This is a genomic window from Bordetella trematum (assembly GCF_900078335.1).
GTDB classification, from domain to species: domain Bacteria; phylum Pseudomonadota; class Gammaproteobacteria; order Burkholderiales; family Burkholderiaceae_B; genus Bordetella; species Bordetella trematum.
The window spans coordinates 1-112368 of sequence record NZ_FKBR01000019.1 but is presented as its reverse complement, the minus strand read 5'-3'; the positions used below and the strand labels follow the sequence as shown (position 1 = coordinate 112368).

Sequence of the window (112368 nt, the reverse complement as noted above, 5' to 3'; positions counted from 1 at the left end):
GCTCCCGCCGGCTGCACTCCCAGGTTCTTGAGGGCTTTGAACGCTGCGAGGGCGCACACCAGACCCGCTTTCATGTCGCCGGAGCCACGCCCGTAAACCCAGCCTTCATGTTCCTTGCCCTCGAAGGGCCCCTCGCTCCACAGCTCATGCGGGCCGGTCGGCACCACGTCCAGGTGGCCGTTGAACAGCACCGCCTTGCCTGCACCGGTCGCGGGCTCATGGCGAGCCAGCACGTTGTAGCGCCCGCCATCGGGGCAGCACGGCGGCGAAAACAACGGCAGATTTTTCAGCTCTTCGGTGCGAAGCATGATGCGCTCGGAAGACAGCCCCAGATCGGCCAGCGCCTGTTCCAGGTACTCGGCCGCGGGCGTTTCCTGCCCGGGCAGGCTGCGGCGCTGCACGAACTCTCCCAGCGTCTGCACCATGTAGCCGCGTAGCTCGCGAACGGCCGCGGCGATCTGGTCGGATGTCACGGTACTGCCCTGCTCAGCGTTCATTGCTCTCTCCCGCCTGTGGGTGGCTTTGATGAAGGTAGAAATTTAAGTATCAATATTTGCTACTTAGATATCTATTAATGGCATGTTAGAGTTTCCCGCCTTGATCCGGCAAGACTGCCGGCATGAGTGATTTCCCCTAGACTGACAGCGCGACGGCACCTCACTTACGCGCGGAAAAACGCCCTACAGGAACAGAAACCATGGCCACTACGGAAACCCGCTTCAATCAATCCCTAGCCAAGGGTTTTGGCATCCTGGAAGCCTTCTCCCAGCACCCCGGGCCCCTGAGCCTGAACGAACTGGTGGAACGATCCGGGCTGGATCGCAGCTCGACCCAGCGGATGCTGCACACGCTGGTCGCGCTCGGCTATCTGGAGCGCGGCCCGAACGGCCGCGGCTATGTGCTGGGCAAGAAGATCCTCGACCGCACCTTCGACTTCCTGCGCGGCCACCCCCTGCTGGAACGCGCCACGCCCATCCTTGAACAGTTGCAGCGCGAATGCGGCGAACGTGTCGATCTGAGCCTGTTCGACGACCTGACCATCGTCTATGCCCTGCGCCGCCAGACCAAGCGGCAGACCTTTTTCGCCACGCTGGTGGGCCGGCGCATGCCGACTTTTTCTTCTTCGGGAGGGCGCGCCATGATGGCCCACCTGAGCGATGCCGAGGTCGACGATATCCTGGCGCGCAGCCACCTCAAGGCCTATACCCCCAAGACCATCACTGATCCGGACGTCATCCGCGAACGCGTGCGCATGGCCCGCGAACAGAGCTATGCCCTGTCGATCGAGGAGAACCTGGTAGGCGAGGTGGTGCTGGCCAGCGCGGTGGTGGATCACGCCGGCCGGCCGCAGGCCGCCATCCATATCGCCGGCCTGCTCGCAGAGTGGACGCCGGAGACCTTTGCACAGCGTTTCAGTTCGCTGGCCATCTCGGCGGCGCGCGCGCTGTCGAGCGTCTCCAATCGTGGCTGAGGCCCGGCGCGCAGCGGGAAATCCCTAGTCCGGGATGCTTGCATCCCCGCCTGGAAGTCTCCACCATTTAATAAATGGAACCTTAAGTATCAATATATGCTACTTAAGGGTATTGAGGTCGGTCTGTGCCAAGACCCTCTGTCTGGAGGCTTTACCGTGATGTGCAATACCGTTAGGCGCGCCCTGCTGCAGGGCGCGCTGGCAGCCGCCGCGCTTCTGAGCACGGCCACCGCTTCGGCGGCCGATCCCCAACCGCAATATGGCGGGGTCTTGACGGCCATTCTGAACCCCGAGCCCCCCAACCTGAACGTTGCCCTGCAGCAGGTCGGCACCACCCAGATGGTGGCGGGCAAGATCTACGAGAGTCTGCTGACCTACTCGTTCGATCTCAAGCCGCAGCCCAGCCTGGCGAAATCCTGGGAAGTCTCGCCCGACCAGCTGACCTACACCTTCCATCTGCAGCCCAACGTGAGCTGGCACGACGGCAAGCCGTTCTCGGCCGACGATGTGGTGTTCACCTACACCAAGGTCCTGGCCAACACGCCGCGTACCCGCACCCTGATGGCCAACGTGGAATCGGTCACGGCGCCCGATCCCCAGACCGTGGTGTTCAGGCTCAAGCAGCCGTATTCGGCCTTTCTGTACGCCTTCGACATCGGCGGCGGCGTCATCCTGCCCAAGCATCTCTACGACGTCGACACCCCGATGGCGCAGAACCCCCACAACAATGCGCCCGTCGGCACGGGCCCCTTCAAGTTCAAGCACTGGGAGCGCGGCTCGTATATCGAACTGGTGAAGAATCCCGCCTACTGGAAGGAGGGCCGCCCCTACCTGGACGGCATCACCTATCGCGTGATTCCGGATGCCGCCTCGCGGCGCCTCGCCCTGGAGCAGGGCACGGTGCAGCAGGCCTGGCTGCAGGATATCGAGCCCTTCGATATCCCCCGCGTCTCCAAGCTGCCACATATCAACACCACCCAAAAGGGCTTCGAGTACTGGTCCACCATGCACTGGATCGAGCTCAACGGCGCACGCAAGCCCATGGATGACAAGCGCTTCCGCCAGGCCATCATGTATGCGCTGAACCGCGACTTCATCACCGAGAAGATCATGTTCGGCATGGGCACGGTCGCCACCGGCCCCCTGCACCACAACACGCGCTTCTATGACGCCAACGTCAAGCGCTATCCCTACGACCCCGAGAAAGCCATCGCCCTGCTCGACGAAATGGGCCTCAAGCCGGATGCCAAGGGCGTTCGGGTACGGCTGGGCCTGATCCCCAACCCCTATGGGGAAATGCAGCGCCGCATCGCCGAATACACCAAGCAGAACCTGGGCAAGGTGGGCATCGAGGTCAACATCGAGAATACCGATGTGGGCGGCTGGACCACCCGTATGGGCAACTGGGACTTCGACATGGCCTATAACGGCGTCTTCCAGTATGGCGACCCCGCCATCGGCGTGTCGCGCACCTATGTCAGCAGCAACATCAAGAAGGGGCTGCCCTTCACCAACACCTCGCAGTACAGCAACCCGAAGGTCGACGAGCTGTTCGAACAGGCTTCACGCGCCACATCGGATGAAGAACGGCAAAAGCTCTACACCGAGGTGCAGCAGATCCTGGTGGAGGACGTGCCGCTGGCCTGGATCAATGACACCAACTACTCCATTTTCCTGGACAAGCGGGTGCACGACGCCGTGACCACCGGTCTGGGCGCCGTCGACACCTACGCCGACGCCTGGATGTCGAAGTAAGGCCGGCACGCCCGTCTGCTTCCCGGCCGCCTGACGCCCCCTGAGGCGCAGGCGGCTTTTTCCCGGCAGTCGTGCCCGGCCGGCCACTGTGCGCATCGCCTGCCGGCAAGCTGTTCAAGCAGGCGGCCCGACTGGGCACTTTGCGCCATACACATTGGCGGGCATAAGCGGAACAATATCCGGGTCGCCGCATTGCGGCCCAGAGAATGTGCTTATGACCCGATTCATCGATGTTCCCGCCATGTCCCGGCTGATCCAGAAAATTGGCCTGCCGGTGTTCCTGGGCGAGCTGGCCGATGTCATCGCTGCCGACTTCCGCCGCTGGCCGGATTTCGACAAGTGCGCCCGCGTGGCCAGCCACAGCGAGATCGGCGTGATCGAACTGATGCCGGTGGCCGATGCCCACGACTACGCCTTCAAGTATGTCAACGGCCACCCGGCCAACACTGCCCGCGGTCTGTATACGGTCATGGCGTTCGGCGTGCTGGCCGAGGTCGAGACCGGCTATCCGGTGCTGCTGTCCGAACTAACCCTGGCCACCGCCCTGCGCACCGCGGCCACCTCGCTGATGGCGGCCCGCGCGCTGGCCCGCCCCGATTCCCGCAGCATGGCCCTGATCGGCAATGGCGCCCAAAGCGAATTCCAGGCACTGGCCTTTCATCATCACCTGGGCATCGAGGAAGTGCGCGTCTTCGACATCGATCCCCGCGCCACCGACAAGCTGATCCGCAATCTGGCTGACACCCCTGCGCTGAGGATCGTGCGCGCCGCCTCGACCGCCGAGGCGCTGCGCGGCGCCGACATCGTCACCACCGTCACGGCCGACAAGGCCTACGCCACCATCGTCACTCCTGACATGCTCGCGCCCGGCATGCACCTGAACGCGGTGGGCGGCGATTGCCCGGGCAAGACCGAGCTGCATGCCGAGGTGCTGCGCGCGGCGCGCGTGTTCGTGGAATATGAGCCGCAGACACGCATCGAAGGCGACATCCAGCAGCTGCCCGCCGATTTCGTCGTGCATGACCTGTGGCGCGTGCTGACCGGAGAGATCCCCGGGCGCGAACGCGACGACGACCTGACCGTCTTCGACTCGGTGGGTTTTGCACTGGAGGACTATTCGGTGCTGCGCTATGTGCTGCAGCAGGCCACCGCGCACGGGATCGGCCAGGCGGTGCAGCTGGTGCCCGAGGCCGACGATCCCAAGGACCTGTACCGCCACACCGGCCCGGGCCGGGCCCGTCTGCGGCGGGCGGCCTGAGCCGCCCTCGCAGACTAACGCGCGCCGGTGCTGCGGGCCTGCAGGCGCAGGCCCGCCAGCATCAGCACCAGGCTGATGGCCACCGCCACCGTGGCCATGGCCATGCCGGCGCCGACCGAACCCTGCTCGAACTGCCGCCACACATAGATGGAGACGGTCTGCAACCCGGCCGGGGCCAGCAGCAGCGACGTGACCAGCTCGCGCGAGGCGACCGCAAACACCATCATCATCGCGGCGACCACGCTGGGCGCACTGAGGGGTAAGGTGATGCGCCACAGGGTCCGCCATAGCCCTGCGCCGTGAACCCGCGCGGCAGCCTCCAGCGTCGGCCCCAGCTGGGCAAGGGCTGCCGTGACATAGCGCATCGGATAAGGCAGCAGCAGGCAGGCATAGGAACACAGCAGGATGACCCAGCTGCCATAAGGCGACAGCGGCCAGAACGACTGGTTCCAGGCAAGGATCAGGCCCACCCCGACCACCACCCCGGGCAAGGCCGCCGGCAACAGCGCCAGGGCGTCGATGGCCCCCGCCCCGCGCAGCTGCCGGCCGGCCGACAGCCAGGCCGCCAGAAAGCCCAGCGCGCCCGTCAGCAACGCCGTGCCGGCTGCCAACGACAGGCTCGCGCCCAGGGCGTGATAACCCTCGCGATCGCCGAAGACCTCGACGAAGTTGGCCAGGCTGAGGTTGGCTGCCCGCAAGCCGCCGGAAATCGTGCCCTGCAACGCCGCGGCCACCATGCTGGCCAGGGGCGCTGCGGCCGCCAGCCCCGCCACCAGGCCGAACAGCAGCAGCACCGGCCACCGCCAGCCTCCCAGCTCGGTCTGCGCCAGCGGCACCGGTTTGCCGCTGGTGGTCTCGAAGCTGCGCCCGCGCAGCACGGCGCGCTGCACGGCATAGGCGGTGAGCGCCAGGGCCACCAGCACCAGCGACAGCAACGCCGCGCCGGACAGATCGATCGGCCAGTCGGCCAGGCGTCGTTCAATCGCCGTGGTGAGCACCGACACGCCGGCCTGCGCGCCCAGCGCTGCCGGCACGCCGTACTCTTCGATCGCCAGCGTGAAGGCCAGCAGCAGACTGGCCGCGATGGCGGGCAGCGCCAGCGGCAGGCTTACGCGGACAAAGGCCGCGCAGGGGCCCGCCCCGCTCACGCGCGCCACCTGGGCCAGCCGCCCGCCGCTGGCGGCCATGCTGCGCGAGACGGCGAAATACACCACGGGAAACGTGCTCAGCCCCATGATGAGGATCACCCCTGCACGCGAGTGCAGCAGCCCGCCCAGATCGACACCGGCCAGTTGATACAGATAGCCGCGCGGCTGCAGGGCCATGGTCCACGACAGCGCGGCGATATAGGGCGGCAGCAGAAACGGCAGCAGAAAGGCCAGATCCCAGAGCCGTGCGCCTGGCAGGCGGCACAGCCCGCGCAAGGTGCCCAGCGGGATGCCCAGCACAGCAGCCACCAGCGCCACGCCCAGGCCCAGGGCGACGGTCTGGCCCAGCAGCGACAAGGTGCCCGGCTCGCTGAGCACCTGCGCCCAGTTCGAGAAAGCGCCTTGCAGCGAGCCCTCGCCCAGGCGCGGAAACACTGCCTGCAGCGCCACGAAGCCCACCGGCAGCGCCACCAATACCAAAAGCGCGGCCAGGACCAGGGCCGCCAGAAGAAAAAGGCTTTTCATGGGTTGCGGCGCGCGCCGCACGGGCGCGCGCCCTCCTGCGATCAACGCGTGCCGAACAGCTCGGCGAAGCGCGCCAGGGTGGCCTGACGGGCGCCGGCGCCCTGCGTCTCGTCGGGAGTGAGCACCTTGATCTCGCTCAGCGGCGGGCGGCGCGCCGGCACATCGCTGCGGGCCGGAATCAGCCAGGCATCGGCCACGGCGGCCTGCCCGGCTTCGGACAGCACATAGTTGACGAAGGCGCGCGCCTGCCCGGGCGACTTTGCGGACTTCAGGATCATCATGGGCCGGGGCGCAATGACCGTGCCACCGGTGGGAAAGATGACCTCGATGGCCTCGCCCTTGCCCATGCTGGCATAGGCGACATAGTCCACGGCCCCGAACACGGCCGCGCGCGCGCCCTGCAGCACCGGCGCCAGCGCCTGGGCGTTGGGGCCGGAGACCGTCATGCCGTTATCGCGCAGTTCGGCCAGCAATTTCCAGAAGGCATCGCCCTGCGCGCCCTGCAGGCCCAGCAACAGGTCCAGCGAGGCGCCCGAGAGCGCCGGGTCGGGCATGGTCACCATCTGACGGTAAGCCGGCCTGGCCAGATCGGCCCAGTCGGTGGGTTTGGGCGTATCGGTGCTGCGGTTCCATACGATGCCCAGGGCCGAGACGCCCTGCGCCACATAGTTGGCCGCGCGCAGCGACGCCGGCACCTGCGCCGCGTTGACGCTCTCGTGCGCCATCAGCAGACCGCGCGCGTCCATATCCAGTGCGGTTTCCCAGGAAGCGGAGATCAGCACGTCGGCGCGCGGATTGGCGGCCTCGGCCTCCAGCCGGGCCATGACCTTGCCGGTGGTGGCCTGGAATACGTCCACGCGCACGCCGGTCTCCTTGGTGAACCCTTCGGCCAGGTGCTTGATCAGGCTGCCAGGGCCGGCGGTGTAGACCGTCAGCGTACGCGGCTCGGCGGAGCTGGCGCTGCCCGCAGCGCCCAGAGTCAGTGCCATAAGAAAAGCCATCAAGGGCTTGTGTGAAAACGGGGTGATCATTTTATGAATCTTCCATTAAGGATTTGCGACAGCGACGATGCGGCCGGCCTCCATGCGCGCGACCCGATGGGCCAGGGCATACGCCTCATCGTGGTCATGCGTCACGTAGACGGCGGTCGTGCCCAGACGGCGCAGCAAGGCACCGATCTCGCGGCAGAGCGATTCGCGCAAGGCCCGGTCGAGGTTGGACAGCGGCTCGTCGAACAGCAGCAGGCTGGGCTGGGCCACGACGGCGCGGGCCAGCGCCACGCGCTGCTGCTGGCCGCCCGACAGCTCGCAGGGGCGACGCCGTTGCATGCCGTCCAGCCCCACCAGCGCCAGCGCCTCGGCCACCCGCGCCTGACGCTGGGCGCGCGGCACGCGCCGCATGGCCAGCGGGAAGGTCACGTTCTGCGCCACGTTCATGTGCGGCCAGAGCGCGTAGTCCTGGAACACCATGCCCAGGCCACGGGCCTCCGGCGGCGCGCAACCACCCGGCCCGCAGACCTCGCGCTCGCCAAACAGGATGCGACCCTGCGCGGGACGCAGCAGGCCGGCCAGGGCCTTGAGCAGCGTGCTCTTGCCGCAGCCGGATGGCCCCAGCAAGGCCAGCACCGAGCCGGCCGGCACGTCCAGGTCCACCCCGGCCAGCACCGGCTGGCCCTGGTAGGAGTGACGCAGATCGCGCACCGCGACCGAGACGCCCTGCATCAGAAGCGGTGGCGCATGCCCAGCGCCACGCCCATCTGGTTCTTGCCCGGCTCGACGTTGGCGCCATACTTGCCGCCGATCACGCTCACCGAAGACCCGTTGTCGTTCATCGCATACGAGCCCATGGCGTACAGCGTGGTGCGCTTGGACAGGTCATGTTCCACGCCCAGCACCAGCAGCGAGGGTTTCTGGTCGCCACCCGCGCCCTGCACCGCCGGGCAGGCCGCCACGTTCAGGTTGTCGCAGGTCGTGCCGTCCATGTAGTAGTAGGCCAGCGACAGATGCGTGGCCGGCGTGGCGCGATAGCGCGCGCCCGCCCAGTACAGCCGGCTGACGTAGTTGCGCTGCACCAGCTTCTGCTCCAGCCAGCGATAGCCGCCATACAGCGTGACGCCGCCGAAGTCGTACGACAGCGCCCCCAGCACGCGATCCTCGCGGTTGCTGCTGTCGGCGGGCGCGCGCGGCGCATCGGCACGCTTGGTATGGAACAGCACCGCCGCGTCCAGGCCGCCCTGCTGGTAGCGCAGGCCTGCGCCGATCATGCGGCCGGTGTTCTTGTCGCTCCAGCTCTGCTCATTGTTCCAGCCGAAGCTGTAGTACGCCCCCACGCTCAAGCCGCCGAACTTGTTGCCGTATTTGATGGCGTTGTCCATGCGATCCGAGAACGCCGGGTCGATGCGCTTGCCGCCGTAGGTGGCGTTCTGCAACGGCGTGAACTTGCTCATCCAGTCGATCATGAGCGTGTTCTGACGCCCCAGGGTCAGCGTGCCCAGGCTGCGGTCGGACAGGCCCACATAGGCCTGACGCCCGAACAGGCGCGTGCCCTGCAGCGCCTTGCCGTTGCCGGGGTCGAACCCGCCTTCAAGGGTGAACACGGCCTTCAGGCCGTTGCCCAGATCTTCGTTGCCGCGCAGGCCCCAGCGCGAACCGTTGAGGTTGCCGGAGGCCATGCCCAGGCGGCTGCCGTCCTTGGGGCCATGGTTCAGCACCTGGACGCCTGCATCGATCAGGCCATAAAGTTGTACGGTGTCGGCAGCGCTGGCCGCCGGGGTCCAGGCCAGGGAAATGAGCGGCAGGCAGCCGCCTGCGGCCATGCGGCGCAAGGGAAGGGTCTTCATCGTGGTAGGTCCTCTTTGGGATTCAATCTGAGCGCTCAGTCTAGGTAGCGACTGCTACAGAGACATGACGTTGCTGGCGCACGACGCGAGCGGGCTTGCGACCGCCCCGCCCGCCATCGCCTTGAATTCAGCCGGCAGGCTGGCTAAGGTAGCTGCCTTGGCTTTTCCCGGGATGCCCCGCATGCAAGACACCCTTTACGATGCCGCGCCGGTCGATGCCGCGGTGGCGCAGATCAAGGCCATTCTGGCCGGCCAGACCCTGACGCGGGCCGCTCTGGCCCGGGTGCTGGATACCCTGCAAGCCCTGGCCGCGCATCCCCAATGGCGCGACGCGCAACGCTATCCGGCGCCGCAGGCGCTGCAGGCCCGCTATCTGATCCACGAAGATCCCGACCGCTCATATGCGCTGTACCTGAACGTGATGCGGCCGGGCAAGAAAAGCGCCCCGCACAACCACACCACCTGGGCCTGCATCGCCGCCGCCGAAGGGGTCGAGTACAACCACACCTATCGCCGCGAGGACGATGGCAGCGAGCCCGGCCGCGCCACGCTCACGCACACCGGCACGGTCGCGGTGGCCCCGGGCGCGGGGCTGGCGCTCATGCCCGAAGACATCCATGCGGTGCAGATCGAAGGCCATGCGCCGATCCGGCACCTGCACATGTATGGACGCGCCCTGGAGACGCTGGATCGCCGGCTGGCCTTTGACCTGGCCAACGGCACCTGCCATGTCCGCGATGTCGGGGTGTCGACCCGGCGCTAGGGCCGGCGCAGCGTTTCCCAGCGCAGGCAATGCACCGAGGTATGCTCGCCCTCGCGGCTGTACCAGCAATCAAAGCCCGCGCGGGCCTCGCCATGCTCGAAGGGAAAGGCGAAATCGTAGCGGGCCGGGATGACGATGTTCAGGTCTGCGTCGTGAAAGCCGATCTTGCCGTTGTCCACGAAGCGCGCCAGTCCTTCCTGGATGTAGTCAGGTCCGTTGTCGTACAGAAAAGGCCGCAACAGCGGCCGCTGCCGGGCATCGACATAGACCCACCCCTGTGCGTCACGCTGCAGCGTGACGCCGGCGGGCAGCTGCGCTGCAGCGCTGACGCAGCAAGCCAGCACCAGCAACGCCGCGCTGACAGGGAGGCGGAAACAGGCAGCCATCTCGTGTCCGGGTGCGGGTCGCGGCCTAATCCACTTCCTTGTCGACGTGCTGCACCACCAGATCGATCACGCGCTGGGTGTTCTTGGAGGCCAGCGCCTCGATGATGGCGCAGTGCTCCTGATGCAGGGTCTGCTTGCTTTCCGGCACGAATCCATAGACGCGCCAGGCCTGTATCCAGAGCTGATGTATCTGACGTTGCAGGGCCGACAGGATCGGGTTGCCAGCCAGTTCTGCCACCTTGGCCTCGAAACTGAGATCCAGGCCGGCGTTTTCCTCGAACTCTCCCTTGGCCGTCTGGTCCTGGGCGTTCTCGTCGATCAGTTCCTTGAGCGCACGGATGCCGCCCTTGTTCACCTTGCCGGCGTATGCCTCGAAGATGGCGCGCTCGATGGCAGTGCGGGCGGCGATCAGGTGCTGCATGAAGTCATGGTCAACGCCGTGCGCCAGCAGGCCGTTGAGGCTCTCGGTGGCCGCGCCGCTGACCGGCTTCTCGACGAAATAGGTGCCGCTGCCTACGCGCGTCTCGATCCGCCCGGCCGCCTCCAGCACTTTGAGGGCCTGGCGGATGGACGAGCGGCTGACGGAAAAACTCTCGGAGAGTTCGCGCTCCGAGGGCAGACGGTCTCCGATCTGGAACTGACCGCTGTTCAGCAGGTTCTCCAGTTGCTGGCAGACCTCCTGGAAAATATCGGTGCGCTTGATCGGAAGCATGGAAAATCGCGTCTTGCTCATGATGGCCTCGGGCGAAACTAGGGATGCAGGCGCGCCAACCACTCAAGACTGGTACATCTGGGCACGGTACAGGCTGCCAAAATCTCAAGACGTGGGACTTTACCATTGTTCCCCGAAATGGTCCGTCCACTTTGCCCTGCCGCGCTTCTTTCCTGGCGTCAATCGGGGCAATCCTGGGGCAATTGGTAAGTTGTCAGACCACTTTCAGTCCGATAGCATACCAGTCAGATCGGCGCGATCCGGCTTTGCCAACGCCGCGCCACGCACCCCAGGAGAACGCAGCAATGTACCGAAGCAATTTTGAACCGGGCTCGACCCGCTGGGCCGTGCGCCGCAGCCAGTGGCGCAGCATGGGCATCCGCGAAGAGGATATGGACAAGCCCAAGATCGCCGTCATCAACACCTCCAACAGCTTGTCCTGCTGCTACGTTCACCTCGATGCCATCAGCGCCCAGGTGCAGCAGGCTATCCGCGATGCCGGCGCGCTGGCCTTCGAAGTGCGCACGGTGGCGCCCAGCGATTTCGTCACCAGCGCCGGCAAGAAGGCGCGTTATCTGATGCCCACCCGCGACCTCATGGTCAACGAGGTGGAGTGCATGATGGAAGGCGCGGTGCTCGATGGCATGATCTGTCTGTCGTCCTGCGACAAGACCACGCCGGCCCACCTGATGGCGGCCGCCCGGCTGGACGTGCCCAGCCTGCTGCTGACCTGCGGCTACCAGATCGGCGGCAAGTGTTCGAACGAAAAATTCGAGGACCAGTTCTTCGATATCGACGACGTCTATGAACAGATCGGCGCGTTGGCCACAGGCGCCATCACGCTCAAGGACCTCACCGACATGACGGACGTGGCGATCCAGTCGCCCGGTGTCTGCGCCGGCCTGGGTACGGCGAATTCGATGCATATCGTGGCCGAAGCCCTGGGCATGACGCTGCCTGGCAACTCGCCCATCTGGGCCAATGGCCGCCGCCTGAACGAGTACGCCCAGGACGCCGGCCGCCAGATCGTGGAACTGGTGCGCCAGGGCGTCAACGCCCGCCAGATCCTCACCGAGGCCGCCGTGCGCAATGCCGTGATGATGGTGCTGGCCGTGGGCGGCTCGGTCAACACGGTGCGCCACCTCGCGGCCATCGCGACCGAGGCGGAGCTGCCGATCGACGTGATCCGCCTTTATGAAGAGTACGGCCAGCGCATCAAGCTGCTGACGGCGGTGCGGCCCAACGGCCCCTTCCGCACCGAAGACCTGGAGGCTGCCGGCGGAACGCCGGCCGTCATGAGCCAGCTGACCGAACACCTGGACCTCAACGCCCTGACCGTCACCGGCAAGACCCTGGGCGAGAACATCAGCCAGGCGCGCGTCAAGGACGGGAAGATCATCCGCTCCCTGGCCAATCCGGTCAGCCAGCGCCCCGGCGTGGGCATCCTGCGCGGCAACCTGGCGCCCAATGGCGCCATCGTCAAGCTGTCGGCGGTGCCGGGCGAACGCGCCGAGTTCCGCGGGCCCGCCAACATCTATGAAGGCGAGGACGAAGCCATCGCGGCGCTGGGCGAAGGCAAGATCAAGCGGGGCGACGTCATCGTGCTGCGCAACATGGGGCCCTGCGGCGGCCCCGGCACGGTGTTCGCCTGCAGTTTCGTGGCCGCGCTCAACGGCGCTGGCATCGCGGAACACGTGGCCGTGGTCACCGACGGTGAACTGTCGGGGCTGAACCGCGGCATCATCGTCGGCCAGTTGATGCCGGAGTCCGCCGCCGGCGGTCCGCTGGCGGTGGTGCGTCAGGGCGAAACCATCCATATCGACTTCGTGAACCGGCGCCTGGACATGGACGTGCCGGCGGCCGAGATCGAGCGCCGCCTGCAGGCCTGGGAGCCGCGCGAACTGGAGCTGGGCGGCGGCAGCGGCACCTATCTGTTGCAGTATGCCCAACTGGTGCAGCCCATCGAACAAGGCGCCGTGCTCGGCAAGCGCAAGGTGCACGCCGCCTGAGCGGCGCGCTGCGCGACCGGGCACGGCCGGGCGCGCAGCGCGCCACGCAGATGCAGTACCCACGCAGCATCCATGCAGCACCCCTCTGGAGACAACCCCACCATGTCCACACAGGCACATGACAAAAAAGCCCGCAAAGCCGGGCTGGCCGCCTTCATCGGCACCGTACTCGAATGGTACGACTTCATCATCTACGGCACGGCTGCGGCCATCGTGCTCAACAAGGTCTTTTTCCCCAACACCGATCCTTTGATGGGCACGCTGGCGGCCTTCGCCACCTATGCCGTGGGTTTCCTGGCGCGTCCGCTGGGCGGCCTGGTGCTGGGCTACATGGGCGACCGGCTCGGGCGTCGCTCCATTCTGGTGCTGACCCTGTTCCTGATGGGCGGGGCCACCACGGCCATCGGTCTATTGCCCAGCTATGAAACGATCGGCGTCTGGGCGCCCATCCTGCTGGTGCTGATGCGCCTGATCCAGGGCTTTGGCGCGGGCGGCGAATATGCCGGCGCCGTGGTGCTGTCGGTCGAACACGCCCAGAAGGGCAAGCGCGGCGCGGCCGGCGCCTGGGCGCCGCTGGGCTTTGCCGTCGCCACGCTGCTGGCCAACGCGGTGTTCTTCTTCTTCCTCAGCACGCTGAGCGAAGCGCAGTTCATGGACTGGGGCTGGCGTGTGCCCTTCCTGCTGGGCGCAGCCTGCGTCGTGGTGGGCTACTTCATCCGCCGCAACATCGAAGAGCCGCCCGCCTTCGAGAAGGCGCAACAGACCGTGCAGATGGAGAAGATCGGCCTGTTCTCGGCTATCAAGCGCCATCCGCGCAGCTTCCTGATCGTGATCGGCTCGCGCATGGGCGAGAACGGCTTCGCCTACCTCTATCCGGTGTTCTGCGTGTCGTACATGGTGACGACACTGCACATGGAAAAATCGACCGCCCTGTGGGCCGTGATCCTGGCCTCCTGCGTGCAACTGGTGACCATCCCTTTCTATGGCGCGCTGTCGGATCGTGTGGGCCGCAAGAAGGTCTATCTGGGCGGGATCATCTTCTCCGTCCTGTGGCTGATCCCGTTCTTCCTGCTGCTGGATGTGGGCGCCTTCTGGGCCGTGGCCCTGGGCTTTGCCGTGGGCCTGGGCATCGCCTATCCCGCCATGCTGTCGCCCCAGGCCGCCTGGTACGCCGAGCTGTTCGACACCGAGTTCCGCCTGGCAGGCTTTGCCTTCTCGCGCGAGCTGGGATCGCTGCTGGCCGGCGGCCTGGCGCCCTTCATCGCCACCGCGCTTTATTCCTACTACCAGCACTGGTGGCCCATCGTGGTCTACATGGGCGTGATGGGCGTGTTCACCCTCATCGCCCTGGCCCTGGGACCGGAAACGGTGCACAAGGAAATCGACTGAACGCCGGGGGCCGGCGCCCCCTGCCCCCTGCCAGGCCGCGCCTCGGCTTGCGGCCTGGCCCTGCACTGGAGACCCTCATGGAACACTCACCCGGATTCCCCGACTGGCGACTGATCCACCGCTACGACAGCCTGCCTGACCTGCCGGTGCTGGCCGAGGTCGACGTGCTGGTGGTCGGCGCGGGCGCTGCCGGCGTGGCCGCGGCGACCACCGCGGCCGAGTATGGCAAATCCACCCTGGTGATCGAGAGCTATGGCTTTTGCGGCGGCGCGGCCGTGGCCGGCCTGTCCGGCACGATCTGCGGCATGTACCTCGCCAGCGACCGTGATCCGGCTCCGCAGCAGATCGTCTTCGGTTTCACCGAACGCTTTCGCGCCGCGCTCGCCCGGCGCGGCGGCGTCACCGGCCCGCAACGCTACGGCAAGACCTGGACCGTCACCCACGACCCGCTGGCCTGGAGCGAAACCGCCGATGACCTGCTGCAGGCCAGCGGCGCCCGCACGCTTTTCCATACCCGCGTCAGCGGCGTCATCATGGACGGCGACGCCTGCCGGGGCGTGGAGATCACCTCGGCGGCAGGCCGCTCGATCGTGCTGGCGCAACGCATCATCGACGCCTCGGGCGACGCCGCAGTGATTGCGCTGGCCGGCTACCCCTATGTCTTCGGCGACCAGGGTCGCATCCAGAACCCGACCATGTTCTTCCGCCTGGGCAACGTCGACGTGCCGCGCTTTCTGGATTACTGGGGCGATGACACCATCAACCCGCCCAAGGTGAGCGAGGCCATCGAAGCCGCCGACGCCGCCGCGCGCCACGCCCTGCCGCGCAAGAAGATCTGGATTTTCCCCACCACCCACCCGCGGGAGCTGCTGGTCAACGCCACCCGCCTGACCGCGCACGACGGCCGCATGCTCAATGTGATCGACCCGCAAGACTTCACCGAAGCCGAGATCCTCGGGCGACGCCAGGTGCGCGAGTACGCCGCCTTCCTGCGCGAATCGGTGCCCGGCTGCGAAGCCAGCTACGTGATGAACACCGGCGTGCAGGTCGGCGTGCGCCAGACGCGCAGCATCGCCGGGGTCCATACCCTGCGCAACGACGACGTGCTGGCCTGCCGCAAGCAAGACGACGCCATCTGCAAAGTACCGTGGCCCATCGAACTACACAGCGGCGACAAGCCCAAGCTGCACTGGCTGCTGGACGACTACTACGAGGTGCCCTACCTGAGCCTGGTGCCGCGCCAGGGCGAAAACCTCATCGTGGCAGGACGATGCCTGAGCGCCGAGCACGAAGCCCTGGCTTCGGCCCGGGTGACGGCGCAGTGCTTCGAATACGGACGGGCCGCCGCCGTGGCCTGCGTGCTGTCGCTGGACAGCGGACAGCCGCTGCGCGCCCTGCAAGGCCGCCAGGTACGCGCCGAAATGCATCGGCTGGGCAGCGCGCTCTAGCCGGCGAAACGCAGGCCCACGCCCGGCTCGGTGATGAGATAGCGCGGCGCGGTGGCGTCATCGCCGAGCTTGGCGCGCAACTTTCCCAGCAGGATGCGCAGATAATGCGTGTCCTGTTCGTGGCTGGGCCCCCAGACTGCGCGCAGTATCTGGGTCTGGGTCACCAGGCGGCCCTGCTGCTGCAGCAGCAGGGCCAGCAGGGCGAATTCCTTGCGCGTCAGGGCCAGCGGCTGGCCGTCAAGGCGCACATCGCGCTGCGTCAGATCGATGCGCAGGCGGCCGTCATCAAAGGCCACGCCCGCCGCGCCGCGCGGGCCGCTGGCGCGCAGAAAGGCGCGGATGCGCGCCATCAGCTCCTCGACCCCGAACGGCTTGGTGACGTAATCGTTGGCGCCGGCATCCAGCAGCGCAACTTTTTCGCTCTCGGCTGCGCGCACCGTCAGCACGATCACCGGCACCGACGACCAGCCGCGCAGCTCGCGCAGCACATCCAGACCGTCGCGGTCGGGCAGCCCCAGGTCCAGCACCACCAGGTCCGCGCCGCGCCCGGCCAGCAGGCTCAGCCCCTGCTGACCGGTTTCCGCCTGCAAGGTCGCATAGCCCTGCGCGCGCAGGCTGATATCAAGAAAACGCCGGATCTGCGGCTCGTCGTCGACGATGAGCACACGCGGCGCCGGCACGGTCTGCGCAACCGTCATGGTCCTTCCTCCTCCTGGGGCGCCTGCCCCGATGGCAGCGTCAGGCGCACCGTGGTCCCGACGCCCTGCGGGCCGGGCAGGGCCTGCACCTTGCCCAGGTGCGCGCCGATGATGCCCTGCACGATGGTCAGGCCCAGCCCGGTGCCCGGCTTGCCCCGGTCGCCACGCTCGACGCTGTAGAACATATCGAAAATCCGGTTGCGTTCGGCCTCCGGAATGCCGGGGCCGCGATCCGAGATGTCGATCCGCACCGTGGCCGGATCCAGCCGCCGCGCCTGCACCTCGATGGCCTGCCCCGGCGGCGAGAACTTGGCGGCATTCTCCAGCACATTGAAGAGCGCCTGTTCGACCAGAGCCGGATGCACGTGAACCAGGCCTATCGCCGGATCGACCACGATATCCACCCCGATGCCGGGCGCATAGCGCTGCAGCCGCCGCGCGGCCGAACCAAGCAGCTCGTCCAGCCCGATCCAGTCGCGCACCAGCGTCAGCCCGCCCTGGTGACCCAGCCGCGTCATGTCGAGCAGGTTCTGGATGTAGCGATCCAGTCGCTCGCCCTCGATATGGATGGTCGACAGCAGGCTGCGCTGATCCTCCGGCCCCAGATTCTGTCCGTAGCTCGCCAGGGTGTCGGCCGCGCCGATGATGGCCGACAGCGGCGAGCGCAGATCGTGCGATACCGAAGACAGCAGAGCCGAGCGCAAGCGTTCGGTTTCGCCGGTCAGGCGGGCGCTTTCCAGCTCGGCCACCAGACGCGTGCGCAGCGCCGCCTGGCCAATGTCTTCGACCATGCGCTCGGCCAGGCGGCGCTGCTCGAACGGCGGGCGGGCGGCGGCGTCGGCAAAGCGCAGACCCACCACGCCCAGCGTCTGCTGATCGGCCCGGATCGGCAGAAACCACCACGCAGAGTCGGCCAGGGTATCGGTGTGACGCCCGCTGGGCAGGCCCTGTTTGGCGCTCCAGTCGGCCGCCAGGCGGTCTTTCTCGCTCAGCTGGGCTGCGGCCGCGGGCGGGCCGCTGACGTCATCGATGCGGATCCAGGCCTGCGCGCGCAACGTCGACTGAAGCACGGCCGACCCTGCGGCCACGACCTCGCCCAGATCGGCCGCATTGGAAAGCTTGCGCCCCAGGGTCTGCATGGCGGTGGCGTGGGTGTTGGCCGCGCGCAGCGCCACCACCTGCATGCGCAGCCGTGAGGCCAGCCTCCCGGCGATCAGCGCCGCCCCCAGAAAGAGCAGCACCGTGGCCACGCCGCGATGCGCGCTGATGCGCAAGGTCAGACGCGGCTCGATGAAGAAGAAGTCATAGGCCAGAAAGCACAGCACGGCCGTGATCACCGCCGCCGCCATGCGGCTGCGCGACGCCACCAGGATGACGGCCACCAGAAACACCAGAGACAGATCCTGCAGGCCGGCGAAGCGCTCGGCCAGCGCAGCCGCGACCACGGCTCCCAGGCTGGCCAACAGGATGAGGGCGGCCTCGCGCCAGCCGGCACGCGCGCCGCCATCGAGCTCCCATTGCGCCGCGCGACGCCGGATCTGCGGGGTGCTGATGATGGTGAGCTCATAGCGCGCGCCACGCTGAAGCAGCTGCTGGGTCAGGGTGCGGTTGAAGATGCGCGCGATGGGCCGCTCGCGGGTGCGCCCGATGACCAGGGCGCGCGCGCCGCGCAAAGCTGCCGCGTCCAGCAGCGCCTGGGTGACATCGGTGTCATAGAGCACCTCCGTATCGCCCCCCAGGCTGCGCGCCAGCGCGAAGGCCCGGTCTATCTCCAGCTGGCGCGCCTGCTGCGCCGGCGGCGGCGAGCCGCCGGGTGTGCCGGCCGGGCTGCTGCGACCGGTATCGACCGTGACCACCGACCAGGGCGCGCCGCGCCGCTCGGCAATGCGCGCGCCAGCGCGCACCAGGTACTCGGAGTGGCCTGCGCCATCGATGGCGATCAGGACATGGCGCTGCATGGCGATGCCGGGCAGCCCGCGCGCGGCGCGCGTCTCGCGCAGGTCGGCATCGACCAGGTCGCTGACGGTCTGCATGGCCAGCTCGCGCAGCGCCGTAAGGTTGGATGGCGAAAAGAAGGCCTGCAGCGCGCGTGCGGCCTGTTCGGGCAGATAGACCTTGCCCTGGTTCAGACGCTCGATCAGCTCGCGCGCCGGCAGATCCACCAGGCGGATATCGCGCAGGGACTCGAACAGGGCGTCGGGCACGGTCTCCGTGACCCGGACCCCGGTGATCTGGCGCACCACGTCGTTCAGGCTTTCCAGGTGCTGGACGTTGACCGTGGTATAGACGTCGATGCCGGCGTTGAGCAGCTCTTCGACGTCCTGCCAGCGCCGTTCATGGCGGCTGCCCGGAACGTTGCGATGGGCCAGCTCGTCGACCAGCGCAATGGCCGGGCGACGTGCCAGCAGACCGTCCAGGTCCATCTCCAGCCGTTCACGCCCCTGATGGAGCATGCGCCGGGGCGCCAGGCTCGGCAGGCCCTCTACCAGCGCCTGGGTTTCCTGACGCCCGTGCGTCTCGACCACGCCGATCAGCACGTCCAGCCCCTGGCGGTGCAGTTCGCGCGCCCGTGTGAGCATGGCGAACGTCTTGCCGACCCCGGGCGCTGCCCCCAGGAATACGGTCAGGCGTCCGGCCGCCTGGCGGCGCAAGGTGCCGATCAGTGCGTCGGCCTGGCGGCTGCGATCATCGCCCATCCCTGGATCCCTCTGCGGTTGCATGCCGGCCCGCCTGTCGCAAACCGGCTGCGGCTACTGTAACGCCACTGGCGCGGCCTGTTCAGAAAAATGGCGTCAGCAGCATGTCAATCAGCTTGATGCCGATGAACGGCGCCACCAGTCCGCCCAGCCCGTAGATGAACAGATTGCGCCGCAGCAGGCGTTCGGCCGGCTCGGCGCGGTACTTCACGCCGCGCAGCGCCAGCGGCACCAGGGCGACGATGATCAGCGCGTTGAAGATGACCGCCGCGAGAATGGCCGAAGCAGGACTGTGCAGGCCCATGACGTTGAGCGAGGCCAGCGCCGGATAGGTGGCCACGAAGGCGGCCGGAATGATGGCGAAGTACTTGGCCAGGTCGTTGGCGACGCTGAAGGTGGTCAGCGCGCCGCGCGTCATGATCATCTGCTTGCCGACCTCGACCACCCGCAGCAGCTTGGTCGGGTTGCTGTCCAGATCGACCATATTGCCTGCCTCCTTGGCCGCCTGGGTGCCGCTGTTCATGGCCACGGCCACGTCGGCCTGCGCCAGGGCCGGCGCATCATTGGTGCCGTCGCCGGTCATCGCCACCAGGTGGCCCTGGGCCTGGTACTGGCGGATCAGGCGCAACTTGTCTTCGGGGGTGGCCTCGGCCAGGTAGTCATCGACCCCGGCATCGGCGGCGATGGCCGCCGCCGTGAGGGCGTTGTCGCCCGTGATCATTACCGTCTTGATGCCGATGCGCCGCAGCTCGGCGAACCGTTCCTTGATACCGCTTTTGACGATGTCCTTGAGTTCCACCACGCCCAGCACCCCGGCGCCATCGGCCACCACCAGGGGGGTGCTGCCGCGCTGCGCCACGCTTTCGACGGCGCGCGCCACGCTGTCGGGAAACGCGCCGCCGGCGCGCTCGATATGCTGGCGGATGGCCGAGGCCGCGCCCTTGCGCAACTGACGCATGCCCAGATCCATCCCGCTCATGCGGGTCGCGGCGCTGAAGGCGATCGCCTGTGCGCCGGCCGGCGGTCCGGCCAGCGCCGCTTGCGGCAGTTCGAAGCGGCGCCGGGCCAGCGCCACGATGGAGCGCCCCTCGGGCGTTTCGTCGGCCAACGAGGCCAGGCAGGCGGCTTCGGCCAGCTCACGCTCGCTCACGCCGGGCGCGGCGAGGAAAGACGCGGCCTCGCGGTTGCCCAGGGTGATGGTGCCGGTCTTGTCCAGCAATAGGACATCGACATCGCCGGCCGCCTCGATGGCGCGTCCGGACGTGGCCAGCACATTGGCCCGCATCATGCGGCTCATGCCGGCAATGCCCACGGCCGACAGCAGCGCGCCAATGGTGGTCGGGATGAGGCACACCAGCAGCGCGATCAGCACCGTCAGGCTGACGGTCTGGCCGCTGCCGTTGAGCAGCACGCTGAAGTAGGAGAATGGCAGCAGCGTCACGCACACCAGCAGAAAGATCAGCGTCAACGCCACCAGCAGGATGGTCAGGGCCACCTCATTGGGCGTCTTGCCGCGCCGCGCGCCCTCGACCATCGAGATCATGCGATCCAGGAAAGCCTCGCCGGGGCGCGCCGTCACGCGCAGGATGAGCCAGTCGGACAGCACCCGCGTGCCGCCCGTCACCGAGCTCAGGTCGCCGCCCGACTCGCGGATCACCGGCGCGGACTCGCCGGTGATGGCGGACTCGTCGACCGACGCCACACCGACGACCACTTCGCCATCGGCCGGGATGATCTCGCCGGCGTTGACCAGCACGTAAGCGCCCACCGTCAGGGCATCGCTGGGCACCTGCGTCACGGTGCCGTCGCGCTGCGGCGCATCGAGCACCTTGGCCATGACCGCGCGCCGGGTGGCGCGCAACGCCTGGGCATGGGCCTTGCCGCGCCCTTCGGCGAGAGCCTCGGCGGCATTGGCGAACAGCAGCGTGAACCATAGCCAGGCGGCCACCGCAAAGATGAACCCGGCCGGGGCATCGCCCTCGCCTCCCAGCGCCTGGAGGCCCAGGAGCGTGGCCACGATGCTGCCGACGTAGACCACGAACATGACCGGGTTCTTCATCTGGTCGCGCGGCGAGAGCTTGCGCACGGCCTGCCAGGCTATGCCGGTCCAGGCCGGCCGGGAGGTATTCAAAGGAGCGCCGTGGGTGGCGCGGGCCGCTTCAGAGTGAGACATGATGGCACCTGCGTTATTGATTCCCGAGACGGGCTGCGCCCGCTTCATCCAGGGCAAGGTTCAGTTCCAGCACATTGACCCGCGGCTCGCCCAGCAGGCCGAACTGGCGCGTCTCGCTGTGGCGGGCCAGCAAGGCCAGCACCGCCTGCTCGGGCCACTGGCGGGCTTGCGCCACGCGCGCGGCCTGCAGCCGTGCATTGGCCAGGGAAATGTGCGGATCCAGCCCGGAGGCCGAGGCTGTCACGGCATCGACCGGCACCGCCTGTGCGGCATCCAGGCCGTTCTCCTGGCGATAGGCCGCTACCCTGGCGGCCACATCGCCCAGCAACTGGCGGCTGAGCGCGCCCTGATTGCTGGCGCCGCTGGCCGCCGCGTTGTAGGGCTGCGGCACACTCCTGGCCGGGTCGGTCGGGTCCACCCCCTGAGTGGCGCTGGGACGGCCATGGAAGTACTGCGCCTGGCTGAACGCCTGGCCGATCACCCGCGAGCCTACGGGCACGCCGTCGCGCAGCAGCAGGCTTCCCTGGGCCTGGGCGGGCCACAGCATCTGGGCCGCCCCGGTGGTCGCCAAGGGATACACGATGCCGGTGACCACCATGAAGAAGACGGCCGAGATCAGGGCCGGACGCAGCAGGCCCCGCGCAGCGGGCCTTGCATGGGCGGAGCGGGCATTGGCTTGGTTTGACATGATGGTTCCTCAGAAAGTCTGGCCGGACAGCATGAGCGTGTGTTCGACGATCGGGCCCAGGGCCAGCGCCGGCAGAAAGGTCAGCCCGCCCACCACCAGCACCACGAACACCAGCAGCACGGTAAAGAGCGGCGTGGCCGTCGAGAGCGTACCGGCGCTGGGCGGCACCGTCTTCTTGGCCGCCAGGCAACCGGCCACCGCCAGCATGGGCAGCAACGTCAGATAGCGGCCAAACAGCATGGCCAGGCCGATGGTGGTGTTGAAGAACGGCGTGTTGGCGTTCAGGCCGGCAAAAGCCGAGCCGTTGTTGGCCGTGCCCGAGGTGTAGGCATAGAGCACTTCGCTGAAACCATGCGGGCCGCCATTGGCCAGACTGTCCAGCGTGCCGGGCATCAGGCTGGCGATGGCGGTAAAGCCGAGAATGCACAGGGGATGCGCCAGCACGGCCAGCATGACGTACTTCATTTCGCGCGCTTCGATCTTCTTGCCCAGGAACTCGGGTGTGCGGCCGATCATCATGCCCACCAGGAAGACCGTCAGAATGGCGTAGGTAAGCAGGTTGATCAGGCCGACGCCATCCCCTCCGAACACGTTGTTGAGCATCATCTGGGCCAGCGGCACCAGCCCGCCCAGCGGGGTGTACGAGGCATGCATGGAGTTGACCGAGCCGGTGGTCGCAGCCGTCGTCACCGAGGCGAACAGGCTGCTGCCGGCCACGCCGAAGCGCATTTCCTTGCCTTCGAGGTTGCCGCCGCCCTGCGCGCCGCTGTGGGCCTGATCCACGCCCAGCGGCGTGAGCAGCGGGTTGCCGCCCTGCTCGGCGCCGTAGACCAGCGACAGGAAGCCCACGAACATCAGCAGAAAGGCCGCCAGGAAAGCCCAGCCTTGCGCCCGGCGGCCCAGCAGACTGCCGCAGGCATAGGTCAACGCGGCCGGAATCAGCAACATGCCCAGGATGTGCAGAGTGTTGGTCAGCGGCGTGGGATTCTCGAACGGATGCGCGGCGTTCATGCCGAAGAACCCGCCCCCGTTGGTGCCGATGTGCTTGATGGCTTCCAGGCTGGCTACCGGGCCGACGATCAGTTGCTGACGCGCCCCTTCCAGCGTGCTGACGACCGCCTGGGCGTCCAGTGTCTGCGGGATGCCCTGCCAGACGTAGACCAGCGCCAGCAGAAAGCACAGAGGCAGCAGCAGGCGGTATAGCACCCGCGTAAAGTCCACCCAGAAATTACCGATGTCCTGCCTGTTGCGGCCTGCCAGCCCGCGCAGGAAACCGCCTGCCGCAGCCACGCCCGTGGCCGCGCTGACCGACATCAGAAAAGTGATGACCGCCATCTGCGACAGGTTGGACAGGCTGCTCTCTCCGGAATAGGCCTGCCAGTTGGTATTGGTGATGAAAGAGGCCGCCGTATTGAAGGCCAGGTCCGGCGTCTGCGAGGCCCGCGCCAGCGCGTCGCCCGGCAGGTACTGCTGCAGGCGCAGCAAGGCATAGCCCAGCAGCATCATGGCGGCGTTGCTCAGCAGCAGCGCCAGTCCGTAACGTTTCCACGACATGCCTTCGGCCGGGTCGATGCCCAGCACCTGATAGGTGCCGCGCTCCAGCAGGCTGTGCGAAGGCCGGGTAAAAAGACGGGCGATCCACTTGCCCAGCAGCACCGTCAACAGCACCGCCAGCGCCAGGACCATGGCGAATTGCGCGATATCGATAGCCATCACGACCCCCGCTCAGAGCTTGGCCAGGCCGGCAATAAAGCCGGCGATCAGCGCAAAGACGACCAGCGTCAGCGCCACGAACAGAACATCACCCATGGGTGCACCTCGAATTATTGGCAGTCATGCCCGGGCCTCAGAACCGTTGCGGTTCCAGCAGGGCGAAGATCAGATAGGCGAACAAGCCGACGGTCACGAGCGCCAGCCCGATGGTCATGAAACTCATGTTTTCTCTCCGGAAGAAACCTGGCCGCTAGAACCCGGCCTGCAGGGACAGCACCACGCGGGTACCCGCCATTTCGGGGAACAGCCGCCTGGCGGCCGAGTCGGTCGCATGCAGCGTCAGGCGTGCTTCCAGCGGCGCCTTGAACGCCCAGGCCAGGCCGAGCGAGCCGCTCGTGTAGCTGTCGGCATAACGGCTTTGCAGCAGGTAGCGCGAGAGGGTTCCCTCCAATCGCCAGCCCTGGCCCAGCGGCTGCCGCAGACCCAGAGTCAGGTAGCTGCCGCGCGTCTTGCTGGCCATGGCGTTGCTGGAATGACTCGCGGAGGCCCAGACGCGTTCGCGCCAGCTCAGCACGCCCGTGACTTCATTCCAGTTCAGGCCGATGTCCGAGCCCGGATACTGGTAGCGCTGGACATAGAGATCGGCTCCCCAGTCCTCGGCGAGCGCCCCGCTCCAGCCAGCGGCCAGGTCGAACTCGCTGGCAGCCCCGTTGTCAGGCCGGTACTTCACGTTCGAGCCCCACACCGAGGCGTAGAAGCCGCTGCCATGGGTATATCTGAGGTCGCCCTGCAAGGCGGGTCTTTCGCGTGTCTGGGAAGCGCCGCGCCAGACATAATCGGAAGCCAGGGTCAGCGAGCCGGAAAACTGGGCCCGCGCCGTCAGCGGCAGCGCCGACAGCAGGGCCAGGCCGGTCACGGCCAGGTATGACTTGCACCGCATCGTTCTCTTCGTGTTCGAACGGCAAAATTGCCTGCACAAAGTATCGATCCGAGGCCCGTAAAGTTTCCATTACCAAACCCCGGCTGGCCGTAAAGACGGCGTAAATTCACGCGGGGGAATAGCCGAAAGGCCGCCATCAAGGCGGCCTTTCATGACGGGATGCGCCGCGCCGGTCAGTGCGTGATGCGTGTGCCCAGCAAGGCCAGGAACTGCGCCAGCCAGGCCGGGTGCGACGGCCAGGCGAACGCCGTGACGAGGTTGCGGTCGGTCAGCGCCTGGTCCATGGCGAGGTCCACATATTCGGCGCCGGCAGCGCGCACCTCGGGCGCACAGGCGCCGTAGCCGCTGCAGCGGTAACCGCGCAGCACATCCGCGGCGCACAGCAACTGCACACCGTGACAGATGCAGGCCACCGGCTTGCCCGTCTCGAAGAAGTGGCGCACCAGCGCCAGCACCGACTCGTCCAGCCGCAGATATTCCGGCGAGCGGCCGCCCGGAATCACCAGCCCGTCAAAGCCGGCAGGCTCCAGCCCGGCGAAATCGGCCGTCACGAAAAAACGGTGGCCTTCCTTTTCGCTATAAGTCTGCGCGCCTTCGAAATCATGCACGGCGGTGCGCACGTAGTCACCGGCCCGCTTGCCGGGGCAGACCACATGGACCTCGTGCCCCACGGCCATCAGGGCCTGCAGCGGCACCATGGCCTCGTAATCCTCGACATAGTCGCCCACGATCATCAACAGTTTCTTGGCCATCAGGAATTCTCCGGTTCCAGACCGACGTAGACGAGGGAGCCCTCGACGCGCGTCGGGTACATCATCAGGGGTTTTTCCGCCGCGCCCAGCGCCTGGCCGGACTCGATGTCCCATTGCCACAGGTGCTTGGTGCAGATCAGGCGGTTCTTCTTCAAAAGGCCGTCGCACAGGCGCTCGTCCATGTGCGGGCAGACGGCCTGTGCGGCGTAGAACCTGTCGCCCTGGCGCATCAGCACCACCTCATGCCCGTCCACCTTGCGCTCCACGATCGCGCTTTCGGCCACGTCCTGCGTCCCGCAAGCCTCGACCCATCTCTTTTGCTGCATCACTACCCTCCACGAAAGCCCGGCATACGCGGCTCAATAAAAGTTGTCACTGCTGATGGCGTCAGGCTCGATGTCGGTCTGCGTCAGCAAGGTGCGCAAGGTATGCGCCACCATGGCCGGCGGACCGGTCACATAGACTGCCGCCGCCGTCCAGTCGATGTCTGCGCGCGCGGTCAGCCGATCCACCGGATAGCCCTGCTCGCAGGCCACGCCGAGAGCATGCGCCGGCGGCGCGGCATCGCTGCAGACCGCGATCTGCAGCCCGGTTTGCCCGCGCTGGCGCGCCGCCAGTTCATCGGTCAGCGCGGGCACCTGTCCGGCGTCGCGCACGCCCCAGAAAAGCCACATGCGCCGGCGCGCCAGAAAGCGCTCGCTGGCGGCCCACTGCAGGGCTGCCAGCCCCACGGAAATGCCCGAGCCGCCCGCGATCACCACCATGTCCTGGTCGGGCCGCGGCGCCAGGCTGGCCCGGCCCATGGGGCCGAAGGCAAGCAAGGCCTGACCGACATGGGCCGGGTCGGTCAGCCAGCGCGAAAAACACCCCTCCCCCCGCTGGGCGACGATGAGCCGCACTCGTCCCGTGTCCGGATCGACCCCCGCAATGGAATAGGCCCGCTGCCCGGGCAGGCCCGGGGCCTGCACCATCAGGTACTGCCCGGCCAGATAGGGAAGCGTGCGCGGCAGCGCCAGGGTCACCTGGTAAAGGTCTCCGCCCAGCGGCCGGATGTCGCTCAGCGTGGCCGGCAACTCCGATGGCGTGGCGGCCTGCGGCAGCGCCGCGGCCAGGCGCAGCTGCAGCACACAGTCGGTGCGCGGCCGGCTCTGGCACAGCAGCACGCGTGGCGCGGCCTCGCCCTCCTCGCCCACAACAAGCGGGCTGCCCTCCTCCCCGGCCAGGCAGACCGTCCCCTGCAGCAGACGCGCCTCGCAGGAGCCGCAGCCTCCGCTGCCGCACAGATAATCCAGCGGCGCAGCCTGACGCAGGCCGGCCTGCAGCAGGGTCTCGTTATGGTCGGCGATGAAGACGGGCGCCGCGGCGCCCGCCCCCCGGATCTGGAATGTGGTGCTCATGACGTCACAGGAAGGCAAGGCTGAAGAAAGGCAAGGCTGCGATCACGCCCCACGCCACCAGAATGGGCAGGATCATGAACCAGATGTCCTTGATGAGCTGCGCATAACTCAGGCCCATGGCCATCGAGGTAATGAACAGATTGAGGCCGTGCGGCGGACTGATGAAGCCCAGGCCCGCGCCCACGATGAACACCACCCCCCAATGAATGGGGTCGATGCCGATCTCCATGGCGATCGGCGCCATGATGGGCGCCAGCACCAGGATCACCGCCACCACCTCCATGAAGGTGCCGAACAGCAGCACGATGCCCATCATCAGGATCAGCGTCGCCGTGGCGCCGAACTGCTCGGAAAACGCGATCAGATGCCCGAACACCACATCGGGGACCTCCAGGATCGAGAGCACCTGCTGGAACTGGATCGAAAACACCACCATCGGCCCGATGACCCCCATGATGGAAGCGCTGCCCATCAGCACGCCCGGCAACTCGCGCAGCCGCACGCCGCGCGCCCACCAGACGGCCACCACCGCGCAGTACAGCGTCACCACGCCCGCCGCCTCGGTCGGGCTGAAGATGCCCGAATACAACCCCACGAACAGCATCGCGATGGCAAGCAGCGCGGGCAGGGCCCCTGCCGCGCTGGCGCCCACCTCTTCCCAGTAACCGCCCTGCTCCACGCTGCCCGGCTCGTAGCGGCGGGTCCGCGCGATCGCGGCAAAGAAGATAAAGGCGAGGATGAGCAACCCGGGCAGGATGGCCGCCAGGTTCAAGGCCACCGGCGAGGCATTGACCGTCAGGCTGTAGATGATGATGATGGTGCTGGGCGGGATCAGCCCCCCCAGAATGCCGCCGGCGGCCACCGCCGAGCCGCCGCGCGACATCGGCACGCCGGCACGCCGGAACTCCGGGGCCATCAGCTTGCCCATCGTGGCCGAGGCGGCCGCACTGGAGCCGCTGATGGCGCAGAACATCCCGCTGGCCAGCACCGAAGCGGCCGCCGTGCGGCCCGGCACCGCGCGGATCAGCGCCTTGGCAAACCGCACCAGCTGGCGTGACACCCCGCCTGCGGTCAACAGGTCGCCGGTAGCCACGAACAGCGGCACGGCCAGAAAGGTGTAGTTCTTCAGGGCATCGATGGATGACACCCCCATGTTCATCAGGGGGAAATCCACCACCCAGTATGACGATGCGGCGACCCATACCGCGAGAATCAGGGTCATCGGCGTGCCCGCCACGAACAGGGCCACGCAGAACAGGGAAATCCAAAGCACGGACACGATACGTTCTCCTCGTCGCCTTGGCGGCTCAGGCCGCCGGCGCAGCCTGGTTACGGCGTTCTTCTTCGAGCTGATCCCAGTCGAACAGCACCAGGAACAGCCGCTGCGCGATGCGCACCATGGAAAAGCCCCAGCCCAGCGGCACCGCCAGGTTGGCCCAGGCCAGCGGGATCGAGGTCCCGAAGATCGTCTGTTCGCTGGCCAGGTTGCGCTCGATGATGGCGCTGGTGGTGTAGAGGATCACGCCGCCGATGGTCAGCCACAGCGTCATGTCCATCACTTCCAGCGTGCGCCGCCCCCAGGCCGGCATGGCCTCGCGAAACTGCAGAAAGGCCAGGTTCGTGCCATAGCGACAATGCTTGGCCATGGCGAACCAGGACAGCCAGATGAAGGCGTACATGGCCACCTCCGGCCCCCAGGTGGCCTGCTGCTGGAACAAGGCACGGCGCAATGTCTCCACGCCCACCAGCGCGATCAGGGTGACGTAGCTGGTGAGGATCACGGTGTTTTCCACCTTGTCCATGCACCGGCCCAGCACCGCTCCCGTTTTTCTGATTTTCACTGTTTGTCTCCCCCGAAGCCTTCACGCAGCGCCGCGCGGCGCTGCGTTCGTGCCGGCCGTCAGGCCCACCATTTGTCGGCCTGCAAGCCATCGGTGCGCATGCGCGCGGCACTTTCCTGGAAGGCGCCATAGACGTCCAGGCCCGCGATGGCGTCCAGCCGTTTGCGCACATCGGCGTAGAGCTCGGGGTTGTTCTCGACCCGGCCCATCTGCTGAAACGCCTGTCGCTGCGCGGCATCCAGGCGCACCTGACGCAGCCCGCCGCGCACATAGGCCGACTCCGGCGACGGATCCGGGCCATTGCCCACCAGCGTGGACTCGGCCACGGAAGCATCCTCATAGGCCTGGCGCATGGTTTCCCAGGCCGACTCGAACACCACCTCCTGCAGCCGCGCCGGCAGCTTGTCGAGCGCACGCGTGGACATGAAGATCATCGAAAAGCCGGGGCAGAACTCGACCTGCACGTCCTGCGACAGCACCGTGTACATGCCGAAGCCGGCGGCCGCGCTGGGATAGGTCTCGGCCGCATCGACCAGGCCCGACTTCAGCCCCTCCAGCAACTCGCCCCAGGCCAGCGGCACCGGCATCATCTGCATGCTCTTGGCAAAGTTGCTGATCATGGTGCTGTTGGTAATGCGGATCTTGGCGCCACGCAGGCGCTCGGGAGAATTCATGTCGGGCTCGTCGGCATACTTGCGACCCATCATGATGTTGCGCATGCCGCCGCTGCCGTACAACGGCACGATGCCGTACTTGCTGCGCAGGATGTCCCGGTACAGGCGGTTGGAGTCCGCGCTGAACAGGAAGTTGTGATACGCCGCGCGGTTTTCCCACAAGAACGGCCAGTCCATCGCCATCGAGTAGGGCATCACCGAACCCGCGTTCTGGAAGGTGGACGAGCCCATATCCAGGACGCTGTTCATGACCCGGTCGGCGCACTGATCTTCCGAACAGGTCTGCGCCTTGTCGATAAGCTGGATGGCGATTTCGCCATCCGATTTCTCCTGGACGCGGTTCACGAAGTCATAGATGCCCGGCGCCGTGTATTCGGCTGCCGCAGGGGTATAGATGCTGCCGAACCGGAAGCGATACTTCGCCGACCGGGCCGGCTTGCCGCTTGCCAGCAGGCGCGTGGGCAGCGCGGCCATCGTGGCCCCGCCGGCGGTGGCCAGCAGCAGGCGCCGGCGCGATTCAATGTAGCGTTCAGACATGAGAGTCACCTATTTGACGAGCGGGCGCGCGGCCCCGTTTTCAGAGGGGAACGTGGATGCCGGCGCCCAGCGAGCGGGTCTGCAGGCGCACATCGCGTTGCTTGAGCAGCAGCCGCTCGCCATCGGCGAGCACATCACGGTAGGTGCCGCAGGCAAACAGCACGCTGCGGCCGGCGGGGTCAGTGTGGGTCACCACGAACTTGGCTCGGGCTTCATACTCGCCCGGGCCCAGTTCGCGCAGCCGGGCAGGCCCGACCTGGCGCGTGAACGTGCCGCCCATGCGCACGTGCTGGGCGACCATCCCGGTCATGTTGGCCATGCTGGCCTTGTCATGATCCAGCCACACCATGTCCTTGCCCAGCTCCGGGCTGTAGGCCCGCACGCAGTAGCGAAAACCCTCGTGGCAGCAGCCCAGGAAATCCGGGTACGACTCCTGGTCGAGAAACTCCGACAGGTCGTACAGAAAGTCGTTGATACGCAGCGTCGCGTCGTTCATTTTGCGTTCTCCTCCAAGGTCTGGCCCGCCAGGGGGTTGCTGGCCTCGCGTTGCATGTGGCGGCCCCATACCCGGTAGTAGGCGCGCATGATCTCGTCATCCTGGGCGCGCAGGTTTTCATGCCGCGCGAACTGGCCCCAGCGCGATGCGCCGCGCCGGTGCGTCTCGGACACTGCCTCCACGAACACCACGTCCTCGGCCAGGTTGCGACCCAGCGGCCCCCAGATCTCGTTGTGATGCCGCACCCGCAGCGCGCGATCATGCTCGGACTCGCCCAGCACGCCCAGGCCGCGCTGCTCGAGCAGCGTCACGCCGGGCGCAATCGGAATGGTGGTGTCGATGCGGATGGCCGTGGCGCGCACCAGGATGGTGGTATTGGGAAAGAGATCCACCAGGCGCAGCTCGCCAGGGCGCAGGCCGGGCAGCAGGCATTCGTCGCGGCTTTCCCAGCCTTTGTAGTTGTCATAGGAGACCGTCATCGGATCCAGCGTGCCGTGCCCGTTGGGATGGATGATCCAGCGCCGGTCGTGATAGCCGTCGGCCATGATGGCCGTCGATCGGTTCACCACATGGCCCCACTCGTGGTAGAGCTCCATATTGGTTTCGTGCCACTGTTTCCAGTTGGCCTGCATCAACACCTCGTGATAGTGGAAGACCTCCAGCGGCTTGACCGCCATGACGTCTTCCAGGCAATCCATCACGTCGCCCACGTCGGTGTCAAAGTCGGGTGCATCATCGTCCAGGTTGATGAAGATCAGGCCGAACTTCTCGTGGCAGCGCACCCGCCGCAAGCCGTTTGCGCTCTTGCACACGCCGGCCTGTTCATAGCCCTCGGCACGCGTGATCTCGATGCACTGCCCCCGGTCATCGAAAGACCAGAGGTGGAAGAAACAGGTCAGGCGTCGCGCGTTGCCGCGCACCTCGGTCACGAGCTTGGCGCCACGGTGCGGACAGGCGTTGTAGAAGGCGCGCACGCTGCCGTCGTCGCCCCGGATCACGAAGATGGGAATGCCGGCATGGTTCAAGGCGCGATAGTCCCCGGGCGCAGGAATCTCGCTTTCGTGGCAGGCGAACTTCCAGGTCTTGGCAAAGATATCGCGCAGTTCCTGGTCAAAGATCTCCTGGGAGGTATAGATGTTGGCATCGACATAGTGGTCTCCCGGAAGATCGGGACGAGCGCACCACTGCCCGGCGGATCGAGACATGGGTATTTCCTCGTTCAGAAATGAAAAGACGATGAATCGGGTCGTCAGAAAAGCCAGCGCCTGAGCTGACGCAGGGCCGACGCCGCCGCGCCCACGCTGACCACACAGCGCTGCAGGCGCTCCAGCAGCATCTGTTCGCGCGCCGGCGACAACGAAGCCGACTCGACGGTCAGGGTGACGCAGCCCAGGGCCTTGCCTTCGACAATGAAACTGCGGCCAAATGCGGAGACGCCTTCGTAGGCCTCATCCTTGGAAATCGCGAACTGATCCGCGCGCACCGCCTGGATCTCCTGGCGCAGCGCCGGCAGGTTCGACAAGGTGTAGGGCGTCGGCGTGGGATAGGGCTCGGCGCCCAGCATGGCCGGCCAATGCGCCTCCTCCATGGCCGCCAGCAGCAGCTTGCCGGAGGCCGAGCCGTGCAGCGGGCTGCGCAGCCAGGCCTGGTAGTACGGCGCCAGCATGCGCTGGCCGATCACGAAATCCAGCACCAGCCGCTCGTAACCCACGAACAGCACCAACGAGGACGTCTCTCCGGTTTCTTCGCGCAATGCTTCCAGCGCGCTGCGGCAGGCCAGCCGCACCATCGTGATCGGATGTTGAAGATTCAGCGGGGCCAGGCTCTGCGGCGCCGGCAGGTAGCGCTTGCCCGCCGGTTCGCGAACCACATAGCCCAGGGCGATCAGCGAGGCCAGCAGGCGGTGGGCCGAACTGGGCTTGAGATCAAGCTGACCGCATAGCTCCATCAGGGTCAGCGGGCCGGTCGCTTCCTGCAGCGCCTGCAGGATCAGAATGCCTCGCTCCAGCGAACCTACCGCGACGTCTTTGGCTGCGTCTTTTTTCATGATTTCCATTAAACGGAAAGATTTTTCTGTTTGATGGACAAATTATCTTTGTAGACAGAAATTGCAGCCACAGGGTTAACGATGAGAAAACCCATTAAAAATCAGTGAGTTACATTTCCATTAAACGGAAACCCTGCCGTTCCGGCAGGCTGCGGCAGCCGCATCCACCGAGGACATGGCGAAAAAAAGCCTGCGCCACAGCGCAGGCCGGGACCACGTCGGGCGTGGCGGATTTTCTGTCGGTCTCAGCGTCGCGCGCCGGCCTGCTCCAGCTGCCTGGCCATGCCGGCGTAGCCGCGCTGACGGGCATGCTGCAAGGGCGTGACCCCCTGGCCGTCGGCCAGTTCCGGATCGGCGCCCGCCGCCAGCAGCGCAGCCACGATGGCTTCATGGCTGGGACCGCCATCGCCCAGGATGATGGCCTCCAGCAGGGCGGTCCAGCCCAGGCGGTTGACATGGTCAGGCGCCACGCCGGCCTCGATCAGCGTCCTGACCGTCTCCACGTGGCCACGCTCGGCAGCCGGAATGAGAGCCGTGCCGCCATAGCGGTTGGTGCTCTTGAGATCGGCGCCATGCGCCAGGGTCAGCCGCAGTATCTCGTTCAGGCCGCGCGCGCCGGCGTACAGGTAGGGACTGTCATCGATGCGGTCCTTGGCGTTCACGTCGGCCCCCGCCTCGATCAGCGCTTTGGCCGCCGCAATCTGGTTGGCGTGGGTTGCGATCAGCAAGGGCGTGGCCCCGGCCGCATCGCGCGCCTCGATCTGCGCGCCGGCGGCCAGCGCCGCCTGCAGTTGCACGACGTCGCCACGCTCGGCGGCCCGCCGCAATTGCTGCTCCAGCTCGCCGCCTGCGGCGCTTGCCATCCATGACGACACCATGGCGATCATGCCTCCCAGAAAAATGGCGATACGTTCCATCAGCAAGGCACGGCCCTCCTTTTTCAATACATTGTTCGAACTATCGGGGCAGCCGATTGCGACGCCCTGCCGGGAATGATAAAAGTCGCGGGAGATATTCATAAGTTAAATATTCACATGAACCACAGTGGCAAACCGAATAGGCCCCCGCTCGACCTGGACCTGCTGCGCGCCATCGTGATGGTGGTCGACTGCGGCAGCTTCACGGCGGCGGCCACGCGCCTGCACTCCACCCAGTCGACGGTCAGCCAGAAGGTGCGCCGGCTGGAGGAGGTCGTCGGCCATCGGTTGCTGGAACGCGGCCACCGCGAGATCCATCCCACCGATGCGGGAGAAACCCTGCTCGGCTATGCGCGCCACCTGCTGGCCATCAGCGAACAGCTGAATGACGCCCTCTCGGGTAGCGCCAGCGTCACGCTGCGCCTGGGGCTGCCGGATGACTTCGTCACCGGCCGCACCATGGCCGCCCTGGCCGCGTTCAGCCGCGCCCACCCGCAAGCCAAGCTGGAGATCACCAGCGGCCTGAGCCGCGACCTGGCCGCCAGCTATGACCGCGGAGAACTGGAACTGGTGCTCATCAAGCAGCGCCGCCACAGCCGTGAAGCGACGTTCTGCCGTCCCGAGACGCTGGTCTGGCTGGACAGCGCGGCCCACCCCAGCTTCGAGCAGGATCCGGTGCCGCTGGTGACCTTCCCGCCCCGCGGCCTCTACCGCGACGACATGATCAACGCCATCGAGGCCATGGGGCGCAACTGGCGCATCAGCTTCACCAGTTCGGGGCTGGCCGGCATCCTGCAGGCCGTGGCCAGCGGCCTGGGCATGAGCCTGCTGCCCGCCCGCGCCGCCACCCCCGCGCACCGCGTGCTCGACGCCGCGCAAGGCTTTGCGCCCCTGACCACCTTTGAAATCGCCCTGCTGCACCGGCCAGACAGCAACGCGCTCATCCGGCTCGCCGCCGAGCTGCTGGTGGCGCTGCTCGACGAAGAAAACCCCTAGCGCCTGGAGTATCCGATTTGGCACTTCCAGGCATCCAGGAAATTAATTGTTCCATCGCCACGGGCATCGATATCATCAGTTCAGGCTAGACCTGAAGTCCCCTCCCGGCCATCCCCGGCCCGGGATTCAGTCAACGATCATTCCAGGAGTCACCATGGTTTTCCGTCCTGCCCTGTTCGCCCTGCTCGCCCTCTCCGCCGCCCCCCTGGCTTCGGCCCAGGTGCTGCAGGAGAAAAATCTGCCGCTGGACATCGCCTCGGAGATCGCCCAGCAAACGGTCCAGATCTGCCTGGCCGAAGGCTACAACGTCACCGCTGCCGTGGTGGATCGCGCCGGCACGCTGCGCGCCCTGATGCGCGCCGACAAGGCCACGCCGCATACGGTCAGCGCTTCGCAGCGCAAGGCCTACACCTCGGCCTCGACCCGCACGCCCACCAGCACGCTGGCCGAGAACATCCAGAAGAACCCTGGCGCCAGCCAGATGGCCGCCATCGACGGCTTTCTGTTCCTGGGCGGCGGCGTGCCCATCAAGGCCGGCGATGACGTCATCGGCGCGGTCGGCGTGGGCGGCGCGCCCGGCGGCCACCTCGATGAAGCCTGCGCCCTGAAGGCCATCGAGAAAGTCCAGGCCAAACTCAAGTAAACCGCTGCACGCCTGACCCGGCCCGCCGTCGCTTGCTCAGCGCGGCGGGCTTTTCTTTCAGCGCCGGTGCTCCTGCCCGACCGGGGCCGGCGCATCGCGCAGGGGATGCCACACCCGGCCTGCGCGCACCAGGGTGCGTGCGGCGGGCACGCCCGCCACGGCCGCTGCCGCGCACGCGGCCGGCACCGCCATGAAGTCGGCACGGTGGCCCACCTGCAGGCCGTAGCCAGCCAGCCCCAGGACCCGGGCGGCGCACACCGTGGCCATCTCCAGCGCCACGTTCAGCTCCTCATCGGTATAGAACCCGCTGCGATAGCCGACCAGCATGGCCCGCTGCAGCATGTCGCCATTGCCATAGGGCCACCAGGCATCCTGGATGTTGTCGTTGCCGGTAAAGACCAGCACCCCCGCTTCGCGCAGCGCCAGGACCGGCGGAAAGGCCCGCTGGCCCGGCGCGTTGGTCATGATCGCCACGCCGGCCTCGCTCAAGCGCGCCGCCATACGCGCCAGCGCCGCCTCATCCAGGTCGCCCAACCCATAGGCATGGCTGACCGCCACCCGCCCCGCCATGCCCAAGGCCCGCGTGCGCGTGGCGATGCGCGTGAGCTGCTCGGCACATTGTTCGCCGGGCTCATGCAGGTGGATGTCGATCTTCGCGCCATGGCGATCGGCAATGCCGAACACTGCGTCCAGCTGACCATCGGGGTCGCCATCGAGGGCGCCCGGATCGATGCCGCCCACCACTTGCGCGCCTTCCCGCACGGCAGCCTCCAGCCACTGCACCGTGCCGGGACAGGACATCACCCCCGCCTGCGGAAAGGCAACCAGCTCGACATCGATCAGATCACGCCAGCGCTCGCAGGCGCGCATGACCGCATGCAGATGGGTGAGCTGGGTGGTGGCGTCGACATCCACATGGCTGCGCATCGCCATGGTGCCCCACCCCGCCGCCAGACGCAGCAACGCGTCGGCACGTTCCAGTATCGGCGCAGCGGCGGCCAGCTCACGCTTTTCCAATGCCAGCCGCTCGCGCAGCGACGCGGCCGGCTGGTGCGGATGCCAGCGCCCGCCCACGAAACTCTTGTCCAGGTGGATATGGCCATCGACCAGTCCAGGCAATACCAGCTGGCCACCCAGATCGACGGTCTCGATGCCGGCACAGGCCGGCCGCTCGTGCGCCAGGGCGGCAATGCGCCCCTGGCGCACCACAATGTGCAGCGGCGCGCCCTGCGCGTCCACTGCGTTCAAGAAAATACGCTCGTTCATCGGGGCCTCCAGAGCGACGCAGCCCTCCCGGCGGCGTCGTGCAAAAGCTGTAACCCTACGAGCCTGCCGCGCCGCCGACAAATTAATTGTCCGCATCCCTGGCAGTGGATTTGCCACTGGCCGCGCCTGCCGGCGCGACCAGGGCAGGTCCGGGCGAGCCCCGGACTTACTGCGTGGCGATCCCCTTCTCGCGGATCAACGCGCCCCAACGCTCGTAATCCTGCTTGATGCGCTCGCCCATCTGGGCCGGGTCTTCGTAGTGGGCGATGGCCCCCACATTGAGCAGTTTCTCCTGGATATCGGGTTGGGCCAGGATGTCCTTCATCTCGGCGGAAATGCGTTCGACCACCGGCGCAGGCGTGCCGGCCGGCGCCAGCAAACCGCCCCACGACACCGCGTCGTAGCCCTTGAAGCCCTGCTCGGCAATGGTGGGCACCTCCGGCAGCACCTTGATGCGCTCGGGCGAGCCGATGGCGATGGCGCGCAGTTTGCCCGCCTGCACATGCGGCAGCGCCGCCACCAGGTCGGCATACATCACCGGCACCTGCCCGCCGATGGTATCGGTGATCGCCGGCACGCCGCCCTTGTAGGGCACGTGCTGCATCTTGAAGTCGCCCATCTGCTTGAGCAGTTCCATGCTCAGGTGACCAAAGCTGCCCACGCCGGAGCTGGTGTAGTTCAGCGGCGTCTTGGCGGCCTTGGCATGCGCGATGAGCGAGGCCAGGTCGGTCACCTCGGGCAGCAGATCCGGATTGACCACCACCACGATGGGCAGGTCATACACCGTGGCCACCGGCGTGAAGTCCTTCAAGGTGTCATACCGCACGCTGGGGTAGAGGTGCGGCGCCAGCAAGGTGGGCGTGGCCAGCGTCATCAGGGTATAGCCGTCAGGCGCGCTGTTGGCGACCTGGGTGGCCGCAATGGTGCCGGATGCGCCCGGGCGGTTCTCCACGACGATGGTCTGCTTCAGGCGTTCGCCCAGTTCCTGGCCCACCAGCCGCGAGGCAGTGTCGGTCGGACCGCCCGCCGGGAACGGTACGAACAGCCGGATCATCTTGTCGGGCCACTCGGCCGCCTGGACCGGCGCCAGGCCCGCCACCAGGGAAGCCGCTGCCAGGCCCAGCAGCAGTTGGCGGCGCGTATGGCGCAAGGTCGAAGTGATGGGAAGCCGCATGTTGTCTCCTAATAAAAATACGACGGCCCCGCCCTGTCGGGCGAGGTCGGGGTCAGGCCTCGGGTGGGCCGTCCGGCAGCGTGAGCACGCCGGCTTGTTGCAACGCCAGCAACTCGGCATCGCTCATGGCGAGCAGTTGCTGCAGTAGCTCGCGCGTGCCCTCGCCCAGCGTGGGCGGCGCGCGACGGATAGGCAGGCGTTCGCCATCCAGCCGCACGGCCGGGGCGAACACCGGTGTGCTGCCCACGACCGGATGAGGCATGTCCTGCACCAGCCGGCTGCGCCGGCTACGCTCGCAGGTCAGGGCTTCGTGCAGGCCCGCGACGCGGCCGCAGGGAATGCCGGCCTCGGTCATGCGTTGCAGCAGCAGCTCGCGCGGCAAGGCGCCGATGGCCTCGCGCACCAGGGGCACCAGCTCCAAGCGGTTGCGGGCGCGCTGCACATTGGTCGCGAAACGCGGATCCTCGACGATATGGGGCTGCTCGATGACCTGGCGGCAGAAACGCTCGAACTGCGCGTTGTTGCCCACGGCCACGATCAGCGGGCCATCCGAGGCTTCGTACATGCCATAAGGCACGATGGACGGATGGGCATTGCCGTAGCGCTCGGGATCATGCCCCAGTTGCAAGGCATCCAGCCCGTAGTAGCCGGTCAGCGAAATGCCGCTGTCGTACAGCGCCAGCTCGATCAAGCGTCCGCGCCCGTTGCGGCTGCGACCGTACAGGGCGGCCAGCACCGCCTGCGCCGCGCCCATGCCGGTCATCATGTCGACCACCGCCACGCCGAATTTCAGCGGCGGCGAATGGGCCTCGCCATTGATGGCCATCAAGCCGCTTTCGCCCTGTACCACGAGGTCGTAGCCGGGGCGCTTGGCTTCGGGGCCATCGCTGCCGTAACCGGCGATCACGCAATAGATCAGGTCCGGCTTGATCGCCTTGAGGACGTCATAGCCCAGCCCGAGTTTCTCGGCGCCACCGTGCTTGAAGTTGTGGATCACCACATCGAACTGCGGCACCAGCTCATGCACGATGCGGATGCCTTCCGGCGTCTGCAGATCCAGGGTGATGGACCGCTTGTTGCGGTTCATGCTGTTGTAGTAGGTGGTCTCGGTCTTGCCGATGCGGATGCCCCAGTCGCGCGTGTCGTCGCCACGCTGGGGATGCTCGACCTTCACCACCTCGGCGCCGTAGTCGGCCAGCACCTGCCCGCACAACGGACCGGCGAACACCCTGGAGAGGTCCAGGACGCGCACCCCTTCCAGGGGGAAGTCCAAGGTCGCTTCCTGCGCTTGCTGTCGTTGTTCGGTCATCATCGCTCCTCCTTGCCACGCAGCCGACCGAAATCGGCGCGGCGTTTTTCCAGAAATGCGCTGATGCCCTCGCGCGATTCTTCGGTCTCCTGCGAACGCACCATGTCGCGGGCCTCCAGCTCCAACTGCTCTTCCAGGGTGTTGCGCGGCGCGTGCCGGCACAAGGCCTTGATGCGCGCCATGGCCAGCTCCGGCCCCTGGGCCAGCGTGGCTGCCAGCGTAGTCGCCGCGGCCAGCGCCTGGCCCGTCTCGGTCAGGCGGTTGACCACGCCCAGCTCTGCCATGCGCGCACCGCTGACGCGGTCGCCGCTCAGGCACAGTTCGGTCAGCAACTGACGCGACAGAAACTCGGCCAGAAAGGCCGTGGCGCCGCCATCGGGCGTCAGCCCCACCTTGACGTAAGCCACCGAAAACACGGCATCGTGGGCAGCCACCAGCATGTCGCAGGCCAGCGCCAGCGACAATCCGGCCCCGGCTGCTGCGCCCTCGACCGCTGCGATCACCGGCTTGGGGCAGTCGCGCAGGCTGCGGATCAGGTCGTGCAACGCCTCCAGGCGCTCACGCCGCTCGGCCTGCGGCAGTTCGCGCCGTCCGGCCAGTTGCCGCAGATCCCCGCCGGAGCAGAAATGACCGCCCTCGCCCGTCAGCACGATGGCGCCGACGGCCGGGTCGGTGGCGGCCTGACGCAGGGATCCGGTCAGCGCCGCGTAGAAGGCCGGCGACAGGGCATTGCGCGCAGCCACGTTATTGTTCGACAGGATCAGCACGCCGCCCTCGCGGCGGCTCAGCAGGGCTTCGCTCATGCCGGCTGCTCCTGGCGGGCGGCGGCACGCCCCAACTGCATATAACGCGTCAAGTGATGGTCCTGATCGCCGAACTGATGATCGATCATCACCAGTCGCTTGGCGTAATGCGCCAGCGGCAGCTCCCAGGTCATGCCGATGCCGCCGTGCAGCTGGATGCTTTCCTCGGCCACGCGGGTGCCAATGCGCCCGATGCTGTACTTGGCCCCCGCCAACGCCCGCTCGCGCGCGTCGGCATCGTCGTCATCCATGGCCGCGGCGGCGCGGATCACCGCCGAACGCGCCTGCTCGACCTCCAGCAACAGATCCGCCATGCGATGCTGCAGGGCCTGGAAACGCCCGATCGGCGCGCCGAACTGCTGACGGGTGCGCAGATACTCCAGCGTATGGTCCTTGACCACATCCATGGCGCCGAGCGCCTCGGCGCACAGCGCCAGCACGCCATAGCCGCAGACCCGGCGCAACAGCGACAGGCCGCCGCCGGCCTCGCCCAGCAAGGCGCTGGCAGGCAGGCGCACATTCGAGAACGTCAGCTCGGCCGCGTAGCCACCATCGATGCGGCCGTAGGCGCGCTTTCCCAGCCCGGCGGCATCGCCCGGCACCAGGAACAGGCTGATGCCGTGTTCGTCGCAGCGCTCGCCCTCGCTGCGGGCCGACACCAGCAGCCAGTCGGCGCTGTCGCCAAAGGCCACGACCGCCTTGGCGCCATCCAGCACCCAGCCATCGCCCGCACGAGCTGCCGTGGTCGCCACGCGGTTGAGCTCGTAGTGGCTGCCCGGCTCATCATGTGCCAGCGCGGCCACGGCTCGCCCCTCGATCAAGGCCTCCAGCACCGGCTGATGGGCCGACGCCCCGCTGTGCACCAGCGCCTGGCCGACGACCAGCGCCCCCAGCACCGGCTCGCTCGACAGTCCCCGCCCCAGGCATTCGAAAATCACGCTCACGTCAAAACCCTGCCCGCCCAGCCCGCCTGCGGCTTCGGGAAACAGCGCGCCGGTCACGCCCAGGTCCGCCAGCTGCCGGTAGGCCTCGCGGCTGTGACCCTGCGCGCCGTAGGCGATGGCATGACGCGTCTCGATGGGATATTGCCCGGCCAGGAAGCGGTTCAGGCTGTCCGCCAGCATGCGGCGGTCTTCGGTATGTTCGAAATTCATCGTCGTATTCCCTGACTTGGATTGCCTGGCTGCGGCCTACAGGCCAAGCATCATCTTGGCGATGATGTTCTTCTGGATTTCATTGGAGCCGCCGAAGATCGACAGCTTGCGGCTGTTGAAGTACAGGGCCGCCGCCATCGCTGCCGCCGGATCGCCCAGGGGCTCGGCCGGCGTTTCCTCCAGCGCCTCGGGCAGAAACGGCGCCGCGTACACCCCCATGGCGCGACGGGTGAGGCTGAGGATTTCCTGCCGGATTTCCGAACCGCGGATCTTGAGCATGGAGCTTTCCACGCCAGGCGCGCCACCGGCGGCCACGCTGGCCAGCACGCGCAGATTGGTGATCTCCATGTTCTGCAGGTCGATTTCCACCCGCGCCAGGCGGGCAGCGAACAGGGGATCCTCGGCCAGCGGTCGGCCATTGCACAGGCTGCGTTCGGCCACCGCCTTGAGCTTGTCCAGATGCGCCATCGAATAGCCCACGCCGGCGATGTTGGTGCGCTCGTAGGTCAACAGATACTTGGCATAGGTCCAGCCCTTGTTCTCCTCGCCAACCAGGTTCTCCACCGGCACTTTCACATCGGTGAAGAACACCTCGTTGACCTCATGCTCTCCTTCCAGCGTGATGATGGGGCGCACCTCCACCCCGGGCGTCTGCATGTCGATCAGCAGAAAGCTGATGCCCTGCTGCGGCTTGCCTTCACGGCTGGTGCGCACCAGGCAGAAGATCATGTTGGCGTGCTGGCCCAGGGTGGTCCAGGTCTTCTGGCCATTGACCACATAGTGGTCGCCCTCGCGCACGGCGGTGGTCTTGAGCGAAGCCAGATCGGACCCCGAACCCGGCTCGGAATAGCCCTGGCACCACCAGTCCTGGCCATTGAGAATGCGCGGCAGCCAATGCGCCTTCTGCGCCTGACTGCCATACTGGATCAGTACCGGGCCCAGCATGCTGACGCCGAACGGCAGGATGCGCGGCGCGGCGGCCTGTGCGCACTCATGCTCGAAAATGAATTGCTCGATCGCCCCCCAGCCCGGGCCGCCCCAGGCGCGCGGCCAATGCCCGGCCAGCCAGCCCTGCTCGTTGAGAATGGCGTGCCAGCGCTCCAGATCGGCCTTGCCCAGGCGCAGGTTGGCGCGCACCTTGTGCGCCAGATCAGCCGGCAGCCGGTCGCGCAGAAAGGCGCGGACTTCGTCCCGGAAGGCCCGTTCCTGGGGGCTGAATTGCAGTTCCATGATTGCTTCCTTCAGAAAATCTCGAACAAGGCGGCCGCGCCCATGCCACCGCCCACGCACATCGTCACCACGCCCAGACGCGCCTTGCGACGCCGCCCTTCGAGCAGCAGATGCCCGGCCAGGCGCGCACCGGTCATGCCGAACGGATGGCCGACCGAAATGGCGCCACCGTCGACGTTCAGGCGCTCATCCGGTATGCCCAGCTGCTCCTGGCAATACAGGGCCTGGGAGGCAAAAGCCTCGTTCAATTCCCACAGATCGATATCCTCGACCGTCAGCCCATGGCGCTGCAGCAGGCGGGGCACGGCCAGCACCGGCCCGATGCCCATCTCGTCCGGTTCGCAGCCCGCCACGACAAAACCGCGCAGCGCGCCCAGAGGCTGCAAGCCGAGCCGCTCGGCCAGCCGCGCCTCCATCAGCACGCTGGCGCTCGCGCCATCGGAGAGCTGCGAGGCATTGCCCGCCGTCACAAACGCCCCCTCGCCCTTGACCGGCGTCAGCGCGGCCAAGCCCTCCAGACGGGTGTCAGGGCGGTTGCAGCCGTCGGCGCTGATGGTGACTTCACGCTCGCTCACGGCGCCGCTCTGGCGGTCGGTCACCGCCATCACGGTGGTGACGCTGACGATCTCCTCATCAAAGCGCCCGGCCGCCTGGGCCTGCGCCGTCTTGCGCTGGCTTTCCAGGGCAAAGCGGTCCTGGGCCTCGCGCGTGATGCCATAGCGACGCGCCACGACGTCGGCGGTATCGATCATTTCCATATAAAGCGCCGGCTTGTGGGCCACGATCCAGGGATCGCGGCCACTGTCGCCCTGGTTGCGCAGCGCCGAGATGCTTTCCACTCCGCCGGCGATCATGGCCGGCGCGCCATCGCACACAATGCGCGATGCCGCGAAGGCCAGCGCCTGCAGCCCCGAGGCGCAGTAACGGTTGACGGTCGTGCCGCCAATCGACAGGGGCAGTTCCGAACGGACCACGGTCTGGCGCGCCACATTGCGCCCGGTCGTGCCTTCCGGAAAGCCGCAGCCCAGGATCAGATCTTCGATCTGCTGCGGATCGACACCCGAACGCTCGACGGCGGCGCGCACCGCAAAGCTGGCCAGCGTGGGCCCGGGGGTGATGTTGAATTCCCCGCGATGCGACTTCGCCAGCGGCGTGCGGGCAGTGGAAACAATGACGGCTTGACGCAAGATGGCTCCAGGAAAGGGACGAAGAAGGACCGCCCGCCCGGCGCCATGCGCCGCAGGCTTGCCCCCTTCGGGATCGCGCCGGGTCAGGCGCTACGGTTCAGACTGTCGAAATCGCGGCCTTCGGCCACCAGCTTCTCGAGCAGGGGCGCCGGCGTCCAGAACTTGGGATCCTCGGCAGCAAAGCTGCGGATGTCGGCCAGCACCGTCTCCAGCCCCTGCTGATCGGCCCATTTCATCGGCCCGCCGCGCCAGCGCGGAAAGCCATAGCCGGCCACCAGCGTCACGTCGATGTCCAGCGGCCGCAAGGCGATGCCGTCGGCCAGCACCCGGGCCCCTTCATTGACCATGGCCGCCATATAGCGGCGCATGATGTCCTCGGGGGTGAAGGTGCGCGGCGTGACGCCCTTGCGGGCGCGCTCGGCCTGCACGATCTCCAGCACCTCGGGGTCGGGCTGGCCGCTGCGCGTGCCTTCCGGATAAAGATAGAAGCCGCGCCCGGTCTTCTGCCCGAACCAGCCGCGCTCGCACAGGCGGTCGGCCACCTCGACGTACCGGATGTCCGGGTCGCGCGTGGCGCTGCGGCGCTTGCGCATGGCCCAGGCGATGTCGCCGCCGGCCAGATCGGTGACCTGGAACGGCCCCATCGGATAGCCGAACCCGCGCACCGCCGCGTCGATTTCATAGGGGCTGGCGCCATCCTCGATCATGAAGTCGGCGGCCTGCTTGTACACGGCCAGCATGCGATTGCCGATGAAGCCATCGCACACGCCGGCGCGCACCGGGGTTTTCTTCATGCGGCGGGCCAGCTCGAAGGCAGTGACCACCACATCGTCGGCCACCTTGGCCGGCACCACCACTTCCAGCAGACGCATGATGTTGGCCGGGCTGAAGAAGTGCAGCCCGATCACGTCCTGGGGCCGGGAGATGGAATCGGCCAGGACGTCGACGTCCAGATAGGAGGTGTTGGTGGCAAGCACCGCACCCGGTTTGCAATGACGATCCAGGGCCTGGAATACCGACTTCTTGACGTCAAGATCTTCGAACACTGCCTCGATCACCAGATCGGCCTCGGCCAGCGCCCCATAATCGGTCGACAGGCTCAGGCGGGCCAGAATGGCCGCCTTGCGCGCCTCATCCATCCGCCCTTTGGCAATCAGGCGGTCATAGACCTTCTCGACATTGGCCTGGCCTCGCGCCAGCGAGGCGTCATCGCGCTCGACCAGGGTGACCGTCAGGCCCGCGTCCAGCAGCGCCACGGCGATGCCTGCGCCCATGGTGCCGCCGCCGACGACCCCCACACGCTCCAGCGCGCGCGGCTGGGCGCGACGCGCCTCGGGGATTTTGGCGGTTTCGCGTTCGGCGAAGAAAGCATGCACCAGACCCGCCCGCTGCGGGCTGTCCAGACACTGCAGAAAGCGCGCGCGCTCAGCGGCCAGGCCGTCCTCGAACGGCAGCTCGACTGCTGCACGCAGGCATTCGACGATTTTCAGGGGTGAGAACAGACCACGGCTCTTGCGCGCCGTTTCTTCGGCCAGGGTATCCAGCCAGGCCAGCGCCTGCTGCGGTTCGGCGATCGCCAGATCCCGGCAACGGCGCAATGGCGCGCCCGCCGCCAGCAGCTCCTGCACGTAGGTCAGGCCTTCGGCGCGCACCTCGTCGCTCGCGGCCAGCACGTCCACCAGGCCGGCCTCGCGCGCCTTGGCCGCCGTCAGCGGCTGGCCGCCCAGCATCAGCGAGGCGGCGGCCCGTACCCCCATCAGGCGTGGTGCGCGCTGGGTGCCGCCGGCTCCCGGCAGCAAGCCCAGATTCACTTCAGGCAGGCCCAGGCGGGCCGATGCCACCGCCAGGCGATAGTGCGCCGACATGGCCACCTCCAGCCCGCCGCCCAGCGCCGGACCATGAATGGCGGCCACCACCAGCTTGCTGCAGGCCTCGATGCGGTTGCATACCTCGGGCAACGACGGCGGCAGCGGCGGTTTGCCGAACTCGCGGATGTCGGCCCCGGCGATGAAGGCGCGGCCCTCGCCCAGCAGCAGCACGGCACGCACCGTGCCATCGCGCTCGGCCTGTTCAATGGCGCTCAACAGTCCGGCGCGCACCGCCTGGCTCAGTGCATTGACCGGCGGATTATCTATCGTGACGACCAGCACATCACCTTCACGCTGGCAATGCACGACGGCGGTCTCGGCCTGTTTATTCATGCTTATGTCTCCTGGGGCCTTTTCCAACAAGCCACGATTGTTGCCGCCATGCCGATTTCCAACAATTACAGGGGTGTTTGATAGACTGTCAAAAATTTTGATGCAGTGGTGGGACGGATATGGATCTCAACGCGCTGACCTTGCTGGTGGAGATCATCGACTGCGGCAACCTGAGCCAGGCGGCCCGCAAACTCAAAATGACGCGCGCCAATGTCAGCTATCACCTGAGCCAGCTCGAAAAATCGGTGGGCGCCCAGCTGGTCAAGCGCAGCACCCGCCGCGCCGAACCCACTGAAATCGGCATGCGCCTGTACGAGCACGGCCGCATCATCAAGGACGAAGCCCAATCCGCCAGCGACACCATCGCTTCGCTGGGCCAGGGCATGCAGGGCCGGGTGGGCATCAGCGTGCCCAGCGGCTATGGCCAGATCGTGATGAGCGACTGGTTCATCGAGTTCAAGCGGCTCTACCCCGGCATCCAGCTCGACGTGCTGTTCGTCAACCGCACCGAGCACCTGCGCGATGACATCGACATCGCCATCCGGGTCGCCCACGAGCCGCCGCAGACGGTGGTGGCGCGCCACATGGGCGACGTGCATTACGTGCTTTGCGCCACACGCCGCTATGCCGAGCGGCACGGTCTGCCCGAGAGCATCGAAGCCCTGACCAGGTGCCCGGTGATCACCACCGCCCTGGTCGGCCAGCATCTGCGCCTGAGCGCCTGGCGCAATGGCGTACACCAGGAGTTGATGCTGCAACCCTCGCTCAGTTCCGAGAACTTCCCTTTTCTGCGCCAGGCCGTGCTGGCCGACCTCGGGCTGGGCCTGGTGCCCGACTATGTCGTCAAAGACAAGCTCGACAACGGCGAGGTGATCACCGCGCTGAACGACTACCACCTCAGCCTGTTCGGCGTGCATCTCTACCTGCTCTACCTGCCCAACCGCCACCAGACCCGCGCCATGCGCACCTGCGTCGACTTCCTGCTGGCCAAGGCCGCGCAGTCGGAGCATCTGCGCCCCAACATCGCCTGACGGTCGCGCCGCCACCGGGCGTTCGCCACCGGTCGGCCGGATCGTAGCCAACCACGCCGGCATGGCCGGACTCCCGTCTGTGCGGCCGCGATAGGGCGGCCACGCCCGGCACGAAGCCCCCCGCCCCACTGAAAGACAGGATCAGCCCCGGCGCTGCGCCTCGGCACAGGCCCGCGCCGAGCTCTTCGGGTCCATGCCCGGGGCCACCGCCGGCCCCGCGGACGCCTGCCATGGGCTCCGAATTGCTTTATCCATACAAAAACCAATATACTTTTCCAGACATACACTATTAATAAACATACATTATTAGTTTGTATGGATAAGATTGCCGGCCTCCAGGGTGACGCCTGCCCCGGCAATCCCGGACGCTCGCCGGCATCGGCCAGGCGTCGCCATGCGATGCATCGCTTCGCGCTGACAGGTAGCTTTGCCATGTTCAATCTGACCGCTCTCGAACTCGCCCGCATTCAGTTCGGATTCACCATCACCTTTCACATCATCTTTCCGGCCATCACCATCGGCCTGGCAGCCTATCTGGCTGCCCTCGAAGGGCTCTGGCTCTGGAAGAGAAACCCGGTCTACAAGACGCTCTATCACTTCTGGTCGCGCATCTTCGCGGTGAACTTCGGCATGGGCGTGGTATCCGGTCTGGTCATGGCCTACCAGTTCGGCACCAACTGGAGCCAGTACTCCGAATTCGCCGGCAGCATCACCGGCCCGCTGCTGACCTACGAGGTGCTGACCGCCTTCTTCCTGGAGGCCGGCTTTCTCGGCGTGATGCTGTTCGGCTGGAACAAGGTCGGCCCGCGCCTGCACTTTTTCTCCACCGTCATGGTGGCCCTGGGCACGCTGATCTCGGCGACCTGGATCCTGGCCTCGAACAGCTGGATGCAGACCCCCCAGGGCCACGAGATCATCGATGGGGTCGTGGTGCCGGTGGACTGGCTTGCCATCATCTTCAACCCCTCCTTTCCCTATCGCCTTGCCCACATGGTGCTGGCCGCCTTCATCGCCACCGCGCTGATGGTCGCCGCCTCGGGCGCCTGGCACCTGTTGCGCGGGCGGCGCAGCCCCGAGGTGAAGACAATGTTCTCGATGGCCCTGTGGTCGCTGTTGTTGAGCGCGCCGCTGCAGGTACTGGTGGGCGATCTGCACGGCCTGAACACACTCCGGCACCAGCCGGCCAAGCTGGCCGCCATGGAAGGGCACTGGGAAAACCGGCCCGGCGAAGGCGTGCCGCTGATTCTCTTCGGCTGGCCCGACATGCAGGCCGAGATGACCCGCTACAAGATCGAGATCCCGCGCCTGGGCGGCCTCATCCTGACCCATGAATGGGACGGCCAGTACCCCGGCCTGAAGTCATTCCCGCGCGCCGACCGGCCCAACGCCACGATTGTTTTCTGGACTTTCCGCATCATGGTGGGCCTGGGCATGCTGATGCTGCTGCTGGCCTTGCTGGCCGCCTGGAAGCACTGGCGCGGCACCGCCCATCGGTCCCGTGCGTTGCAACGCTTCGCCCTGCTGATGGGGCCGTCCGGTCTGATCGCCCTGCTGGCCGGCTGGTACACCACCGAGATCGGCCGCCAGCCCTGGGTGGTCTACGGACTGATGCGCACTGCCGACGCCGTATCCAACCATTCGGCCCTGACGCTGTCGGTCACGCTGATCGTGCTGCTGGCGGTGTATGCCGCCGTCTTCGGGGCGGGCATCGCCTACGTCTTCAAGCTCATCGCGCGCGGCCCCGACCCCACCGAAAACCCGCCCGACGACACCCTCAACCACCGCCCCGCGCGCCCGTTGTCCGTGATGGACAGCGTGCCGCCGGCCCGGCCCCAACCCTGAACAAGGAAGCGACCATGGGCATCGACCTGCCATTGATCTGGCTCCTCATCATCGGCTTCGGAATCATGATGTATGTCACTGCCGACGGCTTTGACCTGGGCATCGGAATCCTGTTTCCCTTCATTTCCTCGCGCGAACATCGCGACATCATGGTCAACACCGTCGCCCCGGTCTGGGACGGCAACGAAACCTGGCTGGTGCTGGGTGGCGCAGGCCTGATGGCGGCCTTTCCAAAGGCCTACGCGGTGCTGCTCAGCGCCTTTTATGCGCCGGTCATCCTGATGCTGATCGGCCTGATCTGGCGCGGCGTGTCGTTCGAGTTCCGCTTCAAGGCCGACGAGGCTCACAAGCCCTTCTGGGACAAGGCCTTCATGCTGGGCTCCTTTGTGGCGAGCTTCTGCCAGGGCGCCATCCTGGGCGCCTTCATCGAGGGCGTGGACCCCGCGGGCGAGACCGGCATGATGGATTGGCTCACGCCTTTCAGCGTCTTCACGGGCGCGGGCGTGGTCGTCTGCTACGCACTGCTGGGCTCGACCTGGCTGATCCTCAAGACCGACGGCGCATTGCAGCGCCAGATGATCCGGGCCACCCGGCCCATCGCCCTGGCCCTGCTGCTGGCCATCCTGATCGCCTCGATCTGGACGCCGCTGGCGCATCCCGCCATCGCGCAACGCTGGTTCAGCCTGCCCAACCTCTGGTTCTTCCTGCCGGTGCCGATCCTGGTGCTGGCCACGGCCGCCGGCCTGTGGCGCAGCCTCGCACGCCGGCCGCATGGCGGGCCCTTCGCCGCCGCGTTGCTGCTGGTCTTTCTGGGTTACTCCGGCTTTGTGATCAGCATCTGGCCGCACATCATCCCGCCCTCGCTGACCATCTGGGACGCGGCCGCACCGCCCCAGAGCCTGGGCTTTGCCCTGGTGGGCGCCCTGCTCATCATCCCCATCATCCTGGTGTACTCGGCCTGGGCCTACTTCGTCTTTCGCGGCAAGGTACAGACCGGTGAGGGCTACCACTGATGCGCCACGCTCCCCCCTCCGTCTGGCGCCGTCTGGGCTGGCTGGCGCTGATCTGGGCCGCCAGCGTCGCCAGCCTGGCTCTGCTGGCCCTGGGCATGCGCCTGCTCATGCGTCTAGCCGGCATGAGCCCCTGAAGCCCGGGCGGCGATTCTCCGCCCCTTCCGGCGCCGCCTTTCCTTCCGCGGGATAACCAGACTTGCCATATCTTGCAAATACCCGTAAGGTAAAAGGGTCTGGTTTGTAGAAAGCCTTGATCCCACGGCATTTTCCGGCTACGCCCGGCAAGAACACCCGAACGTCCCACGTTTCGTCGGGTGAGCGGCCCGCCCAGCGGGCTCCCAGCGCAGCACGAACACGCTGGGCCTTGATGCCCGATGACGGATCCGCCAGGGGACACACGGTGACCCCGCGTTACAGTCACCGTCAGCGCTGCGGCCTGCGAGCCGCCGTCTCCGCCCGCCGCGCCACCCGCGCACGGCCCAGGCGTTCTACCGCCATGCCTCCCGCGACAGCCAGGGCGCAGCGCCCGTGGCCAACCCCGGGGTGTCATGGCAAGAAATGGCAATTACAACGCATAAAAAAAGGAAACCACCCCTCTATGACAGCGAGTAAATGCATCTATAGCCTCTGCGGCCCCCGCCAAGCGCAATGCAACAGCGGAAAGGGGCCGAGTCAGTATGCTGCAAGCCTTCCTCTGGTCACCCCCGCTTTCACGCGACTGCTGACCCTGCCCTTTGCCTGCGTCGTGCGCACACGCGACGTGCTCCTCGCGCAACTGCGCAAGCGCCCGGTTCCTCCACCCGCCGCGTAGCGCCGCTTCCCGTTTGCCTGTTTTCCCCATTCCCGCGTCATCACGCCGGGACGGGACGAGTTTTTGCTTTTTATCCGCGCTTTACCTGTGGAGGAACCCCTTATGACGATCCGAGTAGCCATCATCGGCGCCGGCCCCAGCGGCCTGGCCCAGCTGCGAGCCTTCCAAGACGCCCACGAGAAAGGGGCAGAAATGCCTGAAATCGTCTGCTATGAAAAGCAGTCGGACTGGGGTGGCATGTGGAATTACACCTGGCGCACCGGCCTGGACGAAAACGGCGAGCCGGTCCACGGCAGCATGTACCGCTATCTGTGGTCCAACGGCCCCAAGGAATGTCTGGAATTCGCCGACTACAGCTTCGATGAACACTTCGGCCGGCCGATCTCCTCGTACCCGCCGCGCGAAGTGCTGTGGGACTACATCCAAGGCCGGGTGAGCAAGGCCGGCGTGCGCAAATACATCCGTTTCAACACCGTCGTCAAAAGCGTGACCTATGACGAGGCCGCGCAGACCTTCACCGTCACCGCGCAGGACTACGAAAACCAGGAAGAAACCAGCCAGGAGTTCGACTACGTGGTGGTCGCCACGGGCCATTTCTCCACGCCGCACGTGCCGCATTTCGACGGCTTCGACCGTTTTACCGGCCGCATCCTGCACGCGCACGATTTCCGCGACGCCGTCGAATTCCGCGACAAGCATGTGCTGCTGATCGGCAGCAGCTACTCGGCCGAAGACATCGGCTCGCAGTGCTACAAGTACGGCGCGCGCTCGATCACGACCGCCTATCGTACCCAGCCCATGGGCTACGACTGGCCGGAAGGCTGGGAAGAGCGTCCGCAGCTCAAGCGCGTCAAGGGCAACCGCGCCTACTTCGTGGACGGCAGCAGCAAGCAGGTCGATGCCATCATCCTGTGCACCGGCTATCAGCACCACTTCCCCTTCCTGCCGCAGGAACTGACGCTGTCGACCAATAACCGCCTGTGGCCGCTGGGCCTGTACCAGGGCGTGGTGTGGGAGGAGAACCCGCGCCTGTTCTACCTGGGCATGCAGGATCTCTGGTACAGCTTCAACATGTTCGACGCGCAGGCCTGGTTTGCCCGCGACGTGATGCTGGGCCGCATCAGCCTGCCTTCGCCCGACGCGATGGCCGCAGACAGCGCGCGCTGGCGCGAAGACGAGGAAAGCCTCACCAGCACCGCATCGATGTACGAGTTCCAGGGGCGCTACATCAAGCACCTGATCTCGCAGACCGACTATCCGGAGTTCGACATCGACGCGGTCAATGCCATCTTCCTGGAGTGGAAGGACGACAAGAAGCGCGACATCATGGGCTATCGCGACCGCTGCTACCGCTCGGTGATGACCGGCACCAAGGCCTCGCGCCACCACACGCGCTGGCTCGATGCGGTGGATGACTCGCTGGAGGAATACCTGCGCGACACCGATCCGCAAACCCAGCGTAACAGCCGCAATGGGCAGGACAGCGGGCTGCGCATGCGCAACCCGGCCCTGCGGCCTGCCGCGCCTCAGCGCAGCGTGCAGGCCACCTCGTCCCACTCGTAGGCGACGAAAGCGGCGCGCTCACCGGTGTGCACCACCGGGTCGCGCCGCAGCCCGATCACGATGCCATCCTGCGGCAAGGCGATGGTTTCCGTGGGTTTGCCATGCAGATCCATCGCCGCGCCCAGCACCGCGCCACGCGCCAGCGTGGCGCCGGCCTCGGCTTCGGGCACGAACAATCCCCCATGCTCGAAGGTCAGCCAGCCGCGCCGCCCTGCGCCGGACCGTCGACGATGCCCATCTGGGCAGCCAGGCGGGCAAAGCCGGCCTCTGCGGCGGCCACGTTGTGCGCCTCGTAGCGACTGCCGCCGCCCAGCTCCAGCATGAAGGCCGCAATGCCGGCCTCCTGGCACTGGAAGTCCAGCGCGCCGGCGATATTGCCCGGCAGCTCGCCCTGCCCGCCGACATCCTGGCGGCAGGCCACGTTGGGATGAAAGAGCGCCATCGCATCCAGCAGCGTCTGCTCGCTGATGCCGCTGCCGGGATGATGCTTGTAGACCGTGTACAGCCGCGAATCGAACAGGGGATTCATGGTGTGCAGGTTGATCACCATATCGGCCGTGCCGCGGATCTCCCCGATCAGCACGTGCGCCAGGCGTTGCGAGATCAGGCCGCCGGCGCTGCCCGGATAGGTTTGATCCAGGTCCAGCTCGTCATAGGGATTGCGCTTGCGGCGTGCATCCAGGGCCTGCGGATTGCCCGTGGGCGTGACCACCAGATTGCCCGACATGGCCGCCGGATCCAGGCTGTTGGCAAAGCGCAGCGCCGCCACCATGCCATTGATCTCGTCGCCATGCACCTGGCCGTGCAGCCAGAGCGTGCGCCCCGGACGGGCGCCGCGCAGCGCCACGTAGGGCAGCGTCACCGCCATGCCCGATGCCATGGAACCCACCCGCAGATGGCCGTAGTCGGCGGCCGCGCCGCGGCCGGAAAGAAACTGTTGAATGACACCCATGGGGTCGTGGTCTCCGTAAGGGGGAACTAAGCATAGAGGGCGGCGTCGGGCAATGCCAACGCGCCCAGACGGCCCAGCCCGGGCAAGCCTGCGCCTGCGCCAGCCAGGCGCAGGCCGGCCCAGGCCGTCACCGAGTTGGAAGAAAAGACCGGCATTCCCAGCTGCGCTTCGGCGCGCGCCAGGAAAGGCCAGGTCGGCATGTTGGTGCAACTCAGGAACACCGCGTCGGCGCCGCGCAGCTGAGCTCGCGCGCCGATCAGCGCGCGATACACGCGGGCTGCCGTCAGCTGGCGGATCTGCTCGCCATCGGCGCAGCCCAGTGACAGGCAGCACCGCGCATCGACCCCGTGGGCGGCCAGAAACCCGACCTCTTCTTCAGTGATGGCCGGCGGATAGGGAGTCAGCATGAAAACGCGGCGCAACGCCAGCGCGCGGCAGGCCTGCAGCAAGGCGCTGGCAGTGGTGATGGCCGGCGCGCCCGTGGCTGCACGCAAGCGCTGGCCGGCCACATCGTGCGCCTGGGCGCCCTGCAGAAAGGTGCCCGACGTGCAGGCCAGCACATAGGCGCGCGGCCGCAGCAAGGCCAGCATGCCGGCAGCCGGCTCGACCTGCTCCAGCAAGGTCAGCAGCGAGGCCGCCGACATGGCCGTTCCCTGGCGGGCCAGACGCTGATAGTGAAAGCTGGCCAGCCCCGCCCCGATGGCGGGAAACTCCTGCTCGCAGGTCAGGTTGCCCTGCGGCAGCAGCACCCCGATGCGCATGGGCAGCGGCACGACGCCTACCCGTTCAGATTGAGCTTGGCGTCATTGACCAACTGACGCCACTTGGCCACGTCTTCGGCGACGAACTCGCCGAACTGCGCCGGGGTCATGGCCGGCGGAGCCTCCAGCATCTGCGCGTTCAGGCGCTTGAGCAACTCCGGATCGGCCAGCGCCTCATCCAGCGCCTTGCGCAGCCACCGGGCCGCCTCGGGGTTGACCCCTGCCGGGGCGAACAGGCCATACCAGTTCAGCGTCTGGTATGCCGGCAAGCCCGACTCGGCAATGGTCGGCGTGTCGGGCAGCAGTTGCGAGCGCTGCGGCGCCGTCACCGCCAGCAGGCGGATCTTGCCCGCGCTGACGTTGGGCATGGCCGACGTGTCGACGAACATATAGTCCAGCCGGCCGCCCATCAGATCGGTCAGCGCCGGGGTCGAGCCCTTGTATGGCACATGCACCGCCTCCAGACCCGCCAGGTGGGCCAGCAGCTCACCCGACAGATGCAGCGAGGTGCCCGTGCCGCCGGAGCCGTAAGTCAGGCTGCCGGGTTTCTCCTTGCCCTGGGCGATCAATTCCTTGACGCTGTTGAACGAGGCCTTCGGCTGGGCGACCAGCAGGATAGGCATCTGCACCGCCATGCCGATGGCGCTCAGATCCTTGACCGGATCGTAGGGCAAGGAAGGATAGGCGCTGGGCGCGATACTGATATTGCCCGGGCTGCCCATGACCAGCGTATACCCGTCCGGCGCACTGCGCGCCACCGACGCCACCCCGATACTGCCGCCCGCGCCGGGGCGGTTCTCGATCACCACGTTGGCGCCGTTGTGCTGCCCCATGTGCTGAGCCAGCATGCGCGCCACCAGATCCACGCCGCCGCCGGCCGGAAACGGCACCACCAACGTGATCGGCTTCTCCGGATAGGCCGCCTGCGCCGCCGGCGCCGCCCCCATCGCCATGACGAACGCGCTCAACGCCGCCACTCCAGACCACCATTTCTTGCTACCGGAATGCATTGGATTTCCCCTTGTATATGAAATAAAACCCGACACCGGTTGCGCACGCCTGTGACGGCGCGCGCCCGGCGCTCACAACCGGAAGGTCGCGCGCTCGCGCGCGTCGATCTGCTGCAGCAGGCCCGTCTCCCAGGCCAGATACTGGCGCGCGGCAGCCTTGTTGCCGTCATGCCGGTCATGAACGAAAAACAGATAGTCGATGCACTCGGCATCGGGCGGCAGATCGCCGCCGGCAGCCAGGGCCAGGCCGGCTTCGCGCCAGACTTGCTCGCCGTCCAGGTTGACGCCGGCCACGGCCATGCCCAGTTCGCGGGCGGACTGGGCAAACAGCGCCGCCACGCCGGCCTCCTCGGCGATCAGCGTCAGCGGCGCGCCACCGGCGGCCTTGCTCAACGCCAACACCTGCTCCACACGCGCACGGATGGCCCAATGGGCTCCGGCCACCCGCAAGCGCCGGTACTGCATGCTCGGGCGCACGTCGACAATCGGCGCACCGTCGGCCTGCGCCGTGCGCAGGGCGTCGACCGTCAGCGCCGGCAAGGACGGCAACGCGGCCTCGGCCGGCGCTTGCGGCAGCGCCGCCTCCAGCCCCTCGCGCAGCACCACCGCATCCCAGCCGAGCTGGCGCAGCCAACTGGCCACGACCGGAGCGCGCACGCCCTCGCCGTCAAACAGCACCAGACGCGCATGACGCACCCCCACATACTGGTCGGTAGCCTGGATCAGCTGCCCGCCCGGCGTATGGCGCGCCCCCGGCAATGAGCCCTGGGCAAACTCTTCGGCGCTGCGCACATCGCACAGAAAGACGCTGCGCTGGCCGTCATCCAGCCAGCCGCGCACGGTCGCCGCATCCACCACCGGCACCTCGAAGCGCTCGGCCACGGCCTGGGCGCGCTGGCGCAGCTGCGCCAGCGCGCCGGCCGGCACGCACGCCTCATAACGGCGCTGCGCGCCATGCTCCAGCTTCAGGTCGGCCAGGAACCAGCCCTGGGTGCCGTTCTCCAGCGCATAGACCGGATTGGGCAGGCCCAGGTTGATAAGCGTCTGCGCACCAATGATGCTGCGCGTGCGGCCGGCGCAATTGACCACGATGGGCGTGCTCGCATCGGGCACCAGCGTATCGATGTGCAACGGCAACTCACCGTTGGGGCAGCAGATGCTGCCCGGGATGTTCATCTTGCGATACTCGTTGTACGGACGACCATCCACGATCACCACCGCCTCGCCGCGCGCCTGCATTGCGGCCAGCTCCTCGGCCCGGATGCGCGGCGTATCAAAGGCATGCTCGGCCAGCTCTCCGAAGGTCTTGCTGGGCACGTTCACGCCGGCAAACAGCTGCAGGCCGGCGGCGCGCCAGGCGGGCGTACCGCCCTCCAGCCAGTACACCTCGCTGTAATCCAGGGCCTGCAGGCGCTCGGCCGCCTGCCGGGCCAGGCCGTCGCCCTCGTCGTACACCACCACGCGCGCCGAACGGCGCGGCACCAGCCGCCCGATATCCAGCTCCAGCCGGCTCCAGGGCAGCGACACGGCATAGAACAGATGCGACTCGCCATACTGGCCGTGCTCGCGCACATCCAGCAAAGCAATCTCGGCGCCATCATGCAGCCATTCTTTGAGCAAAAGGGGGGCCACCGCAGCAGCGCTGCGGGAAGAAAAATTCGTCATCGTGATTCAGCTAAGAGTCAATCGGAAGTGCCTGCTCGGATAAGCTGGGCAAAGGCCTGCTCCAGGTCCTCGATCAGGTCCAGCGGGTCTTCCAGGCCGATATGCAGGCGCAACATCTGCCCGCGTCCGGTCCAGTCGCCCAGGCTGCGGGCGCGCGTGAGGTCGGCCGGGATCACCAGGCTCTCGAAGCCGCCCCAGGACGCCCCCAAACCAAACAACTGCATCGCATCGACAGCCGCCTCGACCCTGGCCGCAGCGATCCCGGGCGCGAACTCGATGGTCAGCAGGCCATTGGCGCCGTGGCAATCGCGCTGCCACAAAGCATGGTTGTCATCGCCCGGCAGCGCGGGACAGAACACCTTGGCCACCTCGGGCCGGCCCTGCAGCCACTGCGCCACCTGCAAGGCGTGGCGCTCGTGCTGGGCCAGCCTCAGAGGCAGCGAGCGCATGCCACGCAGCACCAGGAAAGCATCATCGGCGCCGACCGTCTGGCCGAAATCGATGGCAGCGCGCTGCATGGCGGGCCAGGCGCGCTCATGGGTCACCACCGCGCCCATGACCACGTCGGCATGCCCGCCCAGATACTTGGTGGACGCGATCACGGACACATCGGCGCCCAGCTCCAGCGGCCGGTACAGCACGCCCGAGCCCCAGGTGTTGTCGACCGCCAGCAGGCAGTCATGGGCATGAGCCAGCTCGGCCACAGCCGGCAGATCCATCATGTCGTAGGTCAGCGAGCCAGGGCATTCCGCATAAATCATGCGCGTCTGCGGCAGCAGCTTCTGCGCCAGATCGCTGCCATCGGCGCGATAGTAGGTGAACGTGACTCCCAGCCGCGTCAGGTGCTCGGCGCAGAACCGCCGCACCGGCTCGTACACCGCATCGGTGATCAGCACATGGTCGCCGGCCTTCAGATAAGCCAGCAGCATGACCGCGATGGCCGCTTGTCCGGTCGGGAACAGGCAGGCGCGATGCCCGCCTTCCAGTTCGACCAGGGCGTCCTGCAGCGCATGGGTGGTGTCGGTGCCGCGGGCGCCATACGACACCAGCTGCTCCTGTTCGCGACGCGCGCGCACATCGCGCCAATGCTCGACGTTGTCGTAGATGAAGGTGCTGGCCCGCGTGACCGGCGTATTGACCCAGCCGCGATGCGGCCGGCCGGCGCGCAGCAAGGCGGTGGCGCGGCGAGGCTTGACGCTCATGTCAGCTCCGCGTCTTCACGCCGACCGGCATAACCGCGCAGGTACCGGCCTGCATGTCGAACGCCAGGCGGCGGTCCAAGGTTTCCAGGGCGCGGCCGTACATATGCAGGTGGCGGATCACATCGTCGCCGTGGATCTGCACCGCATGCACATCATCGGCCATCAGCGCGATGCCGCCGCCCGGCTCGACCTGCACCTCGCCCACCTGCTCGATGCGTGCCGGGCCCGGTTCATGGCCCCCTTCGCGGCGTTCGTAAAGGAAATTGGTTTCGGCCCCTTCGACCGCGGCGATACAGGCCCAGGTGGTGTGGTTGTGCGGCACGATCTTCTTGCCCGGGCGCATCACGTTCAGATACAGCGCAAAGCTGTCGTCGGCGTCGGCGCTGATCAAATAGCGCGCCTGCAGCTCCCCCTCCTCGGGCGCGGCGAAGCGGCCTTCGCCCCACAATTCGCGCTGCCCTGCCAATGCCACCAGCTCGGCCAGCACCTTGTCCAGGCTGCTGCGCGTCACGCCTTCCTCAACCGTGATCTTTCTAATATTTTCGACGGCAACGCTTGCAGCGTCCCGAACAGCGGCGTCAACGGCCATGATGGAATACCCTCTCGTCTGTCATCGGAATTGATAGAGGCAATGTACCGAGGGGCCGCCGCCCAAACAACCTAATTTGTTTTATTAAAATATAAGCAATGCTAATGTTTTAAGGGCGTCCGACATGCGCAATCTGGACCTGGAATTGCTCCGCTCCCTGGTGGCCGTCGATCAGTTCGAAACGTTCGCGGCCGCCGCCGAGCACCTGCACAAAACCCAGTCTGCCGTCTCGCAGCAACTGCAGCGCCTGGAAGCCCTGATCGGCTTTCCGCTGTTCGAGAAGCGCGGCCGCCGCAAACATCTTTCGGCCCACGGCCAGCGCCTGCTGGCCTATGCCCACCACCTGCTGGCCATCAATGACGAAGCCATCCGCGCCATGCAGGACGCCAGCTTCGAGGGCAAGCTGCGCCTGGGCGCGCCGCACGATGTCGCCGACAGCATCCTGCCCACGGTGCTGAACCAGGTCACCCGCTTTCTGCCCAAGATCAAGCTGGAAATCCGCGTCGATCGCAGCCCCGTCCTGATGACGGCGATGCACAGCGGCGAAATCGATCTGTGCATCTCGACCCGCTTCGACCAGACCCTGGAAGGCCTGGTGCTGCGCAGCTCGCCCACCGTGTGGTTCTGCTCGGCCGACTATGTGCACGACCCCGGCTCGCCGCTGCCGCTGGTGCTGGCCGACGAGCCCAGCATCTTTCGCCGCCTGGCGCTCACGGCGCTGGAGCAGGCCCGCATCCCCTGGCACGCCAACTACGTGGCCCCCAACCTGGTTGGCATCCGCGCGGCGCTGCGCGCCGGCCTGGGCATCACGGCGCGCAGCGTCGAACTGCATACGCCCGACATGCGCGTGCTGGGCGAAGGCGACGGCCTGCCCGCCCTGCCCGACGTCACCTACTATCTCTGGATCCACCCCGACCCGGTCGACCCCAGCCCCCGGCTGGTCTACGACATGCTGCGCAACAACCTCAAACTCACCCAGAAGGCCGGGCGCGGCTGAGCCGCGAGCCGCCACCACGCTCCACAAGGGAATCCCAAGGCCATGAAGCGCAACTTCAACATTCACGACCTGCGCATTTTCTACAACGTGGTCATGACCGGCTCGACCCGCCAGGCCGCCCTGGCCATGCACATGACGCAACCTGCCGTCAGTCACGCCATCTCCCGCCTGGAGCGCGCCACCGGCGTGACGCTGTTCGACCGTTCGCGCAAGACGCTGCGCCCCACCGAGGCCGGCCACTACCTGTACCGCGAAGCCAAGCACGTGCTCGACGAGCTGGTACGCATCGACGAAGCGCTGCACAGCATCGAACAGTTCGGCGGCCACGGCCTGCGCATCGCCACCTCGCCGGCGCTGGCGCTGGCCTATGCCCCCGATGCCGTGCGCCACTATCTGCAGCGCCACGGCGCGCGGCCCTGCTCGATCGACGTCGAGTCCTCCGTACAGGTGCTCAGCGCCGTCGACACGCGGCGCGCCGACTTCGGCCTGGGCGCCGTCGCACGCGACAACAGCCGCCTGTGCTACCACCCCTTTCTGCGCACCGACGTGATGGCCATCCTGCATCGCGCCCATCCGCTGGCAGGGCAGCCGGCCGTGGCCGTGGACGCGATCCCGCTGCAGGATTATGTCCAACCGCTCTGGTCGGACTATGTGGTCGCGCAAGGCGACATCGCCGCCAGCCTGCGCCTGCGCTCGGGCATCCAGGCCCATATGTCGCTGCTGCCGGGAACGGTGCGCGCCATCCGGGGCATCAGCCTGGTCAATGCCTTGTCGGCCAGCGACATCGAAGCCGCCTACCCCGAACTCACGGCCCGGCCGCTGACCACCCGCCAATGGTTCGACTTCGTGCTCATCACCCGCCAGGAAGACAGCGCCCTGGACCTGACCGAGCGCCTGCTGGAGGCGCTGCGGGCCACGGCGCAGACCCGCCGCCAGGGCGCGTATGCGGACACCATCTCGCTGCTGCCCGCCAGCGGCCCGGCCTGATACCGCCTTCAGTGACCGGGCTGCCAGGGCAGCGCCTGCAGGTCGCCGTCGATGCTGATGGCCTGGCCGCTGATCATGGCGCCAAAGGGGCTGGCCAGGAACAGCGTCATGTTGGCGATGTCCCCCGGCTGCACGAAGCGGCCCAGGCTCACGCCGGCCAGCTCCAGGCGGGTTTCCTCTTCGACGCTCACGCCCATGTTGCGCGCCCGCGCCTCGATCACGCGCCCGATGCGCGCCCCGGCCACCAGCCCGGGCAACAAGGCATTCACGCGGATCCCCTCATGGCCCAGCTCGACGGCCAGCGAGCGCGTCAACCCCACCACCCCCCATTTACTGGCGGCATAGGGCGTGCGCTGCGGCACGCCCATGCGTCCGGCCACCGAACTGATGTTGATGATGCTGCCGCCGCCCGACTCGCGCAGGGCCGGCAGGGCCAGGCGCACCGTATGGAACTGCGCCTGCAAGTTGATGTCCAGCGTCGCGGCCAGCGCCTGCGGATCCACTTCGGCGATGCCGGCCGTCGGCCCGGCGATGCCGGCATTGTTGACCAGCACGTCCAGGCCACCGAGCCAGTCCAGTGCCCGCGCCATATAGGCCTCGACCTCCTCGCGGCGGCTCATGTCGGCCCGCGCGCAGGCATGCGGGCAGGCCTGCAGCGCCGCCTCGTCCACGTCGCAGACATGCACGCGCGCTCCGCGCTCGGCAAAGGCGGCGGCAATCGCCGCGCCGATGCCGCCCGCGCCCGCGGTCACGATCACGCGCCGGTCCGTCATGTCGACGGGCAGCGCGGCCAGCTTCTCCACTTTCATGTCATACCTCGCAATGGCGCGCGCCGGACGGCGCGCGCGAACCCGCTCAGGGCTTCATCAAGGCGCAGGTCGACTCCTGCGGCAGGGTGTAGATCTGCTCGCCCGGCACCTGCGCGATCAGCTTGTAGTAATCCCAGGGCCCCTTGGACTCGGCCGGCGTCTTCACCTGCATCAGGTACATGTCATGCACCATCAGCCCGTCGGCGCGGATCTTGCCGTCCTTGACGAACATGTCGTTGACCGGATTGGCCTTGAGCCACTTCATGACCGTATCGCCGTCCGTGCTCTGCGTGGCGGCCACCGCCTTCAGATAGGTCGAGGCCGCCGAGTAGTCGCCCGCCTGCAGCATGGACGGCTTCTTCTTCATGCGCGCCTCGAAGCGCGACGCCCATTGGCGTGAGGCATCGTCCTGATCCCAGTACCAGGCGGTGGTCAGGTACATGCCCTGCGCGGCCTGCAGCCCCAGCGCATGCACATCGGTGATGATCACCAGCAGCCCGGCCAGCTTCATGGACGGCGTCAGGCCGAACTCGGCGGCCGCCTTCACCGCGTTGCTGGTGTCGTTGGCCGAGTTGGCCAGGCCCAGCACCTTGGCGCCCGAAGCCTGCGCCTGCAGGATGTAGGAGGAGAAATCGGCCGTGTTCAGCGGATGGCGCACCCGCCCCTTGACGTTGCCCCCGTCGGCCTGCACCACCGCCGAGGCGTCGCGCTCCAGCGCGTGGCCGAAAGCATGGTCCACGGTCAGGAAGAACCAATCGCGATCGCCCTCCTTGAGCATGGCACGCGCCGTGCCGCGCGCCAGCGACACCGTGTCATAGGCATAATGCACCGTGTACGGCGTGCATTGCGCATTGGTCAGCTCGGACGCGCCGGCGCTCACCACGAAGAACGGCTTTTTCTTCTCATGCGCCACCTTGGCCACCGCCAGCGCAGCCGCCGAGTTGGCGCCGCCAATGAGCATGTCCACGCCCTTCTGGTCAAGCCACTCGCGCGCCCGGGCCGACGCGATGTCGGCGCGGTTCTGGTGGTCGGCCACCAGCAGCTCGACCTTCTTGCCCGCCACGCTCTCGCCGGCGTCCTCGATGGCCATCTTGATGGCCTCGGCTCCGCCCGGGCCGTCGGCATCGGCCGACAGGCCCGACATATCGGTGATGAAGCCGATCCGGATCACTCCGTCATCGGCGAACGCCGCCCCGCCGAAACCCAGCGCCGCGGCCAGCGCAAGCGCGCACCCTGTCATCTTCATGGTGATGTCCCCTTGTTGGATAAGACCACGGCTTGCGCCGCGGTTCAGAACTCGACCTGATCCCGGCCTTTGAGTTGCAGAATGGCGCGCGCCTCGTCCGGCGTGGCCGGTTGCAGCGACAGCCCTTCCAGGATGCCCCGGATGCGGCGCACCTGATCGGCATTGGACTGCGCCAGCTCGCCGGGGCCGTCCCAGAGCGAATCTTCCAGCCCCACCCGGACATTGCCGCCCAGGGTGGCCGACATCGTCACCAGCGGCGTCTGGCGGCGGCCGGCAGCCAGCACCGACCACACATAGTCCTCTCCGAACAACCTGTCCGCCGTGCGCTTCATCATCATCACGTCTTCCGGATGCGTGCCGATACCGCCACGGATGCCGAACACGGACTGGATCAGAAACGGCGGTTTGAGCAAGCCCCGATCGACAAAGTGCGCGGCCGTATACAGATGCCCGATGTCATAGCACTCGATCTCGAACCGCGTGCGGTTGCCGTTGCAGGCCGTCAGGATCTGCGCGATGTCCTTGAAGGTGTTCTTGAAGATCAGATCCTCGCTGCCTGCCAGATAAGGCTCCTCCCAGTCGTGCTGGAACTCCTTGAAGCGGCCCAGCAGCTCATACATGCCGAAGTTCATCGAGCCCATGTTGAGCGAGGCCACCTCAGGCTTGAAACGCAGGGCCGGCGCCATGCGGTCGGCCAGCGGCAGCACCGGCGAGCCGCCGGTGGTGATGTTGATCACCGCATCCGTTGCCGCCTTGATGCTCGGCAGAAACTGCGCATAGAGCGCCGGATCCTGGGTCGGACGGCCCGTGTCCGGCTCGCGCGCATGCAGATGCACGATGGCCGCGCCCGCCTCGGCCGCCTCGATGGCCGACTGCGCGATCTGATCGGGCGTCACGGGAAGATAGGGCGACATCGACGGGGTGTGCACCGAACCCGTGATGGCGCAGGTAATGATGACCTTGTTGCGGGGTGTTTTCATCGGCCTGGAACCTGAAAGTCCCGCAGCGCGGGACGGGTTGCTCAAAGGCCCGGCTGTCTCCTCCGGGGCCGACCCATTCTGTCCCATGGGCCTGGCCCTGTCACCTGAAGAGAAATTATCAATTGATAGGAAATCCGGTGCTGCGGCGCAACGAGAACGCCGCCCTCTTCTCCCTCAGGCAATGGCTTTGCTGGACGTCATGCCGCCATCGATGGTCACAATGACCCCCGACGTATACGCCGAGCGCGGCGAAGCCAGGAAAACGAACAGATCGGCCACCTCCTCCACATGCGCCGCCCGCCCCCGCGGCAACTTGGCCAGGAACTCACCATAGCGCGCCTCATCGCCCAGCTGATCGCGTGCGCGAAGGCGCAACATCTGCTCGATTCGCGCGGTGGCGACCGGCCCCGGGTTCACTCCCAGCACCCGGATGCCATCCCGCAGGCTGCGACCGCCCAGGGCGCGCGAGAACGCCATCAATGCGGCATTGCCGGTGGTGCCGGCGATGTAGTCGAAGTCATAGCTTTCGCCACCGCTGCCGATATTGTTCAGGATGACGCCCTGCCCGCGTTCGCGCATGCAGCGGTAGAAGGCCCGCGTAACGTCGATATAGCCCATCACCTTGAGTTCCCACCCAGCCCGCCAGCGCGTCGCATCCACGCTCCAGAGGTCACCGGCCGGAATGCCGCCGGCATTATTCACCAGGATATCCACCCCGCCCCAGGCGGCGGCCAGTTGCTCGGCGCTGCCCGGAGCCGTCAGGTCCCGGGCTTGCACGGCCACCTGCACCCCATACTGCGCCTGTAGTTCAGCCTGCAATGCCTGCAGCCCGTCGGCCGAACGGGCCACCAGTACCAGTTGGCAGCCCTCGCGCGCGAAAGCCCGCGCCAACCCGGCGCCGATCCCCTGCGAAGCGCCGGTGATCAATACCGATTTACCACGCAATCCCATATCCATGGCGGCCTCCCCTCAATCGTTGCAATCCAGTACCAGCAACGCCTCGCACAAGGCGTTCACACGCGCCTTGAGCGGGCCGTGCAAGGGTGCCGCCTGGTAATGATCGTGGGCCGCAGCATCCACGAAATCACCCACGAAGGCATGGGTGTAGGGGCCCGCGCGATCGGCCAGGTTGGTCACGAAACGCAGACGTATCACCCCCGGAAGTTCCCGTTCGATTTCCTCGCAGGCGCGCACCAGATAGGCGTGGTCGGCGGGGTCCAGCGCTACTTTGAACGCCACCATGACGACATGATGAAACATGCTATCGACTCCTCGGCGGCCTCAGGAAATCGTGAGCCCGCCGTCGACCGCCAGGATCTGGCCGGTCGTCGAGCGCGAATCGCCGCAGGCGAGAAACAGCGCCGTACGGGCGATGTCTTCCGGCTGCACCAGTCCGAATAGCTGCCCCTGCAGTGAGCGGACCGTCACGCCGTCGTCCTGCAGCAGCTTCAGCACCCGCTCGGTCGCCGTCGCGCCCGGCGCCACTGCGTTGACCCGGATGCCCTGGGCTGCGTACTCCACCGCCATGGAGCGAGTCAGGGCGCTCACGCCGCCTTTGGCGGCCGTGTAGGCATCCTTGCCGTGGGTGCCGATGAGCGCAAAGATGGAGGTGCTGTTGATCACGGAGCCGCCGTGGCCGGCGTCGATCATGGCCTGGATGCCGTAACGGCAACCCAGCCAGGTGCCGAACAGATCCAGCTTGATCTTGTCCCAGAACTCCTGCACCGGCGTCTCCGTGACCCGCCCGTCGCGAACGGTCGAGCCGCCGGCATTGTTGTACAGCACATCAAAGCGGCCATAGGCCTGCAGCGTGCCGCGAACAGCCTGCTCCACGCTGTCGGCATCCGTGACATCGGTGGCCACGAAGCGGGCCTGCGGACCGCCCTGGCGCGCCACCAGGGCCACCGTTTCCTCACCGGCGGCCGCATCCCTTTCGGCCACCACCACCTGCGCCCCCTCAGCGGCAAACAACAACGCGCTGGCGCGTCCTATCCCTGCGCCGCCTCCCGTGATGAAGGCAACCTTTCCTTCCAATCGGCCCATGTCCGACCTCCTTGATCGTCGATGTCTACGTGTCAGATGCCCAGATAGGCCTTACGTACCGCTTCGCTGCTGGCCAGCTCGGCCGCCGGGCCACGCAGCTCGATCTCGCCGCGCTCCAGGATGAAGGCGTCATCGGCGATATCCAGCGCCATCTCGGCGTTCTGCTCCACCAGCATGACGTCCACGCCATCGCGGGCGATGTCCTGGATGATGCCGGCGATGGTGTCCACGATGGCCGGGGCCAGACCGATGGTGGGTTCGTCCAGCAACAACAGCCGTGGCTTGGCCATCAGGGCACGTCCGACCGCCACCATCTGCTGCTGCCCGCCGCTGAGGCTGCCGGCCTGGGACTTCAGACGCGTCTTGAGGGCTGGAAAGCGCTCCAGCACCGTCTCCAGACGCGCTTGGATGGCTTGGCGGTCGGTCTCCAGAAACGCCCCCAGCTCCAGGTTCTCGCCCACGGTCATGCCCTTGAAGAGCCGCCGGCCCTCGGGCACCAGCACCAGCCCGCGCGCCACCAGGGCATCCGGGGCCATGCCGGTGATGTCCTCGCCGTGATAGCGGATCCGTCCGCCCGACGGCGCCACCAGGCCGGTGATGGCCTTCATGATGGTGGATTTGCCCGCGCCGTTGGAGCCAACGATGGTGGCGATCGAACCACGCGCCACCGTGAAACTCACCCCATTGACCGCCGGCACGATGCCGTAGCGCACTGCCAGCCCCTCGACTTCCAGCGCGCTGCCCTTATTGCCGTTCATGCTTCTTCCCCAGATAGGCCGCGATCACATCCGGATTGGATTGAATCTCCTGCGGCGACCCCGACGCCAGGAACACCCCGTAGTCCAGCACCACGATGCGGTCGCAGATATCCATCACTGCCTTCATGTTGTGCTCGACCAGCAGCATCGAAATGCCGTACTCCTCGCGCATGCGTCGGAAGATCTTCAGCACCGCCCCCACCTCCGTCTGGTTCAACCCGGTCAACGGCTCGTCCAGGCACAACAGCCGGGGACGCGCGGCGAAGGCGATCGCAATGCTGACCAGCCGCTGCAGACCATGCGACAGGTTGCCGGCGATTTCATCCAGCACCTCGCTCAGGCCCATCAGCTCGGCCGTCTCGCGCACCCGGGCATCCCGCTCGGCCGGGTTGCGCGTGGAGGCGAAGGTGCCGACCACGATGTTGTCGTAGACCGTCATCTCGCGCAGCATGCTGTCGTGCTGGAAGGTGCGCACCAGACCGCGCCGGGCGATGCGCGCGGCCGGCAGCCCGGTGATGTCTTCGCCCAGGAAGGTCAGACGTCCTCCCGAAGGCTTGTAATAGCCGCTGACCACGTTGAAGGTGGTGCTCTTGCCCGCACCGTTGGGGCCGATCAGGCCCAGGATCTCGCCACGGCGCACCTCGAAGCTGAGATCCTTGACCGCGACCAGCCCACCGAAACGGCGGCTCATGCCTTCCACATTAAGAAGAATTTGCGATTCCATCATTCACCTCAGGCCTGTGGCTTGGTCAGGGCATTGACTTTGGCCACACGCGGCCTGAACCAGCGCCCCAGCCCGATCAGCCCGCCCGGCATCAGCAACACCGACAACACGATGGCCGCGCCGTAGAAAATATGCTCGTAGGGACCAAAGCTGAGCGCAAACTGCCCCAGCAGCGTCAGCACCACAGCCCCCACCACGGCCCCCATCAGGCGGGCCTCGCCGCCGACCTTCAGGTATGCCAGCGCATAGACGGCCAGCAGGAAGCCGAAATCACCCGGGCTGATCACGTTGTTGGCAAAGGCCAGCAGTCCGCCGGCCAGGCCCGCCACCAGCGAGGCGATCGCCAGGCAGGCCACCTTGGCCATATGCACGTTGATGCCCACCGTCTCGACCAAGGCGTCGTTATTGCGGATGGCGACGATGACCTTGCCGAAATCCGAGCGCTCCAGCCACCACAACCCCCACAACAGGGCCACCACGATGGCCACGGTGAACGCCGGGTACCAGCCGTCCAGATAGGCCGGCGGGAAGATCCCCACCAGGCCCGAGCTGCCGCCGATGGCCTCGGTCTTGGTGTAGATCATGCGCAGCACCTCGGTGAAAGCAAAGCTGATCAGCATGAAATACGGGCCCTTGGCGCGCAGGGTAATGGTGCCGAACACCACGCTGACCCCTCCTGCGAACAGGCCGCCGGCCAGCAGTGCCACCCAGAACGGCCACTCCAGGTTCACCGACGCGACCCCGGCCATGTAGGCGCCCAGACCGACAAAGCCGGCCACCGCGAAGTTCAGTTCGCCGATCAGGGTCACGAAGCGGAAGCTGGCCGTGATCAGCACATTGATCGCCAGCCACAGCGCCAGGCTGGCCGCCAGGCCGCCGCCCTGCAGCAGCGCGGCCGCCAGCAGGACCACGGCGATCGAGGCCGCGGCCGGCAGAGAATAGGATTTAGCCATGACCGAGAATCCCCTTCGGACGGACAAGAAGCACAAACATGGTCAGGGCGAACATGGTGATGGTCGCCCAGGTCGGGTCGAAGTAATAGCCGCCCACACTCTCGATCACCGCGATCAGCACACTGCCCAGGATGGCGCCGGGAATGCTGCCCAGCCCGCCGATCACGATGGCAATGAAGCCGCGGATCAGGTAGTCGTTGCCGATGATGGGGCTGGACACCGTCACCGGCGACAGCAGCACCGCCGCCACGGCGGCCAGCCCGGTTGCGATCAGGAACCCGATCAGCGCGATACGGCGGTAAGGGATCCCCTGCAGCATGGCGGCCTCGTGGTCCTCGGCCACTGCCCGCAAGGCCTTGCCCAGACGGCTGGAGGCGATCGTCCAGCACAGGGCCCCCGCCACCAGCAAGGCGCAGCAGGTGATGACCAGCCGCTGCAGCGTGATGTAGGCGCCCAGCACATTGACGGTTCCCTCGATCAGGGTGGGCAGGCGGCTGGGCACGCCGCCGAACAGCTCCAGGAAGATCCCCTGGAGCAACAGCGACAGTCCCACCGACACCACGAAAGAACCTGTCATGTCGCGCTGGAAGCGCTTGAGCGCGAACTTGTAGATCACGCCCCCCAGCAGCAACGTGCAGGAAATGCCCAGCACGGCGCTCAAGGCATAGGTGGCCACCAGCGGCACGTTGGCGCCCAGCAGCACCGGCACCAGCACGCCCATCACCAGCAAGGGCAATGTGAAGAACTCACCATGCGTGAAGTTGACCATACGCATGACGCCGAAGATCAGCGTCAGGCCCAATGAGAACAGTATGTAGGCCGCAGCAATCTGCAGACTGTTCATGAGTAATTGCATGTAGACGTCCAACGTGTCTCCCCCTGTTATTCCATGCCGTGGCGCATCAGGCTCAGCGCTTCGCGTCCAGGCGCTGCTGCAGCTCGGCCGGGATGACTCGCTCGACCTCGACCAGCTTGCCGTCCTGGATCTGCGTGATCATGATGGGCACCAGCATCTGCTGCGGCGCGCCATAGGTCGCCGCACCGCCAAAGGCCGTCTTGCCATAGGACGTGTCAAAGACGATGGTCGGCATCACCTTGAGGATCTGCTCCGGATCGATGCTTTGAGCCGCTTCCATGCCCGCCTTAAGGGCATAGACGGAGTCATAGGCCGACAGCTGCAGCGGGTTGAGCGATTCGCCCACCGCCTTCTTCATGCCGGCGTCCAGCTCGCGCTGCTTGGGCGTGGCCTGCTGGCCGGCGTAATCGCCCGAGAAGCCCATGTAGACCCCGTCGGCCGCCTTGCCGCCGATGTCCACCAGCTGCGCCGCTCCCGTGCCGACCGGCTGCACCTTGACGCCATCCCAGCCCAACACGCCCAGCTCACGGAACACCACTCCGGCATCGGCCGGCGGCGTCACGCCCAGGTCGATCACGTCCGGCCGTGCTGCGGCCAGCTTCTGCGCGATGGGCTGGAACTGGGTCGTGCCGCGCTCGTACCAGTTGACCGACAGCACCTTCACTCCCAGCTTCTCCCAGGCTTCGCGCGCCACCGGCTCGGTTTCCTTACCGGTCGCATCATTGGGGTTCAGCATGACCACGGTCTTGATCGCCGGGTGTTTGTCTTTCACGTAGACATACAGCGGGTCCAGGATCTCGAACGGCGTATTGGCCTGCGTCAGCGTGTAGGGCTTGCTTGGCCCCTTGACGGTCTTGCCCCAGGCCGAGGTGAACAGGATCACCTTGTTGCGCTCGGTCAGCGACTGCAACGCCAGGATGGGCGCGGTGCCGATGCTGCCGACCACGTAACGCGACTTGTCGCGATTGACGATGTTCTGCGCTACCTTGGTGCCTTCGGCCGCGTTGTACTTGTTGTCATAAGCGCGGACATCGAAGCGATAGGTCTTGTCACCGACCTTCACGCCGCCGGCGTCATTGATCTCGCGTGCCGCCTGCTTGGCGGTCCATTCCTGGCCCAGGCCCCAAGTCGCCGCGGCGCCCGACATCGGCGCTGAAATCCCCAGGATCAGGGTGTCGGTGTTCTGAGCCTGCGCAGCGCCCCCGGTCAGGGCTGCGCCCAGCCATGCGGCCGCCAGGCACGCTTTCTTGAAGTGCATCATGGTGTTATCTCCTTCCGTTATGGATATCGTTATTGCCGGTCCGCACCGGCTTGCGGCATCGTTGCGATGCCGGGTCAGGCTGGCCGCCCCGCCGTCAGCCAACGGCCAGGCGCCAGAGGGTCTGCTTCGTCCACATAGGCCGATATGCGTTGCAACAAGCCGAGATCCCGCCCCTCGGCCAGCGCCAGCGCCAGATGCAGGTCCTTGGCGACGATGCGATGAATACCCTGGAATCCCGCCTCATCCGGCACCCAAGCCCGGTACTGCGCCCGCGCCAGCTCCGCATCGGCGGTCAGAAAGTTCAGGCCGGTGCTCACCGACAGAATCGGAGCGAGCTGCTCCAGGGACACGCCATGCGACTGCGCCAGCTCGATCGCCTCGGCGGTCAGGAACATATTCGCCACGCACAGCATGTTGTTGATGATCTTGACCACCTCTCCCGCCCCCAGCGGGCCGCAGGGAAACAGATGGCGTCCCATGGCGCGCATCAGCGGTGTGGCCGCCTCGATATCGGCAGGCTCACCGCCCAGCAGCACCGTCAGCGTGCCTTCCTGTGCGCCCACCACGCCTCCGCTGACCGGCGCATCCAGCAGCCGCGCGCCTGCGCTGGCAAGCGGCGCGCGCAAGCCCTGCAATGTCTGGGGCAAAGTCGTGCTCATCATGCACACCAGCAGTTCATGCCCGGGCTCGATCGCACCGGCCAGTCCACCCTCGCCCAGCAAGGCCGCCAGGATCTGGGCGTCGTTGGCCAGCAGCACCACCACCGCATCGGCCTGCGCGCAATCGGCCACCCGGTCGCTGGCCGGTACGCCCAGTGCGGTAAAGCGCGCCAGCACGGCCGGATCGCGGTCACACACGCGGACCGCGAATCCGGCGGCCTTCGCCCGCAAAGCCATCGGCCCGCCCATGGCACCGGCGCCGAGAAACGCCACCGTCTTGATCGTCCTCATGCCTGCGGCTCCGCTCAGACGGCCAGATCGGGATCGAAGCGCGCCACCCGCTTCTCGCGCAGCGCCAGCACGCCCTCCTTGGCTTCCGGGCTGCCAAACCCCATGAACTCCAGCGCCAGCGAGGCATCGAAGATCGGGCCGGCCTGACGCAGCCAGTTGTTCAGGGCGTACTTGGTCCAGCGCATCGCGCCCGGAGCGCTGTCGGCCAGGCGCTGTGCCACTTCCAGCGCTTTATCCTGCAGTTCGGCATCGTCCACGCACAGGGACACCAGACCCAGCGCCTCGGCCCGCTCGCCATTGACCGGCTCGCACAGCATCAGGTGATACTTGGCCTTGGCCATGCCGCACAGCAGCGGCCAGACAATCGCGGCATGGTCGCCAGCCGCCACCCCCAGCTTGGTATGGCCATCGACAATGCGCGCCGAGCGGGCTGCGATCGAGATATCGGCCAGCAGGGCCGCCACCAGGCCGGCACCGACCGCCGGGCCATGGATGGCCGAGACGATCGGCTTGGAGCAGTTGATGATGTTGTAGACCAGGTCTCGGGCCTCGCGCCAAACCCGTGCTCGCGCCTTGAAGTCGTTGTTGATCTCATCAAGCATGTCGAAATCACCCCCTGCCGAGAACGCACGCCCCGCCCCCCTGATCACCACCGCGCTCACCTGCGGATCGGTGTCGATGTCACGCCAGACTTCCGCCAGTTCGGCATGGCCACGCGCATCCAGCGAATTCATGCGCTCAGGGTTGTTCAGCGTCAAGCGCAGCACGCGCTCGGCCGGACGGTCGAATTCAATGGCCGTATAGCCCTGGTAGCGTTGCTCCTTCGTCATCCTCATCTCCTTATTAGGCGTTGGCCGCAAGGGCTTGCTCGCACTTGCAGGCCGGGGTGGACCGCAGGCGCAATTGTGCGTTCGGCCCTGCCGGTATCAAAGATCACCGTTGCACCCTTACTGTGCACTGATGCACAATGCGACATGGAAGCACATCCCGAATGGAACGACCTGCGGGTTTTTCTCGCCGTGGCCCGGCTCGGCACCATTTCCGAGGCTGGCGAAAAACTCGGCATCGACCACTCCACGGTCTCGCGCCGCATCGACAGGCTGGAAAGCACTCTGCGCGTGGTGCTGTTCGACCGCCGCCGCAGCGGCTACACGCTGACCGATGCGGGCCATGCCCTGATCCCCCACGCCGAGCAGATGGAGAGCGCACTGCTGGCCGCCGTCGAGCAAAGCCTGGAGGGGGCCGACATCATTCAGGGCAACGTGCGGGTCGGCACGCCGGAAGCCTTTGGCGTCCACGTGCTGGCGCCCCAGCTCCAGCCGCTGCGCGACAAACATCCGGGCTTGCGCATCGAGCTCATGGCCCAGCCGCAATTTCCCAGCCTGGTCACCCGCGAGGTCGAGATCCTGGTGACGCTTGATCCGCCCGAGATGGGGCGCTACAAGGTCGCCCGCCTGGCACAGATCGAGTATTTCCTATATTGCTCGGCCAGCTATCTGCGCCGCCATGGCCCGATCCGCGACCTGAACGAAGTGCCCCAACATGATTTCGTGGACTACATCCACGATGGCTCCGTCAGCGAGCGCTACCGCGTGCTCGAAGAGCTGGTGCCCCACCCGCGTCGCAGCTTTACCTCCAACAGCGTGTTGGCGCAGCGCGCCGCCGCCGTGGCCGGCCATGGCCTGGTGATGCTCACCCCCTATGTCGCCAACAGCCGCGATGGCGATCTGATCAGCGTCTTCCCCAATCGCCCGCTCATCACCCGCAGCCTCTGGATCGCAGCTCCCGAAGATCTCTTGCGCATCAAGCGCTACCAGTTCGTCTGGCATTACATTCGCGAACTGATGTCACGCCAGACCGAATTCTTTCATCCGCCGACCTGAGCACCCGGCCTGCTTTCCCCTGACCTTATTGTGCAAATATGCACAATAAGGTTGCGACGCGTCTGTTTCCCGGCAGGGATCGAGTCCCTAGTATTCGAACGATCGATACCCGTTACTCAAACCCCTTCACTCCGGTGAGCGAATGACAAAACTATTTGGAGACGCGGCCGCCGCCCTGAGCGGCGTGCTCAAAGACGGCCAGACCCTGGCCGTGGGCGGCTTTGGCCTGTGCGGCATCCCGGCCAGCCTGATCGAAGGCGTACGCGCCAGCGGCGTGCGCGACCTGACCTGCATCAGCAACAACGCCGGCGTGGATGACTTCGGGCTTGGCCTGCTGCTGCAGACCCGCCAGATCAAACGCATGATCGCCTCGTACGTGGGCGAGAACAAAGAGTTCGAACGCCAGTACCTGAGCGGCGAACTGGAACTGGAATTCACCCCCCAGGGCACGCTGGCCGAGCGACTGCGCGCCGGCGGCGCCGGCATTGCCGCCTTCTTCACCCGCACGGGCGTGGGTACGGTGGTCGAGCAAGGCAAGGAAACACGCACGTTCCGGGGCCAGACCTACATCATGGAAGAGGCGCTCACCGCCGATATCGCGCTGGTCAAGGCGCAACGCGCCGACCCCAGCGGCAACCTGGTGTTCTCACGCACGGCGCGCAACTTCAATCCGGACGTCGCCATGGCCGGCGGCATCACCATCGCGGAGGTCGAAGAGCTGGTGCCCGAGGGCGCCATCGATCCCGACGCCGTGCATCTGCCCGGGATCTTCGTGGACCGCATCATCGTCGTGCCCGACCCCGAGAAACGCATCGAACGCAAGAGCTTTCGCGTGCGCCCTGCCTGAGGAGAGAAACCATGTCCTGGACCCACGAACAAATGGCTAGCCGCGCAGCACAGGAGCTGCATGACGGCGATTACGTCAATCTCGGCATCGGCTTGCCAACCCAGGTGCTGCATCATGTGCCGGCCGGTCTGAAAGTCTGGCTGCAATCCGAAAACGGCCTGATCGGCATCGGCCCGCCCCCCTACGAAGACGAGATCGACCCCGATCTCATCGATGCCGCCAAGCAGACCGTCACGCTGACGCCAGGCGCCTCGATATGCGCCTCATCGATGTCTTTCGCGATGATCCGCGGCGGCCATATGGATCTGACCATCCTGGGCGCCATGCAGGTCAGCGCCCAGGGCGACCTGGCCAACTGGATGATCCCCGGCAAGATGGTCAAAGGCATGGGCGGCGCCATGGACCTGGTCGGCGGCGCCCGCCGCGTGGTGGTGCTGATGGAGCACAACACCCGCGATGGCGGCATGAAAATCATGGAGCAATGTTCGCTGCCGCTCACGGGCAAGCACGTGGTGGACCGCATCATCACCGACCTGGCCGTGATCGATGTCACCGACGACGGCCTGCTGGTGCGCGAACTGGCGCCCGGCGTCAGCGCCGAAACCCTGCGGGCCCGCAGCGCCGCTCCTCTGCGGTTCGCCCACTGACGCGCGCCGGGCCGCCGGCCCGGCATCCTGCCTCAGGCGGCTTGCGCGTCGGCAAAGGCGCGCAGATCCTCGAAGATCTCTTGCCACAGGGGATCCGACATCGGAAAGCCGGCGATGTCGCGCATGAAGAACATGCCCTCGACCGCCAGAAACGCGATGCGCAGCCGGCGCGCCTGGGGCGTATGCGCCGAGAAGTCGCCGATCCGCGAGGCATACCATCGCGCCATCACGCCGTCGGTAGCATCGGAGCCGACCAGCGCGGCCAGCACGGCCGCCAGGCGCGAGCGGGTTTCCGCCGGTTCATTCACCGTGATGTCGATATGGCCCAGCACCCGCTCGCGCAACGACGGGGCGGCTGGCAGGCCCCGCTCGAAAAGGCTTTTTTCCTTGCGCAGCCAGCGCTCCAGCAAGGCTTCGATCATGGCCTCGCGAGTGTGGAAAATCGATTGCACGCTGGACTTCGGCAGGCCGGCGGCTTCCGCGAGTCCTCCAAACGAGATTGCCGCCGCCCCTGCATCCGAAATCAGGTCTTCGGCAATATCCAGCAAGCGCTCCCGATCTATGGTGCGAGGTCTGACCATCTAGGCTTCCAAATCCTGTTATGATACGATCATATGATAACGCTCCGGCGTCTTGGCGCGTGCCTGCCCATCGCAGTTTTTCCGGGCGCCGAGACACCCCCGCAGCCGTCTGTGCTGCATGTGCTGCCCCTGGCGCACCGCTATTGAAATGCCGACCCTGACAAGCCAGGGTCCGTCACTGGTTGGAGAGGACGCTATGAATCGTGTCGCCCTCTTCCAATTGGGGATCGTTCCAGTATCGCTGAACTCTACCCAAACGGAAGACAGTATTTTCGTGCCCGGCACGCGAAGTCCGTTCGCGCCGATGACGCGTAATCTGACTCTGGCCTCGAAGAAACCCAGTACCTGGGTTTCGGCATTTCCGCCAACCGCCGATCGAATGCCGACCTGAGGCCTGACCGCCTCAGCCTGTCGCCGCCCTGATCGCGCCTGCGGCGCCTGACTCCCGTTCGTCTCCGCAGGCAGTTTTCCATCCTTTTTCCAACACGCTGTGCGCTCGCCCTTGCGGTCGTTGTGCGCTGCCCAGTCACGCCATGTTGAAGACGCCTTACTACCTTATCGATAAAAGCGCCTTGCTGCGCAACCTGGACGTCGTGCGCCAGATCCGTGAAAAATCCGGCGCCAAAGTGCTGCTGGCCCTCAAGTGCTTCGCCACCTGGAGCGTGTTCGACCTGATGCGCGAGCATATGGACGGCACCACCTCTTCGTCGCTGTTCGAAGTGCGCCTGGGCCGCGAGAAGTTCGGCGGCGAAACCCACGCCTACAGCGTGGCCTATGCCGAGCACGAGATCGGCGACGTGGTCGCCCATGCCGACAAGATCATTTTCAACTCGCTGTCGCAACTGCAACGTTTCGCCCCCAAGACCAGCGGCGTGCCGCGCGGCCTGCGCCTGAACCCGGGCATCAGCGCCTCGGGATTCGATCTGGCCGACCCGGCGCGCCGCTTCAGCCGTCTGGGCGAAAGCGACCCGCAGCGCATCGCGCAGGCGCTGCCCATGATCAATGGCTTCATGATCCACAACAACTGCGAAAACCGCGACTACGCACGCTTTGACAGCCTGCTGTCGGAGGTCGAGGAGCGCTACGGCTCGCTGCTCACGCACGTGGACTGGGTCAGCCTGGGCGGCGGCATCCACTTCACCGAACCCGGCTACGACCTGGATGCCTTCTGCGAGCGGCTGCGCGGTTTCTCCGAGAAGTACGGCGTGCAGATCTACCTGGAGCCGGGCGAGGCCGTGGTCACCGGAGCGGCCACGCTGGAAGTCACCGTGCTCGACGTGATGCGCAACGAAAAAGACCTGGCCATCGTCGATGCCGCCACCGAAGCCCACATGCTCGACCTGCTGATCTATCAGCTCAGCGCCCGCGTGCATCCGGACACCGGCCCGCATCGCTACGTGATCTACGGCAATACCTGCCTGGCCGGCGACATCTTCGGCGAGTTCAATTTCGAAGCGCCGCTGCAGCCCGGCTCGCGCATCTCGATCCAGGATGCGGCCGGCTACACGATGGTCAAAAAGAACTGGTTCAACGGTGTGCGCATGCCTGCCATCGCCATCCGCGAACTCAATGGTGAAACCCGACTGGTGCGCGAGTTCAGCTACCAGGACTACGTAGACAGCCTCTCCTGACGGGCTGGCTACATTTGATTGAAGCGAGGTCAAAGATGAAACGAAACGTCCTGATTATCGGTGCCGGCGGTGTCGCGCACGTGGTGGCGCACAAATGCGCCCAGCACAACGGAATCCTTGGCGATATTCACGTCGCGTCACGAACGCTGTCCAAAGCGCAGGAAATCGTTCGTTCCGTCCATGACCTGGGCAGTCTGTCGGGCCCCGGCGTCATCCAGGCCCACACCGTCGATGCGCTCGACGTGCAGGCCACGGCCGCGCTGATCCGCGCCACCGGCTGCGAGATCGTGGTGCAGGCGGGCACCTCGTTCCTGAACATGTCGGTGCTGGCTGCCTGCATCGAAACCGGCGCGGCCTACATCGACACTGCCATCCACGAAGATCCGATGAAGACCTGCGAAGCGCCTCCGTGGTACGCCAACTACGAGTGGAAGCAGGCCGACGCCTGCGCGGCCGCCGGCGTGACGGCCGTGCTGGGCGCGGGTTTCGATCCGGGCGTGGTCAACGCCTATGCGCGACTGGCGGTCGACGAGTACTTCGACGACGTCAGCTCGATCGACATCATCGACACCAACGCGGGCTCGCACGGCAAGTACTTCGCCACCAACTTCGATCCCGAGATCAACTTCCGCGAATTCACCGGCACCGTCTGGTCGTGGCAGCAAGGCCAGTGGCAGCAGAACCGCATGTTCGAGAAGCGGCATGTGTGGGATCTGCCCGTGGTCGGCAGCCAGACCACCTACCTGACCGGCCACGACGAGCTGCATTCGCTGTCGACCTACCTCGACGTGCCCAACATCCGCTTCTGGATGGGCTTCAGCGATCACTACATCAACGTCTTCACCGTGCTGAACTCGCTTGGCCTGCTCTCCGAGCAACCGGTGCGTACGGCCGAAGGCCTGGAGGTGATTCCTCTGAAGGTGGTCAAGGCCGTGCTGCCCGACCCCGCCTCACTGGCCAAGACCTATACCGGCAAGACCTGCATCGGCGACCTGGTGCGCGGCACCAAGGACGGCCAGGAACGCGAGATCTTCATCTACAACATCTGCGACCACGAACAGGCCTACCAGGAAGTCGGCAGCCAGGCGATTTCGTACACCGCCGGCGTGCCCGCCACGGCGGCCGCGATCCTGATTGCCAACGGCACCTGGGACAACAAGAAGATGAACAACATCGAACAGCTCGCGCCGCGCCCCTGGCTGCAACTGCTCGAAACGATGGGCCTGCCCACCCGCATCCGCGACGCCCAGGGCGATCGCAGCCTGTTCGCATCCAGCGAAGCGCATCAGAAGGTGGCCTGAACGACCTGCGGCCTGCGGCCTCTGCACGAGGCTGCAGGCCGGCCGGTCAGTCACGCGCGCGAAAGTCGCGCAGAAAGGCCGCAAACACCTCGGCGGCGAGCTGGGCATCTTCGGCCGTGATGGTCTCGGCCGGGTTGTGGCTCACGCCGCCATTGCCGCAGCGCACGAACAGCATGGCCACATCGACGATGCGATGCATCACCATTGCATCGTGGCCCGCCCCCGAGGGCAGCTCGCGCACCGGCAGCCCCGCGCCCGCCAGCGCCGCACCGAACTGATCCATCAGCCAGCGCGCGCAAGGCACGCTGGCCACCGGCGGCACCGGGTCCAGCGCCAGCTGCACGCCTCGCCGCGTGGCGATGGCCCGCATGCCTGCCAGCACGTCGGCCACGGCGGCTTCGCGCACCGCATCCTGGGCGGCGCGGATATCGATCGAAAACCGGCACAGCCCGGGAATCACGTTGCCCGAGCCGTTGGGCACCTGCAACTGCCCCACCGTACCCACCAGACCGGTCGACTCGCTGCAACGCGACTCGATCAGCAACAGCATCTCGGCCGCGGCTACCGCCGCATCCTGGCGCATGCCCATCGGCGTGGTGCCGGCGTGGCCTGCCATGCCGGTCACGGTAGCGATGAAGCGGTTGTTGCCGGCAATGTGCGTCACCACGCCCAGCGCCCGTCCCTCGTTCAACAGCACCGGCCCCTGTTCGATATGCAGCTCCACGAAAGCCAGCAGGTCCGCCGGATCGACCGCGGCGGCCTGCAGGGCGTGAAGATCGCCCGCCCCGGGCAGGCCGCTGTCGGCCAGCGCCTGCGCCAGGCTGATGCCGTCGGCGTCCTGGCGCGCCAGCAGGGCCGGATCGAACGCGCCGATCAGCACCTGGCTGGCCAGAAAACTGGTCTTGAAACGCAGCCCCTCCTCTTCCGAGAACGCCACCACGTCCAGGTGATAGGGCAGCCGCCGGCCAGCCGCATGCAGCGCGCCGGCCACCGCCACCGGCAACAGAATCCCCAGGCGGCCATCGAAGCGACCGCCATCCTGCACGGTGTCGAAGTGCGATCCCGTCATCAGCACCCGTGGCTCGGCCACGGCCGGGTCGGCCTCGTAGCGGCCGATGACGTTGCCGATGGCATCGATGCGCACAACCAGGCCCGCCGCTTCCATCCAGCGCGCCAGCTGAGCCTGCGTGGCGCGGTGCGCCGGGCTCAGGTAGGCACAGGTCAGGCCGCCCTCCATGTCGGAGTGGCGGGCCAGCGCCTCGGCCTGCTCGACGATGGACTGGCCAAGAGAAGCGGGGAGCGTCGTCATGGGGGAGTTCCGGGTCAGGGGTGAAAAGGAAAGCAGGGCAGCCCGCCCCACAAAAAAGACATGGTAAACCCCTGCCGCCGCCCATCCTCCTGGCGTTTACCCCCTGGCCGGGCGGCGGGATAGGCTATCGTTGCGCAGGCGCACCCCGCGCCTGAACCGTCACACCCACGATGACGGCCTGACAAGGAGACATCATGCAAGCGTTTCGCCCCTTGCTTTCACGCCGCGGCTTTCTTGGCGCGCTGACCGCCCTGGCGCTGTGCGCCGGCCCGGCCGCCGCCCAGAACACATTCCCCGACAAGCCCATCCGTTTTATCGTGCCCTACTCGGCGGGCGGCACCACCGATCTGGTGGCCCGCACGGTGGGCGGCCACATGGCGCAGACCCTGGGCCAGCCCGTCATCATCGAGAACCGGGGCGGCGCCGGCGGCAACATCGGCATGGATGTGGTGGCCAAATCCGCCCCCGACGGCTACACCGTGGGCATGGGCGCAATCTCCACCAATGCGCTCAATCCGCATCTGTACAAGAGCATGCCCTTCGACCCGCGCAGCGACTTCACGCCCATCGGCATGCTGGGCAACTCCACCATCGTGCTGGAAGTCGGCCCCGCGCTGGACGTCGGCAGCGTCGATGCCTTGCGTGACTATGCCCGCCAGCACCCTGGCCTGGCCTACTCCACCGCTGGCGCCGGCACCTCCATGCACCTGGCCGGCGTGCTGTTCGGCCAGCTGAGCGGCACCGAGTGGACCCATGTTCCCTACAAAGGCAGCGCCGCGCTCATCACCGACCTGATCGGCGGTCAGGTGCCGGTCGCCTTCGACAATCTGCCGGCCTCGCTGCCCCACATCAAGGCAGGCAAGCTGCGCGCGCTGGCCGTGGCGGGAGCCGAACGCTCACCCGCCCTGCCTGACGTCCCCACGCTGGCCGAAGCGGGCCTGCCCGGCTATGCCGTCGAACCCTGGTTCGGTGTCTACGCCCCGGCCGGCGTGCCTGCCCCGGCCGTGCAACGACTCGAAAGCGCATTGCAGGCCGCGCTGGCCGACCCGGCCGTCAAAGAGAAGCTGCTCGCGGCAGGCTTCTCGCCACGCGCTTCCAGCGCCGCCGAACTGGGCACGCTCACCGCGAGCGAGTACGAACGCCTGGGCAAGGTCGCGCGCGACGCCGGGATGAGCCTCGATTGAAACCTGGCGGGCGGGCCCGGCCCGCCCGCCGCTACAATCCCGGCTTTGTCTGCGGTGCATCGATTCATGATTTCCTGGCCTAACCGGCTTGCCACGGCTGTCGGGCTGCTGTGCGCCACCAGCGCCCTGGCGGCAGATATCTCCAACCCGCCCGGCCTGCTGCTGGAGACCCGCCTGTGCCAGACCCCGTCGACCTTGATCCCGGCCCTGCAGGGCCGCCTGGACATCCCCGAGCCCGCCGCGCTGGCCGATCTGGTCGAGCGCATCCTGTGCGCCCCTTCGGATGACGGCATGGGGCAGCTCAGCCCCGAGCGCTTCGCGGAAAACGCCGCCGACCCCTTCAGCACCGGCCTGACCTTCTACCAGGGCATGCAGACGCTGGGCCAGTGGCCGCTCGACGACGGCCAGGCCTGGCCGCGCGCCGAAGCCTATTTCTCCACGCTGGGCCTGATGGCCGGCAGCCCGATTCCCGGCGCCTCCTTGTGGCAACGCCCGGCAGCCGGCCAGGTACGTGTCTGGTACGCGCCCTTTCTGCGCGCGCCCAGCGACGCGGTCACGCTCGACTTCCGCTACCGTGATGGCCGCTGGCTCTGGACAGCCGCCCATAACTCGGCCCGCATGTAAGGCCGGCGCGCCCGCTGCGCTCAGTACGTGCCCGGATACGCCCCGCCGTCGATCAGGATGCTCTGGCCACAGATGTAGCCGGCCTGCGCGGCGCAGATGAAGGCGCACAGCGCCCCGATCTCATGGGCCTGGCCATAGCGCCCGGCCGGGTTGTTCGTGCCGCGCTCTTCCCAGAGTTCATCGAAACTCTTGCCGCCCGGCTCCAGCATGCCCTCGATATGACGGCGCTGTGCGTCGGTGGCGAAGACCCCCGGCAGCAGGTTGTTGATGGTGACGTTGTGCCGCACGGTCTGGCGCGCCAGACCCGCCACGAAGCCCACCAGGCAGGAGCGCGCCCCGTTGGACAGCCCCAGCTCAAGCTGGGGCGTCTTCACACTGCGCGAGACGATGTTGACGATGCGCCCGAAACGGCGCTCCATCATGCCGTCGACCACACGCCGGATCATGTCGATCGGCCCCAGCGCCATCGCATCCAGCGCGCCGTGCCAGTCGGCCTGGGTCCAGTTGCGAAAGTCCCCCGGCAGCACGCCGTCGGCATTGTTCACCAGGATGTCCGGTGCCGGACAGGCGGCCAGCACCGCCTCGCGCCCGGCATCCGTGGTGATATCGGCGGCGACATGGCGGACCTGGGTGCCGGTGGCCGCCGTCATCGCCTGCGCGGCCTCGGCCAGCACGCTTTCAGTGCGCGCGGCAATCACCACATTGACGCCTTCACTGGCCAGCTGCTGGGCGCAGGCGCGCCCCATTCCCCGGCTGCCGCCGAACACGATGGCGTGCCGGCCCGCGATTCCCAGATCCATACCGTGTCTCCTCCTTGTGTCGTGAGCCGGCCTCAGGCGGCCTTGAGCGCGGCCGAGCTCCAGCCGTACTTCTTGTCCAGGCCCAGTTCCTTGACCACGCGCAGGCCCTTGAGCAGCGGCTCGCCTTCCAGGCCGCGCAGGGGCTTGCGCAGTTCGCCGGCCGGCAGGCCCACTGCCTTCATGAGCGACTTGATCGCCACCGGGTTGATGGCCGAGTAGGAGTAGTGCAGCAGTTGCAGATTGCGCAGATAGGCTTCGCGGAAGCTGGTACTGACTTCCGGCGAGGTCCAGGGCTTGGAGATCTCGGTCATTTCAGCCGGCGCGATGTTGCCGGTCATGTTGGCCGTGCCGTGGCCGCCCAGGCTCATGGTCGGCACCACCAGACCCAGGTTGGGCGAGTCGCAGCACATGACCGACACGTCGGGGGCACCGTAGAGCACCTGGGCCACCTGGCCCACGCGCGTGGTCGACTCTTTGTGCACCACGTAGTTGGGGTGCTTGAAGATGCGCAGCAGCTGGTCCCAGTGCAGGTCGCTCTTGACGCGCGGCGGGTTGTTGTAGATGCCCAGCGGCAGATCGGTGGCGTCGGCGACTTCCAGGAAGTAGCTCTCGATATCGGACTCGGAAGCGCAGATATAGGCCGGCGCCGCCAGGATCGCGCCATCGGCGCCGTTGGCGTGCGCGAAGCGCAGGTAGTCTTTGGTGGTCTCGGTGTTGTTGCCCGTGCAGCCGTAGAAGAGCTTCATCTTGCCGGTCTTCATCTTGGCCGTCTCGACGATGATGGTCTCGCGCTCTTTCTGCGACAGCATGGACACCTCGCCGGTGGACCCCATGATCAGCACGGCGCTGGTGCCGTTGTCTTCCTGAAAGCGCAGCAGCTCGCGAAAGGCCTCGAAATCGGCGCTGCCGTCCTTGTTGAAGGGCGTGATCAGGGCCACGAAGGAACCGTTGATTTTCATTTTGCTCATGTTTATCTCCTCGAAGAATGACGATGCCGGCCGCTGCCGGCTCAGGCGTTCTGGCGCGCAGCTTCGGGCTGCGCGGATGGTGAAAGGGAAGCGCGCGCAGCCATGACGGTCAGGGCCTGACGCAGGTCGTCGATCAGGTCTTGCGGGTCTTCCAGCCCGATATGCATGCGGACCGCGCTGCCCTGGTAGGGCCAGCGCGCGCCGTGGTGCTCGCCCGGGGTGAACGGGATGGCCAGGCTTTCATACCCGCCCCACGACACCCCGATGCCGAAATGCTGCAAGGCGTCGACGAAGGCCGCCACGGCCTGCGCGTCGCGGGTTCGCAGCACGACGGAAAACAGACCGCAGGCGCCGGAATAGTCGCGCTTCCAGAGCGCATGCCCGGGGTGCGAAGGCAAGGCCGGGTGCACCACGGCCTCGACCTCGGGCTGCTGCTCCAGCCATTGCGCCACGCGCAGGCCCGATTCCCAGTGACGCTGCAGCCGCAGCCCCATGGTGCGCAAACCTCGCAGCGCAAGAAAGATATCGTCCGGCCCTGCCGTCTGCCCCATGTCCTGGGTGGTCTGCTTGACGCGCGCCCAGGTCGCCTCGTTGCAGGTGACCACGCCCAGCATGGCATCGGAATGGCCCACGATGTACTTGGTGGCGGCATGGATGGAGACATCCACCCCATGCGCCAGTGGCTTGAAAAAGAGTGGCGTGGCCCAGGTATTGTCCATCACCACGAAAGCGCCCTGCGCATGCGCCATACGGGCGATGGCAGGAATATCCTGGATTTCCAGCGTCTCGGAGCCCGGAGATTCGACATACACCACGCGCGTGTTGGGCTGCATGAGCGACCGGATGTCCTCGCCGCAGGCCGGGTCATAGACCTGCACCTGCACGCCGAAGCGGCGCAGCACCCGATCCAGAAAGCTGCGGGTGGGCGAATAGGCGCTGTACGACACCAGGATATGGTCGCCGGCCGACAGCAGCGCCGTCAGCGCCGTGACGATGGCCGCCAGCCCGGAAGGAAACACCAGCGAGCCCCGGCCGCCCTCGAGCTGCGCCATCGCCTCTTCAAAGGCATGCGCGGTGGCGGTGCCGAAGCGGCCATAGGTGGTCGCGCCCGGTTCCTCGGCGGCACGCGCGCGCTTCATTGCCTCCCACTCGGCCATGGAGCCGGCCAGAATCGTCGAGGCTCGGCAGATCGGCGTATTCACCAGGCCCCCGAACCGCTCGGGGTGGCGGCCCGCGCCGACCAGCTGGGTATTTTCCTTCATAGACTTCCATCTCCGCGAAGAAGCGTCCGGCGCTCCTGCCGCAACCGGTTCGCCACTGGGGTTTGACGTAGTCTAGGGGGACGGGTGGTGAATATTTTTCGATTCTATCGGGGGCCGGGCGGAAAAAAGAGAATGTTTATCTCCGCCCGGCTGCCCGCCTCACGCGCGGCGCCTGGCGCTGCGGCTGGCGATCCAGCGTGCCGAGCGCGCATTGACCGTGGTGGCCAACAGTTCCAGGCAGAGTTTATGCAAGGTGCGCACGAAGGGATTGGCACGCAGATAGGCCGCTTCGCCGAAATAGATGGGAATCTTGGGTGCGTTGCTCAAGGCCATGCACTGCAACCCGGTATCCGACTCCTCGATGCACCAGCTGGGCAGCAGCGCGAACCCGATGCCCTCGGCCACGCAGCGCTTGGCGCTGGCGCTGGTCGAACTGGACACCACCACCGCCGGCTGCTCGTTGCCCACCGACAGATAGTCCACCGCGATATTGCGCAGCATCTGGCCCGGCTCGTGCGCCACCAGCGGCCGGCCCCGCGCCCATTGGGGCACCGAGGCGACATCCTTGGGCGGCGTCCAGCTCGCGGGGAACACCAGCGCCGGCTGGTAATGGCAGATCACGCGCTGGGGAATCACCGTTTCGCCGAAATAGCGCTCGCTCAGGCAGACATCGAGCGAGCCGCTGCGGATGAGTTCCGGCAAAGACACGTCGCGCTCGTAGCCCACCACCTCGACATTCGGATGGCGGCGGCGGAACTCCTTGAGCAGCGGCGGCATCAGGTAGAAGAAGATGGCCTGCGGCATGCCGATGCGAATCACCGGCCGCTCCTTGTCGATCAGATTGGCCAGCCGCATCAGGATGCTGTCGAACTCCGGCTCCAGCAAGCGGTACAGACTGGTGCCGCGCGGCGTCAGGGCGATAGACTTTGAACCCCTCTCGGTGACCACCAGCTTGTCGCCGACCCGCTGCTCCAGGCGCCGGATATGGTTGGCCACCGACTGATACGAAATATTCAGCCGGCGCGCGGCAGCCGAGTACGTGCCTTCGCGAGCCGCCAGAAAAAACGTCTGCATCAAGGTGAGGTCGACTTCCTTGATGGCCGCTCCGCTGCCAACCGACATATAAGAATTCCCATAATTCAGCGCATATGAATTATATGGTCGCCACCCGGGCCTGCCTATAACATGCCCTTCAGGTGGATGCCCCAGCGCATTGCCGGCACGCCGTGCCCACGGCGTCACTGCCCGGCCACGACTGTCACGGCAACCGCCCCATCCGCCCGCGCCGCCTCCCGGCGGCCCTGGCGGGAGCGCTCGCGCTCGAACACCGAATCAGGCCCGAAGATACGGGCCAGTGCGGGCCCGGCCAGGCCCGGCAAGGAGGAACAGTGCCCTTATGGACAAGAAAGACCGCAGCATCCTGGCGCTGCTTCAGGCAGACGCGCGCCTGTCCAACCACGAAATCGCCGAGCAGGTTCACCTCTCTCCCACTGCCTGTTGGAAACGCATCCAGCAGATGCAGCAATCCGGCCTGATCCGCCGCCAGGTCTGCCTGCTGGACAGCGCCAAGGCGGGCCTGGGCCTGACCGTCTTTGTCTCCATCAAGACCAGCCACCATGACCTGCAGTGGCTGAAAAAATTCTCCGTGGGAGTGCGCGACATCCCCGAGGTCGTCGAGTTCTACCGCATGACCGGCGACACCGACTACCTGCTCAAGGTGCTGGTGCCGGACATCGCGGGTTTCGACCGTATCTACAAGAAGCTGATCCAGATCGCCGAGCTGTTCGATGTGAGCTCCAGCTTCGCGATGGAGGAAATCAAGTACACCACCGCGCTGCCGCTGGACTACCTCTGACACGCCAGGCTGATCGACGCCGTTGCGAGGGTGAATATTCTTTCGTATCGGCGCCGGCGCACGCGCAACAAGGAAATAAATTTCACCCCTGCCTCTCTTACGCTCTGAGTTTCTGCCTGCGCTGTGCGCCGCACCCCGGCCGCGCGCGTTTTTGACCTGTTCGACAAAGGATCACGACTATGGACGCCGTTCGCCGCAATCTCATCGCTGCCGCGCTCGCCTGCGCAGTACTCCCCCTGGCCCACGCCGCCGAGACCGACTACCCCTCGCGCCCCATCACCATCGTGGTGCCGCATGCCGCGGGCGGGCCGGTCGACAGCGTCGCCCGCCTGTTCGCCGAGAAGCTGCGCGGCGAACTGGGCCAGAACATCATCGTCGAGAACCGCGCCGGCGCCTCCAGCATGATCGGCGCCGACCACGTGGCGCGCTCGCCGGCCGACGGCTACACGCTCTACATCAACGCCTCGCTGCACTCGATCAACCCGCTGCTCTACAAAGACACCATCAAGTACGACGCGGTCAAGGACTACGCGCCCATCGCGCTGCTGGCGCAAGGCCCGCTGGTCTTCCTGGTAAACCCGGCGGTCAAGGCCACCACGCCCAAGGCCTTCGCCGACGAAGCTGCCGCCGCCCCGCAGAAAGTGACCTTCGGCACCGGCGGCTTCGGCGCGGCCGACCATCTGGCCTCGGCCTATTATCTGCACGAGATCGGCCAGAAGAACATCCCGATCGCGCTCTACAAAGGCGGCGCGCCTGCGCTGCAGGACCTGATGGGCGGCGCCGTCACGGCCAAGATGGACCCCATCCTCACCGCTCTCCCGCTCGTCAAGGCCGACAAGGTGCGCGCCCTGGCCGTCACGGGAGCCACCCGCAGCCCGCAGCTGCCTGATGTGCCGACCATGCGCGAAGCCGGCTACCCCGACTTCGAATTCTCCAGCTGGTACGGTTTCTGGGCTCCCGCCAAGGTGCCGGCCCCGGTCATCGACAAGCTCACCAAGGCCACCGAGCGCATCATGGCGACGCCGGAAATGAAGTCGCGTCTCGAAGGGCTGGGCTTCTCGGTAGACTATCGCAAGCCCGCCGACTTTGCCTCCTTCATGGCCAGCGAAACCGATCGCTACCAGAAGATCATCGACTCGGCAGACATCAAAGCCAACTGATCCCCAACCCCTATGAAGACCCTCGTTCTTGGCGCAGGCGTGGTCGGCCTCACGACCGCTTACTACCTGGCCCGTGAAGGCCACGAAGTCGAGGTGGCGGAACGCCACGCCGGCCCCGGAATGGAAACCAGCTTCGGCAATGCCGGGGGCCTGTGCCCCAGTTTTGCCGCGCCCTGGGCCGCCCCCGGCATGCCCTGGAAAGTGCTGAAGATGGCCCTCAAGGCCGATGCGCCGGTGCGCTTCTCGCTGTGGCCCGATCCGGTGCGCCTGCGCTGGGTGCGCCAATGGCTGCAGCAGTGCAACGCGCCGCGCTTTCGCATCAACAAGCTGCGCATGCAGCGCGTGGCTCACTACAGCCTGGCCTGTCTGCGCGAGCTTATCGCCGACACCCCGCTGGCCTTCGACTTCCATGCAGGCGGCGTGCTGCAACTGTTCCAGACGGGGGCCGAATGTCGCCACGGGGATCTCTCGGCCAGCGCCCTGGCCGAACTGGGCATCGAGCACCGGGTGCTCGACGGTACGCAGGCCCGGCAGGTCGAGCCCGCCTTGTCGCAGGCCACGGCACCGCTGGCCGGCGCACTACATCTGCCGGCCGACGCCAGCGGCGACAGCCACCTCTTCTGCCAGGCCCTGAACGCCTGGCTGCAGACACAGGGCGTGCGCTTTCATTACGGCACCACCATCGAACGCCTGCGCCATGAAGGCGGGCGCGTCACCGGCGCGGACAGCAGCAGCGGCCCCCTGCTGGCCGACGCCACTGTCGTCGCCCTGGGCAACCAGGCGCCCGCGCTGCTCGCGCCGCTTGGCGTGAAACTGCCGGTCTATCCGCTGAAAGGCTTTTCCATCACCGCCCCCATCCTCGATAGCGCGCGGGCGCCCACCCTGTCGATCATGGACGAACACAACAAGGTCATGATCTCCCGGCTCGGCTCGCGCCTGCGCGCCGCCGGCATGGCCGAACTGGTCGGGCACGACCTGACCCTCAACCCGGCCCGCAAAGCCACCCTGATCCGCGCCGTGCGTAGCCTGTTCCCCGATGGCATCGACTACAGCCAGGCCACCTTCTGGGCGGGCCTGCGCCCCATGACGCCCGATGGCCCGGCCATCCTGGGCCGCTGTGGCTGGGAAGGCCTCTACCTCAACAGCGGCCACGGCTCCAACGGCTGGACCCAGGCCTGCGGCACCTCCCGCGTGGTCGCCGATCTGGTCTGCGGCCGCCAGCCCGCCATCGACCTCGACGGCCTGACCCTGGAACGCTTCGCACGCCGCTAGGTTTGCATCCTGCCTTTTCCGGGCAGCCACCGTTCAATCGTGGCACAACGATATCGCCGTGACTCCGGAGGGAAGAACCATGGATCTACAGAATGGCAACACCGTGCACACACTTCAGCACTGCACGGTGCTGGGCGCCAGCGGCTTTCCCTTCGCAATCGGAGAGACGATCTCCCTAGCGTTCGACCAAACCGCCGTCGCCTGTCTCGGCATTCGCCACACCGCCCGGTTTCTGCTGCTCGAACTGGCTGATTTCAGCATTGGCGGCCCCGGCACGGTCGCCAGTGGCGGCGGCTTCGTCGGAAAGGGTATCGACACCGAAGGAAGGGTGATCGCCGGCCTGCTCAATCAGCTCACCGCCAAGACCAAGGTCCATACCTTTCTGACCCTCATCACCCATTTTGGCGAACTGCATTTGCACTATGACGCTCAGGATCCTGCGTCCCTGAGGATACAGCTGGCCCAGGTGTTCACCACCTTGAGGCGTCAGAATCCCGCTTGGCGCCATGAACGCCTGCAGGCGATCGCGCTTCAGGTAGAACTGGGCAAACTGAACGCGCAAGATGCCGAACCGCTTCGCAGCCGCCTGGACGCCCCGCCCGACTGGGCTGCGATGCAGGCACAGGAACAGGCCGCCGCGCAGAGCCGCGCCCAGACCCAGCACCTCTTGGAAGGACAGTTCCTGGCGCAAACCCCGCAAGGGCTTTGCCCCAATTGCGACAAGACAATCCCGCTAACCAGCGAGACCTGCCCTTTCTGCAATGCCAACTTCGGGCAATACGCCTCCTGGAAAGTGTTGCCGCTTCTCTGAACGCCGCGGGCTTGCCCGCCCCCCTTCACACCCGATGCCACATTGCGCTGCATAAGCGGCAATGCGCAGGCTTGCGCTCGCCGTCCGGCAAGCATCGCCTCAAGAATATGCTGCATTGCCATTCTGAACACAGCATAGTAATCTTGCATACAAAACAAGATCATCGAATACAAAACAACTTCACCCAGCAAGCCCTGCCCCCGGCGGCCAGGCACAGGAGACAACGCCCCATGAAGCTACTGACATTCGCCCATGACAACTCGACCCGTCTGGGCGCCCTGCTCGATGACGGCAAGGTGATCGACCTGACCCAAGCCTGGTCGCAACACCCGCATGCGCTGTCGCAGAGCCCCGCGCCGCGCCAGGCAGGCGACATCATCGACCTGGGCGATGCCGCCATCGCCGCCCTGGACAGCCTGCTGGAACAGGCGCAGGCCAGCGGCCACCCGCAGGCCGTCGAGGCCGCCGGGCTCACCATCCTTGCCCCGATTCCCCGCCCGCGCAAGAACATCTTCTGCGTCGGCCGCAACTACCGCGCCCACATCGTCGAAGGCAATCTGGCGCGCGGCCAGCCGGCCGACCAAATGCCCAAGGCCATGGAGATCTTCAGCAAGCCGCCCACGGCGGTCAGCGGCCACAACGCGCGCGTCAGCCGCCACGGGCAGATCTCCAAACTGCTGGACTACGAAATCGAACTGGGCATCGTGATCGGCAAGGCCGGGCGCGACATCCGCCCGGAAGACGCGCTGGACCACGTCTTCGGCTACACCATCGTCAATGACATCACCGCACGCGACCTGCAGGCCTTGCACGGCCAATGGTTCAAGGGAAAATCGCTGGACGGCACCTGCCCGATCGGCCCGGTGATCACGCTGGCGCGCGCCATCCCCGCGCCCAACGCCCTGAGCCTGGAGCTCGAAGTCAACGGAGAGAAGCGCCAGTCGGCCAACACCTCCGACATGCTGTTCGATATCCCGGCGATCATTGCCATCCTGTCGCAAGGCATGACGCTGGAGCCGGGCGACATCATCGCCACAGGCACCCCCTCGGGCGTCGGGCTCTCATTCAAGCCGCCGCGCTCGCTGGAAGCCGGCGACACCATCAAGGCCCGCATCGAGTCCATCGGCGAGCTGGTCACCCATATCGTGTAAGGAGGCAATCATGCGCAGGCACGCCCATGCCTGCGCAATGCCCTGGCTCAGCCGGAGCACATGGATCTGGCTACGTTTCACCGACGCGCGAGACAAGCACGGCCACACGCTTAGATCGCGCCCCCCTCGGCGCGCACGATGCCGCAACGCTTGTGCGCCCGCATGACGACCGCCACATCGCTGTTGAGCACGCCATCCATCTCGCCCAGCCGGCGCGTTACGACGTCCCAGAGCTGCGTGCTGTCGCGGCACAGCACATGCCAGAAAAGCTGTGACGGGCCGCTGGTGCCGAACAGGCAGCGGGTATTGGCATCCCGGGCCAGGTGTGCCGCCAGGGCGTTGACCGCTTGCGGGCGCACCTGCACCGAGACCACCGCCTCGACCGGAAAGCCCACCAGCGCAGGCTCGACCTCGACCCGCAGCGACAGCGCGCGCCGCTCGAGCAGCCCCTGCAGCAGGCGCTGGGCGGTCGGCTCGCTGACTCCCGCATGCTCGGCCAGTTCGGCCAGGCTGGCGCGGCCATCGCGCTTGAGCCAGGCCGCCATGCGCTGCTCGGTTTCGTTCAGGGGGGCCGGCGGGCTCGCCGGCGCGGCCCCCGGCTCGGGCTCGCCCTGCGACTGGATGCGCCATTGCCCGGCGCGGCGGAAAGAACGCAGCACCAGACGCGCATCGACATGTTCCACGCCAGCCATGGACGGCAGGATACGCGTCACCAGTTCCGGCATGTCGGCCTCGTCGGCCAACGTCAGCTCGGCCATCAGATCGGCCGAACCGGCCAGCGTCACGACCAGCTGACAGTTCTCCAGACGCGCCAGCTCTTCGGCCACCTCCGGCACCCGCCCGGCCCGGCAGCGCATCCAGGCGTGCAGCACCACGCCCCGGCCCGCGGCCAGCGGATCGGTCTCGGCGATCACGCGCAAGGCATCAGCCTCCAGCAGGCGCTTGATGCGCCGCGCCACGGTGCGCTCGGCGATCCCGGCTGCCGCCCCCAGCTCGCGCCAGGAGGCGCGCGGGTCGGCCTGCAGTGCAATCAGGCACGCCAGATCGGTATTGTCCAGGGCCGGCATTAAGGGCTTACCCTTACTTGACGTGACTATATCCATCAAATTAACTTTGCGAAATTGCTAAAAACATAAACTTTAGCTTTAATTTTGTCGAAAAATAAATTGCTTTGAGGATTCCATGAGCAGTCCCTCCCAACACCCGAGCGCCACGCAGGGGGCCGCAGCTGCTCCCGTGTCACGCGCCCGCACCATCCTGGCCGGTAGTGTAGGCAATGCCGTCGAATGGTTCGACTGGACCATCTACGCCTCCTTTGCCATCTTTTTCTCCAGCCAGTTCTTCCCCGAGGGCAATGAAACCACCGCCCTGCTGGCGACCTTCGGCATTTTTGCCGTGGGCTTCTTCATGCGTCCGGTGGGCGGCTGGCTGCTGGGGATTTTCTCCGACCGCTACGGCCGCAAGGCTGCCCTGGGCCTGACCATCCTGATGATGGCGGGCGGCTCGCTGATCATCGCCGTCACGCCCACCTATGCAACCATTGGCCTGGCCGCCCCGCTGCTGCTGACCGCCGCGCGCCTGCTGCAAGGCCTGTCGCTGGGAGGAGAGTATGCCTCGGCCACGACCTTCCTGGCAGAAATGGCGCCGCCCAAACATCGGGGCTTTTTCTCCAGCTTCGTGTTCTTCAGCGCCGCCGTCGGCATCCTGGCCGCCTCGGCCGTGGGCTGGATCCTCACCTCCACGCTAAGCAAGGCCGACATGGCCGCATGGGGTTGGCGCATCCCCTTCGTGCTGGGCGCCCTGGGCGGCCTGGCGGGCCTGTGGATCCGCCGCTCCATCCCCGAAACCGAGGCCTTTGCCGAAAGCAAGAAAGCCGGCGTGCAGAAGCAGCCGCTGCGCACCCTGCTGCGCGAACACCCGGTGGAGGTCCTGCGCATTGTCGGCTTCTCGATTCTGACGACCTTCGCGTTCTACATCTTCGTGGCCTATGTGCCCACCTACGCGATCCGCCACGTCCAGGCAGACCCGAAGGTGGCCTTTGCCGCCAACACCGTGGCCCTGATCGTCTTCATGCTGGTTCAGCCCCTGTTCGGCGCGCTCTCGGATCGCATCGGCCGCAAGCCGCAGCTGATCGTCTTCGCCGCCGGCTATCTGCTGTTCTTCTATCCCCTGATGAACACCCTGGGCCCCACCTTCGGCTCCATTCTGCTGGTGGAACTGTTCGGTCTGGTGCTCTACGCCATGTACACCTCCATCGCGCCGGCCATCATGTCCGAACAGTTCCCCACCAGCGTGCGCGCCGTCGGCATCGGCACGCCCTACAACCTGGTGGTGGCCTTGCTGGGTGGCACGACGCCCTACCTGCTCACCTGGCTGCAGAGCAATGGCCTGGAGCGCTGGTTCTTCTACTACGTGCTGGCAGGCGCGGTGATCACCCTGGTGACCTTCATCCGCATGCCCGAGACCGTCGGCCAGAAACTGCGTTGACCCGCCTTCGCATCGCCCGGCCTCGCGCCCGGGCTGCGGCCCGCCGTCTCCCCACGGGAAGGACGCCGGGCCGCGCACAACCCGCTGCGCGGGTTTTGTCATTTTCAGGAAACTCCATGTCAGAACAAGAAACCGCCCTGCATTTCCGAGACGCGCTTGAGATCGGCCGCGAGATCCGTCAGGGCCGGCTGAGCGCGCGCCAGGTCGCCACCCACTTTCTGGACCGCATCGAACGCGCCACGGCGCTCAATGCCTACAGCGTGGTCACAGCCGAGCGCGCCCTGGCCCAGGCCGAGGCGGCCGACCGCCTGCTGGCCGCCGGCATCGTGCTGGGCCCGTTCCACGGCGTGCCCGTGGCGGTCAAGGACAGCATCCAATGGGAAGGCACCGAGGCGACGCTGGGCTCGCAGGCCCGGGTCGGCCAGATCAGCACGGACACCGCCGCCGCTGTGCGCCTGCTGGCCGCGCAAGGCATGGTCGTGCTGGGCAAGACCCGCATGACCGAATTCGCCTTCGGCCTGTCGGGGCAGAACGCAACCCAGGGCACGGCGCGCAACCCCTGGGACGCCAGCGTGGCGCGGGCGCCGGGCGGCTCCTCCAGCGGCAGCGGCGTGGCCGTGGCCGCCGGGCTGGCCCCGATTGCCCTGGGCGGCGATACCGGCGGCTCGGTGCGCGCGCCTGCCACCCTGAACGGTCTAGTCGGCTACAAACCCTCCACCGGCATGATCAGCCGCGCCGCCAGCCTGCCGCTGTCACACACCCTGGACGTGCTGGGGCCGCTGACCCGCAGCGTCGCCGACGCCCGCCGGTTCGCCGCCGCGCTGTCCGGCCCCGACATCGACGATCCCGCCACCCTGGATATGCCGCCGGCCTGCGTGGCCGCGCTGCGCCAGTCGGCCGCCCCCATGACCGGCCCCGTCGCCGTGCTCGCCCCGCAAGCCTGGCCGGCCAGCCTGGACGCCGCCACCCAAGCCCTCTGGCAACAGGCCCTGGATCGCCTCGAACACGCCGGCCTGGAGCTCTGCCCGTGGCAACCGCCGCCCGAGCTATCGTTCGAACGCATGGCCGAAGACAACTCGCTGGTGCTGGCCTACGAGGCCTACCGCTATTACGGCAGCCTGGCCCGCGACCCGGAGCAGCCTCTGTGGCACATCGTGCGCGAACGCATTGCCGCCGGCGGCCGCATCGACACCGCCAGCTACCACGCCGCCCTGCAGCGTCGGGGGGCCGACATGCTCGCCTTCGCGCGTGCCATGTACGGCCACGCCGCGCTGCTGATGCCGGCCTGCGATCAGGCCGCCCAGGCCCTGGATGCCGACGACCTGCGTCACGCCGGCCTGGGCAAGCTCCTGCGCCCCGGCAACTTCCTGGGTGCCGCTGCCATTTCGCTGCCCAGCGGCTTTGATGATCAGGGGCTGCCCAGCGGGATCCAGCTCATGGCTCCACACAGCTGTGACGCCGCCCTGCTGGACAGCGCCCGCATCATCGAAGACATCCTCGCCGTGGCCAGGCGCCATCCGGACCTGTCGGCCTGGGGCCTGTAGACGACAAAAAAACGGCGGCAGGCATCAGGCCTGCCGCCACCGCCCGGCACAATCCGCAGCTACAGATCGCGATACTTGCTCCGGGACCCGCGGCTTTGCGCCACCGGGTATTTCAAGGCATTTTTGCGCAACTTCTGCGCCACCGCCGCGTTCATATCCACCCCCAGCACCGACGCCAGCCGCAACAGATACATCAACACGTCGGCCAGCTCATCCTGCACCGCCTGCGCCGTCTCCTCAGCGCGCGCCGCCTCACGCGACTGCGCCTCGGTGAGCCACTGAAAAATCTCGTTCAGTTCGCCCACCTCGCCGGTCAGCGCCATGACCAGATTCTTGGGCGAATGAAACTGCCCCCAATCGCGCTCCTGGGCAAACTGCTCAAGCGCCTGCGTCAAACGCGCCGCATCGATCCATGGTCTGTCGTCCTGCCTGTCCTGCGTCTGCGTCATCAAAGCCTCCCGCCTCGCGCCCCGCCCGAAGCCGGCAAGCGCCCAAATGACCAGTATCCCATGCAGCTTGCGGGCTTGCGGCATACGCCGCCCAGGCAAGCCGGCAAGCCCATCGGAACACCGATTTTCGATCTGTCCGAATTGCGGAAATCCACGCGTGGGCATCGGCCGCTGACGGTTAAATCCCTATAACAGTTCCATCCACAGGGTTGGCGATCCTCATGCTTTCTTGCAGCAGGTCACCCGCCCATCAACAGGGAGAGCACCGTGAAGATCGCTGACGTGCGCGCCAAGGCATTTGCCATGCCATTGAACAATCCCGCGTATCCGAAACCGCCCTATAAGTTCTACAACCGCGAGTTCTTCGTCATCACGTATCGCACCGACCCGGAGCGCCTGCGCGCCGTCGTCCCCGAACCGCTGGAGGTGGTGGGCGATACCGTGTCCTACGAATTCATCCGCATGCCGGACTCCACCGGCTTTGGCGACTACACCGAAACCGGGCAGGTGATCCCGGTCCGCTTCACCACCCCGTCGGGCGAGGTCCAGGAGGGCGGTTACGTCCATGCCATGTATCTGGACGACAACTCGCCGATCGCTGGTGGGCGTGAAATCTGGGGCTTCCCCAAGAAGCTCGCCACCCCGAAGCTGCGCCACGAGCAGGAAACCCTGGTCGGCACGCTGCATTACGGCTCGGTGCTGTGCGTCACCGCCACGATGGGCTACAAGCATCGCGCGCTGGATCTGGCGCCGGTAGCCAAGGCGATGGCCAGACCCGCCTTCATGATCAAGATCATCCCGCATGTCGACTGCACGCCGCGCATCTGCGAACTGGTGCGCTACTACACGGAAGACGTCACGCTCAAAGGGGCCTGGGAAGGCCCCGGCGCCCTGCAGCTGTTCGAGCACGCCATGTGCGACGTGGCCCATCTGCCGGTGCGCGACATCGTGCGCGCCACCCACTACATCGCCGACCTCACGCTCGGCCTGGGCGAAGTGGTGTACGACTACCTGGCCGACGGCTCCCCCCGCTCCTGAAAGGAAACCGCATCATGAATCGATTTGACGGAAAAGTTGGCCTCATCACCGGCTCGGCCAGCGGCATCGGCAAGGAAATCGCCCTGCGCTTCGCCGCCGAAGGCGGCATCCCGATCATTGCCGACCTCAACCTGGCCGCCGCCCAGGCCACCGCTCAGGCCATCCAGGCCAGCGGGGCAGAAGCCTTCGCCGTGGCCATGAACGTAACCGACGAAGCGCAGGTGGAAAAAGGCGTGGCCGACGTCATCGCCAAATACGGCAAGATCGACATCCTGGTCAGCAATGCTGGCATCCAGATCGTCGAACCCTTTGTCGACTTCCCCTTCGCCGACTGGAAAAAGCTGCTCTCCATCCACCTGGACGGGGCGTTTCTCACCACGCGCGCCTGCCTCAAGCACATGTATGCCGCCAACTTCGGTCGGGTGATCTACATGGGATCGGTGCACTCCAAAGAGGCCTCCAAACTCAAGGCGCCCTACGTGACGGCCAAACACGGCCTGATCGGGTTGGCCAAGGTCCTGGCCAAGGAAGGCGCCGAACACAACGTCACCGCCAACGTGGTCTGCCCCGGCTTCGTGCGCACACCGCTGGTCGACAAGCAGATCCCCGAACAGGCGCAGGAACTCGGCATCACCGAAGAGGCCGTCATCAAAACCGTCATGCTCAAGGAAACCGTCGACGGCCAATTCACGAGCACCGATGACGTCGCCGATGCCGTATTGTTCTTTGCCGCGGCCAAGAACAACGTCCTGACCGGCCAATCCCTGGTCGTCAGCCACGGCTGGTTCATGCAGTAAACCCGCCGCTTGCCCGGAGCATTGCCCATGGCTCCTGTCCTGGCGCCGGCCCTGGCAGGGCAGGGCAGGCGTCAAGGGCAGGCCCGCGACGGCGCAAGACGACGCGACCCGCGCAGTGGCGCAAGGCAGGCCTGCGGATATCGATCAAGCGGAGGATTGCCCTGGAACCAAGGCCTTGGGAAAGATGGAGCGGGTGATGGGAATCGAACCCACGCTTGAGGCTTGGGAAGCCGCCGTTCTACCATTGAACTACACCCGCCCTGAAGGGCTGGCGCCAGGCGGATCGGCAAGGCCGATGCTGGCGCAGGCGAGCATTATAGCCTGGGTTTTGGCCGCTGCGCGGCCTTATTTGGCAGGCTCGGAAATTTCAATGAGGTTGAGATCGGGGTCGCGCAGGTAGATGGAGCGGATCGGGCCGGTCGCGCCCGTGCGCCGCACCGGGCCTTCGATGATGGGGATGCCCTTTTCCTGCAAACGCCCGATGACGTCATCCAGCGGGATCGCGGCGATAAAGCACAGGTCGAGCGCGCCGGGCACCGGCAGGTGGGCCTTGGGCTCGAATTCATGGCCTTTGACGTGCAGGTTGATTTTCTGCTGCCCGAACCGGAACGCCTTGCGCCCCTGCCCGAAGGTTTCCAGCGCCATGCCCAGGCCATCGGTATAGAAAGCGATGCAGGCCGCTTCGTGGCCGGTGGTGAGAACGAGGTGGTCCAGGTGGTCGATCATGGCGCAATCCATACGAACATTCGGTCAAGCGCCATCTTAGCGCCCCCGGCCGTGTGTCCCACTACAATCCGGGGTTGTGACTTTGCCTTGTGCGGGCCGCTTGCCCGCGATGATTCCCATGACGACCCCCAAATCCCCTGACGCCCAGCCCGCCCAAGACGCGGCGCCCTCCCTGACGCCGTCGACCGAGGCCGCGCTCGCGCCGGCCGCCCATGCGCCGGCCAGCCCCGGCGCCACGCACATCCGCAGCTTCGTGCACCGTCGCGGCCACATCACGCCGCGCCAGCGCGACGCGCTGGAGCAGTTGATGGGGAAGTGGTCGATCGCCTATGCGCCGCGCGTGCTGGATTGCAGCGCCGCTTTCGGGCGCGAGGCCCCGACCATCCTGGAAATCGGCTTCGGCATGGGCGAGACCACCGAGAAAATCGCGCTGGCCCGCCCGGAAGACAACTTCCTGGGCGTGGAAGTGTTCAATGCGGGCGTGGGTTCAATGCTGCATCGCATCGAGACCAGCCAGTTGAACAATGTGCGCATCATCCAGCACGACGCTGTCGAGGTCGTGCGTGACATGATCGCGCCCGACTCGCTGGCCGGCGTACATGTCTACTTCCCTGATCCGTGGCCCAAGAAGCGCCACCACAAGCGCCGCCTGCTGCAGCCGGCCTTCGTGGCGCTGCTGGCCAGCCGCATCCGCCCGGGCGGCTACCTGCACTGCGCCACGGACTGGCAGGATTACGCCGTCCAGATGCTGGACGTGCTCAGCGGCGAGCCGCTGCTGGAAAACACGGCGACCGACTACGCCGAGCGGCCCGCCTACCGCCCCCAGACCAAATTTGAAACCCGCGGCCTGCGTCTGGGCCACGGAGTCTGGGATCTGGTGTTCAAGCGCAAGGGCTGAAGCCCGCTGACGGAGGCTGCGTCATGCTCTACCCCCCGATCGAACCCTACCGCCACGGCATGCTGGATACCGGCGACGGCCACCAGGTGTACTGGGAGCTCTGCGGCAACCCGCAGGGCAAACCGGCTGTCTTTCTGCACGGCGGCCCGGGCAGCGGCTGCTCGCCGGTGCATCGCCAGCTGTTCGACCCGCAGCGCTACCACGTGCTGCTGTTCGATCAACGCGGCTGCGGCCGCTCGCTGCCCCACGCCAGCCTGGAAAACAACACCACCTGGGATCTGGTGGCCGACATCGAGCGCCTGCGCACCGAAGTCATGGGCGTCGAACGCTGGCTGGTGTTCGGCGGCTCATGGGGATCGACCCTGGCGCTGGCCTACTCGCAGACCCATCCCGAGCGCGTCAGCGAGCTGGTGGTGCGCGGCATCTTCACCCTGCGCCGCGCCGAAGTGCAGTGGTTCTACCAGGAGGGCGCCTCCTGGCTCTTTCCCGACCGCTGGGAAGCCTACCTGGAACCCATACCGCCCGAAGAGCGCGGCGACCTCGTGGCCGCCTATCGCAAGCGCCTGACCAGCGACGACCGCGAGACGCAGCTGCGCGCCGCGCGCGCCTGGAGCGCCTGGGAAGACCATACGATCACCCTGCTGCCCAGCCCGCGCCACCAGCAAAGCCACGCCGCCGACCAGTCGGCGCTGGCCTTCGCGCGCATCGAGAACCACTACTTCACGCACGGCGGCTTCATGGAAGAAGGCCAGCTGCTGCGTGACGCGCACAAGCTGCGCGGCATTCCCGGCACCATCGTGCAGGGGCGCTACGACGCCTGCACCCCGGCGCGCACTGCCTGGGAACTGCACCGCGCCTGGCCCGAGGCCCAGTTCCACCTCGTTCCCGACGCCGGCCACGCCTTCGACGAGCCCGGCACCCTGGCCCGCCTGCTGGAGGCCACCAACCAATACGCAAGCAAGGATTGATTATGCAGATCACCCTTAATGGCCAGCCGCATGAGCTGGCTGCCGCCACCACCGTCATCGGCCTGCTCGAAACCCTGGGTTACGCCGGCAAGCGGGTCGCCGTCGAACGCAACGGCGAGATCGTTCCCAAAAGCCAGCACGGCGCCACCGCGCTGGCCGCCGGCGACCAGATCGAAATCGTGGTGGCCGTGGGCGGCGGCTGAGCCGTCGCTAGCAAGCTGTTACAACCTCGATGCGCAGCTGCCTTGGCAGCATGCTCATAATCCCCCTGGGGCGCCGCCATGCGGCGCATTCATCACCCTCAGAAAAAGGACATGACATGGGCCTGCTCAGTTTCATCAAGGATGTCGGCGAAAAGCTCTTTGGCGCCAGCGAAGCGAAAGCCGCAACCGCCGAAGAACTGCAAAAAGAACTGGACAAGCACGGTTTGTCGGCCAGCGACCTGAAGATCAGCGTCGAAGGCGACACCGTCACGGTCTCGGGCGAAGCCGCCTCGACCGAAGACGCCGAGAAAATCGCCCTGGCGCTGGGCAACACCGTTGGCGTGGCCAAGGTGGACAACCAGCTGCACGCCAGGCAGGCCAGCGCCGAGGCCGTGATGTACACCGTCCAGAAGGGCGACACCCTGTGGAAGATTGCCGAAACCCAATACGGCAAAGGCAAGGGCGCCCAGTACACGGTGATCTTCGAGGCCAACAAGCCCATGCTCAGCCACCCGGACAAGATCTACCCGGGCCAGGTGCTGCGCATCCCGCCGCTGGCCTGAGCCCCGCTCGCGGCACAGCAAAAAGGCCAGACCGCAAGGTCTGGCCTTTTTCATGATGCGACGGCGCAGGCCGTTAACGGGCGATCTCGCGCGGCAAGGCCACCGGCGCATGCCAGCCCGGACCGCCCCGGGCCCGGACATCGCCATTGCCGGATCAGCGACCGAAGCGGCCCAGGCCCTTCAGGCCGCCCATGGCGCGCATCATCTTGGCCATGCCGCCCTTTTTCATCTGCTTCATCATGCCCTGCATCTGCTCGAACTGATTCAGCAGACGGTTGACCTCCTGCACCGGCACGCCGGCGCCGGCCGCGATGCGGCGCTTGCGCGAGGCCTTGATGAGCTCGGGCTTGGCGCGCTCGCCCGGCGTCATGGAGTTGAGGATGCCCTCGGTGCGGCGCAGCTGCTTTTCCGCCTGCCCGCCCTGCATCTGGCTGGCCGCCTGCTGGAACTGCGCCGGCAGCTTCTCCAGCAGCGAGTTCATGTCGCCCAGCTTCTTGACCTGGCCGAGCTGCTCGCGGAAGTCGTTCAGGTCGAACTTGTCGCCCGACTTGATCTTCTGGGCGAATTTCTGCGCCTCGGCGATGTCAATGTTCTTCTGGGCCTGCTCGACCAGCGACACGATGTCGCCCATGCCCAGCACGCGCTGCGCCATGCGTTCCGGGTGAAAGGGCTGCAGGCCATCGAGCTTTTCCGACACGCCGACGAACTTCAGCGGCTTGCCGGTAATGTGGCGCACCGACAGCGCCGCGCCGCCCCGCGCATCGCCGTCCAGCTTGGTGAGCACCACGCCCGTCAGGGGCAGCGCCTCGGCAAAGGCACGCGCAGTGTTGACCGCGTCCTGGCCTTGCATGGCATCCACCACGAACAGGGTTTCCACCGGTTTGACCAAGGCATGCAGCGCGGCGATCTCGCGCATCATGGCCTCGTCGATACCCAGGCGGCCAGCCGTGTCGACGATCAGCACGTCATAGTGGTGGCGGCGCGCATGCTCGACGGCATTGCGCGCGATGTCCTCGGGCTTCTGGCTCGTGTCAGAGGGCAGGAAATCCACGCCGACCTGGGCCGCCACGGTTTTCAACTGCTCGATGGCCGCCGGACGATACACGTCGGCCGACACCACCAGCACCTTCTTCTTGCCGGTCTTGCGGCCGTTCTGGACGTGCTCGCCCTCGGCGAGCCAGCGGGCCAGCTTGCCGGTGGTCGTGGTCTTGCCAGCGCCCTGCAGGCCGGCCATCAGGATGACCGCAGGCGGCTGCACCGCCAGCGACAGTTCGCCGCTGGTCGCGCCCAGGTCGCCGCCCATCAGCGAGGTCAGCTCCTTGTGGACCACGCCCACCAGCGCCTGGCCGGGGGTCAGGCTGCCGGCCACCTCCTCGCCCAGGGCCTTTTCTTTGACGCGCCCCACAAAGTCGCGCACCACGGGCAGCGCCACGTCGGCCTCCAGCAGCGCCATGCGCACTTCGCGCAGCATCTCCTGGGTGTTGGCCTCGGTCAGGCGGGCTTCGCCGCGCAGCGTCTTTACGACGCGCGACAGGCGTTGGGTCAAGTTATCGAGCATGAGAGGCGTTTCCGCTTAAACTAGTTGATTGAACGGGACCACCGGCCCCAACCAGGCCGCCAGCGGGCGACAATCGCCCGGGGTCCCACCCAGACAACGGTTTTTATGTCATCAGGCATTGTATTTCACGCGGTGGCCGCACTGGTCTATACCGTGCTGGCCGCCTCGATGTGGCGCCGCCTGCAACAGGCCGGCAGCATCGAACAGACCGGCAGGATCACCCGGTTCTGCCTGCTTGGCGCCCTGATCGTGCATGGCTACGCCCTGCGCGAAGCCATGCTAGGGACACATCATATCTTCATTGGCTGGGCCCTGGCCCTGTCGGCCGCCATGTGGCTTGGTCTGATGATGTACTGGCTGGAGAGTCTTTTCATCCGCATTGACGGGGTGCAACTGCTGTTGCTGCCGGCCGCGGCCGTGGTGACGTTGCTGGCCGCCCTCTTTCCGCAGGGCGTGGATGTCCCCCACGTGGGCAACCCCTGGCTGCGCATCCACCTGCTGATCGCCCTGGCCGCCTACGGCCTGATCACCATCGCCGCGCTGCACGCCATGCTGATGGCCCTGCTGGACCGCCACCTGCACCGGCCCCTGGACGCGCCAGCCGCGCGCAGCATCCTGGGCCGCGTACTCGACGCCCAGCCGCCGCTGCTGGTGCAGGAGCAACTGCTGTTTCGCATCATCTTCATCGGCTTCATCGCCCTGACGCTGGCGGTCGGCACCGGCTCGGTCTCGTCCATCCTCCTGACCGGCAAGATCCTGCCCTTCGACCACAAGACCATTTTCACCCTGCTGTCCTGGCTGACCTTCGGCGTGCTGCTGCTGGGCCGGCACATCCGGGGCTGGCGCGGCCGCGTGGCGCTGCGCTGGACGCTGGTCGGCTTTTGCTTTCTGATCCTCGCCTATACCGGCACGCGCTTCGTGCTGGAAATGATTCTGCAGCGGAGCTGACCCGGCATGGGAAAAATCCTCTTCTGGCTGATCGCCATTCTCGTCGTGCTGACGCTCTGGCGCATGCTCAACGCGCGCGGCCAGAAACCGCGCACCTCCGATGCCAGCGCCCGCAAGCCCGGCGGGGCCGCCGCAGAGCCCATGGTGCGCTGCGCCCACTGCGGCATCCACCTGCCGCGCTCTGAGGCCCTGCAATCCCAGGGCCAGACCTGGTGCAGCCAGGAACACGCCCGCCTGGGAGCGCGTCAGCCCTAGCCGGCGCGCCGTAGGCAGGGCCGCGCAAGCCCGGCATAATGCCGGATTGCCCTTGCGTCTGTTTCCACCATGAACCTGCCGCCTCTGGACCGCCACGGCTGGCTGCCCCGCGCGCCCGGCGTGACCCGCCTGCCCTCGCCCAACGTCGATACCCGCCCCGCCGGCACGGCGGTCAGCCTGCTGGTTGTGCACAACATCACGCTGCCCCCCGGCGAATTCGGCCGGCCCGGCAAGGCCAGCTACGTGGCCGACCTGTTCCTGAACCGGCTGGATCTCGACGCCCATCCCTGGTTCGCACGCCTGGCCGGGCTGCGGGTGTCGGCGCACTTCTTCATCCGGCGCGACGGCAGCATCATGCAGTTCGCCTCGGTGCACCAGCGCGCCTGGCATGCCGGCGTATCGCGCTTCGAAGGCCGCGAACGCTGCAACGACTTCTCCGTCGGCGTCGAGCTCGAAGGCACTGATACCTTGCCCTATACCGACGCCCAGTACGCCACGCTGGCGGCGCTGGCGCGCCAGTTGCGCACCCGCCTGCCCATCCGGGCCGCGCGGGGCCACGAACACATCGCCCCGGGCCGCAAAACCGATCCCGGGCCCGCATTCGACTGGCCGCGCTTTGCCCGGGCGGCCGGTTTCCTGCGGCGCCAGATACCGCCGCGCTGACCGCTTCGAGGACCGACACAATGCTGAAAATCTGGGGACGCCTGAGTTCCGTCAACGTGCAGAAAGTCATGTGGGCCGTGCGCGAGCTGGCGCTGCCGCATACCCTGACCGAAGTCGGCGGCCGCTTCGGCGGGGTGGACACCCCCGAATACACCCGCATGAACCCCAACCAGCTGGTGCCGGTCATCGACGACGGCGGCTTCGTGCTGTGGGAGTCCAACGCCATCGTGCGCTATCTGGCGGCACGCTACGGCTCGGGCACGCTGTCGCCGGCCGACGTCTGCCTGCGCGCCGACGCCGACCGCTGGATGGACTGGCAGGCCACCGAATGGCAGCCCGCCATGCGCACGGCCTTCCTGGAACTGATCCGCAAGCCCGAGGCCGAACGCGACCCCGCCGCCATTGCCGACTCGCTGCAGGCCGCCGAGCGCTACGCGCTGCGCCTGGACGCCGCGCTCAAGGGACGTGACTTCATCAGCGGCACCCAGTTCACCATGGGCGACCTGGTGCTGGGCTGCGCGGCTCACCGCTGGCTGGGCCTTCCGGCCGAACGCCCGGCCACGCCCCACCTCTCGGCCTGGTACCGCCGCCTCATGATGCGCCCGGCCGTCCAGGGCGTGCTGACCCTGCCGCTCGCCTGAACCCCGGCCAGCCCCTCAGACAAGAAAATGGCCCCTTGCGGGGCCATTTTCATGGGTCGCCGGGAAACCCCGCTCAGACCTTCAGGAGCAGCGCGTTCAGGCGCTTGACGAAACCCGCCGGGTCGGCGATCTGGGCGCCTTCGGCCAGCAGGGCCTGATCCAGCAGCAGCTGGGCCCAGGCGTCGAAATCCGGTTCGGCCACGTCGCGGATACGCGCGATCAGGGCGTGCTCGGGGTTGATCTCCAGCACCGGCTTGACCTCGGGGGCTTCCTGGCCAGCGGCCTTCAGCATGCGCAGCAGATGCGGGCTGAGTTCGTTCTGGCCCACCACCACGCAAGCCGGCGAGTCCACCAGACGCAGCGTCACGCGCACTTCCTTGACCTGCTCGCCCAGCGCCGCCTGCAGGCGCTCGACCAGCGGCTTGAAGGCCTCGGCCACCTCGGTCTGCTTCTGCTTCTCGGCGTCATCGGCCAGATCGGCCAGGTCCAGGCCGCCCTTGGCCACCGACACCAGCGACTTGCCGTCGAATTCGCGCAGATGCGAGAGCATCCACTCGTCCACGCGATCCCACAGCAGCAGCACCTCGATGCCCTTCTTGCGGAAGATCTCCAGGTGCGGGCTGTTGCTGGCTGCCGAATAGCTGTCGGCCGTCACGTAGTAGATCTTGTCCTGGCCTTCCTTCATGCGGCCCAGGTAATCGGCCAGCGTCACCGTCTGGCTGGCGCCCTCGCCCTGCGTGGAGGCAAAGCGCAGCAGCTTGGCGATGCGCTCCTGGTTGGCCGGGTCTTCGCCCACGCCCTCCTTGAGCACCTGGCCGAACTCGTTCCAGAACACGCCGTAGTCTTCCTGGCGGTTCTCGGCCAGATCTTCCAGCAGCGACAGCACACGCTTGGCCGAGCCCTCGCGGATGGCGCGCACATCGCGGCTTTCCTGCAGGATCTCGCGCGAGACGTTCAGCGGCAGATCGGCCGAATCGATCACCCCGCGCACAAAGCGCAGATACGTCGGCAGCAACTGCTCGGCGTCATCCATGATGAAGACACGCTTGACGTACAGCTTCACGCCCCGGCGCGCATCGCGATCCCAGAGGTCGAAAGGCGCATGGCGCGGCACGTACAGCAGCTGCGTGTACTCGCTGCGGCCTTCGACGCGGTTGTGCGTCCAGGCCAGCGGGTCTTCGAAATCATGCGAGATGGTCTTGTAGAACTCGCGGTACTGCTCGTCGGTGACCTCGTTCTTGGAGCGGGTCCACAGGGCATTGGCCTGGTTGACGGTTTCCCATTCGTCGCGCTTGACCTGCTCGCCCTTGTCGGCATCCCACTCTTCCTTCTGCATCAGGATGGGCAGGGAGATGTGGTCGGAGTAGCGGCGCAGGATCTCGCGCAGCTTCCAGCCGCTGAGCAGATCGTCTTCATCGGCACGCAGATGCAGCGTCACGTCGGTGCCGCGGCTGCTCTTTTCCGCCGTGCCGATGGAGAACTCGCCCTGGCCGTCGGATTCCCATTGCACGGCCTCGTCGGCGCCGGCACGACGGCTCACCACCGTGACCTTGTCGGCCACGATGAATGACGAATAAAAGCCCACCCCGAACTGGCCGATCAGCTGAGCGTCCTTTTGCTTGTCGCCGGTCAGTTTGGAGAAGAACTCGCGCGTGCCGGAACGGGCGATGGTGCCCAGGTTGGCGATGGCTTCCTCGCGCGACAGCCCGATGCCGTTATCCGAAATGGTGATGGTGCGCGCGGCCTTGTCATAGCTCACGCGGATCGCCAGCTCGCTGTCGCCAGCCAGCAGCTCGGGCTGGTCGATGGCCTCGAAGCGCAGCTTGTCGCAGGCGTCGGAGGCGTTCGAGACCAGCTCGCGCAGAAAGATTTCCTTGTTGCTGTACAGCGAATGAATCATCAGGTGCAGCAACTGCTTGACCTCGGCCTGGAATCCCAGGGTTTCGGGCTTGGCGTTTTGGCTCATGGTTGTAAGCGATAGGTAGACAAAGAAAAAAGGCGGTCATGCCGCCGCGCATCCCAGGCACGTGGGGACGGCCGCGCCGATTTCAAGGCCGCCGCCGGAGGCCGCGCGCGCCCTCTTTTCGCAGGCCCGCTAAAATCCCGCACTTCGATCCGCAAGCCCGCTCTTTTTTCGCAACCATGAGCCCCGCCCAACCTGACTCCTCCGCCCATCCGGCGCAGCCCGCGCCCGAACTCATCTACGGCCCCGACGACCGCCCCTCGGCCCCCGTCACGTTCATCGCCGCCCTGCAACACCTGCTGGCCATCCTGGTGCCCATCGTCACCCCGGGGCTGCTGATCTGCCAGGCGCTGGGTGTGCCCAGCCGCGACACCACCCTGATCGTGTCCATGTCGCTGGTCATCTCCGGCATCGCCACCTACGTGCAATGCCGCCGCTTCGGGCCCTTCGGCGCCGGGCTGCTCATCGTGCAGGGCACCAGCTTCAACTTCGTGGGCCCGCTGATTGCCGGCGGCAGCATCATGGTCAGCCAGGGCACGCCGGTCGAAACCGTGATGGCGGCCATCTTTGGCGTGGTCATCGCCGGCTCCTTCGTGGAGATCGGCGTCTCGCGCATCCTGCCCTTCATCAAGCGCCTGGTCACCCCGCTGGTGACCGGCATCGTGGTGCTGCTCATCGGCCTGACCCTCATCAAGGTCGGCCTCATCAGCATGGGCGGCGGCTTCAGCGCCATGAAAAACGGCACCTTCGCCAACACCGAGAACCTGCTGCTGTCCGGCCTGGTGCTGGGCACCATCATCGTGCTCAACCGGGTGCCCGTGGTCTGGGTGCGCAGCGCCGCCCTGGTGATCGCCCTGGTGCTGGGCTACCTGGCCGCCGCCGCCATGGGCCGCCTGGACCTGTCCATCGCGCGCGAGGCCGCCCTCTTTCAGGTGCCCATGCCGCTGCACTTCGGGCTGTCGTTCTCGTGGTCGCTGTTCGTGCCCATGCTGATCATCTACCTGGTGACCTCGCTGGAAGCCATCGGCGACATCACCGCCACCAGCCAGGTCTCGCGCCAGCCGGTGCAGGGGCCCGTCTGGATGCAGCGCATCAAGGGCGGCGTGCTGGTCAACGGCGCCAACTCGCTGCTGGCGGGTGTCTTCAACACCTTTCCCAGCTCGGTCTTCGCCCAGAACAACGGCGTCATCCAGCTCACCGGCGTGGCCAGCCGCCGCGTCGGCATCTGGATCGCCGCCATGCTCATCCTCCTGGGCCTGTTCCCGTCGGTCGCCGCGCTGCTGCAGGCCGTGCCCGAGCCCGTGCTGGGCGGCGCCGCCATGGTGATGTTCGGCGCGGTCGCGGCCTCCGGCATCAACATCCTGGCCGGCACCCGCCTGGACCGCCGCGCCCTGCTCATCATCGCCGTCTCGCTGGCGCTGGGCCTGGGCGTATCGCAGGTGCCCGAGTTCCTGGCCCACATGCCCCACGCCCTGCAAAACGTGCTGGAGTCGGGCGTGGCCACCGGCGGCATCTGCGCCCTGCTGATGAACTGGTTCCTCCCCGAAAGCCGTCCCCAGGCCCAGGCAGCCTGACCCGGCGCATAAGACCAGACTGATTCGTTCCCGAGGCCGCGGCCGGCGCCAAGCCGGCCCGCCCCTCGGGCGAAACAACGGCATAGCCAGCCGCTATCGCGGCCACACAAAAAAACCATCAAGCCGAATAACCCTGCTCGCTATGTTGGCACTCCTTTCAACAAGGAACCCACCATGAGCAAGACTTCTGCTTTCCTGGGCCTGGCCGTCAGCGCCACGCTCTGTACCACTGCCCTGGCCCAGACGCCCACCCTGACCCGCGACAACGGCGCGCCGGTCGGCGACAACCAGAACTCCCAGACCGCAGGCCCCAATGGCCCCGTGCTGCTGCAGGACGTCCAGCTGCTGCAGAAGCTGCAACGCTTTGACCGCGAGCGCGTGCCCGAACGCGTGGTGCACGCCCGCGGTACCGGCGCCTACGGCGAATTCGTCGCCCTTGAGGACCTCTCCGACCTGACCCGGGCCGAACTCTTCCGCAAGGATGTCAAAACCCCCGTGTTCGTGCGCTTCTCCTCGGTGGTGCATGGCCTGCAATCCCCCGAAACCCTGCGCGACCCACGCGGCTTCGCGGTCAAGTTCTACACCACCCAGGGCAACTGGGATCTGGTCGGCAACAACTTCCCCACCTTCTTTATCCGCGACGCCATCAAGTTCCCGGACATGGTGCATGCCTTTAAAACCGACCCCAGCACCAACCTGGACGACGACCGCCGCCGCTTCGACTTCTTCGCCTTCTTCCCCGAAGCCACCCGCACGCTGACCCAGCTCTACTCCAACGAGGGCACCCCGGCCAGCTACCGCCAGATGGACGGCAACAGCGTGCACGCCTACAAGTTCGTCAACGACGCCGGCCAGACCCACTACGTCAAGTTCAACTGGCGTACCCGCCAGGGCCGCAAAAACCTCGACCCCGCCGAGGTCCAGGCCGTGCAGGGCCGCGACTACAGCCACATGACGCGCGACCTCGTCGAGGCCATCGATCGCGGCGATTTCCCCAAATGGGATCTCTACGTGCAACTGCTCAAGCCCGAAGACCTGGCCAAGTTCGACTTCGATCCCCTGGACGCCACCAAGATCTGGCCCGACGTTCCCAGCCGCAAGATCGGCGAGCTCACGCTCAACCGCAACCCGGAGAACGTCTTCCAGGAAACCGAGCAGGTCGCCATGGCGCCCAGCAACCTCATCCCCGGCATCGAACCCTCTGAAGACCGCCTGCTGCAAGGCCGCCTCTTCGCCTATGCCGACACCCAGATGTACCGCATCGGCGCCAACGCCCTGCAACTGCCCGTGAACCGGCCGCGCAACACCGTGCTCACGCGCAACCAGGACGGCACCCTCAACAGCGGCCAGACCCAGGGCAGCGTCAACTACCAGCCCAGCCGGCTCTCGCCGGCCCAGGAAAGCGACGCCGCCCGCGCCACGGCCACCCCCGTGTCGGGCACCGTCCAGCAGCGCGCCATCCAGCGCCAGCAGAACTTCAAGCAGGCCGGCGAACTCTATCGCAGCTACTCCCCCAAAGAACGCGCCGACCTGATCCAGAGCCTGGGCAGCGAACTGGCGCGCGTCAACGAAGACACGCGCAACATCATGCTCTCCTACTTCTACAAGGCCGACCCCGAGTACGGCCAAGGCCTGGCGCGCGTGGCCAAGGCAGACCTGAACAAGGTCCGCGCCCTGGCCGACAAACTCCAGGACTGACCTCCCCGCGCCCGCCCGCCGGGCGCCGCTCCGCAACCCGGCGGCCATCCTGACCCGATGACTGCCTCCCCGCCCCCGGCCACTTCCGCGGGCGGGGCCGCCCTCCCAGCCCTCACGCCATGACCGCCCTACGCCTGCCCCCGCTCCTGCTCGCGCTCGCCACCCTCCTGGCCGCGCCGACGCTCTACGCAGCCGACGCCAACACGCCCGACCCAGCCCCCGCCACCGGCACCCGCCCCCCGCCCGGCGCCGCCCGCGCCACCGTCCCCACCGCCCTGCAGACCGAACTCCAGGCCCGCCTGCGCCAGGCCGCCCGCGACGGCGACATGGACGTCCTGCGCGCCTTCGCCCAGGCCGACACCGACTGGAACGCCCGCGACAGCCAGGGCCGCAGCCCCCTCATCCTCGCCGCCTACCACGGCCAGCTCCAGGCGCTGCGCTACCTCCTCGACCAGGGCGCCGACCCCTGCCAAGCCGACGCGCGCGGCAACACCGCCCTCATGGGCGCCATCTTCCAGGGCGAAAACACCATCGCCCGCCTGCTCATCGACCAGGCCTGCCCCCTCGACCAACCCAACCGCGCCGGCCAGACCGCCGCCATGTACGCCGCCCTCTTCCAACGCCACGACCTGCTCCAGCTCCTCCAGGAACGCGGCGCCGACATGCAAGCCCAGGACCAGCAAGGCAACACCCCCGCCACCCTCGCCCAAGGCCAGCTCAAAGGCCGCCTCTCCCAATAAGCCTCACAAACCGGCCAAGATCACGTATAATTGCCGACTCTCTTCCAGCCTTTCCTGCATCAACAGGACAGCGCATCCCCCGCCCGGGTGGTGAAATTGGTAGACGCAGGGGACTCAAAATCCCCCGCCGCAAGGCGTGCCGGTTCGATTCCGGCCCCGGGCACCATCTTTAAAAATCGCCGGTGTTTGCAAGCATCGAGTGCGATTCGTCACCTCCCTTGATATCAGGGAATCTTCGTGTCGATAAACGCGGATGCCGCTTCTGAGATGGCAAAGGACCGGCGTCCCGACAATATTTACCCTCATCACAACGACGTCACTGCTGCTCAAAAGCGGATAGGCGGGGGCTCCTCTCGTAACGCATCCCGGAAAACTCCAAAAGTGCAACTAAACGCCAAGCGGTCTATCATGCATTCCAACAACATCACATCCGCAAAGACAGGAAATGGAAGAAGTCATTCAGCGGCTACGCCAGTTTCGTGATGAGCGAAACTGGCAACAATTCCACAACCCTAAAGACCTGGCCTTGGCCCTCAGCATCGAGGCAAGCGAACTACTGGAGGTTTTCCTATGGAAACCTCCCGAAGCCGCTGATCGCGAAAGGGTGAAAGAAGAGCTGGCCGATGTCTTGGCTTACGCGCTGCTGCTGTCTGATACGTACAACTTCGACATCAAGAAAATCGTTCTGGAAAAAATCGAAAAGAACGAACTTAAGTACCCCGTACAGAAAGCAAAGGGAACCGCGAAAAAATACAACGAGCTATGACCCAGCCGCATCTTGTCGAAGTGAATCGTTACCGCTTCTCCGTAGAAACGCTGACCGAAATCGAGACCAACGCATACGCAGCGAACGATTGGCCGCTCGTTTATATTCTCAGCGACGGAACGACACGTTGCGCCTACGTCGGCGAGACGACAGACACGCTGGCTCGCCTGGGTACGCATCTCAAACACCCTCAGAAGCGATCATTGACGACGGTACACCTCATCAGCAGCGAACGCTTCAACAAGTCAGCGACTCTCGATATAGAGTCTTCCCTAATAAAGTACATGTCAGCCGATGGCCGATTCAGCATGTTGAACGGCAACCTGGGGCTGAGCAACCACAACTACTATCAGAGGGACGAACTCTATTCCAGGATATTTCGGGAGGCCTGGGACAGGCTGCGCCAGCACGGAATCGCTCAAAGGTCGATCGAGGCCATCGACAATTCTGACGTTTTTAAATACTCGCCGTACAAATCTCTGTCTGCTGACCAACAACAAGGTCTGATCGAGATAATGCACTCGCTGGTTGATCCCCGGCTCAGACATGTCGTGGTCCAGGGAGGCGCCGGAACCGGAAAATCGGTATTGGCAATATTCCTATTCAAGCTCATTCACTCCGACCTTGAGGAACTGGATCTGCGCGAATTTTCCGATGAAGAGAAAAAAGTCCGAGACCTGCTCCGGCAAATCAAGCAGTCTATTCCACAGCCGCGCATGGCCCTGGTGGTCCCCATGAGTTCCTTCAGGAGCACGCTCAAGAAGGCGTTCCGGAACGTTGCGGGCCTACGTCCCGATATGGTGATCAGTCCTTCCGAGCTGACAAAACAGCGCTATGACATCGTCCTGGTGGACGAGTCGCATCGCTTGCGCAAGCGCGTAAACCTGGGAGCCTACTTCGGGAGCTTCGACGCGGCCTGCACCGCGCTTGGACTAGACAAGAATACGTGCAGTGAGGTGGACTGGGTGACGCGCCAGTCAGACAAAGCCATCTTTTTCTACGACCCAGGCCAGAGCATCAAGCCATCCGATGCCGATGCAGCCGACTTCGAGGAGATCAAATCTTCGCCGAACAGCACGGTCATAACACTGGCGTCCCAGTTCCGGGTACGCGCCGGGCAGCACTACGTGCGGTTCGTTGATGATCTCCTGCACATGCGGCTTCCGGCTGACGAAAAGTTCAGCTCCAACAAATATGAGTTTCTGGTTTTTGACGAACTCTCCGACATGGTGAAGGAGATAGGACAAAGAGACGCCAGCTACGGTTTGGCGCGGCTCGTGGCCGGTTACTCCTGGCCCTGGGTCTCCAGAAAGCCCCCTTACCAACATGACATCGAAATCGGTGACGTGCGGCTGCGGTGGAACAGCACTACCGTGGATTGGATCAACGCAAAAGGCGCCGCGGGCGAGGTGGGCTGCATTCATACCACCCAAGGCTATGATCTGAACTACACCGGCGTAATCTTCGGCCACGAAATCCGCTATGACGAAGAGCTGGACCAGATCGTCATTGACCCGCGCAACTATCATGACCGGAACGGTAAGCAGACCATTGAAGATCCGAATGACCTCAAGCAGTACATACTGAACATCTACCGGACCATCATGCTGCGTGGCATACGCGGCACGTTTATCTACGCATGCGACGATAGCTTGAGGCGCTATCTGAAGCGGCACGTGGGAAGCTACAAATCCAACGTCATCGCTTTCCCACAGCCTGGTGGCGAACCCTTGAAACCTTACGTCAACGCGGTCCCGCTCTATGACCTAAGAGCGGCGGCTGGTGGTTTCGGCGCGCTCCAACACGTCAAACACCAACACTGGGTGGCGGTACCAGCTGACATGCCCGTGGGAAGAAATATTTTTGCTTGTCATGTCGTCGGTGAATCAATGAACAAGGTCATCCCCGACGGAGCCATCTGCCTGTTCCGCTTGAACCCCGGCGGCAGCCGGAATGGAAAAATCGTGCTAGTGGAATGCGCCGATACGCAGGACGGCGACGTCGGTTCGCGATACACGGTGAAGGAGTATCACAGCTTCAAGGTACGAACCGAAGACGGGACTGAGAATCAGCAGATCTTATTGAAACCGCGATCCACCAATCCGGACCTGCTTCCGATCGAACTCAACAGGGAAGACGACGAACATCGCTACCGGGTGGTGGGCGAGTTTTTGGGAGTGATCGGCCAGGCGGATTCGAACGGGCGAGCCGCCGATTAATGGACAGACTTCTTGTTCGGTGACATTGGTATTCCGACGTGGTGGCCTCGCCTCTGGCGAGGATTTTTTGTACCCCATTTGGCGCAGGTAATGCCCCCGTTTTGCACGGGTTTCAAAAGTAGAAACTATGCGGCCATGGCCAGCCG

The 112368-nt window shown here is 66.3% G+C and carries 109 protein-coding genes and 2 tRNA genes (1 of these 111 only partly in view); 47 read left to right on the top strand and 64 right to left on the bottom strand.

What is annotated here, in order from left to right; genetic code table 11:
- Positions 1–497, bottom strand: partial view of an ArgE/DapE family deacylase gene (locus A7V84_RS09255; protein ID WP_063491801.1) — the 5' end (the start) only. It extends 829 nt beyond the left edge of the window; 497 of the gene's 1326 nt are visible here — the first part of the coding sequence; its start codon is at positions 495–497; its stop codon lies beyond the left edge, outside the window.
- 200 nt (positions 498–697) lie between these two features.
- On the opposite strand from A7V84_RS09255, the gene A7V84_RS09250 reads away from it, so the two are divergent.
- The 3 genes from A7V84_RS09250 to A7V84_RS09240 all read left to right on the top strand — a co-directional run bounded on the left by A7V84_RS09250 (position 698) and on the right by A7V84_RS09240 (position 4484).
- Positions 698–1471 carry an IclR family transcriptional regulator gene (locus A7V84_RS09250; protein WP_063491800.1) on the top strand — a complete coding sequence of 258 codons (774 nt, stop codon included), beginning with the start codon at positions 698–700 and terminating at the stop codon, positions 1469–1471.
- 159 nt (positions 1472–1630) lie between these two features.
- Positions 1631–3226: an ABC transporter substrate-binding protein gene (locus tag A7V84_RS09245; protein ID WP_063491799.1), complete on the top strand. Its 1596-nt coding sequence runs from the start codon at positions 1631–1633 to the stop codon at positions 3224–3226.
- A gap of 214 nt (positions 3227–3440) precedes the next feature.
- Positions 3441–4484, top strand: a complete 1044-nt coding sequence (locus A7V84_RS09240; RefSeq protein ID WP_063491798.1) for an ornithine cyclodeaminase — start codon at positions 3441–3443, stop codon at positions 4482–4484.
- Between the two features lie 14 nt (positions 4485–4498).
- Here A7V84_RS09240 and A7V84_RS09235 read toward each other — a convergent pair whose 3' ends face one another.
- Genes A7V84_RS09235 through A7V84_RS09220 form a run of 4 tightly spaced genes read right to left on the bottom strand, consistent with a single transcriptional unit; the run spans position 4499 to position 8996 of the window.
- The gene (locus tag A7V84_RS09235; RefSeq protein ID WP_063939989.1) at positions 4499–6157 is read right to left on the bottom strand and encodes an ABC transporter permease; all 1659 of its coding nucleotides are present in this window, start codon (positions 6155–6157) and stop codon (positions 4499–4501) included.
- 41 nt (positions 6158–6198) lie between these two features.
- Complete coding sequence (locus A7V84_RS09230; RefSeq protein ID WP_082833059.1) at positions 6199–7146, bottom strand: ABC transporter substrate-binding protein; 948 nt, start codon at positions 7144–7146, stop codon at positions 6199–6201.
- 57 nt (positions 7147–7203) lie between these two features.
- The gene (locus A7V84_RS09225; RefSeq protein WP_170283323.1) at positions 7204–7878 is read right to left on the bottom strand and encodes an ABC transporter ATP-binding protein; all 675 of its coding nucleotides are present in this window, start codon (positions 7876–7878) and stop codon (positions 7204–7206) included.
- Positions 7878–8996 carry a porin gene (locus tag A7V84_RS09220; protein ID WP_033535520.1) on the bottom strand — a complete coding sequence of 373 codons (1119 nt, stop codon included), beginning with the start codon at positions 8994–8996 and terminating at the stop codon, positions 7878–7880. Before A7V84_RS09220 ends, A7V84_RS09225 begins: the two co-directional genes overlap by 1 nt.
- Positions 8997–9177: 181 nt before the next feature.
- Between A7V84_RS09220 and A7V84_RS09215 the strand changes: the two genes are divergently transcribed.
- Positions 9178–9759 carry a cysteine dioxygenase family protein gene (locus A7V84_RS09215; protein WP_033535622.1) on the top strand — a complete coding sequence of 194 codons (582 nt, stop codon included), beginning with the start codon at positions 9178–9180 and terminating at the stop codon, positions 9757–9759.
- On the opposite strand, the gene A7V84_RS09210 is transcribed toward A7V84_RS09215, so the two are convergent.
- Together A7V84_RS09210 and A7V84_RS09205 are read right to left on the bottom strand one after the other, a co-directional pair.
- Positions 9756–10145, bottom strand: coding sequence for a WG repeat-containing protein (locus A7V84_RS09210; protein WP_063491795.1), 390 nt, complete (start codon positions 10143–10145; stop codon positions 9756–9758). The two genes, A7V84_RS09215 and A7V84_RS09210, sit on opposite strands and share 4 nt — an antisense overlap.
- A gap of 25 nt (positions 10146–10170) precedes the next feature.
- A complete protein-coding gene (locus tag A7V84_RS09205) occupies positions 10171–10878 on the bottom strand; it encodes a FadR/GntR family transcriptional regulator (RefSeq protein ID WP_025513153.1) in 708 nt (235 codons plus the stop codon).
- A gap of 284 nt (positions 10879–11162) precedes the next feature.
- On the opposite strand from A7V84_RS09205, the gene ilvD reads away from it, so the two are divergent.
- The 3 genes from ilvD (at position 11163) to A7V84_RS09190 (ending at position 15703) form a co-directional block, all read left to right on the top strand.
- The gene (ilvD, locus tag A7V84_RS09200) at positions 11163–12866 is read left to right on the top strand and encodes a dihydroxy-acid dehydratase (protein ID WP_025513154.1); all 1704 of its coding nucleotides are present in this window, start codon (positions 11163–11165) and stop codon (positions 12864–12866) included.
- A gap of 102 nt (positions 12867–12968) precedes the next feature.
- Entirely contained in the window at positions 12969–14255 is a 1287-nt protein-coding gene (locus A7V84_RS09195; RefSeq protein ID WP_025513155.1) for an MFS transporter, read from the top strand.
- Between the two features lie 77 nt (positions 14256–14332).
- Entirely contained in the window at positions 14333–15703 is a 1371-nt protein-coding gene (locus tag A7V84_RS09190) for an FAD-dependent oxidoreductase (protein WP_063491794.1), read from the top strand.
- Here the strand turns inward: A7V84_RS09190 and A7V84_RS09185 are convergent.
- From A7V84_RS09185 to A7V84_RS09105, 17 genes are all read right to left on the bottom strand, one after another.
- Positions 15700–16401 (bottom strand): response regulator, encoded by a 702-nt coding sequence (locus A7V84_RS09185; RefSeq protein WP_025513157.1) that lies wholly within the window; start codon positions 16399–16401, stop codon positions 15700–15702. The two genes, A7V84_RS09190 and A7V84_RS09185, sit on opposite strands and share 4 nt — an antisense overlap.
- Entirely contained in the window at positions 16398–19121 is a 2724-nt protein-coding gene (locus A7V84_RS09180) for a sensor histidine kinase (protein WP_231886800.1), read from the bottom strand. Before A7V84_RS09180 ends, A7V84_RS09185 begins: the two co-directional genes overlap by 4 nt.
- A 58-nt stretch (positions 19122–19179) precedes the next feature.
- Positions 19180–21270, bottom strand: a complete 2091-nt coding sequence (kdpB, locus tag A7V84_RS09175; protein WP_082833058.1) for a potassium-transporting ATPase subunit KdpB — start codon at positions 21268–21270, stop codon at positions 19180–19182.
- Positions 21271–21283: 13 nt separating this feature from the next.
- Positions 21284–21958, bottom strand: coding sequence for a potassium-transporting ATPase subunit KdpC (gene kdpC / locus A7V84_RS09170; protein WP_063491792.1), 675 nt, complete (start codon positions 21956–21958; stop codon positions 21284–21286).
- A 9-nt stretch (positions 21959–21967) separates the two neighbouring features.
- Positions 21968–23671, bottom strand: coding sequence for a potassium-transporting ATPase subunit KdpA (gene kdpA, locus A7V84_RS09165; protein ID WP_025513161.1), 1704 nt, complete (start codon positions 23669–23671; stop codon positions 21968–21970).
- Positions 23672–23804: 133 nt separating this feature from the next.
- The gene (gene kdpF, locus A7V84_RS09160; RefSeq protein WP_063491791.1) at positions 23805–23894 is read right to left on the bottom strand and encodes a K(+)-transporting ATPase subunit F; all 90 of its coding nucleotides are present in this window, start codon (positions 23892–23894) and stop codon (positions 23805–23807) included.
- Between the two features lie 27 nt (positions 23895–23921).
- On the bottom strand, positions 23922–24611 hold the full coding sequence (locus A7V84_RS09155) for a TorF family putative porin (protein ID WP_025513162.1): 690 nt from the start codon (positions 24609–24611) through the stop codon (positions 23922–23924).
- Positions 24612–24784: 173 nt separating this feature from the next.
- Positions 24785–25363 carry a DJ-1/PfpI family protein gene (locus A7V84_RS09150; protein ID WP_033535525.1) on the bottom strand — a complete coding sequence of 193 codons (579 nt, stop codon included), beginning with the start codon at positions 25361–25363 and terminating at the stop codon, positions 24785–24787.
- On the bottom strand, positions 25363–25689 hold the full coding sequence (locus A7V84_RS09145; protein WP_025513164.1) for a Rieske (2Fe-2S) protein: 327 nt from the start codon (positions 25687–25689) through the stop codon (positions 25363–25365). Before A7V84_RS09145 ends, A7V84_RS09150 begins: the two co-directional genes overlap by 1 nt.
- Before the next feature lie 33 nt (positions 25690–25722).
- Positions 25723–26760 (bottom strand): 2Fe-2S iron-sulfur cluster-binding protein, encoded by a 1038-nt coding sequence (locus A7V84_RS09140; RefSeq protein ID WP_033535526.1) that lies wholly within the window; start codon positions 26758–26760, stop codon positions 25723–25725.
- Between the two features lie 4 nt (positions 26761–26764).
- Entirely contained in the window at positions 26765–28039 is a 1275-nt protein-coding gene (locus A7V84_RS09135; RefSeq protein ID WP_231940171.1) for a TRAP transporter large permease, read from the bottom strand.
- A 28-nt stretch (positions 28040–28067) separates the two neighbouring features.
- A complete protein-coding gene (locus tag A7V84_RS20660; protein ID WP_231886799.1) occupies positions 28068–28601 on the bottom strand; it encodes a TRAP transporter small permease in 534 nt (177 codons plus the stop codon).
- Between the two features lie 59 nt (positions 28602–28660).
- Positions 28661–29812, bottom strand: a complete 1152-nt coding sequence (locus A7V84_RS09125) for a TRAP transporter substrate-binding protein (RefSeq protein WP_025513168.1) — start codon at positions 29810–29812, stop codon at positions 28661–28663.
- A gap of 40 nt (positions 29813–29852) precedes the next feature.
- A complete protein-coding gene (locus A7V84_RS09120; protein WP_063491790.1) occupies positions 29853–30308 on the bottom strand; it encodes a nuclear transport factor 2 family protein in 456 nt (151 codons plus the stop codon).
- Positions 30305–31513 (bottom strand): aromatic ring-hydroxylating oxygenase subunit alpha, encoded by a 1209-nt coding sequence (locus A7V84_RS09115; RefSeq protein WP_025513170.1) that lies wholly within the window; start codon positions 31511–31513, stop codon positions 30305–30307. The genes A7V84_RS09120 and A7V84_RS09115 overlap by 4 nt, the downstream gene beginning before the upstream one ends.
- Before the next feature lie 44 nt (positions 31514–31557).
- Positions 31558–32355, bottom strand: a complete 798-nt coding sequence (locus tag A7V84_RS09110) for an IclR family transcriptional regulator (protein WP_025513171.1) — start codon at positions 32353–32355, stop codon at positions 31558–31560.
- Between the two features lie 245 nt (positions 32356–32600).
- On the bottom strand, positions 32601–33272 hold the full coding sequence (locus A7V84_RS09105; protein WP_033535625.1) for an ankyrin repeat domain-containing protein: 672 nt from the start codon (positions 33270–33272) through the stop codon (positions 32601–32603).
- A gap of 117 nt (positions 33273–33389) precedes the next feature.
- On the opposite strand from A7V84_RS09105, the gene A7V84_RS09100 reads away from it, so the two are divergent.
- Positions 33390–34268 (top strand): LysR family transcriptional regulator, encoded by an 879-nt coding sequence (locus A7V84_RS09100; protein ID WP_025513173.1) that lies wholly within the window; start codon positions 33390–33392, stop codon positions 34266–34268.
- A 154-nt stretch (positions 34269–34422) separates the two neighbouring features.
- Entirely contained in the window at positions 34423–34911 is a 489-nt protein-coding gene (locus tag A7V84_RS09095; protein ID WP_033535529.1) for a GlcG/HbpS family heme-binding protein, read from the top strand.
- Positions 34912–34968: 57 nt separating this feature from the next.
- Here the strand turns inward: A7V84_RS09095 and A7V84_RS09090 are convergent, their stop codons facing one another.
- The 8 genes from A7V84_RS09090 to A7V84_RS09055 form a co-directional block, all read right to left on the bottom strand.
- Entirely contained in the window at positions 34969–36177 is a 1209-nt protein-coding gene (locus A7V84_RS09090) for an amidohydrolase family protein (protein WP_025513175.1), read from the bottom strand.
- Positions 36178–36343: 166 nt separating this feature from the next.
- Entirely contained in the window at positions 36344–37351 is a 1008-nt protein-coding gene (locus A7V84_RS09085) for a Bug family tripartite tricarboxylate transporter substrate binding protein (protein WP_025513176.1), read from the bottom strand.
- A gap of 52 nt (positions 37352–37403) precedes the next feature.
- Positions 37404–38663, bottom strand: coding sequence for a CaiB/BaiF CoA transferase family protein (locus tag A7V84_RS09080; protein WP_025513177.1), 1260 nt, complete (start codon positions 38661–38663; stop codon positions 37404–37406).
- A complete protein-coding gene (locus A7V84_RS09075) occupies positions 38660–39463 on the bottom strand; it encodes an oxepin-CoA hydrolase, alternative type (protein WP_033535530.1) in 804 nt (267 codons plus the stop codon). The genes A7V84_RS09080 and A7V84_RS09075 overlap by 4 nt, the downstream gene beginning before the upstream one ends.
- Positions 39460–40617 carry an acyl-CoA dehydrogenase family protein gene (locus A7V84_RS09070; protein WP_063491789.1) on the bottom strand — a complete coding sequence of 386 codons (1158 nt, stop codon included), beginning with the start codon at positions 40615–40617 and terminating at the stop codon, positions 39460–39462. The genes A7V84_RS09075 and A7V84_RS09070 overlap by 4 nt, the downstream gene beginning before the upstream one ends.
- 36 nt (positions 40618–40653) lie before the next feature.
- Positions 40654–41847 carry an acyl-CoA dehydrogenase family protein gene (locus A7V84_RS09065; RefSeq protein WP_025513180.1) on the bottom strand — a complete coding sequence of 398 codons (1194 nt, stop codon included), beginning with the start codon at positions 41845–41847 and terminating at the stop codon, positions 40654–40656.
- 11 nt (positions 41848–41858) lie between these two features.
- The gene (locus tag A7V84_RS09060; protein ID WP_033535531.1) at positions 41859–43034 is read right to left on the bottom strand and encodes an acetyl-CoA C-acyltransferase; all 1176 of its coding nucleotides are present in this window, start codon (positions 43032–43034) and stop codon (positions 41859–41861) included.
- 83 nt (positions 43035–43117) lie between these two features.
- Positions 43118–45235 carry a 3-hydroxyacyl-CoA dehydrogenase NAD-binding domain-containing protein gene (locus tag A7V84_RS09055; RefSeq protein WP_025513182.1) on the bottom strand — a complete coding sequence of 706 codons (2118 nt, stop codon included), beginning with the start codon at positions 45233–45235 and terminating at the stop codon, positions 43118–43120.
- A 119-nt stretch (positions 45236–45354) separates the two neighbouring features.
- On the opposite strand from A7V84_RS09055, the gene A7V84_RS09050 reads away from it, so the two are divergent.
- From A7V84_RS09050 to A7V84_RS09035, 5 genes are all read left to right on the top strand, one after another.
- The gene (locus tag A7V84_RS09050; protein ID WP_025513183.1) at positions 45355–46266 is read left to right on the top strand and encodes a LysR family transcriptional regulator; all 912 of its coding nucleotides are present in this window, start codon (positions 45355–45357) and stop codon (positions 46264–46266) included.
- A gap of 432 nt (positions 46267–46698) precedes the next feature.
- Positions 46699–48108, top strand: coding sequence for a cytochrome ubiquinol oxidase subunit I (locus A7V84_RS09045; RefSeq protein ID WP_025513184.1), 1410 nt, complete (start codon positions 46699–46701; stop codon positions 48106–48108).
- A gap of 14 nt (positions 48109–48122) precedes the next feature.
- Complete coding sequence (gene cydB / locus A7V84_RS09040; RefSeq protein WP_063491788.1) at positions 48123–49121, top strand: cytochrome d ubiquinol oxidase subunit II; 999 nt, start codon at positions 48123–48125, stop codon at positions 49119–49121.
- On the top strand, positions 49121–49255 hold the full coding sequence (locus A7V84_RS20655) for a DUF2474 domain-containing protein (RefSeq protein ID WP_081694990.1): 135 nt from the start codon (positions 49121–49123) through the stop codon (positions 49253–49255). The genes cydB and A7V84_RS20655 overlap by 1 nt, the downstream gene beginning before the upstream one ends.
- Before the next feature lie 779 nt (positions 49256–50034).
- The gene (locus A7V84_RS09035) at positions 50035–51495 is read left to right on the top strand and encodes a flavin-containing monooxygenase (protein WP_025513186.1); all 1461 of its coding nucleotides are present in this window, start codon (positions 50035–50037) and stop codon (positions 51493–51495) included.
- Here A7V84_RS09035 and A7V84_RS21660 read toward each other — a convergent pair.
- The 7 genes from A7V84_RS21660 to A7V84_RS09005 all read right to left on the bottom strand — a co-directional run bounded on the left by A7V84_RS21660 (position 51459) and on the right by A7V84_RS09005 (position 57674).
- A complete protein-coding gene (locus A7V84_RS21660; protein WP_231940170.1) occupies positions 51459–51665 on the bottom strand; it encodes a hypothetical protein in 207 nt (68 codons plus the stop codon). The two genes, A7V84_RS09035 and A7V84_RS21660, sit on opposite strands and share 37 nt — an antisense overlap.
- Before the next feature lie 23 nt (positions 51666–51688).
- Positions 51689–52447 carry a M14 family metallopeptidase gene (locus A7V84_RS09030; RefSeq protein ID WP_231940169.1) on the bottom strand — a complete coding sequence of 253 codons (759 nt, stop codon included), beginning with the start codon at positions 52445–52447 and terminating at the stop codon, positions 51689–51691.
- Between the two features lie 26 nt (positions 52448–52473).
- Entirely contained in the window at positions 52474–53220 is a 747-nt protein-coding gene (locus tag A7V84_RS09025; protein WP_115638914.1) for a maleate cis-trans isomerase family protein, read from the bottom strand.
- Positions 53221–53225: 5 nt separating this feature from the next.
- Positions 53226–54218 (bottom strand): Bug family tripartite tricarboxylate transporter substrate binding protein, encoded by a 993-nt coding sequence (locus tag A7V84_RS09020; protein WP_038854498.1) that lies wholly within the window; start codon positions 54216–54218, stop codon positions 53226–53228.
- A gap of 72 nt (positions 54219–54290) precedes the next feature.
- Positions 54291–55883 (bottom strand): rhodanese-like domain-containing protein, encoded by a 1593-nt coding sequence (locus A7V84_RS09015; RefSeq protein ID WP_063491786.1) that lies wholly within the window; start codon positions 55881–55883, stop codon positions 54291–54293.
- A gap of 17 nt (positions 55884–55900) precedes the next feature.
- Positions 55901–57085 carry a cystathionine beta-lyase gene (metC, locus tag A7V84_RS09010; RefSeq protein WP_033535536.1) on the bottom strand — a complete coding sequence of 395 codons (1185 nt, stop codon included), beginning with the start codon at positions 57083–57085 and terminating at the stop codon, positions 55901–55903.
- A 1-nt stretch (position 57086) separates the two neighbouring features.
- Positions 57087–57674, bottom strand: coding sequence for a cysteine dioxygenase family protein (locus A7V84_RS09005; RefSeq protein WP_025513190.1), 588 nt, complete (start codon positions 57672–57674; stop codon positions 57087–57089).
- A 124-nt stretch (positions 57675–57798) separates the two neighbouring features.
- On the opposite strand from A7V84_RS09005, the gene A7V84_RS09000 reads away from it, so the two are divergent.
- The gene (locus tag A7V84_RS09000) at positions 57799–58671 is read left to right on the top strand and encodes a LysR substrate-binding domain-containing protein (RefSeq protein WP_063491785.1); all 873 of its coding nucleotides are present in this window, start codon (positions 57799–57801) and stop codon (positions 58669–58671) included.
- Between the two features lie 42 nt (positions 58672–58713).
- Complete coding sequence (locus A7V84_RS08995) at positions 58714–59658, top strand: LysR family transcriptional regulator (protein ID WP_025513192.1); 945 nt, start codon at positions 58714–58716, stop codon at positions 59656–59658.
- A gap of 8 nt (positions 59659–59666) precedes the next feature.
- Here the strand turns inward: A7V84_RS08995 and A7V84_RS08990 are convergent, their stop codons facing one another.
- The 13 genes from A7V84_RS08990 to A7V84_RS08930 all read right to left on the bottom strand — a co-directional run bounded on the left by A7V84_RS08990 (position 59667) and on the right by A7V84_RS08930 (position 71068).
- Complete coding sequence (locus A7V84_RS08990; RefSeq protein WP_025513193.1) at positions 59667–60467, bottom strand: SDR family oxidoreductase; 801 nt, start codon at positions 60465–60467, stop codon at positions 59667–59669.
- A 46-nt stretch (positions 60468–60513) separates the two neighbouring features.
- On the bottom strand, positions 60514–61713 hold the full coding sequence (locus A7V84_RS08985; protein WP_025513194.1) for an ABC transporter substrate-binding protein: 1200 nt from the start codon (positions 61711–61713) through the stop codon (positions 60514–60516).
- A gap of 44 nt (positions 61714–61757) precedes the next feature.
- Positions 61758–62693, bottom strand: a complete 936-nt coding sequence (locus tag A7V84_RS08980) for a beta-keto acid cleavage family enzyme (RefSeq protein WP_063491784.1) — start codon at positions 62691–62693, stop codon at positions 61758–61760.
- 174 nt (positions 62694–62867) lie between these two features.
- On the bottom strand, positions 62868–63650 hold the full coding sequence (locus tag A7V84_RS08975; protein WP_063491783.1) for an SDR family oxidoreductase: 783 nt from the start codon (positions 63648–63650) through the stop codon (positions 62868–62870).
- Positions 63651–63662: 12 nt separating this feature from the next.
- Positions 63663–63953 (bottom strand): Dabb family protein, encoded by a 291-nt coding sequence (locus A7V84_RS08970; protein WP_025513197.1) that lies wholly within the window; start codon positions 63951–63953, stop codon positions 63663–63665.
- A gap of 21 nt (positions 63954–63974) precedes the next feature.
- Positions 63975–64736, bottom strand: coding sequence for an SDR family NAD(P)-dependent oxidoreductase (locus A7V84_RS08965; RefSeq protein WP_025513198.1), 762 nt, complete (start codon positions 64734–64736; stop codon positions 63975–63977).
- Between the two features lie 32 nt (positions 64737–64768).
- A complete protein-coding gene (locus A7V84_RS08960) occupies positions 64769–65494 on the bottom strand; it encodes an ABC transporter ATP-binding protein (RefSeq protein ID WP_025513199.1) in 726 nt (241 codons plus the stop codon).
- On the bottom strand, positions 65481–66218 hold the full coding sequence (locus A7V84_RS08955; protein WP_063491782.1) for an ABC transporter ATP-binding protein: 738 nt from the start codon (positions 66216–66218) through the stop codon (positions 65481–65483). The genes A7V84_RS08960 and A7V84_RS08955 overlap by 14 nt, the downstream gene beginning before the upstream one ends.
- 8 nt (positions 66219–66226) lie before the next feature.
- On the bottom strand, positions 66227–67171 hold the full coding sequence (locus A7V84_RS08950; protein WP_025513201.1) for a branched-chain amino acid ABC transporter permease: 945 nt from the start codon (positions 67169–67171) through the stop codon (positions 66227–66229).
- Positions 67164–68027 (bottom strand): branched-chain amino acid ABC transporter permease, encoded by an 864-nt coding sequence (locus A7V84_RS08945; RefSeq protein WP_063491781.1) that lies wholly within the window; start codon positions 68025–68027, stop codon positions 67164–67166. The genes A7V84_RS08950 and A7V84_RS08945 overlap by 8 nt, the downstream gene beginning before the upstream one ends.
- 52 nt (positions 68028–68079) lie before the next feature.
- Positions 68080–69288 (bottom strand): ABC transporter substrate-binding protein, encoded by a 1209-nt coding sequence (locus A7V84_RS08940; RefSeq protein WP_063491780.1) that lies wholly within the window; start codon positions 69286–69288, stop codon positions 68080–68082.
- 74 nt (positions 69289–69362) lie between these two features.
- Positions 69363–70238 (bottom strand): NAD(P)-dependent oxidoreductase, encoded by an 876-nt coding sequence (locus A7V84_RS08935; RefSeq protein ID WP_063491779.1) that lies wholly within the window; start codon positions 70236–70238, stop codon positions 69363–69365.
- A gap of 14 nt (positions 70239–70252) precedes the next feature.
- Positions 70253–71068, bottom strand: coding sequence for an enoyl-CoA hydratase/isomerase family protein (locus A7V84_RS08930; protein WP_025513205.1), 816 nt, complete (start codon positions 71066–71068; stop codon positions 70253–70255).
- 144 nt (positions 71069–71212) lie between these two features.
- Between A7V84_RS08930 and A7V84_RS08925 the strand changes: the two genes are divergently transcribed.
- The 3 genes from A7V84_RS08925 to A7V84_RS08915 all read left to right on the top strand — a co-directional run bounded on the left by A7V84_RS08925 (position 71213) and on the right by A7V84_RS08915 (position 73615).
- Positions 71213–72121, top strand: coding sequence for a LysR family transcriptional regulator (locus A7V84_RS08925; RefSeq protein ID WP_038854503.1), 909 nt, complete (start codon positions 71213–71215; stop codon positions 72119–72121).
- A 142-nt stretch (positions 72122–72263) separates the two neighbouring features.
- Complete coding sequence (locus tag A7V84_RS08920) at positions 72264–72968, top strand: CoA transferase subunit A (RefSeq protein WP_025513206.1); 705 nt, start codon at positions 72264–72266, stop codon at positions 72966–72968.
- 11 nt (positions 72969–72979) lie between these two features.
- On the top strand, positions 72980–73615 hold the full coding sequence (locus A7V84_RS08915; protein WP_063491778.1) for a CoA transferase subunit B: 636 nt from the start codon (positions 72980–72982) through the stop codon (positions 73613–73615).
- A gap of 32 nt (positions 73616–73647) precedes the next feature.
- On the opposite strand, the gene A7V84_RS08910 is transcribed toward A7V84_RS08915, so the two are convergent.
- Positions 73648–74196 (bottom strand): TetR/AcrR family transcriptional regulator, encoded by a 549-nt coding sequence (locus A7V84_RS08910; protein WP_025513208.1) that lies wholly within the window; start codon positions 74194–74196, stop codon positions 73648–73650.
- 196 nt (positions 74197–74392) lie between these two features.
- Here A7V84_RS08910 and A7V84_RS21090 point away from each other — a divergent pair, with 196 nt between their 5' ends.
- The 3 genes from A7V84_RS21090 (at position 74393) to A7V84_RS08900 (ending at position 77128) form a co-directional block, all read left to right on the top strand.
- Positions 74393–74587, top strand: a complete 195-nt coding sequence (locus A7V84_RS21090; RefSeq protein WP_127070758.1) for a hypothetical protein — start codon at positions 74393–74395, stop codon at positions 74585–74587.
- 142 nt (positions 74588–74729) lie between these two features.
- Positions 74730–75827 (top strand): carboxynorspermidine decarboxylase, encoded by a 1098-nt coding sequence (nspC, locus tag A7V84_RS08905; protein ID WP_025513209.1) that lies wholly within the window; start codon positions 74730–74732, stop codon positions 75825–75827.
- Positions 75828–75862: 35 nt separating this feature from the next.
- Positions 75863–77128, top strand: a complete 1266-nt coding sequence (locus tag A7V84_RS08900; protein WP_025513210.1) for a saccharopine dehydrogenase family protein — start codon at positions 75863–75865, stop codon at positions 77126–77128.
- Positions 77129–77174: 46 nt separating this feature from the next.
- On the opposite strand, the gene A7V84_RS08895 is transcribed toward A7V84_RS08900, so the two are convergent.
- Complete coding sequence (locus tag A7V84_RS08895) at positions 77175–78437, bottom strand: Zn-dependent hydrolase (protein WP_063491777.1); 1263 nt, start codon at positions 78435–78437, stop codon at positions 77175–77177.
- 194 nt (positions 78438–78631) lie between these two features.
- Between A7V84_RS08895 and A7V84_RS08890 the strand changes: the two genes are divergently transcribed.
- Positions 78632–79621 (top strand): Bug family tripartite tricarboxylate transporter substrate binding protein, encoded by a 990-nt coding sequence (locus A7V84_RS08890; RefSeq protein WP_025513212.1) that lies wholly within the window; start codon positions 78632–78634, stop codon positions 79619–79621.
- A gap of 66 nt (positions 79622–79687) precedes the next feature.
- Complete coding sequence (locus A7V84_RS08885; protein ID WP_025513213.1) at positions 79688–80245, top strand: hypothetical protein; 558 nt, start codon at positions 79688–79690, stop codon at positions 80243–80245.
- A gap of 20 nt (positions 80246–80265) precedes the next feature.
- Here A7V84_RS08885 and A7V84_RS08880 read toward each other — a convergent pair whose 3' ends face one another.
- The 4 genes from A7V84_RS08880 to A7V84_RS08865 all read right to left on the bottom strand — a co-directional run bounded on the left by A7V84_RS08880 (position 80266) and on the right by A7V84_RS08865 (position 84397).
- Positions 80266–81045: an SDR family oxidoreductase gene (locus A7V84_RS08880; RefSeq protein WP_025513214.1), complete on the bottom strand. Its 780-nt coding sequence runs from the start codon at positions 81043–81045 to the stop codon at positions 80266–80268.
- 32 nt (positions 81046–81077) lie between these two features.
- Positions 81078–82013 (bottom strand): 4-hydroxy-tetrahydrodipicolinate synthase family protein, encoded by a 936-nt coding sequence (locus A7V84_RS08875; protein ID WP_025513215.1) that lies wholly within the window; start codon positions 82011–82013, stop codon positions 81078–81080.
- Positions 82014–82054: 41 nt separating this feature from the next.
- Positions 82055–83275, bottom strand: coding sequence for a cystathionine beta-lyase (gene metC, locus A7V84_RS08870; RefSeq protein WP_033535540.1), 1221 nt, complete (start codon positions 83273–83275; stop codon positions 82055–82057).
- A gap of 159 nt (positions 83276–83434) precedes the next feature.
- Positions 83435–84397, bottom strand: a complete 963-nt coding sequence (locus tag A7V84_RS08865) for a LysR family transcriptional regulator (RefSeq protein WP_212760378.1) — start codon at positions 84395–84397, stop codon at positions 83435–83437.
- A 274-nt stretch (positions 84398–84671) separates the two neighbouring features.
- Between A7V84_RS08865 and A7V84_RS08860 the strand changes: the two genes are divergently transcribed.
- The 5 genes from A7V84_RS08860 to A7V84_RS08840 all read left to right on the top strand — a co-directional run bounded on the left by A7V84_RS08860 (position 84672) and on the right by A7V84_RS08840 (position 89524).
- Entirely contained in the window at positions 84672–85130 is a 459-nt protein-coding gene (locus tag A7V84_RS08860) for an Lrp/AsnC family transcriptional regulator (RefSeq protein ID WP_025513218.1), read from the top strand.
- Between the two features lie 179 nt (positions 85131–85309).
- On the top strand, positions 85310–86290 hold the full coding sequence (locus A7V84_RS08855; RefSeq protein WP_025513219.1) for a Bug family tripartite tricarboxylate transporter substrate binding protein: 981 nt from the start codon (positions 85310–85312) through the stop codon (positions 86288–86290).
- Between the two features lie 12 nt (positions 86291–86302).
- Positions 86303–87562 (top strand): D-amino acid dehydrogenase, encoded by a 1260-nt coding sequence (locus A7V84_RS08850; RefSeq protein ID WP_025513220.1) that lies wholly within the window; start codon positions 86303–86305, stop codon positions 87560–87562.
- A gap of 79 nt (positions 87563–87641) precedes the next feature.
- Positions 87642–88373, top strand: a complete 732-nt coding sequence (locus A7V84_RS08845) for a zinc ribbon domain-containing protein (protein ID WP_025513221.1) — start codon at positions 87642–87644, stop codon at positions 88371–88373.
- 230 nt (positions 88374–88603) lie between these two features.
- Positions 88604–89524, top strand: coding sequence for a fumarylacetoacetate hydrolase family protein (locus tag A7V84_RS08840; RefSeq protein WP_063491776.1), 921 nt, complete (start codon positions 88604–88606; stop codon positions 89522–89524).
- A 110-nt stretch (positions 89525–89634) separates the two neighbouring features.
- On the opposite strand, the gene A7V84_RS08835 is transcribed toward A7V84_RS08840, so the two are convergent.
- Positions 89635–90627 carry an Lrp/AsnC family transcriptional regulator gene (locus tag A7V84_RS08835; protein ID WP_025513223.1) on the bottom strand — a complete coding sequence of 331 codons (993 nt, stop codon included), beginning with the start codon at positions 90625–90627 and terminating at the stop codon, positions 89635–89637.
- A gap of 79 nt (positions 90628–90706) precedes the next feature.
- On the opposite strand from A7V84_RS08835, the gene A7V84_RS08830 reads away from it, so the two are divergent.
- Both A7V84_RS08830 and A7V84_RS08825 read left to right on the top strand, forming a co-directional pair.
- The gene (locus A7V84_RS08830; protein ID WP_025513224.1) at positions 90707–92011 is read left to right on the top strand and encodes an MFS transporter; all 1305 of its coding nucleotides are present in this window, start codon (positions 90707–90709) and stop codon (positions 92009–92011) included.
- 116 nt (positions 92012–92127) lie between these two features.
- Positions 92128–93555 carry an amidase gene (locus A7V84_RS08825; RefSeq protein WP_063491775.1) on the top strand — a complete coding sequence of 476 codons (1428 nt, stop codon included), beginning with the start codon at positions 92128–92130 and terminating at the stop codon, positions 93553–93555.
- 59 nt (positions 93556–93614) lie between these two features.
- Here A7V84_RS08825 and A7V84_RS08820 read toward each other — a convergent pair whose 3' ends face one another.
- Positions 93615–94004: a nucleotide pyrophosphohydrolase gene (locus tag A7V84_RS08820; protein ID WP_082833057.1), complete on the bottom strand. Its 390-nt coding sequence runs from the start codon at positions 94002–94004 to the stop codon at positions 93615–93617.
- Positions 94005–94271: 267 nt separating this feature from the next.
- Between A7V84_RS08820 and A7V84_RS08815 the strand changes: the two genes are divergently transcribed.
- Together A7V84_RS08815 and A7V84_RS08810 are read left to right on the top strand one after the other, a co-directional pair.
- Positions 94272–95042: an acetoacetate decarboxylase gene (locus tag A7V84_RS08815; RefSeq protein ID WP_025513227.1), complete on the top strand. Its 771-nt coding sequence runs from the start codon at positions 94272–94274 to the stop codon at positions 95040–95042.
- Between the two features lie 14 nt (positions 95043–95056).
- Positions 95057–95839, top strand: a complete 783-nt coding sequence (locus A7V84_RS08810; protein ID WP_063491774.1) for a 3-hydroxybutyrate dehydrogenase — start codon at positions 95057–95059, stop codon at positions 95837–95839.
- Positions 95840–96024: 185 nt separating this feature from the next.
- On the opposite strand, the gene A7V84_RS08805 is transcribed toward A7V84_RS08810, so the two are convergent.
- Positions 96025–96098, bottom strand: a tRNA-Gly gene (locus tag A7V84_RS08805).
- 86 nt (positions 96099–96184) lie between these two features.
- Entirely contained in the window at positions 96185–96565 is a 381-nt protein-coding gene (locus A7V84_RS08800; protein WP_033535544.1) for a VOC family protein, read from the bottom strand.
- A 118-nt stretch (positions 96566–96683) separates the two neighbouring features.
- On the opposite strand from A7V84_RS08800, the gene trmB reads away from it, so the two are divergent.
- From trmB to lysM, 4 genes are all read left to right on the top strand, one after another.
- Entirely contained in the window at positions 96684–97463 is a 780-nt protein-coding gene (gene trmB, locus A7V84_RS08795; protein WP_025513624.1) for a tRNA (guanosine(46)-N7)-methyltransferase TrmB, read from the top strand.
- Positions 97464–97486: 23 nt separating this feature from the next.
- On the top strand, positions 97487–98431 hold the full coding sequence (gene pip, locus A7V84_RS08790) for a prolyl aminopeptidase (protein ID WP_025513630.1): 945 nt from the start codon (positions 97487–97489) through the stop codon (positions 98429–98431).
- Positions 98432–98433: 2 nt separating this feature from the next.
- Positions 98434–98634: a sulfur carrier protein ThiS gene (thiS, locus tag A7V84_RS08785; RefSeq protein ID WP_025513632.1), complete on the top strand. Its 201-nt coding sequence runs from the start codon at positions 98434–98436 to the stop codon at positions 98632–98634.
- 116 nt (positions 98635–98750) lie between these two features.
- Positions 98751–99197 (top strand): peptidoglycan-binding protein LysM, encoded by a 447-nt coding sequence (gene lysM / locus A7V84_RS08780; protein ID WP_025513634.1) that lies wholly within the window; start codon positions 98751–98753, stop codon positions 99195–99197.
- Positions 99198–99351: 154 nt separating this feature from the next.
- Here lysM and ffh read toward each other — a convergent pair whose 3' ends face one another.
- Positions 99352–100755 (bottom strand): signal recognition particle protein, encoded by a 1404-nt coding sequence (ffh, locus tag A7V84_RS08775; RefSeq protein ID WP_025513636.1) that lies wholly within the window; start codon positions 100753–100755, stop codon positions 99352–99354.
- Between the two features lie 105 nt (positions 100756–100860).
- Here ffh and A7V84_RS08770 point away from each other — a divergent pair, with 105 nt between their 5' ends.
- From A7V84_RS08770 to A7V84_RS08755, 4 genes are all read left to right on the top strand, one after another.
- Entirely contained in the window at positions 100861–101703 is an 843-nt protein-coding gene (locus A7V84_RS08770; RefSeq protein ID WP_025513638.1) for a cytochrome C assembly family protein, read from the top strand.
- 6 nt (positions 101704–101709) lie between these two features.
- A complete protein-coding gene (locus tag A7V84_RS08765) occupies positions 101710–101958 on the top strand; it encodes a PP0621 family protein (RefSeq protein ID WP_025513639.1) in 249 nt (82 codons plus the stop codon).
- Between the two features lie 69 nt (positions 101959–102027).
- Positions 102028–102621, top strand: a complete 594-nt coding sequence (ampD, locus tag A7V84_RS08760) for a 1,6-anhydro-N-acetylmuramyl-L-alanine amidase AmpD (protein ID WP_063491773.1) — start codon at positions 102028–102030, stop codon at positions 102619–102621.
- Between the two features lie 20 nt (positions 102622–102641).
- Complete coding sequence (locus tag A7V84_RS08755) at positions 102642–103262, top strand: glutathione S-transferase family protein (RefSeq protein ID WP_025513644.1); 621 nt, start codon at positions 102642–102644, stop codon at positions 103260–103262.
- Between the two features lie 73 nt (positions 103263–103335).
- Here the strand turns inward: A7V84_RS08755 and htpG are convergent, their stop codons facing one another.
- Entirely contained in the window at positions 103336–105228 is a 1893-nt protein-coding gene (htpG, locus tag A7V84_RS08750) for a molecular chaperone HtpG (protein WP_025513646.1), read from the bottom strand.
- Between the two features lie 176 nt (positions 105229–105404).
- Here htpG and A7V84_RS08745 point away from each other — a divergent pair, with 176 nt between their 5' ends.
- The 6 genes from A7V84_RS08745 (at position 105405) to A7V84_RS08720 (ending at position 112222) form a co-directional block, all read left to right on the top strand.
- On the top strand, positions 105405–106799 hold the full coding sequence (locus A7V84_RS08745) for a uracil-xanthine permease family protein (RefSeq protein WP_025513648.1): 1395 nt from the start codon (positions 105405–105407) through the stop codon (positions 106797–106799).
- Positions 106800–106973: 174 nt separating this feature from the next.
- Positions 106974–108497, top strand: a complete 1524-nt coding sequence (locus A7V84_RS08740) for a catalase (protein WP_082832957.1) — start codon at positions 106974–106976, stop codon at positions 108495–108497.
- A gap of 119 nt (positions 108498–108616) precedes the next feature.
- Positions 108617–109237, top strand: a complete 621-nt coding sequence (locus A7V84_RS08735) for an ankyrin repeat domain-containing protein (RefSeq protein ID WP_081977020.1) — start codon at positions 108617–108619, stop codon at positions 109235–109237.
- Positions 109238–109318: 81 nt separating this feature from the next.
- Positions 109319–109403, top strand: a tRNA-Leu gene (locus A7V84_RS08730).
- A 279-nt stretch (positions 109404–109682) separates the two neighbouring features.
- Positions 109683–110003: a nucleotide pyrophosphohydrolase gene (locus A7V84_RS08725; protein ID WP_049076465.1), complete on the top strand. Its 321-nt coding sequence runs from the start codon at positions 109683–109685 to the stop codon at positions 110001–110003.
- Entirely contained in the window at positions 110000–112222 is a 2223-nt protein-coding gene (locus A7V84_RS08720) for a DNA/RNA helicase domain-containing protein (protein WP_063491771.1), read from the top strand. The genes A7V84_RS08725 and A7V84_RS08720 overlap by 4 nt, the downstream gene beginning before the upstream one ends.
- Positions 112223–112368: the final 146 nt, after the last annotated feature.

Bases quoted from the DNA above. Each gene is read 5' to 3' on its own strand.
- A7V84_RS09250 (WP_063491800.1), top strand. From the start codon at position 698: ATGGCCACTACGGAAACCCGCTTCAATCAATCCCTAGCCAAGGGTTTT.
- A7V84_RS09245 (WP_063491799.1), top strand. From the start codon at position 1,631: ATGTGCAATACCGTTAGGCGCGCCCTGCTGCAGGGCGCGCTGGCAGCC.
- A7V84_RS09240 (WP_063491798.1), top strand. From the start codon at position 3,441: ATGACCCGATTCATCGATGTTCCCGCCATGTCCCGGCTGATCCAGAAA.
- A7V84_RS09235 (WP_063939989.1), bottom strand. From the start codon at position 6,157: ATGAAAAGCCTTTTTCTTCTGGCGGCCCTGGTCCTGGCCGCGCTTTTG.
- A7V84_RS09230 (WP_082833059.1), bottom strand. From the start codon at position 7,146: ATGGCACTGACTCTGGGCGCTGCGGGCAGCGCCAGCTCCGCCGAGCCG.
- A7V84_RS09225 (WP_170283323.1), bottom strand. From the start codon at position 7,878: ATGCAGGGCGTCTCGGTCGCGGTGCGCGATCTGCGTCACTCCTACCAG.
- A7V84_RS09220 (WP_033535520.1), bottom strand. From the start codon at position 8,996: ATGAAGACCCTTCCCTTGCGCCGCATGGCCGCAGGCGGCTGCCTGCCG.
- A7V84_RS09215 (WP_033535622.1), top strand. From the start codon at position 9,178: ATGCAAGACACCCTTTACGATGCCGCGCCGGTCGATGCCGCGGTGGCG.
- A7V84_RS09210 (WP_063491795.1), bottom strand. From the start codon at position 10,145: ATGGCTGCCTGTTTCCGCCTCCCTGTCAGCGCGGCGTTGCTGGTGCTG.
- A7V84_RS09205 (WP_025513153.1), bottom strand. From the start codon at position 10,878: ATGAGCAAGACGCGATTTTCCATGCTTCCGATCAAGCGCACCGATATT.
- ilvD (WP_025513154.1), top strand. From the start codon at position 11,163: ATGTACCGAAGCAATTTTGAACCGGGCTCGACCCGCTGGGCCGTGCGC.
- A7V84_RS09195 (WP_025513155.1), top strand. From the start codon at position 12,969: ATGTCCACACAGGCACATGACAAAAAAGCCCGCAAAGCCGGGCTGGCC.
- A7V84_RS09190 (WP_063491794.1), top strand. From the start codon at position 14,333: ATGGAACACTCACCCGGATTCCCCGACTGGCGACTGATCCACCGCTAC.
- A7V84_RS09185 (WP_025513157.1), bottom strand. From the start codon at position 16,401: ATGACGGTTGCGCAGACCGTGCCGGCGCCGCGTGTGCTCATCGTCGAC.
- A7V84_RS09180 (WP_231886800.1), bottom strand. From the start codon at position 19,121: ATGCAACCGCAGAGGGATCCAGGGATGGGCGATGATCGCAGCCGCCAG.
- kdpB (WP_082833058.1), bottom strand. From the start codon at position 21,270: ATGTCTCACTCTGAAGCGGCCCGCGCCACCCACGGCGCTCCTTTGAAT.
- kdpC (WP_063491792.1), bottom strand. From the start codon at position 21,958: ATGTCAAACCAAGCCAATGCCCGCTCCGCCCATGCAAGGCCCGCTGCG.
- kdpA (WP_025513161.1), bottom strand. From the start codon at position 23,671: ATGGCTATCGATATCGCGCAATTCGCCATGGTCCTGGCGCTGGCGGTG.
- kdpF (WP_063491791.1), bottom strand. From the start codon at position 23,894: ATGAGTTTCATGACCATCGGGCTGGCGCTCGTGACCGTCGGCTTGTTC.
- A7V84_RS09155 (WP_025513162.1), bottom strand. From the start codon at position 24,611: ATGCGGTGCAAGTCATACCTGGCCGTGACCGGCCTGGCCCTGCTGTCG.
- A7V84_RS09150 (WP_033535525.1), bottom strand. From the start codon at position 25,363: ATGGCCAAGAAACTGTTGATGATCGTGGGCGACTATGTCGAGGATTAC.
- A7V84_RS09145 (WP_025513164.1), bottom strand. From the start codon at position 25,689: ATGCAGCAAAAGAGATGGGTCGAGGCTTGCGGGACGCAGGACGTGGCC.
- A7V84_RS09140 (WP_033535526.1), bottom strand. From the start codon at position 26,760: ATGAGCACCACATTCCAGATCCGGGGGGCGGGCGCCGCGGCGCCCGTC.
- A7V84_RS09125 (WP_025513168.1), bottom strand. From the start codon at position 29,812: ATGTCTGAACGCTACATTGAATCGCGCCGGCGCCTGCTGCTGGCCACC.
- A7V84_RS09120 (WP_063491790.1), bottom strand. From the start codon at position 30,308: ATGAACGACGCGACGCTGCGTATCAACGACTTTCTGTACGACCTGTCG.
- A7V84_RS09115 (WP_025513170.1), bottom strand. From the start codon at position 31,513: ATGTCTCGATCCGCCGGGCAGTGGTGCGCTCGTCCCGATCTTCCGGGA.
- A7V84_RS09110 (WP_025513171.1), bottom strand. From the start codon at position 32,355: ATGAAAAAAGACGCAGCCAAAGACGTCGCGGTAGGTTCGCTGGAGCGA.
- A7V84_RS09105 (WP_033535625.1), bottom strand. From the start codon at position 33,272: ATGGAACGTATCGCCATTTTTCTGGGAGGCATGATCGCCATGGTGTCG.
- A7V84_RS09100 (WP_025513173.1), top strand. From the start codon at position 33,390: ATGAACCACAGTGGCAAACCGAATAGGCCCCCGCTCGACCTGGACCTG.
- A7V84_RS09095 (WP_033535529.1), top strand. From the start codon at position 34,423: ATGGTTTTCCGTCCTGCCCTGTTCGCCCTGCTCGCCCTCTCCGCCGCC.
- A7V84_RS09090 (WP_025513175.1), bottom strand. From the start codon at position 36,177: ATGAACGAGCGTATTTTCTTGAACGCAGTGGACGCGCAGGGCGCGCCG.
- A7V84_RS09085 (WP_025513176.1), bottom strand. From the start codon at position 37,351: ATGCGGCTTCCCATCACTTCGACCTTGCGCCATACGCGCCGCCAACTG.
- A7V84_RS09080 (WP_025513177.1), bottom strand. From the start codon at position 38,663: ATGATGACCGAACAACGACAGCAAGCGCAGGAAGCGACCTTGGACTTC.
- A7V84_RS09075 (WP_033535530.1), bottom strand. From the start codon at position 39,463: ATGAGCGAAGCCCTGCTGAGCCGCCGCGAGGGCGGCGTGCTGATCCTG.
- A7V84_RS09070 (WP_063491789.1), bottom strand. From the start codon at position 40,617: ATGAATTTCGAACATACCGAAGACCGCCGCATGCTGGCGGACAGCCTG.
- A7V84_RS09065 (WP_025513180.1), bottom strand. From the start codon at position 41,847: ATGGAACTGCAATTCAGCCCCCAGGAACGGGCCTTCCGGGACGAAGTC.
- A7V84_RS09055 (WP_025513182.1), bottom strand. From the start codon at position 45,235: ATGAATAAACAGGCCGAGACCGCCGTCGTGCATTGCCAGCGTGAAGGT.
- A7V84_RS09050 (WP_025513183.1), top strand. From the start codon at position 45,355: ATGGATCTCAACGCGCTGACCTTGCTGGTGGAGATCATCGACTGCGGC.
- A7V84_RS09045 (WP_025513184.1), top strand. From the start codon at position 46,699: ATGTTCAATCTGACCGCTCTCGAACTCGCCCGCATTCAGTTCGGATTC.
- cydB (WP_063491788.1), top strand. From the start codon at position 48,123: ATGGGCATCGACCTGCCATTGATCTGGCTCCTCATCATCGGCTTCGGA.
- A7V84_RS20655 (WP_081694990.1), top strand. From the start codon at position 49,121: ATGCGCCACGCTCCCCCCTCCGTCTGGCGCCGTCTGGGCTGGCTGGCG.
- A7V84_RS09035 (WP_025513186.1), top strand. From the start codon at position 50,035: ATGACGATCCGAGTAGCCATCATCGGCGCCGGCCCCAGCGGCCTGGCC.
- A7V84_RS09030 (WP_231940169.1), bottom strand. From the start codon at position 52,447: ATGGGTGTCATTCAACAGTTTCTTTCCGGCCGCGGCGCGGCCGCCGAC.
- A7V84_RS09020 (WP_038854498.1), bottom strand. From the start codon at position 54,218: ATGCATTCCGGTAGCAAGAAATGGTGGTCTGGAGTGGCGGCGTTGAGC.
- A7V84_RS09015 (WP_063491786.1), bottom strand. From the start codon at position 55,883: ATGACGAATTTTTCTTCCCGCAGCGCTGCTGCGGTGGCCCCCCTTTTG.
- metC (WP_033535536.1), bottom strand. From the start codon at position 57,085: ATGAGCGTCAAGCCTCGCCGCGCCACCGCCTTGCTGCGCGCCGGCCGG.
- A7V84_RS09005 (WP_025513190.1), bottom strand. From the start codon at position 57,674: ATGGCCGTTGACGCCGCTGTTCGGGACGCTGCAAGCGTTGCCGTCGAA.
- A7V84_RS09000 (WP_063491785.1), top strand. From the start codon at position 57,799: ATGCGCAATCTGGACCTGGAATTGCTCCGCTCCCTGGTGGCCGTCGAT.
- A7V84_RS08995 (WP_025513192.1), top strand. From the start codon at position 58,714: ATGAAGCGCAACTTCAACATTCACGACCTGCGCATTTTCTACAACGTG.
- A7V84_RS08990 (WP_025513193.1), bottom strand. From the start codon at position 60,467: ATGAAAGTGGAGAAGCTGGCCGCGCTGCCCGTCGACATGACGGACCGG.
- A7V84_RS08985 (WP_025513194.1), bottom strand. From the start codon at position 61,713: ATGAAGATGACAGGGTGCGCGCTTGCGCTGGCCGCGGCGCTGGGTTTC.
- A7V84_RS08980 (WP_063491784.1), bottom strand. From the start codon at position 62,693: ATGAAAACACCCCGCAACAAGGTCATCATTACCTGCGCCATCACGGGT.
- A7V84_RS08975 (WP_063491783.1), bottom strand. From the start codon at position 63,650: ATGGATATGGGATTGCGTGGTAAATCGGTATTGATCACCGGCGCTTCG.
- A7V84_RS08970 (WP_025513197.1), bottom strand. From the start codon at position 63,953: ATGTTTCATCATGTCGTCATGGTGGCGTTCAAAGTAGCGCTGGACCCC.
- A7V84_RS08965 (WP_025513198.1), bottom strand. From the start codon at position 64,736: ATGGGCCGATTGGAAGGAAAGGTTGCCTTCATCACGGGAGGCGGCGCA.
- A7V84_RS08960 (WP_025513199.1), bottom strand. From the start codon at position 65,494: ATGAACGGCAATAAGGGCAGCGCGCTGGAAGTCGAGGGGCTGGCAGTG.
- A7V84_RS08955 (WP_063491782.1), bottom strand. From the start codon at position 66,218: ATGGAATCGCAAATTCTTCTTAATGTGGAAGGCATGAGCCGCCGTTTC.
- A7V84_RS08950 (WP_025513201.1), bottom strand. From the start codon at position 67,171: ATGGCTAAATCCTATTCTCTGCCGGCCGCGGCCTCGATCGCCGTGGTC.
- A7V84_RS08945 (WP_063491781.1), bottom strand. From the start codon at position 68,027: ATGCAATTACTCATGAACAGTCTGCAGATTGCTGCGGCCTACATACTG.
- A7V84_RS08940 (WP_063491780.1), bottom strand. From the start codon at position 69,288: ATGATGCACTTCAAGAAAGCGTGCCTGGCGGCCGCATGGCTGGGCGCA.
- A7V84_RS08935 (WP_063491779.1), bottom strand. From the start codon at position 70,238: ATGAGGACGATCAAGACGGTGGCGTTTCTCGGCGCCGGTGCCATGGGC.
- A7V84_RS08930 (WP_025513205.1), bottom strand. From the start codon at position 71,068: ATGACGAAGGAGCAACGCTACCAGGGCTATACGGCCATTGAATTCGAC.
- A7V84_RS08925 (WP_038854503.1), top strand. From the start codon at position 71,213: ATGGAAGCACATCCCGAATGGAACGACCTGCGGGTTTTTCTCGCCGTG.
- A7V84_RS08920 (WP_025513206.1), top strand. From the start codon at position 72,264: ATGACAAAACTATTTGGAGACGCGGCCGCCGCCCTGAGCGGCGTGCTC.
- A7V84_RS08915 (WP_063491778.1), top strand. From the start codon at position 72,980: ATGTCCTGGACCCACGAACAAATGGCTAGCCGCGCAGCACAGGAGCTG.
- A7V84_RS08910 (WP_025513208.1), bottom strand. From the start codon at position 74,196: ATGGTCAGACCTCGCACCATAGATCGGGAGCGCTTGCTGGATATTGCC.
- A7V84_RS21090 (WP_127070758.1), top strand. From the start codon at position 74,393: ATGAATCGTGTCGCCCTCTTCCAATTGGGGATCGTTCCAGTATCGCTG.
- nspC (WP_025513209.1), top strand. From the start codon at position 74,730: ATGTTGAAGACGCCTTACTACCTTATCGATAAAAGCGCCTTGCTGCGC.
- A7V84_RS08900 (WP_025513210.1), top strand. From the start codon at position 75,863: ATGAAACGAAACGTCCTGATTATCGGTGCCGGCGGTGTCGCGCACGTG.
- A7V84_RS08895 (WP_063491777.1), bottom strand. From the start codon at position 78,437: ATGACGACGCTCCCCGCTTCTCTTGGCCAGTCCATCGTCGAGCAGGCC.
- A7V84_RS08890 (WP_025513212.1), top strand. From the start codon at position 78,632: ATGCAAGCGTTTCGCCCCTTGCTTTCACGCCGCGGCTTTCTTGGCGCG.
- A7V84_RS08885 (WP_025513213.1), top strand. From the start codon at position 79,688: ATGATTTCCTGGCCTAACCGGCTTGCCACGGCTGTCGGGCTGCTGTGC.
- A7V84_RS08880 (WP_025513214.1), bottom strand. From the start codon at position 81,045: ATGGATCTGGGAATCGCGGGCCGGCACGCCATCGTGTTCGGCGGCAGC.
- A7V84_RS08875 (WP_025513215.1), bottom strand. From the start codon at position 82,013: ATGAGCAAAATGAAAATCAACGGTTCCTTCGTGGCCCTGATCACGCCC.
- metC (WP_033535540.1), bottom strand. From the start codon at position 83,275: ATGAAGGAAAATACCCAGCTGGTCGGCGCGGGCCGCCACCCCGAGCGG.
- A7V84_RS08865 (WP_212760378.1), bottom strand. From the start codon at position 84,397: ATGTCGGTTGGCAGCGGAGCGGCCATCAAGGAAGTCGACCTCACCTTG.
- A7V84_RS08860 (WP_025513218.1), top strand. From the start codon at position 84,672: ATGGACAAGAAAGACCGCAGCATCCTGGCGCTGCTTCAGGCAGACGCG.
- A7V84_RS08855 (WP_025513219.1), top strand. From the start codon at position 85,310: ATGGACGCCGTTCGCCGCAATCTCATCGCTGCCGCGCTCGCCTGCGCA.
- A7V84_RS08850 (WP_025513220.1), top strand. From the start codon at position 86,303: ATGAAGACCCTCGTTCTTGGCGCAGGCGTGGTCGGCCTCACGACCGCT.
- A7V84_RS08845 (WP_025513221.1), top strand. From the start codon at position 87,642: ATGGATCTACAGAATGGCAACACCGTGCACACACTTCAGCACTGCACG.
- A7V84_RS08840 (WP_063491776.1), top strand. From the start codon at position 88,604: ATGAAGCTACTGACATTCGCCCATGACAACTCGACCCGTCTGGGCGCC.
- A7V84_RS08835 (WP_025513223.1), bottom strand. From the start codon at position 90,627: ATGGATATAGTCACGTCAAGTAAGGGTAAGCCCTTAATGCCGGCCCTG.
- A7V84_RS08830 (WP_025513224.1), top strand. From the start codon at position 90,707: ATGAGCAGTCCCTCCCAACACCCGAGCGCCACGCAGGGGGCCGCAGCT.
- A7V84_RS08825 (WP_063491775.1), top strand. From the start codon at position 92,128: ATGTCAGAACAAGAAACCGCCCTGCATTTCCGAGACGCGCTTGAGATC.
- A7V84_RS08820 (WP_082833057.1), bottom strand. From the start codon at position 94,004: ATGACGCAGACGCAGGACAGGCAGGACGACAGACCATGGATCGATGCG.
- A7V84_RS08810 (WP_063491774.1), top strand. From the start codon at position 95,057: ATGAATCGATTTGACGGAAAAGTTGGCCTCATCACCGGCTCGGCCAGC.
- A7V84_RS08800 (WP_033535544.1), bottom strand. From the start codon at position 96,565: ATGATCGACCACCTGGACCACCTCGTTCTCACCACCGGCCACGAAGCG.
- trmB (WP_025513624.1), top strand. From the start codon at position 96,684: ATGACGACCCCCAAATCCCCTGACGCCCAGCCCGCCCAAGACGCGGCG.
- pip (WP_025513630.1), top strand. From the start codon at position 97,487: ATGCTCTACCCCCCGATCGAACCCTACCGCCACGGCATGCTGGATACC.
- thiS (WP_025513632.1), top strand. From the start codon at position 98,434: ATGCAGATCACCCTTAATGGCCAGCCGCATGAGCTGGCTGCCGCCACC.
- lysM (WP_025513634.1), top strand. From the start codon at position 98,751: ATGGGCCTGCTCAGTTTCATCAAGGATGTCGGCGAAAAGCTCTTTGGC.
- ffh (WP_025513636.1), bottom strand. From the start codon at position 100,755: ATGCTCGATAACTTGACCCAACGCCTGTCGCGCGTCGTAAAGACGCTG.
- A7V84_RS08770 (WP_025513638.1), top strand. From the start codon at position 100,861: ATGTCATCAGGCATTGTATTTCACGCGGTGGCCGCACTGGTCTATACC.
- A7V84_RS08765 (WP_025513639.1), top strand. From the start codon at position 101,710: ATGGGAAAAATCCTCTTCTGGCTGATCGCCATTCTCGTCGTGCTGACG.
- ampD (WP_063491773.1), top strand. From the start codon at position 102,028: ATGAACCTGCCGCCTCTGGACCGCCACGGCTGGCTGCCCCGCGCGCCC.
- A7V84_RS08755 (WP_025513644.1), top strand. From the start codon at position 102,642: ATGCTGAAAATCTGGGGACGCCTGAGTTCCGTCAACGTGCAGAAAGTC.
- htpG (WP_025513646.1), bottom strand. From the start codon at position 105,228: ATGAGCCAAAACGCCAAGCCCGAAACCCTGGGATTCCAGGCCGAGGTC.
- A7V84_RS08745 (WP_025513648.1), top strand. From the start codon at position 105,405: ATGAGCCCCGCCCAACCTGACTCCTCCGCCCATCCGGCGCAGCCCGCG.
- A7V84_RS08740 (WP_082832957.1), top strand. From the start codon at position 106,974: ATGAGCAAGACTTCTGCTTTCCTGGGCCTGGCCGTCAGCGCCACGCTC.
- A7V84_RS08735 (WP_081977020.1), top strand. From the start codon at position 108,617: ATGACCGCCCTACGCCTGCCCCCGCTCCTGCTCGCGCTCGCCACCCTC.
- A7V84_RS08725 (WP_049076465.1), top strand. From the start codon at position 109,683: ATGGAAGAAGTCATTCAGCGGCTACGCCAGTTTCGTGATGAGCGAAAC.
- A7V84_RS08720 (WP_063491771.1), top strand. From the start codon at position 110,000: ATGACCCAGCCGCATCTTGTCGAAGTGAATCGTTACCGCTTCTCCGTA.